Origin of the sequence: Vibrio mangrovi (assembly GCF_024346955.1) — a bacterium.
Lineage (GTDB): Bacteria > Pseudomonadota > Gammaproteobacteria > Enterobacterales > Vibrionaceae > Vibrio > Vibrio mangrovi.
Map to the genome: position 1 here is coordinate 2,249,186 of NZ_AP024883.1, position 115,343 is coordinate 2,364,528.

Below are 115,343 nucleotides of genomic sequence, written 5' to 3' on the forward strand. Positions count from 1 at the left end.
GTCCGTTTATCGTTATAAATCGCACTCATCAGTTCACAGGCGGCTTCGGAATAGTACTGACCGCCCCGCTTTTCCAGCTCCTGTGGTTTTTCACTCAATTCAGGATTCCGGTAAATATCGAACAGCCGCTTTTCCATCGCTTTGACCACTTCACCACGGGTACCTTCTCCGTCAGCTTCACCGAGTTCCTGTTCCAGCATATCCTGACTGGTGTAGTAATAACGCAGATAAGCACAGGGAATCATCCCCATCTGACGCAGCAACTTTTCTGGCCAGTCAAACGGCGGAATGTTATGCGGTACCAGCAAATCGTTGCCCCGCAGAATTTCATCCATCACCCACTGCAATTTGTCCTGTCCGTCGTGCAGGATTTGCCTGGCCCAGATCAGATGATTCAGCCCGGCAACCTGCATCACAACATCCCTCTCATCGCAGTTCAGCATCCGGGCCACACCTTTTTGCATAATCACCGGAACATTACACAGACCAACCGCTTTGACCTGCGTATGTTTCAGAATGGCTTCAGTCACCATTCCCGATGGATTGGTAAAGTTCAGCAGCCAGGCATCAGGACAGTACATCTCGATCTCTTTACAGATATCCAGTGTCACAGGAATCGTCCGGCAGGCATTGGCAAAACCACCTAACCCGTTGGTTTCCTGACCAATCATCCCATACTTCATCGAAATTCGTTCATCACGGATCCGGCCTTCAAGGCAGCCGGCCCGGAACTGAGAACAAATAAAATCAGCATTTTTCAGGGCCGGAATCCGATCCAGTGTGACATGAACATCAACATGCGCCATGTCATGCCGCTGGAGCATTCTACGGGTCAAATCAGCAATGATATTAACTTTCTCACGCCCCTCTTCAATATCCACCAGCCACAGCTCGCGGATGGGCAGTTCTGTCCGACGGGCAATTAATCCTTCAATCAGCTCAGGCGTATAACTGGAACCCGCACCAATAACGGTAATTTTCAGACCTTGTTTCATTGTTTTTATCCTGTGTCTTGTGGGTATAAATAAGCCTCTCTGATTAAAGATCGAAAAAACAGGCTCAACAAACCAAATAAAAGTTGTTATAAATTAGGCAGACTAATCCATCGGGGAATTGCCTGTGGACAGAAAACAATTACTTCTCACCAACATGCATACCTTCAGTATTGCGGCGAAGTTTCTCAGCTTTACCCGTGCTGCGGAGGAATTATGTATTTCGCAGGGAGCAGTCAGTCAGCGGATTAAAGGCCTGGAACAGCAACTCGGCTTCTCTTTGTTTATCCGTCTGACCCGGAAACTGGAACTGACCGAAGAAGGTGAACGGTTACTGCATGCGCTAAATCAGTCTTTTGATTTAATCTTTTCTGAAGTAGAAGATATTCGCTTTAATGAGTTACGGGGAGAATTATACATCGGGGTTGCTCCGACGTTTGCCCAGACCTGGCTACTCCCCCGTCTGCCGTCTTTTCAGCAGCTTTATCCATCTCTGAACCTCAAAATCAGGGTCAAAGGAAGCCGGCTCAATTTTCAACACGAGCCCGTCGATCTGGCGATCTACTACAGTGACGGACATCATCCCGGTTTCCACTGCCAGCCACTTTATGAGGAATACCTCACGCCCGTTTGCAGCCCTGACTACTATCAACAACTGCATGCTCATGGGCCAGACGGTAACGATCTGTCCCGGGCGACCTTCATACATAGCAGCGAATCTCTTGAATTTGATGAACCTCAGAGTGAATGGCAGCACTGGATGCGTCAGCAGTCAAACCCGGAATGGCGAGAGCTGGATGTCATGCAGAATCATTGCATCATCAATCATTCCAATATGGCAACCATTGCAGCCAAGTCCGGTATGGGCTTTGCGATGGCTCGTTTATCTCTGGTAGAAAATGAGTTATCTGCCGGAGAATTGATCGCTCCGTTTGAGCAGATCCGGGCAGAATACGGTTATGATCTGATCTGCCCGCACGGACAGGAAAACCGTCCCAGAATCAAAGCGTTTATAGAATGGATTGCCCGGGAAACAACCTGTTGGAAGCGTCCCGGCTAAGTTCATGATCCGAGGGAAATTCAGAGAATCAGATACTTTATAAAACAGTATACGGACACCTTATTACTGAACGTTTTTCATCCATTGGTCAGACTTGAACCATTTGTTGTAAATCCGTTCATATGTACCATCACCCCGGATCTGTTTTAAATAGTTATTCAGAAAGTTCACAAACTCAGCATCACCCTGACGAACCGCCCAGGCCAATGGTTCAAAAGTGAATGCACTATCCAGGTGAACAACCCGGTCTGCATGTTGTGAAGCATACATGGCGTTGTATGGTAAATCATAGACAAAAGCGTCGGCCCGGCCATTGGCAACCTGAAGAACTGCATCGGCAGAAGTTTCATATAGATCGACTTTCGCGTTAGACAAATACTTCTTAGCTGCCTCGGCACCAGTGGTTCCCATTTGAGTTGTCACCGTATAGCCGGCATGATTCAATTCACGATAATTACTGATTTTCCCCTTCAGTTTCGGAGCAAGTAATACTGTCTGACCAATCTGCATGTAAGCATCGGCAAACGATACCTTCAGGTTACGTTTCGGTGTCACGGTCATCCCGCCGATAAAATCACACTTATTTGTTTGCAGCGTAGGAATAATACCATCCCATGCCGTATTTACCGGTACGAATTTCACATCGATCGAGCGGGCCATATGTTTAGCGATATCAATATCAAAGCCAATAAATCGTCCATCTTTACTGGTCATTTCAAATGGTACATATCCGGCTTCAAAACAGAACTTAAGCTCACCCGATTTTAAAATACCTTCAATGGTAGATGCTGTCGCTAAAGTGGTTGCAGAAGAAAAAATAGCAGCACCGAGCACCAGACCAGTAAAAATCCGATGTATTCCTTTTTTCAATGTGTGGATTGTCATGATGGATAATTCCGTAACTTATTGTTTTGTCAGATATGATTTAAAAACACTATATACCCAAAGCATCTCAGAAATAGCAGGATGGATATGATGAGAGCCGCATCATCAGGGAAAAACACCGGAATTTCAATCTATTATCATTATATCTTATACTCATAGACCTATCTGGCAGATGATTATATCTCCACTGCCTTTTCCGCGATGACTCCGTAATCATCAGAGAAGCCCCCTTGCTTCTCCTTTTCTGTCTCAGGTAAGCTAGCCAAATTGCCAACTTCCATTGAGAATCGGTATAATCTGAAACATTCAACTTATTCACATAAATTCATATGAATCAACAGAATCCATTATTTAAAGTAACTTTCTTTCAGGCAGGCAAACAGTACGAAGTCTTTGTCAGAGAGCTGGTTTCCAGCAATTTATTTGGTTTTATTGAAATTGGTGATTTTGTCTGGGATACACACACATCGATTGTCGTTGATCCCAGCCATGAAAAGCTGAAAGATGAGTTCACCGGCGTAGAACGAACCTATCTGCCGATGCACAGTATTCTAAGAATTGATCAGGTGGCGCAACAAGGGACGGCAAAGATTGTTGATCTGGGGGATAAAATCACCCATTTCCCCGGGCCAATCTATACACCGAAAAAATAAGCCCCTGACGAGAAAGGAAGCCAGTGACACCTCGTCCCCCATCGAGGTGTCACCAACTGTCCCTGATTCGGTTTAATGACACTCCTCGCTGCCACAACTCATCAATCTAAGTACGCTGTCATTTTCCAGATAACCAGTATGTACTTTCAGCGGATTGGCGAACCAGCCAAAGTAAGTAGTACTGTTACTGACCGGGATACTCAGAACGTTGGCACTTTCATCACCCAAACTATCAACGTCAATCTGGTAACTGAGCAAATCATTCGGGTCAGAGAATGCAACAACTTTTAATGGCGTTATGACCGGACTTTCACCAGAAGCCCGGAGTGATGTCTCTCTTGCCGCCCGGAGTTGATTCACAGAATCCATCAGACCCAGAATACCTTTTCTCACGGGTTGTGGAGCTCCGCCTGTCATTTCTGCCCGTGACTTATCCGGCTGACAGGAATGAAGGAAGTTCAGCAGTGGTAATTGGTTGGAAGACATAAAAAACGTCTCGGTTTTCGCTGCCAGTTGCAAAAATGCATCTCCCGGCTGCTCGCAGACTAAGACATCACGCATCATCGTACTACCGAGGCTTTCAGAAAGGAAAAACACCCGATCCGGAATTTCATAATCATGAATGACTTTTTGTGCCGCCAGATTCAGTGCACTGAGCAGATTCTTCCGCAGTTGCGGGCCATAATCCGGTGAAGCGTATGCGACCACATCACCCAGACAGTCGCTGACCAGTGAGTCTTTAATACTTTTATTCAGACTGGCTGTTTTCAGTTCATCCGTTTCCCATGGCTCGGTCGGATAAACCTGATTGTAACTTTTCAGCGCAAAGACCCTCAGGTGATAGTCTTCGCGGGAAATCAGATATTCATCAAACAGAAAGGCACTATCCCCATTGTCAATTTGATCAGCAACGCCGTCTAAAGTGGCAGCAATGCGGTTGACATGTTCAGTTGCCCAGCCATTACCGTGATAACACATCCCATGCAGCATAAACAGCACCGCATTTTCTCCGGTATGGTATAACGGTTGATAATTCTCATTCTTGAATGTTGTAAGATATTGACTGTGGATGGGAGCATAGGGGGAAGAACATCCCCACAATGCTGAGGTCAACATGACCAGTATAACTAATCCCAAAGAACGTTTTCCGATTTGTCGAACCTGCCTGTTCCCCATCGTCCAGCCTTTTTTGTTATTGTTGCCAACTTAGTTGTTATTGTGAATATGAGAATTTGTCCGGTTCACTGAGAATACAAACCTGTGCCATTGCTCAATCAACCTAAAAACTGTGTCTTATATTTACAAAACCAATAACAGTGTAGGAAGTAGTTGCTGATTTTGACAAAAGACAATATGAATGAATCTGCGAAATGAGACACAGAGCACACTAAACCCAAGCGAACAGCCACAAGTTGCACATATATAAAACGACGTGTTGTAATATATACAACAACGTCATACAAAAGACTCTCCGGTCATTCAACTGCTAGTACTCAGAGATCGACTCCCTTGTTCAAAGTACCATTGCATATGGCATTGGAGTGGCATCTTACCCTCCGGATCTGTTGTTAATATACTACAATTTGTATATTGGTCTTCATATCACAAGCTGTGTGTCATCTCTTACTCTGGCACGTGTTCAATTGCCAAAAACCAACGTCAGAAAATAAATCATCAAAACAGACAGATAGGTGAAACTATGTTTAGGGATCTAAGGCTGGGTTTAAAAATCGGTTCAGGATTTGCGGTCGTTCTAATCCTGTTATCTATTGTTTTAGGCGCAAGCATTCTTGCTTTGCAGGCAGTCAGTGATGGGATCGCGCAATATCGGGGATTAGCCCGGGAGACAAATCTTTCAAGTCGTTTACAGGCAAATATGCTGATGGTTCGCATGAATGTGAAAGACTTTCTGATTACCAGAGATACCGGAGACTTAACCCAATATCAGGAATACCTTGCAAAGATGGATGATTTTCTGGGTGAAGCCCAACAATACATTCAGTCTCCGCAACGGGCAGAATTAATCAATAATGTCGATCGCCTGATGACGACCTATAGAAATGCTTTTGAACAGGTCGTCGAACTGGCTAAACAAAGGCGTGAGCTGGAAAAGGTACAGGGAGCTCACGGTGAAGAAATGCGCAATGCAATCGCTCAAATCATCGACATTGCCTATGAAAATAATGACAATCAGTTAACTTACCATGCTGGTCAGGCTCAGCGGGGGATGCTGGTCGGACGCTTGTTTGTCTCCAGATATGTTCAAACCAGCCGAGATGAAGATTTTACGATTGCGATAACCAATATGGATCAGGAGCTCAAAGACGAAATAGCCGCACTTGAGCAGGATCTACAGGGAACTCCTCAGCAAAATCTATTGGATACATTCCTGAACGCACATCGTGGCTATATTGCCGATATGCACACCCTCCGGGATCTGATCAAAAAAACCAATACCATTATCCATGACACTTTGGATAAGGTTGGTCCTCAGATCGCATCAGACGTTGAAGATGTCAAACGCTCTGTGATGCAGGAGCAGGATACCATCGGTCCGCAGCTCAAAAGCGACACCAACAGGAGCATCAATATCACTATGCTTCTGTCTGTGCTGGCAATTCTGTTAGGCATTGCAGCGTCTTATGTTCTGACTATCGTAATTACCAGACCGGTGCGCAAAGCTGTAGACGCCGCCAACCAACTGGCACAGGGTGATTTGACCGTTGATGTCGGAAAAACCAGTAAAGATGAAACCGGTCTGCTGCTTGCTGCAGTGCAGAATACCGCTGCAAATCTGAAACAGATGATTACAACAATTTCCGGAGCCAGCACAGAACTGGCATCAGCATCAACAGAGCTGGCAGCAGTCACCGAGCAAAGTAGCCAGAGTATTGTCCGTCAGGAATCCGAGACGGAAATGGTAGCAACCGCAATGAATGAGATGACGGTTACTGTCCACGATGTTGCCAACAGTGCATCACAGGCAGCCAGTGCGGCTGATAAGGCCAATCAGGAAGCCGAATCCGGGGCAAATGTTGTTGCAAGAACCATTGCAGCCATCCATTCCCTGTCAGACAGCGTCACGCAGTCTTCTGAGAAACTCAGCGAAGTTGAGCAGGAAGTTCATAACATCAGTACCATTCTGGATGTAATCAGAGGCATCGCCGAACAAACTAACCTACTGGCTCTCAACGCGGCGATAGAAGCAGCCCGGGCCGGAGATCAGGGACGGGGATTTGCAGTGGTTGCTGATGAGGTTCGTTCACTGGCGTCAAGAACACAGGATTCAACACAGGAAATCCAGAATATTATTGAGCAATTGCAAAGAGGAACGCAGAGTACCGTAGAAGCGATGACTCAGGGGAAAAAACAGGCGGCGGCATGTGTTGAACAGGCAGATGAAACCAATGCCACACTGCAAGCCATTATGCATGCCATTGGCGTCATCAATGATATGAACATGCAAATCGCCAGTGCCTCAGAGGAACAAAGTACCGTCGCTGAAAGTATTAACGAAAATGTGGTCAACGTGCGCCAGATTGCTCAGGAAAATGCCACAGCCTCGGATGAAGCCCGTCAGTCCAGTGGTGAAATCGCCCGTCTGGCCGAGCAGCTCAATCAACTGGTGGCACGGTTTAAGATTTAACCGTGGTTCAGAGCAGATAGAGGAGGAAAACACTGCCCTTTGTTTTAGTGGTGATGCTTCCTCATAGCGACGGATAATTTATCTGACAGCCAACGAAAAAGCCCCGGCATTTTGCCGGGGCTTAAAGAATAATGGCGCGCCCTACAGGATTCGAACCTGTGACCACATGCTTAGAAGGCACGTGCTCTATCCAACTGAGCTAAGGGCGCGCTACGGGGTGGAATTATACGAGTTCACATGAGTAAATCAACGGATTTATCTAATCTGATGATTCAAATGCCTAAAAAATTACCAGCTTGAGAAAAACCTCTGAAAAAATACCCAGGGCAAACGTTTGCTTATAGATGTTCTTTTAAATATCTGCGACAATGCGCGCAAAAATTTTTCTACTTTTTTTGTTTCGCTACTCTTTGTGTGAAGGTAAGCCATGACTGCTCAAAATATTGATGGAACCCTAATTTCTAAAACCGTCCGTGCGGAAGTCTCTGCACGGGTGAAAGCCCGTATAGATGCCGGACTTCGGGCACCGGGGCTTGCTGTGGTTCTCGTCGGAGAAGATCCGGCCTCCCACGTGTATGTCGGGAGCAAACGTCGGGCCTGTGAAGAAGTCGGCTTTGTTTCAAAATCGTTCGACCTGCCTGCCAACACAACACAACAGGCCTTGCTTGAGCTGGTGGATCAACTTAATGCTGACCCGGCAATCGATGGTATTCTGGTACAACTTCCTCTTCCTGCCGGACTTGATGCAACTCAGGTTCTGGAGCGAATTCTGCCAGATAAGGATGTCGACGGTTTCCATCCTTATAACGTCGGGCGTCTGGCTCAGCGGATCCCAACACTTCGCTCATGCACACCTAAAGGCATCATGACTCTGCTGGAACGGTATAACATCGACCCACGTGGTAAACATGCGGTCATCGTTGGTGCGTCAAATATCGTCGGTCGCCCGATGACACTGGAACTGTTACTGGCCGGATGTACGACAACGACATGCCACCGTTTCACCAAAGATTTAGAACAATATGTCCGTCAGGCAGAAATTCTGGTCGTAGCCGTAGGAAAGCCGCATTTCATTCCCGGAGAGTGGATCAAAGAAGGTGCCGTCGTGATCGATGTCGGTATTAACCGCATGGATAACGGCAAGCTGGTCGGCGACGTCGAATATGATGTTGCTAAAGCGAAAGCCAGCCATATCACGCCGGTTCCGGGAGGTGTTGGCCCAATGACAGTCGCAACACTGATTGAAAATACCATGCTGGCTTGCGAGCAGTTCCACACCGAATCATAATCATACTGAAAAGGCTCCGTAAACGGAGCCTTTTTACATCACAGTATGTTACCCGGCTAATTCATAATAATCCGGTCGGCAAGATGACTGACCGCTAATGCAAAGTAGTACGAACGGTTCCACTTCATCAAAACGTTATAGTTGTTATATACCAGATACACCCGGCCCTGTTCATCATCCGGAGCGATCAGCCAGGCCTGAATATCCTGCTTTAGTTTCGGTAGCGGGCTACGATCATAGCGTGTCACACCCAGTTCACTCCACTGATGCAACATTTTCCCCTGCTCTTTACCCCGCCCGACCAGATTCATATCGAATCCTCGTGGCAGGTGAACCTGACGGCCCCAGATCATATGTTCATTCCAGCCGGACTGACTCAGATAATTGGCTGTTGAGGCAAAAACATCCGCGTTCGTCCCCCAGATATCTTTTCTGCCATCCCCGTTACCGTCTGCGGCAAAGGAAAGAAAGGAACTTGGCATAAACTGACATTGTCCCATTGCTCCGGCCCATGAGCCTTTCATAGCTTGTGGTGAGATATGCCGCTGGTCGAGAATTTTCAGGGCAGCCATCGTCTCGTTACGGAAAAAGCGTTCACGCCGTCCATCGAAAGCTAACGTTGCAAGCGCATCGATCACGTTATATCTGCCAGTCAGTGAACCAAAATTGCTCTCAACACCCCACAGTGCAACAATGTAACGGGGTTGCACACCATACTGTGCACCAATCCGGGAGAGTTCGGCATAGTGCTCCCGGTATAGTTTTTTTGCCTTGGCAACTTTCCAGTCCGGAACAGCTCGCGGAATATACTCATCCAGTGTGAGTTTCTTTTCCGGTTGGTTTTTATCTGCCACAATTGCTCTGGGCCGGTATGTGACATGCTCAAAGGCAGCATCGATCGTATTCTGACTAATACCTTCCTGCCGGGCCTGTTGTTTAAGCCCATCCACATACTGCTCAAAACTCACAGTGTTTGCATAGAGGGGACAACTCAAAATGAATCCCAATCCGACTGACCATAATTTTTTCATTTTCTCTCCTCTCATCCTGATCAAAGCATAGGCTACTGTTGTTCCTGCCAGGCCGCTTTCCTTGCTTTATAGCTTTCTAATAAATTTTCTGGCGGTGGAGGTAATTGTAAGAAAAATCCGTCGTCTTTGAGGGATGTTTTCACTTTCTCAATATCGACATTCGCCAGTGTCTTACCTTCCAGATTCATTATCATTACCAGAACCGGTCGCCCGAACATCTGGAGCAGAGCTTCCGGAACTTTTGAGAAATCATCTTTTTTCTCAATGTATAAATATGCGCCTTCTTTCTTAGCGCTTTTATATATAGAACAAAGCATTACAGTGCCTTTTGTGTGTTTCTTGACCATTTTATTAAGACTTACGGTCTCAATACATAAAGTTAACCTGATTTTGGGGTTAAAACAGTCAATTAAAAGTAAGATATCTTGCTGAGTTTGAGCTGTGACTATAACATGACAGCCCTACTTTCAGGCAATGCCCTTTCTAAAGTGTTTTATGAGTTGAGGATCAAGTTTACCCATGTCAACCACACCTGATCTTAAAGGTAGTAGTTTTACACTCTCTGTGTTACATCTTGCAGACAGTGAAATTTCAAAGTCCGTCGAATTTTTGAAAGAAAAAGTGGCCCAAGCGCCTGCATTCTTCACATCTGCCCCCGTTGTGCTCAATATTGCTCAGGTTGAAGGTGATCTGGACTTCCATCAACTGAAACATGGTATTCATGAAGCCGGGATGGTTCCGGTCGGAATTACCGGCGCTAAGGATAAACGTACACAGAATCTGGCATCAGAAGCCGGCTTCGCCATACTGACAGCCAGTAAGTCACCCAATCAGGCACCTGCTGCAATTACACCAACTAAAACAGTCAGAACTCCAATTCGTTCCGGTCAGCAGGTTTACGCCAAAGATTCTGATTTAATCATCCTCAATCATGTCAGCGCAGGTGCTGAAGTGATTGCCGATGGTTCAATCCATATCTACGGCAGCCTACGCGGCAGAGCGATTGCCGGGGCCAGCGGACAGCAGGAAGCTAAAATCATCTGTCACGATTTACAGGCTGAGTTGATTTCTATCGCCGGTAATTATTGGGTCAGTGATCAAATTTCGAGTGAATATTGGCAGAAAAAAGTCATGCTCAGCTATCATGACGACACGCTCCATATTGAGCAGCTTACTATTTAAATTACAGGGCGTGTTGACCTTTCGTGATGTTTTTTGCAGCAATTTGTCGTGCATTTAGCCAAGGCAGGTCATGGGAAGTGTAGCGATCTACATGAACTATGACCTAACGCCGGATAAATGGGCGACAAATGCTGCCCAAAGGGTTCATCTGAACGAGTCTTGCTCTTTGTTGCGGGCTATTTGCTTAGGATACTAAGCGGCAGACCCCGCGCCGTGATCAATACTCGTTCAGATTGAACAAAATTCAACCACGAAAGGTCTACACGCCCTAGTTAAAGGAAACATAAGTCAAGTTTAAGGGAAACAAATGGCACGCATTATTGTTGTTACATCAGGTAAAGGCGGTGTTGGAAAAACAACATCGAGTGCAGCAATTGCCTCCGGGTTGGCACTCAAAGGTATGAAGACCGCTGTAATCGATTTCGATATTGGTCTACGGAATCTGGATTTAATCATGGGTTGTGAGCGCCGGGTTGTCTACGATTTTGTCAATGTGATTCAGGGGGAAGCCACTCTGAATCAGGCATTAATCAAAGATAAACGCTCCGAGAATCTGTTCATCCTGCCAGCTTCTCAAACCAGAGACAAAGATGCACTTACACATGATGGTGTCAAACGTGTTCTTGATGAACTGGATGAAATGGGCTTTGATTTTATTATCTGTGACTCTCCTGCCGGTATCGAACAAGGTGCATTGATGGCGCTGTATTTTGCCGATGAAGCAATTATTACCACCAATCCGGAAGTTTCTTCTGTCCGGGATTCCGACCGCATTCTCGGTATTCTGGATTCAAAATCGCGTCGGGCAGAACAGGGACTGGAGCCAATCAAGCAACATCTGTTACTCACCCGCTACAATCCGGCCCGGGTGAATCAGGGAGAAATGCTGAGTGTTCAGGATGTCGAAGAGATTCTGCATATTCAACTGCTGGGTGTCATTCCTGAAAGTCAGGCGGTACTCAATGCCTCCAATAAAGGGGTTCCGGTTATTTTTGACGAACAATCGGATGCCGGACAAGCCTACAATGATGCAGTGGAACGTCTGACCGGCAGCAGTCTGGAATTCCGTTTTCTGACCGAGCAGAAAAAAGGCATTTTTCAACGATTATTCGGAGGTTAAGCACTCATGTCATTACTGGAGTTTTTCCGCCCCAAGAAACAAACCTCCGCCAGTCTGGCTAAAGAACGCCTGCAGATTATCGTTGCCGAACGTCGCAGCCAAAGCGATCCGTCACCTGATTATCTGCCACAATTAAAAGAAGATATTCTGAAGGTTATCGCCAAATATGTTGCCATTGACCCGGACATGGTCGAGCTCTCTTTTGAGCATAAAGATGATGATCTGGCAGTATTGGAACTGAATGTGAAGTTACCGGAAGAAGAGAAATAGCCTTAACTTCCTCAGTCATAAGGCCGGGATATTAGCCCAGCCTTATGACTGTCATTCGCTTAAAGTACCGGGATCATTTCATATAAAGCGTCGCCCAAGATCTCCTTCCGCCATCCCTGCATCAGATCCGGTAAATTCTGCGGGTCACACTGAAACTTCCACACCCAGCTGATTAATTGGTTCAACTGTTTGCGGGAAGCCAGAAACTCCGGAGATAAATTCAGTTTCTCAGACTGAGCATTAACCTGCCCTTTCAACTGCTTGAACAATTGCTTGTATCCGGGGTAATCAGAGATCGGAACAATCCGGGGCGGATAATCAGATTCAGCAACCGCCATACCTTCCTTCACCAGTTGGCCTATCTTTGCTCCATGTCGTTTTACCGCTCTTGGATCAATCCCTTCAGCTTCCATACGTTTAAAATTAACCAGTCCCAAACGGGCAATCGTCAGCAAGTCCTGTTCTTTAATCACGAAATTCAGGGCCAGATTGCGCTTCAATGCTTCTTCATAGCGCCAGTTTGCCAGTGGTTTGAGTATTGCCAGTTGTCTGGGAGTCAGTTGCCATGCACCTTTGATATCCAGATATGCATCCACCGGCTGATAGCTCCGGGTTCGCTTCTCAACCTGCAACCGGGATTCTTCCAGTGCCGCTTCCCACCAGTCTTTCTCCTGAGCTTTCTCACAAAGTTGCTGATAAACCGGCATCAGATAAAAAACGTCTGCCGCAGCATAATCCAGCTGCTTCTGACTCAGTGGTCTTGCTGTCCAGTCGGTCCGGGACTCGCTCTTATCCAGCTCAATATCCATAAAATCGGCCACCAGAGCCGCAAATCCGGTCGACAAACCGTATCCCATGAAAGCAGCCAGAATTTGAGTATCCACAAACGGTGCCGGCGCACAACCAAACTCATGGTGGAACACTTCCAGATCTTCTCCGGCGGCATGGAGTACTTTCAATACCTGAGGAGCTTGCAACAAATTGACGAAAGATGTCATATCTTTAATCGTCATCGGATCAATCAAAGAAACCGACTCTCCGTCATACAGCTGAATTAATCCTAATTGGGCGTGAAATGTCCGGATACGGACAAACTCAGTGTCCAGCATCACCACCGGGCACTCTAATGCTTTCCAGCAAACTTCTTCAAGCTCGTCTGAGCTGGTAATGATTTGATAATTCAAAAATAACTCACTTCTATCATTTATGTTCAGGCAAATAAAAAATGCCGACACATGGCCGGCATTTGGATATACAGCGGAGATTCTATGCCCGCTCCATACTCAACATTGCCTGACTCTCATCTTTCAGTGCACGTCGCAGAATCTTACCGACGTTGGTTTTCGGCAGCTCTTCCCGGAATTCTATCAGTTTTGGAATCTTATATCCGGTCAGATATTGACGACAGTGGGAAATGATTTCTTCCTGTGTCAATGAAATGTCTCTTCTGACCACGAACAGTTTCACGACTTCCCCACTAACATCATGCGGCTGACCCACTGCTGCCGCCTCCAGAACTTTATCATGCATGGAGACTACATCTTCAATTTCATTCGGATAAACATTAAAACCGGAGACCAGAATCATGTCTTTTTTCCGGTCTACAATATATAGCATACCTTGCTCATCCATCCGAACAATATCACCGGTGGATAACCAACCGTCCTCAGTGAGTACTTCTCTGGTTGCATCCTCGCGCTGCCAGTAGCCTTTCATCACCTGAGGACCGCGCACCTGTAATTCTCCGACCTGATCGAACGGGAGAACCTGACCATCTTCATCTACGATCCGAACTTCTGTTGAGGGAACCGGCAGACCGATCGCACCACTATAATCACTAAGATCATAAGGATTTCCCGCAACCAATGGTGAGCACTCAGTCAAACCATAGCCTTCTAGCAGATGCAAACCCGTAACTTTTTTCCACTCATCGGCAACAGCTCGTTGTACGGCGGTTCCGCCTCCGACGGACAGATGTAAACGGGAAAAATCCATCTGCCGGAACGATTCATTATGAACCAAAGCATTGAACAGCGTATTCACACCGGTAATTGCAGTAACCGGATAACGTTGCAGCTCTTTAACGAATCCCGGAATATCTCTTGGATTGGTAATCAGCAGATTTTGCCCGCCCATTTCAATAAACAGCAGGCAATTCACGCTCAGCGCGAAAACATGATACAAAGGCAGAGCAGTAACAACCAGCTCCCGACCATCCGTCAGCACTGAGCCGTAAGCTGCCTTGGCCTGTAACACATTTGCAACCATGTTCCGGTGACTGAGTATTGCACCTTTAGCCACACCGGTTGTCCCGCCGGTATATTGTAAAAAAGCAATATCATCCCCTTCGATAGCCGGTTTCACATATTGCATGTGACGACCACGTTTCAAAGCCTGTCGCATTGAAATTGCGTCCGGCAGGTGATAATGCGGTACCAGCTTTTTCACATACTTAACCACAAAATCAACCACTGTCCCTTTGGCCCGAGGCAACATCTGCCCCAGACTGGTCAGGATAACGTGTTTAACCGGCGTCCGCTGAACGACTTTCTGCAATGTTCCGGCAAAGTTCGATACGATGACAATTGTCGTTGCCCCCGCATCATTGAGCTGATGTTCCAACTCCCGGGGCGTGTAAAGCGGGTTTACATTGACGGCAATCAGCCCAGCCCGTAAAACTCCGAACAACGCAACCGGATATTGCAGTAAATTAGGCATCATCAGGGCAACCCGATCACCTTTTTTGAGTTGTAGCTCGTTTTGCAAATACGCAGCAAAGGCCCGGCTCCGTTCTTCCAGTTTCCGGAAGGTCATTACGGCGCCCATATTTACAAAAGCAGGCTGGTCGGCATACCGACTGACCGACTGTTCAAACATTTCGATCAGCGATGTATATACATCAGGACTAATAGTTTCAGGCACGTCACTTGGATAACGTGCGAGCCATGGATGCTCCACAGGGATACTCCTCGTGCTGGCAGGTCAGTGACCCTGCCTTATTATATATGTTAATGCTTTGTTAATTTTTTAGAACTTTTAAAGTATAGACTCTAATTTAAGAAAATGTAGTTTCATCAATTTTCATTATAAATTGTGATAATAGCTCACCTACCTGCTCAGGATGCTCCAAGTGGCAGTGATGCCCGCCAGCCACTTGCTGAATGTCGGTCTGCCCCGGTAACACCGCCCGGGAATATGTTTTCAAGGATGAGTAGCCATGACTGCCTAAAACCACCTGAAACGGGCATTGAATCGCTGCCAATACCGCTTCGGCATGGGCTTCGGACATCCGGTACAATGACTGAGATGATAATTTCGGATCCGCCCGCCACATCCACTGTCCATCCTGCAACCCGATTCCTCGCTCCACAATCGGAGCAACGAGTGCTTCCGGAAGCTCCGAATGCACTGCCCGGACTTGTAGCGCAGTGTCATAACTGTCATATCCCCGACGAGGCTTTCGTCGGATACGGACACGACTATTCACGCCATTGCGTAACCGCAACACACTATTCTCTGCGGATTCAGCCAGCGGTCCGATGCTTTCAATCAGAAAGAGTCCATCGACAAATTCAGGAAAGGCGGCACTATAACAACTTGCAATCAATCCACCAAGTGAATGACCGACTAAAATCTTTTTTTTCGCTGACAAGGTCACTAAAAATTGGTGAACATCATCGATATAGTCATGAAATGAATAGAAATTGTCAGAATTCTTATGTCCGGATAAACCATGACCCGGCAAGTCAACTGCACATAAATGAATATTCGGGGATATCTGATGAGCCATCGAAGTCATCACTGAAGTAAAACTGGCGGCATTATCCAGCCAGCCATGCAGAAGAACGACCGAGCATGCGGCAGAACGCCGATTGCCGGTTTCAATGACTGCAACGTCCCGGCCTGAAACGTGGTAACAATGTTGTTCCAACATGACGGATTATTTAACCTCAGGTATTACCTGACCCGTTTTCGAGCCAAAACTATCCCGGCAACGCCAGTGATCACAATCACGCAGAAATGAACCCGGTTCATGAATGACAACACGTTCCGTCACTCGCCATAAATGATAAGCAGATGCTGACAATGCCGGAAAATCGGCCTTAAATTCTCCCACCTGACTTTTTTCAGGTGCAAGAGGGCTGCCAAGCACCGTCATTAAACGTCCTTGCGCATAAGTCACCGGATCGAGGAATCCGTTAATATAAACAATAAAACGCCCTTGCGGTTCCTGACGGATATCCGGTTTACCATCGGAGCCAATCGGTAAGTTAACCATTTCCAACCGGGTTCGATCCGACAGGTTTGTGACGGTTGCAATCACACCACCCAGCCGGACATGCTGTCCACTGGCTCCGTCCAGGGCTGAAAAGGTCTGATAATCTTTGATCACTGAGTTTTCATCAGTGACGGACAACTCAGCAGGAAGTGAGGAACATGCACTGATTCCAAAACATAACACTGCAATTCCCAACAGTTTTCCGATACAGCCACCTAAATGATACCGAGTCACTTTGATCTATACCTCATCCTAAATATAAATATCGACACCCAGCATCTGAGCAAGTTCCTCTCGCCGGGCCTGATTCATCACTCCGAAATACTCTTCCAGTGCTTTACGGGCCCGACCTTCAGGCAAATCGTATTGGAGGTTTTCCTGAAAACGCTCCGCATCTTTTACCGAACGCATCGAATGAGCCACAGCATTGGCAACCGGAGTCGGTTCATAGGTGCCGGATGACGCTTCCGACTGAGCATTCTGTCGCTTCGCTTTCGAGGTTTTGGATGATTTACCGGTTCCCGGTATCCGCGAAGGCGGTAATCCCTGAATAGAAACCATAACGTTCCTCACCTATATCATCTCAGTCGTGACCCACATTACTGCCGGTCCGGACTTCAGTTACGCACGTCCAGGAATTTTCTTCCAGGCAACCTGATCACGTAAATAAACCGGGCTTGCTTCTTCCGCCGGAACAGTCAGCCCTTTATCCAAAGCAATTTTCGCTAAAAATACGATATCTTCAGCATCCGGATAAAGAACCTCACCAGCCTGCACCGATAACGGCAACTGAGCCAGTTCATCAGCATAAGCAGCCCACCCGGTGCCGGCACACCGCCACACTGCTGTATCTGTCTGAATCTGTTGTGCCAGCACCTCAGGAGGGATAACACATTCTTCATCAACAGCCAGCCAGCTACCGTCATCCTGGCGAACAAAACGTCCCCAGTAAACTTCACTCATCCGGGCATCAATTGCGGTGACAACCCGGCTGTCACCATACAAACGGAAACTTCCCTGAGCCATTGCTTCCAGCGTCGAAACAGGTATTGTCGGCAACTCTGCGCCGAATGCCAGCCCCTGCGCAATACCAATACAGATGCGCACGCCTGTAAAGCTTCCCGGACCACGGCCAAATGCCAGTGCATCTAAGTCAGAAAGCTGCAGATTTGCTTCTTTCAGAACATCATCAACCATCGGCAGAATTTTCTTTGCATGATCCCGTGGCGCGACTTCACGCCGGACAAAACACTGGTTATCAACCATCAAAGCAACAGAACAGTTTTCTGTTGATGTATCAATTGCAAGAATTCTTGTACTCATTTAAATCTCTGTACTCACTTCATCATTTGAGTGCGGCGACTCCGATAAATCCCGGAGAAATGCCTTTATCTGTTCTAAATCACGAGTTCGCGGGATTGGTGGTAAGCTTGCAAGAAACACGCCGCCATAATCCCGGGTCACCAACCGATTATCGCAAATGATCAGAACTCCTTTGTCATCGGCATCACGAATCAGACGACCAACCCCTTGTTTTAAGGTAATCACCGCTTCCGGCAGCTGAACCTGCTGAAAAGGTTCTCCCCCTTGCAGACGACAGTCTTCAATTCTGGCTTTCAGCAATGGGTCGTCCGGTGCGGTAAATGGTAATTTGTCGATAATAACACAGCTCAGCGCATCCCCTCTAACATCAATCCCTTCCCAGAAAGCACCGGTAGCCACCAGTAACGCATTGCCAAGAGACATAAACTCCGACAGTGTTTTCTGTTTACTGGTTTCCCCCTGCATTAACACCGGCAGATCCAGACACTGCCGGAATCGTTCTCCCAAATCCCGCATCATCTGATGAGATGTACACAAGAAAAAACAGCGCCCCTGATTCTGCTGAATCACGGGTGCAAGCATTGTCACCAGTTTTTCAGCCATCCCCGAAGAATTTGGTTCAGGCAGATACCTCGGGACACAAAGACGTGCCTGCGTCTCATAATGAAAAGGACTGGGAAGAGAAAACTGCTGTTCCGGGGTAAGTCCCAAACGATGGCTGAAATGGCTGAAATCATCGTTTACAGCTAAGGTTGCAGACGTAAAAATCCATGTGCCCGGCTTGAGTTTAAGCTGCTCCTGGAACTTATCAGCGACCGAAAGAGGAGTAATGTGTAAACCAAAGTGACGCGGAGTCGTATCAAACCAGTAGGAATAACCGGGGATTGACACATCACAGACACGTTTCAACCGTGCCTGAATCGTGCTTGTTCTTTCAAATGCCGTGTCAAGCAACTGACTTCGTCCCAATGCAAGCTTCAGCACTTCTAAGGCAAATTCGAGACTTTCCGTCAAGCGTTCGACGGCCTGACTAATTTTTGACTGATGAATCGCTTCCCGCCAGTTTCCCCGATAACCGGGTTCACCCAAAGCAATTCGCAACTCCATAGCTGTCTGACCCAGTTTGTCACTGATTTTCTGCAACTGGCGCATATCTTTGGCTTCGGTGCGATACCCGATCTCAATATCTTTTGCCAGTTCCTGTATCTGACGACTGGTCAGTGACTGGCCGAAATACTGACTGGCAATATCCGGCAACTGATGCGCTTCATCAAAGATAAATACTTCCGCTTCAGGAATCAGTTCACCGAACCCGGTTTCCTTAATCGCCAGATCAGCCAGAAACAGGTGGTGGTTTACCACCACCACATCGGCATCCATCGCTCTTTTCCGGGCTTTCGAGACAAAACATTCCTGGTAGTCCGGACACTCTTTCCCCAGACAGTTATCATTCGTTGAAGTCACTGACGGGATAATCGGGCTATCTTCCGGCAAAGCATCACATTCACCCAGATCCCCGGTTTTCGTCTCAGAAGCCCAGCGGCGTAACTGTACCAGTTGTGAGAAATTCTGTGAGTCTGCTGTGTTTTCATGGCTCTCAGTCATCTGCCGGTTCAGGCGCTCCAGACACAGGTAATTCGCCCGGCCTTTGAGAAGTGCAATCTGACCATAAAATTCAATCGCTTTGACGATCAAAGGCAGGTCACGATGGAAAAGCTGTTCCTGCAGATTCTTCGACCCCGTACTAATCACCACCTTCCTGCCACTCATCAAAGCAGGCACCAGATAAGCAAATGTTTTACCTGTACCCGTTCCGGCTTCAACCACCAGCTGAGCCTGATGACTGATCGCCGATTCGATGGCTTTGGCCATATCGAGCTGAGCCTGACGTGGCTGAAATCCGGGAATGGCTTTTCCCAGAGCTCCGTGAGCTGAAAAAGTCTGTTCGATCATCGTATAGAGGATAAAAAATATAATGCGTGATTATGTCAGGTTTGACGGGGCAGCGCGAACCTTTCTCTGTCTTCGCGCTGCGAAAAGATGATTGATATACCCAAATGACCTCAAGATACAGTCTTAGCAGGAATCTCTGGGTTCAGAGGTTACTTGGGTATTGGATTATTTCCGGTTCAGATAACGCTGCAACCAGGAAGCGGCTTCCAGCACATTGGTCGGCTGGTCCAGCATCACTCTGGCAGCCTCAGCAGGAGAAGCTTTACTTTCCCACATCACATTGAGGACAGTTTCATCTATCTCATGATCTCCCATTAACTCGTGGACACGCTCAACATATAATTTACGGGCCAGCAATTCCTTATCCATAACAACCACCTTAAATGAAAAAATTACACACATCTATTGCATTGAAGGAAGACCAACTTTGTAAGCCGAGGAGAATTACTTTTTTTGTTATTTTGTTGAAAGTCTCTTGAGAATAGATTAATTATAGCCGCTGTATTGTGGAACTCATCACCGTTTTGAGCCCCCGGAAATAGTTTTTAATTCGAAAAAAATCATCGGAAGTCATCATTGATGGAAAAGAAAACCCTCCTCACACATTGCACAGATAAACCGGGTCTAATCGCCAAGATTACCAATATCTGCTACAAGCATCAGCTAAACATCATTCATAACAATGAGTATGTCGACAATACCAGCGGTCACTTTTTTATGCGTACCGAACTGGAAGGTTATTTTAACGATACCACTCTGAGCGCAGATCTGGATCAGGCTCTGCCAGAGGGAGCGAAATACAAGCTGATCGGGTCTTCACGCAAGAAAATCGTTATTCTGGTGACCAAGGAAGCACACTGTCTTGGTGACATTCTGATGAAAAGCTATGACGGGAGCCTGGATGTAGAGATTGCTGCAGTAATCGGCAACTACGATAAGTTACAGATACTGACTGAACGGTTTGATATTCCTTATCACTGTGTTTCTCATGATGGACTGAACCGTCAGGAACACGAGCAGCAGATTCTCGAAGTCGTCGAACAGTACCAGCCGGATTATATCGTTCTGGCCAAATATATGCGTGTTCTGACGCCAACATTTGTCGAGAAATATCACCACCGTATCATCAACATTCACCACAGTTTCCTGCCAGCATTTATCGGTGCAAAGCCCTATCAGCAGGCTTATGAGCGTGGTGTCAAAATCATTGGTGCAACCGCCCACTTCGTGACCAATGATCTCGATGAAGGTCCAATCATCAAGCAGGACGTTATTCCTGTCGATCACACTTTCAGTGCTCAGGATATGGCTCAGGCCGGACGGGATGTCGAAAAAAATGTGCTGAGTAAAGCGCTGGCGAATGTTCTGAATGACAATGTTTTTGTCTACGGAAATAAAACCGTTCTACTGTAATCACACCCCGAAACACACCAGCGAGTCACCATTCGCTGGTGTCTTATCTCACAGCAAACAACGCTCATTCAGAGCTTATAATTTCCTGACACCAATCCCGTATATTACTGCAACAAAACGGTTATGACAGAATAGTTGTTCCCTTCGGGGTTATCACGTAGGATCATACAAACTCAAATGACCTCTGGATGTCGTTTCAGTGAGATTCCAGTGAAAATTATCCTGAGGTTACCGGAGATAAACCATACACAGTGTACCTTCCGTTTGCTTACGAATGGTGCCTAATCAGCAACGATGTTAAAGCGATTATGAAAACAATACTAAAAGCCATCGGTATGATCTTTCGGTTCATCTGGAAAGCGATCACCCTGACCCGTCTTCTTATCACCAACCTGTTATTTCTGTTTGTTCTGGCAATTATTTACATGTTGTATACCCAATCAACACCGGAGGTTCCGGAGCTCCAGATTCATCAGTCGCCGGCGTTGGTCCTGAATTTGTCCGGTCCGATCCGTGAACAGTCAACTTATGCACAATCCGTCGACTCAATTGCAGGTTCACTCTTCGGTGATTCAATTCCAAAAGAGAATGTTCTGTTTGACATCGTCGATACCATCCGTCATGCCAAAGAAGATGAGCACATTTCCGGTCTGGTGCTTTCATTAGGAAACATGTCTGAAACCAACCTGACCAAATTACGCTATATCGCCAAAGCAATTAATGAATTTAAAGCCAGTGGAAAACCGGTGTTTGCCGTGGGTGATATCTACACTCAAAGTCAGTACTACTTGGCCAGCTATGCAGACAAAATTTTCATGGCACCTGATGGACTGGTGATGCTGAAAGGCTACAGCGCCTACGCGTTATACTATAAAACACTATTGGAAAAACTGGATGTCAACACCCATATTTTCCGGGTCGGCACTTACAAGTCAGCGGTTGAACCATTCATGCGCAATGATATGTCAGATGCAGCGAAAACATCGAACAAGCGCTGGCTCCAACAGCTTTGGAATGCTTATCTGACCGATGTCGCTGCAAACAGAAATATCAGTCCGGACAAACTCCGTTTTTCTATGAATGAGTTTCTGGCTCAGTTAAACAGCGTTCATGGCGACATTGCAAAACTGGTTCTGAACCTTGGTCTTGTGGATGAGCTGGCATCACGGCCTCAAATCCGTGCTGAACTGGCTAAAACTTTTGGCAGCGATGGCGAAGACAGTTATCAGTCCATCAGCTACTATGATTACCTTGATTCTATCGACTCACAGTCCGTACCAAACCGAACGTCAGGCAATGAAGTTGCTGTTATTGTCGCTTCCGGGACAATTATGGATGGCAACCAGCCCCGAGGGGAAGCGATAGGTTCGGAAAACATCAGTACACTGCTGAGAGAAGCCCGCAATGATCCACATGTAAAAGCAGTCGTATTACGAGTCGACAGCCCGGGAGGCAGTGCCTCAGCATCGGAAATTATCCGCAGTGAAATCGACGCACTCAAAGCTTCCGGTAAACCTGTCGTCGTATCTATGTCCAGCCTCGCAGCATCCGGAGGTTACTGGCTCTCAACCAGCGCGGACCAGATTATTGCCCAGCCCACGACTCTGACAGGTTCTATTGGTATTTTCAGTGTCCTGACAACCTTTGAGCACAGCCTTGATCGGATAGGAATTTCAACTGATGGTGTCGGTACAACACCGTTCTCCGGACAAGGTGTTACCACAGGCCTGTCTGTCGGAACCAAACAAGCATTACAACTCACAATAGAACATGGATATCAACGGTTTATTTCTCTGGTTGCACAGCACAGAAATCTGTCTCTGCCGGACGTAGATAAAATCGCTCAGGGACATGTGTGGACAGGTCAGGACGCGTTGAAGTTTGGTCTGGTCGATAAAATCGGTGATTTTGATGATGCGGTTCATCTGGCAGCAAAATTAGCTGATCTGGATGAATATGACATTAACTGGCTGGAAGAACCGGTCTCTACAATGCAGAAATTACTGATTGACCTGTTTTCGGAAGCTCGCGTATCTCTGGGACTGGATGTCACCTCACTCATTCCGGAAAGTCTGCGCTCAACGACCCGGAAAATTATGGGAGATACCGAAATACTCAACCAGTTTAATGATCCAAAAGGTCAATATGCGTTCTGCCTGAACTGTCAGGTCGAATAAAGCATTAAACGTGATCCAGGGCGACAGTGTCGCCCTTTTTATTGTGCATGATTTCGCTATAATCGCACTCCCTGATCCTGATATAAGAGTAACTTCAAGCAATGGCAAGAAAACATATCTATATTGCCTATACGGGCGGTACCATTGGTATGCAGAAATCATCACACGGCTATGTCCCGGTTGCTGGCTTTATGGAAAAGCAGCTCGCCAGTATGCCCGAGTTTCATCGTCCGGAAATGCCTGAATATACAATTCATGAGTATGATCCTCTCATTGATTCATCCGACATGACACCCAAAGACTGGCAGCTTATCGCCGATGATATCCGGAAAAACTACGATAAATATGATGGTTTCGTCATTCTTCACGGCACGGATACGATGGCTTATACTGCCTCGGCTTTGTCATTCATGCTGGAGAATCTGGGGAAACCCGTGATTGTGACCGGTTCCCAGATTCCGTTGGCAGAATTACGCTCTGACGGTCAGGCAAACCTGCTTAATGCATTGCATATTGCCGCAAACTACCCAATCAACGAAGTCACTCTGTTTTTTAACAACCAGTTGATGCGGGGAAATCGTAGCACCAAATCTCATGCTGATGGCTTCAATGCTTTCACTTCACCAAATCTGCCTCCCCTGCTGGAAGCCGGTATCAATATTTCCGTAAGCAGCCATGTAGTAGTGAACCAACAGCCGGCAGGTGCATTCCAGGTCAGTGATATCACGCCACAACCGATTGGGGTGATCACCATGTATCCCGGGATTTCCCATGAAGTGATTCGCAATACGTTACTGCAACCGGTTAACGCCATGATTCTTCTGACTTTCGGGGTAGGAAATGCTCCGCAAAACCCTGAGCTGCTCGCCCAGCTAAAAGCAGCGTCTGAACGTGGTGTAATTGTGGTAAACCTGACGCAGTGTCTTGCCGGAAAAGTCAATATGGGCGGCTATGCGACCGGAAGTGCACTGGCTGAAGCCGGAGTCATCAGTGGTTATGACATGACACCGGAAGCTGCACTGGCAAAACTTCACTATCTTCTGAGCAAAGGACTCGACTACGAAACCGTAAAGTCAGAAATGCAAAAAGTTCTGCGGGGAGAAATGACCCTGTAAGGGCTCTCTTGCAAAACAGATTATGTTGTATTCCCGGTATGTTCCGGGAATACATTTTCGCCGGAACCTCAGTCAGCCTGATTTGGATTAACCCGGAAAATCTCTTCTTCTTTCTGTTCTTTCTGAAACTGTTTTTTCAGCTCAGATTTCGATTTGAAACAGATTTCTCCTCCCGCTGCAACTGTCATATGTTCAGGTTCTGAATTATGCTTAGACTGGTACAACATCACAGCCTGAATACATGAGTCTCGCTGTTGCTGAGAAAGTGTCGTACCTTCAGGCCACTTACCGGTTTCTACCGCATAAAGTAAACGCTGGTAGGCCTCAGGTGTAATCGCATCGATCAGTTGTTGAGTATCCATCGTGTATCCCGGATAGTTGGTTGTAAGAAACAGCTCAACATAATGAAGTGTCAGCCGCTAACGTCAAGAGATGTGGAATAAATAATTGTATATGATCACAGGCTATATCATGCAGCAACAAATTAAGTACGCCAGTCTTGCTATCACCGTATTCCTGCTGAGCGGGTGTCTGGAGAATACCAGAAATACGGATAAACTCTGCCAGGATAACCCGGAGCTCCGGTGTGAAGAACTGAATATCAATGACGGCCAATGCCGGGTCGCCAGAACCAACCTGATCTGGCACCGTCTGAAAGTGAATAAAAACCCGACTGATGTCAATAAAATCACAGAATACGAACTGACCCAGAAATACAAACAGTGTCTGGAAGTTGCGGCCCAAATCCAGCCGATCGATCAAGCAGAATTAAAACAAAGGCGTTTTAATGCATTGCTGAGCTCCGGTAAAAACATGGAACGCCTTGAAAAAGAACTTATGAAATACAATACACCGTCTTCGCTCTATTTCCTGTGGAGCCAGACGGGAGACACTCAGGCTCGTCGGAAATTTTTACAACTGGAAGGCAAGCCAGAGATGGAAAGTGCCGATCTTCAATATGCTCTCGCGACTTTCTATATCGACAGAGACAAAGAAAAAACAATCAAACTTCTCAATCATGCACTGGAACTATCCGACCCGGAAAAATTAAACACTAGTATTTTTGAGTCATTAGCCAGTCTGAATCAACTGCGCCATCGTCAGGAAGCTTCTTACATTTGGGCAATCGTCGGTAAACATTTCGGTGTATCGGTCGCATCTCCAGAGAGTATGCGCCTCATGTACGGATTCAGTGAAGAAAAGTTCGACATGTTGGATGATATTGCAGATATGATTATTGATGCAGTAGAAGACAAGGAATATCATCCATCTATGATGCCTGAGTTTAAAAAATGAACATTCTGTACAAATAATACAAAAGCGGTGGAAAAATCACCGCTCTTGTGTATTTTTGTTGAAAATTAACGACACTGAATTTACGCAATAACGTTCACCGGTCGTCCGGGGACCATCATTAAAAACATGTCCAAGGTGGCTGTCACAGGCTGCACAACGAATTTCAATCCGGCTCATACCATGACTATCATCCTGTAAATATCGGATTGATTCCGCGCTGAGCGGGGCATCAAAACTTGGCCAGCCACATCCGGAATCATATTTATGATCCGATGAAAATAGCGGGGTATGGCAGCATGTACACAGATAAATTCCGGTCTCTTTATTATGAAGCAATGTTCCCGAAAACGGTAATTCTGTCCCCTGTTGGCGGCAAACCCGAAACTGTTCATCCGTAAGCTGTTGACGCCATTGAATTTCTGACTTTTTAACCTTATTCATAACCTCACTGCTCATGTTTGGTGGCTTTCTCCTGTTTACTTATTTTTATCATGTTTTTTTCATGAAAAACTTGCACATTTGTTGTGTTGTAGCACATACTTCAACACCTTAACATCATTCGTTGAGACTTTTTAGAATACCATGGAGGCTTCGGTATTCTAAATCAACTGGTAGCTGGCAGATACCAGATTGTGGAATAAGTGTAACCGATATAAAGAAAGTTTCACTTTTTTGATTTTAAACAATTAAAGTAGGATTATCGGTTGCAGAGAAGAGTTGGTTTCTGTAATTTTACTACCAGTTATCTTTAATCAAGAAATTAAGTTGTGGAGCAACTACAATGACTATCAAAGTAGGTATTAACGGTTTTGGCCGTATCGGCCGTTTTGTTTTCCGTGCAGCACAAGAACGCAACGACATCGAAGTTGTTGGTATCAATGACCTGATCGATGTTGAATACATGGCATACATGTTGAAATATGACTCAACTCACGGTCGTTTCAACGGTACTGTTGAAGTAAAAGACGGTAACCTGATCGTTAACGGTACAACTGTACGTGTAACAGCAGAACGTAACCCAGCAGATCTGAAATGGGACGCAATTGGTGTTGACGTGGTTGCAGAAGCAACTGGCCTGTTCCTGACTGACGAAACTGCACGTAAGCACATTGAAGCTGGTGCGAAAAAAGTTGTAATGACTGGTCCTTCTAAAGATGCAACTCCAATGTTCGTTAACGGTGTAAACTTCGACGCTTATGCTGGTCAGGACATCGTTTCTAACGCTTCTTGTACAACTAACTGTCTGGCGCCTATCGCTAAAGTTCTGAATGACAACTTCGGTATCGAGTCTGGTCTGATGACTACAGTTCACGCAACAACTGCGACTCAGAAAACTGTTGACGGTCCTTCTGCTAAAGACTGGCGTGGTGGTCGTGGTGCTTCTCAGAACATCATCCCATCTTCAACTGGTGCAGCTAAAGCTGTAGGTGTTGTACTTCCAGCAGTAAACGGCAAACTAACTGGTATGGCTTTCCGTGTACCAACAGCTAACGTTTCTGTTGTTGACCTGACTGTTAACCTGGAAAAAGCAGCATCTTACGAAGCTATCTGTGCAGCAATGAAAGCAGCTTCTGAAGGCGAACTGAAAGGCGTTCTGGGCTACACTGAAGATGCAGTTGTATCTCAAGACTTCATCGGTGAAACTTGCACATCTGTATTCGATGCAGCTGCTGGTATCGCTCTGACTGACAAATTCGTGAAAGTTGTATCTTGGTACGACAACGAAATCGGTTATTCAAACAAAGTTCTGGACCTGATTGCTCACATCTCTAAGTAATGTAGCTTCAGTCTGAACTGATTTGAAAGGCGGCTCTGAGCCGCCTTTTATATTTTCAGGTATTTAGTTTTTCAGTCTCCGGATAAAACAAGAATGCGAGGATGAAAAGATGGATTTACATACATTACCTACCCTGACTAATCTTTCTAACTGCGTGACGATCGTAGAAAAAGACAACACGAAAATTGTGCGTGTCATACACGATAAGGCAACTGCCGGCATTTCTTTACACGGCGGACATGTCATTTCCTTTCAACCCACCGGAAAAGCAGACTTAATATGGATGAGCGAGGCTGCTATTTTTGATGGAAAAACTGCATTACGTGGCGGAATTCCCGTATGCTGGCCCTGGTTTGCCCGGATTGGTTCACCTTCTCATGGTTTTGCCCGGACTCAACAATGGACACTCGTTGAACATCGGGAGAGTGAAGAAGGTGTCGTCGTCACACTGGGACTCACAGCCAATGATGAAACACTGGCAATTTGGCCATATCAATTCAGCCTGCTTCTTCATGTTGCTATTAGTGAAACACTTCAGGTAACTCTGGAAATAACAAACAGAGATGAAAAACCCTGGACTTTTTCTGGCGCACTGCATACATATCTGCAAGTCGGAGATATCCGGCAAACAACGACAACTGGTATGGGCCGGGAATATATTGACAATTTGCAAGACAATATCATCTGTCAGGGTGATGAAGTATTGCAGCTCACCGATACGATTGATCGTGTCTACACGACACCAGAGCCTCTAATCCGGCTGCATGACCCGGTCCTGAAACGGGATATTCTGGTTGAAAATGACGGACATAACTCGACAGTCTTATGGAACCCTTGGTTACAGGGAGCACAATCCATGGCCGATATGACCGACGACGGTTATCAGACAATGCTTTGTATTGAGTCGACAGTACATTCACCCTGTATTTCAGCGGGTATCACACTCCAGCCCGGAGAACAACATCAACTGAAAACCACACTCACTGTCTCAGATTAACCAGTCGGTTGCGGGCAACGTATCTTCAAGCGAGAATCACTGGATATAAACTTTTTATTTCCGGCAGAACCCGATACACTGCCCGCCTCCGAATCGATACGAGGCTGGTTATGTCCTATCAATGTCCATTGTGTGACACTCCATTACAGAAAGAATCCGGTAGTTTTCGCTGTACTAATCACCATCAGTTTGATATTGCCAAAGAAGGGTATGTCAACCTGATGCCCGTCCAGCATAAGCGCTCCAAAGATCCCGGAGATAATAAAGAAATGATGCAAGCCAGACGTCATTTTCTGGAACAGGGTTACTATGCTGCTATGCGGAATAGAGTTGCTCAGATCTGTACACAATTTATAGCACAACCTGCATCTCTCCTATTGGATATCGGCTGTGGCGAAGGTTACTACACCACCCATGTTGCCGAAACGCTGCACACTAACGCTCCTGATCTGCATGTCTACGGACTGGATGTTTCTAAACCGGCAATTCGTTATGCGGCCAAACGATATCCCAATTGCCGGTTTTGTATTGCTTCCAGCCATCGTCTGCCGTTTGCTAAACAGAGTGTTGATGCCATTCTGCGTATTTATGCTCCATGTAAAGCAGAAGAGCTACAACGTTGTCTGAAAACAGACGGAATACTGGTCACGGTGACTCCGGCGGCTCGCCATCTTTATCAGTTGAAAGAACTGATTTATCAGGAAGTCCGTCTGCATGATGAACAAGCAGAATCGATTGAGGGTTTTGTACCGGTGCATGAAGAACAACTCCACTACCCAATGCAAATGAATGGAACGGATGCCTGTAATCTACTACAAATGACACCTTTTGCCTGGCGGGCCAGCGATACTGTAAAAACAACATTACAACAGCAGGATCAATTCCACTGCGAAGCAGACTTTCTCTTGCGGGTTTACCGGAGAATATAAATACCGGGAGAGTTTTCGGGCACACTTTTTGCTGTTCTATCAATGAAAAATTGAGAAAAAATTCTCAAGTTTTTTCTTTAACCTCCGTTAACATAAAAGGAGATGGGCAGGAGAATGTTATGGACCCAGTAAAAGCAGGATCTACAACTTTGTATTCACCTCAGTCGGTTAAAGCAAAACAAGCGACACCGGCGACTCAGAGTGCCCAGAATAAAGCGAATGAACTCACGAAAGTCGAGCAGAATAAAGTAACATTATCTGCCGAAGGGAAAGCTTTACTTGCCGCACTTCAGGAGATAGACAAAGAAAACAAGGCTGCTGAAGGAAAAAGTGTCGGCGATAAAGTAGAGTCATTTACTTATGGTGCCTTGGGAATGGAACATCCTGAAAAATTGAAAGAGGAAGACGACAGTTCATACTCTGCGGGGCAATATCTTTCCGCAGCGGCAACAATTGGCAGTATTCTTTTGGCAATTGCCTAATTAATACCTATTTATGTTTTCCTATCCCTTCAGATCATCATCTGAAGGGATATTTTTTCACGACGATTTTCTTTCCGCCAGTCTGACGATACTATCCACTCACTGAATACCATGTTCATGGAAACATGCAACATACTGTTTATCTTCTTTTTGGATATGTAGTGTTAACCAATCCTGCAGGAATGACATCAGCTCTTTACCGATATCTTCTCCATTTTCGACCCGCTTCTGGAAACCAAGTACCTGCTCAACTAACCGGTGATGCGCACCAACGTGTTCATGTTCATTCACATAATGGAATTGATCAAATAATGTTTCCTCATACTGGAAATGGTTTGCCGTATAGTCGATCAGTCCCTGTACAACCCGCTTAATCGAAGCCAGTCCATAACCATTATTCAGCAAATGGTTCAGCTCATTGATCAGATGGACTAATGTCTGATGCTGACGGTTGATTTCTTTGATATTCAAATCGAGTGACGGTCCCCACTCGATCAATTTATTCCTTTGCTTATCTTCTTCTTCAAGCTGACGGCGGTCAGTCGCAAAACGATGTAATAACGAATTAATCTCACCAGATATATTCTGTACCGTAACACTTGCCAGCAATGTTTCCTGCGTTGCCCTGACATTTTCCTTTGCCACCACAGAAATTTCTGACAGACAGTGTTCTAAATCAACCGTCGCATTGACTTGCTCATCAAGGGAGGACGTAATCTGATTGCTCTGCTCTTTGATATCAGCAATCTTATCCAGTAACTGGGAAAAAGACTGACTGGTCTGCCCGACAATCCCCATCGATTCCTGCATACATTCGCTGTTTTTCTGCATCGCCAGAACCACAGTATTGATACTACCGCGCAATGCTTCAATCCGATCATGAATATCATTCGTAGCTGTCTGTGTCCGGGTTGCCAGTGTCCGGACTTCATCGGCAACCACCGCAAATCCCCGTCCTTGTTCTCCGGCCCGGGCAGCCTCTATCGCTGCATTCAGAGCCAGTAGATTTGTTTGCTCTGCAATATCATTAATCGTTCCGAGCACCTGCCCGATACTGACACTTTCCGCTTCGAGAGAAGTGATATGCTGGTGTGACATCTCAATCTGTTCACTCGCCGTATGTAAAGCTTTTTCCAGCAGTTCCATACCTCTGCAACCATCATCGGCCTGATTTTTGGCCTCATTAGCATATCCCGATGATGTCTCCGTAAAGTGCGCAACCTGCCGGGTTGTTTCAACAAGATGCCCGACAATCTGGGCTGCCTGTTCAACATCATTCCTTTGCTGTAACGCACCGGTTTTAGAAACTTCCGAATCTCTTTTTACGGATTCGGCGACATTCAGTAAAGCCGCAGAAGTGGATCCCAATGCACCAACAGTTCTTGAAACATCTTCACCAATTCGGTTAAAAGAACGATAAAGAGGATGACTTCCCTCACGATCAGTCCGGATTCTGGTTCTCAAATCACCTTCAGACAGTTCAATTGCAGCTTCCTGTGTCACAACTAGCAAACGGTGAAATGACTTCAGGGTAAAAAATACGATCGTACCAAACAAAGCTTGTGCACAACTCCACCACCAAAGCTGTTGTGAAATAAAGTAAGACAAGAAAGGGAGCTGAAGAATAAAAAGTACCAGATTCCATTGCTGCGGGCTTAGCTGACTCAATTGCTTTATATTGTTATAATTCATAAAAAACTCTCAGGGGTAATACTCAATCGTTATATTTATCCCCAAGTGACTGTACGATACGGCGCCAGAAGGCCATCTGAAGACATTCTGAACCCAGTACCTCGAGACTGCTTGGGCATGCTTCATACAATTACTTAACAAAATCATAGGAAATGATTGATAACTTTCCAGAAAATGTAACAAAAATAAAGCAAAAGCATTCGAAAATTTGATCAAGTAACAAGAACACAAAAAAATACTATCTGAGTTTCCCCTCATGGCATGCAAAGTAAATGCATAATAACGCTTCAATATTAAAGAAGAAGTGTCTTTGCCCGGCGCCAAATTAATTAAAAACAACAGATAAGCCTCTCGATCTTACCCATCATTATCCTTGGTAGACACACAAAAAAAATGACAATAATATCATTATCCAATCAAATAAAAGGCAACTGATAACACAGATAAATGTAAATTTATGCAAGGAAGAGTAAAGTAGATTAAAGCTATTTCAGCTTCTCTATACGGCGACCTATATTAAAAGTATAGAGATGAATCGAGTTGCATTGATGAAAAAATTTATTCTTATGATCACCTTATTATGGCTCCCTTCAGTTTTGTTCAGCTGGAATGAACAGGCTGGCTTTTTCTATTGGCGTCATCAGTTGATCATGCTGTCCGGAATTCTGGCACTCTCCTGTATGACTGTGGGAATGATTCTGGCCGTCCGGTGGCGTTGGGTTGAAACACTGGTTCACGGACTGGATAAGGGGTATGCACTGCATAAACAGATGGGAATTGCATCGCTCATTTTACTTATTATTCACTGGGGACTTGCTCAACTGCCAAAATGGCTGGTACAACTGGGATTACTGAGCCGCCCACTCCGGATGCACCGATTCTCCGGTTCAGGTCAAAGCTGGGAAGGACTTGCCAGACATGTCGGAGAATATCTTTTCTATGTTTTTCTTATTTTTGCTGCAATCAGTCTTATTCAGGCCATCACCTACCGGCAATTCCGTGGAATCCATAAAATCGGTGGGCTGATATTTATTGTCTCGGTCTTTCATAGTGTTCTTCTCATGGGAGACAACTGGTCATCTGTTCCCATGAATATAGCAATCATTCTCATGAGCGGTATTGGCGTATTATGTGCGTTTATTTCACTGACAGGTAATATCGGTCGACATCAAAAAACACTCGGCCGGGTTATTGGAATACAACAATTTGATTACCATGACATTTCTTCCAGCCTTATTTATTTTTCAGCCCAGTTGAAAAATAAGATTAAATATAAAGCCGGACAATTTGCATATATTGATTTTCAGGACGGAGAACCGCCTCATCCTTTTTCAATTTTAAATTACGACAAAGAAAAACAGACCGTCGAATTTGCAATTAAAGACTTGGGAGATTACACCCATCAATTAATGCATCAGTTGCATGAGAATCAGGAAATTATTATTGAAGGTGGATATGGTCATTTCCACATACCGAAACAGACAGAGCAGATCTGGATTGGTGCCGGTGTAGGAATCGTTCCGTTTATTGCCTGGCTCTACTGGCTTTCCTACAATCCACAACAGCAGATAGAGACAATTCATCTGTTCTACTGCCGGAAGTCAGAGTCAGAAACATTCTTTGAAAAAATCATCCATCCACTACTCTCACGTCTGAGTAATGTGGAATTCCATATTGTAACTTCCGGAACACAAGGTCGGCTGAGTATCCAAACCATAGAGAAGACTATCCGTTTATCAACCGGCTCCGTCAGCTTCTGCGGCCCTGAAGGCTTTGGTGATCAACTTCGGGAACAACTGGTTGCTTCAGGTCTGCCACCCAGTAACTTTCACCGGGAATATTTCAGGATGAGATAGCCATTTGAGGTAACTTGAGTATGTCACTTAAAATGTGACAGCAGGAAGGCTTCACACACTTCCATTGGTTCTGGGCGACAGAGATAATATCCCTGGATTTCATCACACCGATGCTGACGCAGAAAAGCCAACTGTCTTTCATCTTCAACACCTTCAGCAATGACTTTAAGCCCCAGGCTATGTCCAAGTGCAATCACAGCCTGGGTAATACTACATCCTTCCGGGTTGTCCGGAAGATCCGTGACAAAGGAACGATCGATTTTCAGCCGGCTGACCGGAAAATCTTTCAATGCGCTCAGACTGGAATAACCCGTTCCGAAATCATCAATAGAAAGCCGGACGCCCATATGATTAATTTTTTTCATAATTTCAACCGCCTGTTGCGGGTTCTGCATCACAACACTTTCAGTAATTTCCAGTTCCAGATAACGGGCTTCCAGTCCACTGACTTTTAGTGCCATGGCAACCCGCTCTGGTAAATCTTTTTCATGAAACTGACGAGCCGATACATTGACGGCAATACAGAGGCCGGTCATTCCGGCATCCTGCCATGCCTTATTCTGCTGGCAGGCAGCCTGCAGGACCCAATCCCCAATGGGAACAATCAATCCTGTAGCTTCTGCCAACTGGATAAAACGGACTGGCGAAATGACACCAAATTCAGGGTGCTGCCAGCGTAATAGTGCTTCCACACCGATGATACGCTGACCATGCAGACAGTACTGAGGCTGATAATGTAAGGTAAGTTCATGATTTTCCAGTGCATGTCGTAACCCTTCCTGAAGGATTAGCCGCTCCTGCACCTCATTTCCCATGTCCAGACAGTAATGTTGAAAATTATTACGCCCTAACTCCTTGGCATGATACATCGCCACATCAGCATTTCGTAGCAGGGCTTCCACTGTCTGGCCATCATCAGGATAGTTGGCAAATCCGATACTGCTGGTAATCCTGAGCTCATGACCCGCAATCTGTACCGGTTGTGCAATAACTTCCCGGATTCGGTTCAGTACCTTACTTAAAAAGCTCCGGTTATACAGAATCATCACAAACTCATCGCCACCTAAGCGTGCCAGCGTATCGGTTTTTCTGATACAGGCTCCCAGTCGCCCGGCAATAATCTGTAATAACTCGTCACCATAACTGTGACCCAGACTGTCATTGATCATTTTGAAATGGTCCAGATCAATCAAGACAACGGAAACTTCCCGCCGATAACGCTGAGCCCACAGAAGCCCCTGATTCAACCGGTCATTCAGCAACGCCCGGTTTGGCAATCCGGTTAACGTATCATGATGAGCCAGATACTGAATCCGTTCTTCAGTACGCTGACGTTCAATGGCAATCGCTGCAATCCGGGTTGCCATATCAGCAAATGTCATGTCGATCTGACTGAGTTGATACTTTTCACGAAAATAGAGGGTAAAAGTCCCCAGAATATCGCCCTGAGAAGTCAGCATCGGTATCGCATAGCACGAGTGAACCCCAAACTGACTGAGCAAAGTGCAGTAGTCCTTCCACCCGGTGATTGGTTTGTGCATATCCTCAACCCAGACAGACTGTTCACTCATAACAGCGACACTATCCGGACTGAGCCGGGATGCCACAGATTCACCGTCAGGAAACCGGATATAATACTGTTCGGCAAATCCATCCGGAAAAGCAGGTGCCGTCCGTAGCTTCAGGTGTTCTCCATTTTTCAGAAAAACAGCCCCCCAGGTCTCGGTCTGCTGGGCTTCAACCAAACGTATTAAACTATTCAGAATATCATCCAGTGAAGAGCCGGTTACCATCATTTCGAACAGTTGCCCCTGACCGATTCGCAATGCTTCCGTCCGTTTCCGCTGATCAATATCATGAATCACCAGAATTTCACCCTTAGATAAATCTTTCCGGTCGATAGCCGTCAGAATCGTTTCACCCCAGAAACACTGACCGTCACGTCGCTGATAGCGGATATCTGAAACATATTCGCCTTCCTGAACCAAAGACTGATGAGCTGCCTGATGAACATAGTCATCGTGATATTCCACTGAATAGAGATATTCGAGAGGAACATTGTCCAATGCATCGATCTCTTTACCAAACAGCGATGCCAGTTTCTGATTACATCTGACAATCCTTCTTTTCTGTAGAAATGCAATCCCAACGCCTGAATATTCCAGTAAACGCTGCTGCTCCTGTAAAATACGATGTAGCTCCTCTTCCGCTTTCTGGCGGATCTGACTCTCTTCTATCAGTTGTCGGTTTTTTTCGGATAAGCGATGCTGCATATCGCACAAAGCCAGATGAGTATTGATCCGGGATACGACTTCTTCGATCTGGAAAGGCTTAGTAATATAATCAACGCCCCCGACGTCAAAACCAGTTACTTTATCTTTCACATCATTCAGAGCCGTCATGAAAATAACCGGAATCTTGCGGGTTTTGTCGCTCTGCTTCAACTGAGTACAAACTTCAAAACCATTCATTCCCGGCATCATGACATCCAGCAGGATAAGATCAGGTACCACATAAGCTGCCCGCTGCAACCCTTCTTCCCCGTCTTCCGCAACCAGCACCTGAAAATGCCGCTCATCCAGTTCGTCAACTAACACGCCCAGATTGGCTGGCGTGTCATCGATGATCAATATAACTTTCTGCTGCTGCCTCAGTGCCGGATGCTCCACAATACTCATATGGCAGATTTCCTTTCCAATAAATCAGTGACCAACAGGGATATCGACCGGGATTGAAAAGCTTTTGCCATATCAATCAAATGATCGGCAAAAGTACGATAACGGGAATCACCTTCTTTCAGTGCTTCAGCCCAACGGCGGATATCCCGCATATTGCCGATCAATGCCAGATGACGGAGTTCTTCCAGTTGCTCTCTGGGTGGTGCAATCCATCCGGAAGTGTCTGAAACGATTGACGACAGTTCCGGTTCAGCCGACTGCTCATCAGTGATCCATTGTAAATCCAACTGTTTCCCAATCAGAGCTAACAATAGCTTTCTGTCAATCGGTTTGCTGACAAACCCATTGGCTCCGGCGGCTTCCCCCTGAGCCAGTTCATTATTGGATGCGCTGGCAGAAACAATCAGTACCGGAATATTTTCCAGCTCAGAGCGTTGCCGGATATTCCGGGTCGCTTCCAACCCATCCATCACTGGCATGACAATATCCATCAGAATTAAATCCGGTCGTTCTGCACAAGCTTGTTCTACACCGGCTCGACCATCATTAGCTTCCAATGTTTCAAAGCCAATTTCCTCAAGTAAATCCACCAGCAACATCCGGTTTTCCGGAATATCATCCACAATGAGAACCCGCTTCCTTTCTCCTTCATAGCCGATAATATTTTCCTGACTGATGTGAGTTTTATGCTCACAATGCTCTTCAACAATCAACAGATTCAGAGAAAAATAAAACTGGCTGCCGACACCGACCTGGCTATTGACCTGAATGTCTCCGCCCATCTGCCTGACCAGTTGCCGACTGACGGCCAGTCCCAGTCCCGTTCCGGCAACTCTGCGTTTTTTATCTCCGACCTGCTCAAATGGATGGAAAATAATTTCCTGCATATCGTCGGCGATACCAATACCACTGTCTTCCACCGAGAAAGTAACCTGTACATACCGATCCGTCGCGGGCTGCTCAGTCTGAACTTTCAGACGGACATATCCAGTGTCGGTATACTTCACCGCATTGCCTAACAAGTTCAATAAAACCTGACGCAGACGTTTCTCATCCAGAAACATCGTCGGAAAAATCTGTGATGGTATATCAAGTTTGAGTGCCAGGCCTCTCTGAGATGCCTTGATCCGAATAATATCGATAACGCTTTGCAGACAACATTTCAAATCGACAGCTTCCGGTGTCAGATCCAGTCGTCCGGCTTCAATCTTAGACAAGTCCAGCAGGTCATTAATCAGTGTCAGCAAATGGTGCCCACTCTGCATAATCGTATTCAGACCATCATGCTGACGTTCATCCAGATTAGGTTCCCGGCGCATCAATTGGGCATAGCCAAGAATCGCATTCAGGGGAGTTCTGAGCTCGTGACTCATGTTAGCCAGAAAAACAGACTTAGCATGGGTTGCCGCTTCAGCCTGAATTCTGGCCCTGTTCAGTTCGGTAGCCTGAGCTTCTAGTTCTTCGGTTTTATGCTGTAAGTCTTCTGTCCGCTCAACAACCATCTTCTCAAGTTGTGACATAATCCGCTGCCGCTCAGATTTAGCTTCCGCTTCCATCTCCCGGACTTTGACCGCATTTTCCTGAAAGACTTTAACCGCCCGGGACATACTTCCGACTTCATCCTGCCGTTCGAGCCCGGTAATACTGACTTCCAGATGACCGGTCGCCAGTTGGCGCATGACTGCGGCCAGAGAGACAATGGGCCTTGCAATCAGGCGGGAGGTTGACCATGCAATAAACAGAGCTGTCAGCGCCGTAATCACTCCGGCCACCATGCCGGAAACTTCGCTCCATTCATTATGTCTGGCTGCAGCAACCTGCTGCTCCTGGGCAAACTGGGAAACCAGTGAGGATGTCCGGACCGCTTCTTCCCGGACTTTCTGGTGAACCCGGGAAAGCGCATAACTTGCCTGACGAAAGCGGAGAAACGCATCCCGGTATCCATCAATCAGAGAATTCACCGTCACAGCCGAATTTAATGTTTTATCTGAAGTATTCACTGAAGGCAAAATACGTGAATAACGGGCAAGTTGATCCAGTGTTTCATGGACTGATGCGGCGGCTTCATCAGTCGACAGCAGATGAAATGTCAATGTTTTGGCTTCCAGATGTGCGACACGCTCTGCAAATCGTCGGGAAACATTCACCGAGTTCTGTAGCAATCCGGTTTCGGTTCGCAGGTCGTCCATTGCCCGGCCCAGCATACTCTCTTTCGCCACAACCACTTTTTCCATTTGGTTAATCATCCGGTCAATGACCTCAAAATGACCCAGCATCTGGCTATAAAGAACATTACTGTCTGTCGGTGAATCATCAGACAAAGACCGGACATTCTGATCAGTCAGGTCAACAACCTGCTGCAATTGTTTTGTTGCAGCCAGCCATTCATCCTCATCATTCAGATCTTTCAGCATCTTCACAACCGGAAGCATCGATTGCAAAGCCTGCCTGATCTCCACAACAGGTTCCTGAGGTTTCCCTTTTCCCATCATGTACAGCAACAAAACAGAGGTCATTTTATGTGCCCCGTTCCGGAGACTCTGAAGAATCTGATGCGAATGATAAACCTTGTCCATACCGGCATCATGCTGGTCCATACGTTGTTCAAGCCGCTCCCGCCGTTGTTCAAGATTATTCTCAATTGCTACTGCAACATTTTGCAACTGGATATGCTGACGGGTCATGTTGGTGATTTCCGTATTCATCATTTCGGTAGCCAGACGCAATACATCGACGGTGTTTGAGAAGTAACGCATTCTTCTCTTCAGTGAGGAGACCTCCTCAGTATGAACTGTATCCAGCTCCCTCAGATCCAGATGAGCCAGTATCTCGACGTTTTCTGCCATAATCGCTTTCACTTCATCCAGACGGGATGGATCGTGAGAAGAAATAAAATTCTCTACCCGTTTGGCAGCATTATTGACAGAAACCATCACAGCCGAACCATAGCCGACCATTTCCACAGATTTTTTCATCTGTTTCAGGCTGTAGAGATCAACAGCAGAGACACCCACATTCAGCAGTACCAGCAAGATCACCGATACCGTAATTTTGGTTGTGATAGACCAGTGCTCAAATGATCTGATTTTCATCATAACGCCCAGCGTATCTAAGTCTTTACTGATGCACCGAGGCATCAATCATTTTCACCACATCTTCCTGAGAATATGCCGGGTTTGCTGCACCGCCGACAGGCATCTTCTCAAGCCATGAATCAAGTTCATCGTCATATATTGTCACTAACGGGACATTCACAATTTTAGGAACATGTTTTCCGGCCAGAATCTGCTGTGTAACCCAGAATCCGACCTGAGAAATACTGGGAGTCGCAGAAATAGAAAATGTCTTGTATCCATTTGCATCCCGTTCCTGTTTCCAGAATGCCAGTTCATTCTGCCGGTTGCCCATCACAATAATCGGCAATGGCCGTCCGGCTTCTTTGAAAGCCATCGCAGCACCATAACCATCTCCTCCCTGATCAACAATGGCATCAATTTCCGGTAGTGCAGGCAGAGCTAACGCAACCTCTTTTTTCGCCACAGAACTCGTCCACTGCCCATAAACCGTGTGGACTATTTTCAACCCCGGATATTTTTCCGCTGCTTTATGAATACCAGCACTGATATCCGCATCCGTTGCATCACCGGATATCCCCCGGATTTCCAACAGATTACCTTTTCCCTGAAGGCGTCCGGCAACATACTCAATCTCAGCCAGCCCCATTTCATCCCAGTCGTAGTTCACTTCATAGACACAGGGCTCACTCACTTTGCTGGCAAGAATCACGACCACAACCCCGGCATTGCAGGCATCACGGACAACACTCTTCAGTGCTGTATCCGATGCAGCAAGAATCACGATGGCATCATAGCCTTCCAGTACCATATTCTGGATTTGCTTAGCCTGCTCCGGTGCAGAATTATTTGCACTGGTCACCGGTGCTTCTTTAATTAAGCCGGCCTGTTGTGCCTGAATGGCAACATTTTTCCAGTTTTGGACCATCACCCGGCGAAAATCACTACCCACATAAGAATTACTAAAGGCAATCCGCTGTTGGCTCGTATCACCACGGACGATACCTTCCGCCAGAATCAAAGGAGCATACAAAACAGGTAAGAGAGAAAATAGAGCGAAGAGAAAAACCCAAAACCGGCTGAAAAGGTTTCGGCTATAGAATAACTGAACTAAACCCATAGGACTCATCTCCTGATTAGCATTCAGATCTCAATTGAGGAAATCTCCTCCACCCTGGCCTGTTAACGTATCCAACTAATCAAGAGACTTTCTGCACGCAAGCGTGCTGTTTTTTAATTATCAGGCTGAATGGAGCACAACCTGGCAGGTAACTTCCCCGGAATATAAAGAAAATATGGTCAGGATGTGCCACAAACACAAAAATAAATCATAAATTACGTGAAATGATGCTCATATTATCTATGTAACCACAAATGCAATTACATGCATCGTTGACAAACCCCTGATCAGCACTTGCCTGCCTCTCACCAAACCATCACAACTCATGTTCTGTTCTGGCGATAATATCATCCTGAGTATCCGGAGACAGCGCCGTGAAAAAAGCAGAGTAACCTGCCACCCGCACAACCAGATCCCGATACTGATCCGGATGTTTTTTGGCTTCAAGTAAGGTTTCGCGGGAGACAACGTTATACTGAATATGCCAGCCATGATGAATATTGAAGAATGTCCGTAACAGGGACATCAGTTTTCGCCGGTCACTGTCATTGTCCAGTGTTGACGGGTTCAGTTTCTGATTCAGTAAAACACCTCCCAGAATCGAGCCAGTCGGCAGTTTGCCGACTGAGTTCATCACTGCCGTTGGCCCCAGATGATCAGTCCCGGACGCAGGACTCGCCCCTTCTGCCAATGGCATTCCGGCTTTACGGCCATCAGGTGTTGCCATCGTTGCCGCGCCAAACGGTACATTCGCAGAAATAGATGATGTTCCGGCGTAATAATTACCGCCAATCGGTCCTCTTCCATAGCGCGGGTTATGGTATTGCTTCAGTTCATCAATATAAGTCTGATACGCACGAACCAATAACTGATCAACAAACTCATCATCGTTGCCATACTTCGGCGCACGATGTACCAAACGCTGACGAAGCTGTTCATGGGCCAATCCGGAAAAATCATCCGACAATGCCTGAGCCAGTTCTTGCTGAGCAACCATCTCTTGCTCAAAAACCAACGTTTTTACCGCAGCCAGACTATTCCCCAGATTCGCAATTCCGACTTGCAGACCGGATACCCAGTCATATCTTGCACCCCCCTGTTTAATCGTCTTTGCCCGCTCAATACAATCATCCACTAAAGCTGAACACAGGAGATCATGCGCATTTTCCTCCAGCACGGTATCAACCACATATTCAATCTCAATTGATTTTCTGGTGTAGTAACGGATCTGCCGGTCCCAGGCTGACATCACCTCCTCAAATGAAGAAAAATTACCTTTAGCAAGCGCCTGTTCCTGTGGCAGGAATGTCAGCCCCGATGTGGCATCCTGTCCGCCTTCCAGTGTAGCTAACATCACCCGGGCGAAATTAATAAAGCTCATCCCGGTGCAGCGGTAACCCCACTTTCCGGCAACAGCAGTCTCAATACAACCGATAGCTGCATATTCATAAGCATCTTCCGGCATCACTCCCAGACGGATAAACTCAGGAATAACGATTTCATCATTGTTGAACGCCGGCATACCAAAACCACAACGAATCACCTGCACACAGGCATCTAAAAAATCGTCACTCATTCCGGCATGATAGCGGACACTCAGATTCGGCTGAGTCGAGCGTAAACGTCCGCAGGATTCAAGAATGGCATAAGACAACGGATTCACCGCATCAACTGCCTGTCCTTCCACCAACTTCTGTCCGCCAATCGTGACATTCTGGTAAAGCGGACTCCCCGCAGAGGCTTTTGAATGAGTACCTGAGCGAATTTTGTTCACCTCCAGCAACTTTAACCAGCAGCTCTGTAAAAGCTCAATCGCAGCTTCCCGGCTCAGGGTTCGCTCCTGTTCAACATCTTTTCTGTAGAGTGGATATAAGAATTGATCCATTCGTCCGAAAGAGACCGAGTGCCCATTCGACTCGATTTGCAGAAACAGTTGAATAAAATAGACCAGTTGCAAACCCTGCCAGAATGTCTGAGGCGGCTTGTGGGCGATCACATCACAATTCCCGGCAATCGCCAGCAACTCATTTCTCCGCTGCTCCGATACAGCATGAACAGCTTCCTGCCGTGCCAGCGTCGCATAGCGATGAATATGTTGACTGACCGCAGCAAGCGTTATCTCTACGGCTCTGAGAAACTGATTCCCATGCAGATCTTCCAGTACGGTCAGGTTCATCCGGGCACGACGCTGAGTGACATTGTCACGTAACCAGTCCAGACCTTTCTCAAGCAACAACGCATAATTTACGGCCAGATGAGCATCTCCCGATGTCATATTTCCTTCGGCTTTAATGATTCCGCTTGCCAGAATATCCTGATGTTCCCGAGAAAAAATGCCATAGCAGCGATCCTGTACGGTCTGGCCCCGCCACCAGGGAAGCACTCTGTGAATTGTTTCTTTATCTGCCTGAGTCACTGAAAACCCGGCTCCGGGACGATCTGCCAACGCATCAATTTCTGCCAGAATCCAGTTCACCGTATACTCAGGAAACACCGGAGCAGCCCGGACCTGACTGGCCTGATTGCCAATGATCAGTTCATCATGTTTGATCCAGATTGTTCTCTGTTCGAGATGATGAGCCAGCGCCAGCGCCCGGCGCACCGGAACAGGCTTATCGGCATGCTGTTGATAGATTTCAGTGTAATGCACTGCCCGCTCGGTACATACCGGTGGCTGAACAATATGAATCAGGGCATGTTTATGGGCCTGAATTCTCTCACTTACCTGTTTCAGATTAAGTGTAACCATCATTCTATCCTCTCAGAGTTACTCTCAGACCATTGGCCTGGGCATAATGACGTGAAAAATTCAGCAATTCAGGATCCTCCAGCTTCTTCCCGGAAGCCAGATAAGGCCGGCCCAACAGCTGATATTTCTGTTTTCCTAACGTGTGATAGGGCAAAAAATGAATTTCTTTACAGGATAATGTTGTCGCGACATAGTCAACGATAGCTTTCACTGACGCTTCATCAGCATTGAAATCCGGGACTAAAGGCACCCGAATCACAACCGGTTTTTCCAGAGCGGATAATTTCTCCAGATGGCTCATGACACGTCTGACGTTACCATTGGTCCACTGCCGGAAAATATCCGGGTCAACATGTTTCAGGTCCGCCAGAAACAGATCAATACAATCCAGAGACGGCTCAATATATTTCCATGGGACATGGAGACAGGTTTCAACCGCCGTATGCAGCCCTTCCCGTTTACATCGTGCAAGTAATTCTGTGCTGAATTCCGGAGTCATAAATGGTTCACCACCGGATAAAGTTACGCCACCACCACTTTGTTCGTAGAAATGTTTATCCTTGCGAATTATCTGCATCACATCTTCAATATCCAGAGCTTCACCGCATACAGTTAACGCTTCAGCTGGACAAACTTCTGTCAGTGCATTTAAGTGATCCTCGCTTAACGACACCCGATCAATATCAAGACATTCCTCACCCTGCTGAATCACATCCGGTACTACATCCTGACACAATGTGCAGCCAGACAAACATAACCGCGGATCAAACAGCAGATCACGTTCATATCGGTGACTTTCCGGATTCTGGCACCAACGACACCGTAGCGAGCAGCCTTTCATAAAAACGACGGTTCTGATTCCCGGACCATCATGCGTTGAGTAACGTTGAATGTTGAATATCATGTCAGCAACCAGAATATTAACGTACGATAATTAAATTACTTTCTAACGAAAGATACATTGATATCGATCAACGCAATTGGTTTGATATTAAATATAATGCTGAGCATCACAATATATGCCTGCTTAAGAGGAATTTTTGCCATGGAACTTTATCTGGACACCGCCGACATTGAAGCCGTTCAATACTTCCGGGATGTTTTTCCTCTGGCTGGTGTTACAACTAACCCAAGTATCGTGGCCGCTTCCGGTCAAAATCTTCATACATTGCTCAGTCAGTTACGTGAACAACTCGGTAAATCACCGCTGTTGTTTGCTCAGGTTCTTGCCAGAACAGCAGCTTCAATGGTCACAGAAGCTCGCTATCTGCGGAGTATTGATGAGAATCTGGTAGTCAAAATCCCGGTGACAGCCGAAGGGTTAACCGCAATGAAAAGACTCGTAAAAGAAGAAATACCGGTACTAGGAACCGCTGTATACAGCTCAGCTCAGGGGTTACTGGCAGCAATGGCCGGAGCCCAATACATCGCCCCATATGTCAACCGGCTGGACACCTTATCCGGCAATGGCACTGAAACCGTTGCAGAGCTACATCAACTGTTACAGTTACACGCCCCACAGACAAAAATACTGGCCGCCAGCTTTAAAAATAGCCGTCAGGTCATGGATTGCCTGATGTCCGGAGCTCAGGCTGTCACGGTCTCTCCTGACGTTGCCAGGCAGTTGATCACCTCACCGGCAACAGATGCTGCATTAGATCAGTTCGAGGCAGACTGGAGCAAGGCTTATCAGTCATTACACCTATAGAATTAAGGAAAGATGGAGTGCAATAAAAGCAGATGAATTCATTTTCTTTGAGGTGCATGTCCTTATAATTTTGTAACATAGGTGCATAACCAAAGTTTACCGACAAAGCCAGACGATGAACGAAAGACAGCAAACTATTCTTCAGCTCGTAGCAGAAAAAAAGAAAATCAGTGTCAACCAACTCGCGGAGAGGGTTGGTGTTTCTGTGGTGACGGTCCGGCATGACCTGAATACGCTTGAGAAAAGTAAATTTCTCAAACGGGTCCACGGGTTTGCAGTAGCAATCAACAGCGAAGATACCGAAACCCGCCTGATGACAAACTACCCGCAGAAACAGGCTCTAGCCGAATATGCCGCGTCGCTGGTACATGACGGAGAAACAGTTTTTATCGAAAGCGGGAGTACCAATGCACTGTTGGCCCGCCTGCTAGGAAAGAAACGCAATATTACCCTGATAACTGTCAGTGCTTATATTGCTCATTTGCTGCGGGACTGCGAATGTGAAGTCATCTTACTCGGAGGGATTTACCAGAAACGCAGTGAAAGTATGGTTGGACCGCTAACCCGGCAGAATCTACAGCAGGTTCATTTCAGTAAATTATTCATTGGGGTTGACGGTTATCATCCGGAAACCGGGTTTACCGGCAGAGACATGATGCGCACTGACATCGTCAATGCGGCCTTACAAAAATGTTCTGAAAACATTGTGTTAACGGATAGCACTAAATTCGGGGCAATTCATCCCCATCCAATCGGGCCGGCTCATTTTATTCACCGGGTCATTACTGACCAGCAATTAGCGCCAAACTATCGGGCGAGCCTGTCAGAACACCAGATCAATATTGCGATGGTATAATGTTCAGCTCACCTTCAAGTCATATTGTCGGGTCACAGGGTTTAATCCCCAGATAACATAAGACGGATAACTATTTTAACAACTCGCCGTAATTTACAGGTAAGGCCGCATGAGAAGAATCATCTTCAGGATGATACAAAGATGCGAGATGCTGGCTGACTAAATGTGCAGCAAGGTAAATGCTCACTTCCCGCTGCTGACCGGGGGTGACATAAAATTCACCATCCCACAAATTGTCACGATAATGGCCGGATTCTAAAAAAGTCACAACTGCTTTCATACACACCTCCGAACGAAAGAAACGCCTTAATCATATGTTTCACTTCACACGAATGGTAGTTTTGTTAATGAAATGTAAATTATCATTTTTAGAGAAGAACTAATTATTTAAAGAGGAATCAACTGTCAACCGGCTCGGAAATTTCAATCAGATTACCATCGGGATCCCGGACATAGACAGAACGAATTTTTTGCACTGCTCCTGTACGAATAACCGGCCCTTCAATAATCGTGATGTCATGCTGACAAAGCCGCTCAATCACTTGATCCAACGGCTGACTGGCCAGAAAACACAAATCAAGCGCTCCGCAGGTCGGGAAACAGGCTTTTGGCTCGAATTCTTTGCCTTTGAGATGAATATTTATTTTCTGCTGACCAAACTTAAGTGCTTTTCTTGGTTCACCGAGCTCTCCTGTGGCTAATTGCGGCTGGAAACTCTCCAGCGTCATCCCCAGAACATCAACATAAAAGCGGATACATGCAGTTTCATCTGCTGTCGTCAGGACCAAATGGTCGAGTTGTTGAATCATCAGCTCTTCTCCCTGTTTCGATTACAATGAGACAAATGGCTATAAGGCAAAAGTGAATACATCATCGATTCATTTGCGTCTCTATCACCGACATCATACAAACAATATTCTCAAATTACCTCAAATGCATTCTATCTGGTATGATCGCCAGCCAATTTAAGCCATTGGTATCAATACTGACTGTATCGTTTCAGAAATAGTGACCTCTTCAGGATTACACAAAACAGGGAGAATCATAGCGGATGAGTCAACAGACCGAGTCTTATCGTCAGGCACATCGTGAGGCCTTATGGGCAATTGCTCTGGCACTGGGATATTTTATCTGGTGGTATGCCACAGCTTACGGTTTTTCTGCACCGCAGGAATCACGGGAGTTACCGCAGCTTTATTGGGGAATGCCTTTGTGGTTTCTTCTCTCTTGTGTCATCGGCCCGCTCCTTTTCACCCTGCTGTGCGGCCTGATGGTGAAGTATGTCTATCGCAATATCTCTCTTGACCCACAGCAGAATGAAAATCATGAATAGTCAATTGATCACACCTTTACTGATTTATCTTGTCGCCGTTTTTGCTCTGGCATTTGTGACCCGTCGCCATCACAGACCGGGAAAGTTTATCAGCGAATATTTTATTGGCAGCCGCAGCCTTGGTGGTTTTGTCCTCGCGATGACACTGGCGGCGACCTATGCCAGTGCCAGCAGTTTTATCGGTGGGCCGGGAGCTGCTTATAAAATGGGGCTGGGATGGGTTCTGCTGGCGATGATTCAGTTACCGGCAACCTGGCTGACTTTAGGTGTTCTGGGCAAAAAGTTCGCAATTGAAGCCAGACGCCATAATGCTGTGACACTCAATGACATTCTCTTTGCCCGTTTTCACAGTCGCACCGTAGTGATTCTTGCCTCTCTGACACTGCTGCTGGCATTTTTCGGCACCATGGTTGTACAGTTCGTTGGAGGAGCCCGGCTATTACAAACGGTCACAGGACTGTCTTATCATCAGGGACTATTTCTGTTCGCCTGTACCGTTGGTTTGTACACCACCATCGGCGGGTTCCGGGCCGTGGTACTGACCGACACACTTCAGGGCATCATGATGTTGATTGGAACCGTCGTGCTGCTCTGGGGAGTCATTCATGCCGGAGGCAGTATCGGAGAACTGGTCACCCGGCTGCATGACATCGACCCGGCGTTAATTACACCGTATGGGCCGGGGCATTTTCTCAGCCAGCCGTTTATTCTGAGTTTCTGGGTGCTGGTCTGTTTCGGTGTGATCGGCTTACCTCATGCAGCAGTCCGTTGTATGTCATACAAAGACAGTCCTTCCCTGCATAAAGGTATCGTCATCAGTACAATTATGATGGCCTTGCTGATGTTCGGAACGCATATGGCCGGGGCGCTTGGCCGGGCTATTGTGCCGGAAGTTGCCAGCCCGGACCAAATTATGCCGACACTGATGATGACGGTTCTTCCGCCAATGGTTGCCGGGATTTTTCTCGCCGGTCCAATGGCTGCGATTATGTCTACAATCGACTCACAACTCATTCAGGCATCGGCCACACTGCTCAAAGATCTCTATCTCAACTACATTAACCCACAGATGCTCCGGGAAGATCAGGCCGAACGAAAACTGAGTCGTCTGTCTATCTGGATTACTGCGATTTTTGCGCTGCTGGTCTTTGTGGCAGCTACAAATCCACCGGATATGATTATCTGGCTGAATCTGATGGCTTTAGGTGGATTGCAGGCTGTATTTCTCTGGCCACTGGTACTCGGTTTATACTGGCCCAGAGCTTCAGCAGCCGGAGCACTGAGTTCAATGGTGGCCGGACTCGGATGCTATATTCCGCTGGTAACATTCAAACCCGATCTGGGCGGTGTCCACCCAATTGTACCGACACTGATTCTGGGCCTGATCACCTTTGTGATCGGCAGCTATATCAAACCGGCGACTTCTGCCCCGGTCATCTCCGAATAGTATCAACACAGGCAGTATTCATGCTGCCTGTCCTTTTAACCCACATTTTTGTCCCTTGGAATATCTGTCCTCAGAAGAAGTTCACCGGCAGATAAAAATCCAGCTCAAACACTTCATCGGGATGAAGAAAATGATTCTGGTGGTAATGCACATAAGCTGGTGTCGAACGCAGCTTAAAGCCGGAGTTTGGTAACCACTGCTCCATAATCAGACTGATATACGGTAACAACTCTCCATAAATCCCCCGTAACCGGAACACCGCATGTAATCCTCCAGGGATCACCATTTGATTCACTACGCCCCGATACTGCAAAGGCCGGTCAATTGCAAGGCAGGCGACATAGCGGCATTTATCCAGTGCAACCCAGGCAGGGTTTGAATGATGTAATCCAAACTGGGTAGAAAAATCACGCCCCTCCGTATCAGCCCAGGCTTTCAGTACCAGCCAGGCACGACGAATCGAACGGTTGTAACCGGTGTGCCGCACATAGGCAGCCATTCTGTCCGGTACTTCCATGATTTTCGGCGGCAGCAACTCACGGCTTGCAACCCGTTGATACCCGGCGGCAATTTCCGGGTCTTTGAGGTAAGGTTTCTCGGCGATCTGCATATCATGCTGCCGCCACTGACCGGGATACATATGGAATGTGGCCTTAAAAGCCCGGCTAAAAGATGATGCCGAGCTGAAACCACAGTTATTGGCAATTTCCAACACCGATGATGTCGGGTCAAACATCAGTTGATTGGCCGCATATTCCATCCGGGTCCGCCGGATATACTGATGAATCGACTCTCCGACCGTCTGTTTAAATACCCGGTGAAAATGCTGTTCAGAGTAAGCAGCGACATCAGCCAGCTCCTTTGCTGACAAGTTTCTGCTGATATCTTTATGAATATAAAAAAGAACATCATTGATCCGGGAAATATGTTGTCTGCTCATTGGATTCAAATAGCATAAATGGACATATTGTTAAGCATAAACAGACACGCGAATTTGAGCAATCCCCTGTACTATTCGTTTCCAGAGGCCGTACTCCGACAGAAAATGGCCCAAAACAAAAAATACAAGACCAGACAGGAACAGAGATGGAAATTGCACACTCATTACAACAAACCCGTTCTTCCTATATTCGGGAGATCCTTAGCGCTGCCGCAGATAAGAATGTGATCTCACTGGCCGGAGGATTACCGGATGAACAAACGTTTCCGACTGAACTGATGAAGCCGACGCTGGAAAAACTGACGCAGATGCCGGAGGTTTTTCAGTATGGTTCAACCGCCGGTTATGACCCTTTGCTGGACTATCTGCGCGATGCATATCAGCTACCGGACACACACACCGCTATGATCTGTACCGGATCACAACAGGGATTAGATCTGATCGCCAGAGCTTACTTTAATCCGCAGGATACCATTGCGATGGAAGCCCCTAGCTATCTGGGTGCTATGCAGGTTTTCGGGTTGGTTCAGGCCAATATCGTTACTGTTCCGCAAACGGATGCCGGTCCGGACATTGAAGCACTGGAACTCTGTTTCAGGCAGCAGGCACCGAAAGCATTCTATGCTGTCCCTGACTTCCACAATCCGACCGGCGTCTGCTGGACTCTGGAAATCCGCCAGCAAGTTGCTGCACTCTGCATCCGCTACAATGTTGTCATGATTGAAGATGCACCATACCGGGAACTACGGTTCAATGGAGAAGCTCTGCCTCTTGTTTCTGATTTCTGTCCGGAACATTCAATCGTGTTACGTTCATTTTCTAAAATCGCATCTCCCGGCCTGAGAATGGGCGTTGTCACCGGCAAACGCAGTTATCTGGAACCGTTAATCAAAGTAAAACAGGGGGCGGATCTGCACTCTAGTGTTCCGATGCAGGCATTATTGCTGGGGCTGCTGCAACATCCGGATTTCGATCAGCATCTGGACAGCATCCGTACTTTATATCAGACACGTTATCACCGGCTATATACGGAGCTATGCCAGCAACTTCCTGAAGGTTGTACAGTAAAGCCGATCGATGGCGGGATGTTTGTCTGGCTCTCGCTGCCGGATTGTGACACCTTCGCGCTCGCAGAAAGTATGTTGGCGAAAGGCGTAGCGGTTGTTCCAAGCCCGGTGTTCTATCCGAATGCAGAAGCAACACCAGCAGCATTAAGGCTGAATTTCACTAATGCGAACCCGGATGAACTGACCGAAGCAGTCAAACGTCTGGTTGAAGGCTTAAAGAGTTATCTGAACTGAATGAAATATTCTGCCTGAGTTCACCATGTTCTTTTGAAATCAGGGCAATATTGTCCTGATTTCTGCCAGATCATCTCACAGGCATAATTTGCCCTGTTCATGAAGGATCGTCATAAAGTGATCCAGACCAAGCGGCTGATGATACAGATATCCCTGCCCCAGCTCACATCCCATTTCTGCCAGTAATGACTGTTGATGTGTCTCTTCAATCCCTTCTGCAACAATGTTTAAGCGTAAAGACTTCGCCAGTTGTACAATGGTTTTGACAATATCGAGACTCTGCGGATCATCATTCATATCGTGGACAAAAGAACGGTCTATTTTCAGCACATCGATCGGGAAAGCTTTCAGATAAGACAGACTTGAATAACCGGTTCCGAAATCATCAATGGCAAGTGAAATACCCAGTTCAGACAGGCTAATCAGCATTTGCTTTGTAGTTTCAAAATCGTGCATCAGGGCACTTTCCGTCACTTCCAGTTCCAGCAGATGGCTGGGTAACCTGCTCTCCTGTAAGGTTTTTTCTACAATTTTTACAAATTCAGGATCCGTAAACTGCTTCGCCGCGACATTCACTGAAACTCTGACCGAGTAACCGAGTTCATACCAATAGCTGGCGGCCTGACAACTTTTGAGCAATACCTGGCTGCCAAGTTGTTGTACTAACCCGGTTTCTTCCGCGATCGGAATAAAGTGACACGGCGAAATTAACCGACCGTGCTGATCTTTCAGACGGACCAGCGCCTCACACCCGACAATTTCACCATCACTCAGACGATGCTGAGGCTGATACAGTACAATCAGATCATCTTTCTCAATCGCTTCTCTGAGTGTCATTTCAATATGGTGACGTTGAATCAGCACCGTCTCCAGTTCTTTGGAAAAAAAGCAGTGCTGGTTGCGTCCCTGCTGTTTTGCCCGGTACATTGCTGTGTCTGCATGACGTAACAGATTCTCTTCACTATCGGAATCATCCGGATAAATACTAACCCCGATACTGGCTGAAACTTTGTACTCTTTACCTCCGAACAGAAAAGGCTGACTGATCCGAAGACCAATATCGGTTGCCAGAGAATCCGCGACACCGGCGTTCATCACATTCGGGGCAATAATGATGAATTCATCTCCGCCAGTCCGCGCCAAAGTGTAACCCGGCAGGCAGAGACCCGAGAGACGTGAAGCCAGTTGTTTGATAAACAGGTCACCAAAATTATGCCCCATGGCATCATTAATATATTTGAAGTGATCAATATCGATCATAAACATCGCGATGCGGCTTTGCTGGATGTCCGCAATTCGAATCGCATTTGCCAGACGGTCATGCAGCAGAATCCGGTTGGGTAAATCGGTCAGTTGGTCGTGATTGGCAAGATGACTCATCTTAACTGACATTGCGACGGTTTCACTCACGTCGTGAAACACAATAATCGCGCCAATGACTTCTCCGTTTTTATCCCGGATCGGAGCGGCAGAATCTTCCACCCGGAAAATAGAACCATCTTTGGCCGTCAACTGACTATTTAAAGCCATGCCTACCGTTCGTTGTTCTTTCAGAGCAAGTAGAATAGGGTTCATCCCCTGATGCTGCGACACAGCATCGCGTAAATCCATCACCTCTTCAATTGCTAACCCTTTCGCATCCGAAGCACTCCAGCCGGTCATACGTTCAGCAATCGGGTTCATGAATGTCACCCGGGCAGAGGTATCGGTAGCAATCACCGCATCACCAATCGAGTTCAGGGTTACATTCAGCCACTCTTTCTCTTCCCGTAGCGCCTGCTTCACCCGGATCACATCAGTCATATTCACCGCAGTAACCAGATATCCGAGTGATTGCTCCCCGATGTAACGCTGCCTGATATGAATATTCAGATATTCAGTTTCCCGTTGTTCCTGAATGAACTCAAAGCGGAATTTGACATCCTGTTGCCCTTGTCCCTGAACCGATAACCGGATCTGAGAAGCAAGTTCTGCCGGGAGCACTTCATCAATCTGATGTCCCTGCATCTGTTCCGGTGTCTGTCCGAACCAGCTTCCGGAAAAATCGTTACAGAACTGGCTTTCCCAGTCCAATGACCAGTAAGAGACATACACTGGCAGTTGCGTCAGTAAATCCTGTAAATTATTTTTAGCTTCGGCAAGCGCATCCGACTGAAGACGGAGCTGAAGCTGGTTCTGAACTCTGAGACGACACAGACGCACATCAATCGGCTTGGAAATAAAATCAACGGCACCAAACTCCAGCGAGAAATACTCAACATCAGCTTCATCATGAGAAGTCACAAACATCACCGAAGTATTGGAGGTCAGCGGGTCAGCCAGTAAGTCCCGGCACAACTCCAGACCGTTACGCACCGGCATATCAATATCCAGAATTGTGATCTGGGGCTGGATCTGGCGAGCCAGTGCCAATCCTTCCAGTGGATCAGTTGTAGTCACAATATGACCCAGACCCGACAACGCCTCCTCCATGATCAGTAAATTCGTCGGATCATCATCCACCACCAATATATTGATTTGAGTGCTATTGTTAATGTGTGACGTCATAAGGCCTCAATCTCATCATTTAAGCAGCCGGTAAGACTACTCTCATCGGTAAAAAACGGGGCTTTTGTCAATATAGTCACGAATAGTCGATGCTTCAAAACCGATAAGGAAAGTCCTGTGCTTGAAGAACTGGAATTACGCTACAACCATGCCCGGATACTGATCGTTGACGATGATCCAATTAATCTTGAATTACTCAAAGGCTGCCTGTCCGACACTTTTCAGATTGATCTGGTCGAAAATGGTATGGAAGCCCTCAAGCGGGCAACTCTCACGATGCCGGACTTAATTCTGCTGGATGTAATGATGGAAGGGATTGATGGCTGGGAAGTCTGCCGGACGATGAAATCTTCGCCAACTCTGGCACATATCCCCATTATTTTTATCACTTCGCTTGACGATGACGAGACTCAGATCCGCTGCTGGCAAGCCGGGTGTGCCGATTATATTACCAAACCATTCAACTTCGTGACCTTAGAGCACCGGGTAAAAATGCATATGCGGTATAAGATAACAACCGAGCTCTTAACTACAATGTCAACCCGGGACAGCCTGACCGGTTTATCCAACCGTCGCTCACTGGAATCCGATTATCTGACTATCAAAGGATTATGTCGTCGTAATGGTCAGCCGCTGTCATTACTGATGATTGACATCGATAATTTCAAGCAATACAACGACATCTATGGCCACCTGAAGGGAGACAAATGCCTGCAACAGGTCGCGGATACTCTGAAAAAATCCATCAAACGCGTCTCAGACCGGGTTTTCCGTTATGGCGGGGAAGAATTCACCGTTTTGCTCCCCAACACCAATCAGGAAGGAGCCAGACGGATTGCCTCAACCCTGTTATCTGCTATATCCGAGCAGACTCTGGAACATAAAAGTGCGCCGCTGGGATATCTGACCATCAGTATCGGTGGCGCAACATTTGACTGGGCACATCTGCCGGAACAACTCGAAGAGGCATTGGAAGCCGCAGATCAAGCCCTTTACGAAGCCAAGCATTCCGGAAAAAACCGTTCGGTTCTGACGCAGATAAATCTGACCAAAACATCGAATGAAAAAACGGATTCACCAACCAGATAAAAGGCTCTGCTCATGTTCTCAAAAACATCCTACATCACGGTATTTATCGTTGTTCTGTTGCTGGCTATCTTCGCTATCGTCGAATATAACAACTATTCAGCCGAGCAGATTATGAATGAGACTAAAGCAACACTGGTCAATGAAACCACTTATGAAGTCAACAAAATAGAAGAATCTATCGCTGATAAAATCTCTCTGGTCAAATTTCTCCACAACACACCCCCAATTTCAGGTATTACCCGAGCCCTTGAGCATAATGGTGTTGATCCGAAAGATTCGACCACCACAGAACAATGGATGAACCGGCTCGCGGTTATTTTCCAGGCCCTGATAGAAAACAGGCGAGAGATTAAACAGTTACGGATTATCTCTGTCATAGATAAAGGCAAAGAGTTTCTACGGGTTGATCGCGACGGAGGCAAAGTGGTCAGAATACCGCATGCTTTTTTACAGGATAAATCCGGTGAAGCTTACTATATGGCGGCTTCCCAGCTCGCTCCCGGAGAGATCCATGTCTCACCGATTAACCTGAATATCGAACATGGTAAAATTGCCTATCCGCTCCAGCCGACACTACGTGTGATTACACCGATATTTTTCAGTGACCGGGAACGGTTCGGTTTTCTGATCATGAACATCGATGCTACCAATATCCTCACCAACCTCACCAAAGGACAAGGACTGCTTGATGAAATGTGGCTGGTTGATTCGAAAGGCTATTTTATTCATCACCCGGATAGCGAGCTTTCATTCAGCAGACAGCTCAATCCCGACATAACCCTCGCAAGCCAGTATCAGTTATCTGATATCGGTAACGATGGTTTACTGTCGGCTGTCCGACTGATAAAGCCCGCAGATGAATTGATCGTCGACCGGCAGAGACTTTATTCCGGCTCAAGCTTTGATGAACATGTTTATCTGTATGGCATCATCCATAAAAGCAAAATCGATCATAAAATTGCTGCACGTCATTATGAGTTGTTATTGCTTTCAGGGCTGACTTTTATCATTTTAACCCTTGTACTGGGCATTTTTTATCGCTCATACAGCACCAGCCTGCGGCTGAATAAAATTAATTCAAAATTCCAGTCGATTGTCAGCAGTTCTCCGGACGCAATCATTGGTGCTGATAAAGATGGCAGGATCAAAACCTGGAACCATGCAGCATCAACCTTATTCGATGTTCCTGAACATGCAGCATTCAATCAACTGCTGGATCACTGTATCAGATTAGATCATCAGGATCTGATGGCATCATTCCAGTCGGTTAAATCTTCGAATATAGCCCTTTCGCTTACGGATACACGATTCGATAAAAAAAATGGCGAAACCAAATATCTGGAAATCACGATTAATCCGATTCTGGATACGACGAATAAGGTTGACTCTTATACTATTCAGGTCCGGGACCGTACCAAAGAAGAAGAAGCCGCTGAAATGCTCAAAACCAGTAATGCGGAACTGGAGAAAAAAGTACAACAGCGTACAGAACAGCTGATGCAACATACACAACAACTGGAAATCGCCCACCAGAAAGCGATGGAAGCCAGTCATGCCAAGAGTAATTTCATTTCGGTGATCAGTCACGAAATGCGCACGCCACTCAACGGAATGATCGGCACACTGTCGCTGGTCAGACGGGAGCCACTAAGCCCTGACCAGTTGCGTTACCTGAACATGGCAGAACAGAGCACCAGCACCCTTTCGGTATTGATTAACGATATTCTGGATCTGTCGAAAATTGAGTCTGGCAAACTTGAAATCAGTCACCAGCAATTTCATGTGGGCCGCTTGATCGAAAGTCTGGTGCAATCCTCAGCCATCAGAGCAAAAGAAAAGGGACTGGATTTCATTCTTGACCTGAATTACCTGCGTCACGGAGAGATCACAACCGATCCGAACCGATTAAAACAGATCATCAATAACTTAATCACCAACGCAACCAAGTTTACCAGTGAAGGGGAAATTTTCATCCGGGCATCCTCAATCAATCCATCCGACCAGCCTGAAACCGTCCGTCTGTCAGTCGAAGTGATCGATACCGGGATCGGCATTGCCAGAGAAAATCAGGAAAAACTGTTCCAGCCATTTACTCAGGAAGACTCCAGTACATCGGTCAAATATGGTGGCACCGGACTCGGTTTGTCCATTTGCAGAAAATTATGTGAACTGATGGACGGCGAAATTGGTTTTGAATCCGAACAGGGAATCGGCAGCCGTTTCTACTTCTCAATCGACATGCCGGCAAATACCTGTAAGACAGAAACTAAACCACAGATGCTACAGAACATGATGATTGGGATTTACCTCCCCAATAAGACCCTGACATCAACCCTGACAGAAACCATCCAGATCCTGGGTGGTGAGGTTTATCTGATTGAAGATGAAGCCCACATTAGTACCACGATTGAACAATATCGACTTGACGCACTACTTCTTGATCTCGAATCACCCCGGTTTGGGCCGATTTGCACCCGGTTAGATGAAAACCGGCAAGAGCAACCACTAAAAATCGTGGCATTAACTCATGATTCTCTCCAGCACTGGACCAATCCGACCACACTGGACATTACCACACTGCATTCACCGGTTATCATCCGAATGTTAGCCAAAGCACTCACGAATAATCCGGAATTCCAAACTTTCTCCGATATAGTCACACCAGTTCTGACAGCGCCGGATAGCGCCGTGTCTCTTGCCGGTGTCAGAATCCTGATTGTTGAAGACAACGACATCAATATTGAAGTTGCCAAAGGTTATCTGGCAGAACTCGATGTTGAACCTGAAGTTGCTTTCAACGGCAAAGAAGCGATTGATATTCTGACCCAACGCTCTCGGGAAGGCAGACCCTTCCACTGTATTCTGATGGATTGCCAGATGCCGATCATGAATGGCTATGACTGTGCCCGGCAGATTCGGTTTGAGAACACACAGACCGGACATGAGAACACTCCGATCATTGCTATGACTGCAAATGCATTTTCCGGCGAAAAAGAAAAATGCCTGGAACATGGTATGAGCGACTATCTGACCAAGCCGGTTGAACAGTCTGAGTTACGCAAGAAAGTCATTCAGTGGACCCGGAAATATGCCAGACCGTCTCTTGTCCATACAGAGGAAACAACCATACACGAGAATCCGGCAGAACCTGATATAGAAAAACCTGATGTGGGAAAAGGTGGGCAGAAAGATAACGGGTTATCGCCCCAAATACCGGTAAAAGAGTCTTCCTATAACGGATGGGACAAAGAGCAGGCACTCAACCGGATGGGAGGCAATACCGCATTATTTAATAAAGTTCTGAAAATGTATTCTGACTCGGTATCCGGTGCAATGACACAACTTGCTCAGGCGATCGAGCAGCGGGATGCTTCCCTGATTTCCCATCAAAGTCATAAATTAAAAGGCTCCTATGGTTCAGTCGGCGCCTACCGGCTACGTGAAATCATGGCAGACATTGAAAATGAAACCATGCAGAAAGAAATTTATCACCATGAGAAAGTTGCAGACTATTTTGCTCTGGCTATATCGGAGAAAACCTTACTGGATCAGGAAATCGGCACTTATCTCTCGACACTTACCGATACTCCCGAAACAGGTGCATAAATAACAACTCTATACCAGCCGGCGGCCTTGCTCATCGATGATTAATTCTCCGTCTTCTTTGGCAAGCGGCCCCGGTGGCCATTGATCCAGCAGATCCAACACCACCTCACTGGGGCGACAAAGTTTAACGCCCCGGTGAGTACAGACAATCGGGCGATTCACCAGCACGGGATGTTGCAGCATCGCCTCAAGAATCACGTCATCGGTAACATGATCGTCCAGCAGCCCCAATTCTTTTGCCGGGGATTTTGTTGTCCGCAGTGCCGTACGCGGTGTCAGCCCGGCAGCCGCAAACAACGCAAGCAGTTGTGGTTTACTCCACCCTTCGTTCAGATAGTCAATCACCACTGGTGAATAACCGGCATCCTGAATAATTTTCAACACGTTCCGGGATGTACCGCATTCCGGGTTATGATGGATAACGATCACTTCAATACTCCTCGATTTACTGATCCTGATGCTTATAGTGTTTGCTGATTAACACGTTTCATCAATTCTTCCGCCGATTCAACCCGTTCAGAATAACGATCAACCAGATAATCGCTGTTATCCCGGGTCAGCAGCGTAAATTTAAATAACTCTTCCATCACATCGACGATCCGGTTGTAATAACCCGATGGCTTCATCCGCCCTTCTTCATCAAATTCAAGAAATGCTTTAGCCACAGAAGACTGATTCGGGATGGTCAGCATTCTCATCCAGCGCCCCAGAACCCGTAACTGGTTCACCACATTGAAAGACTGTGAACCACCACAGACCTGCATCACCGCTAATGTTTTTCCCTGAGTCGGACGCACAGCACCTAACGACAAAGGAATCCAGTCGATCTGGGCTTTCATAATGCCGGTCATCGCTCCATGCCGTTCAGGTGAGCACCATACCTGCCCTTCAGACCATGTAACCAGCTCCCGCAATTCCTGAACCTTCGGATGCGTGGCTTCTGCGCTGTCCGGTAACGGCAAACCTTCCGGGTTAAAGATCTTCACTTCAGCCCCCATTCGCACCAGTAAACGCGCACACTCTTCAATTACCAAGCGGCTGAATGAGCGCTCACGTAGTGAGCCGTACAACAGCAGCATCCGGGGTTTGTGCTGTGAAAAACTCCGGCAAAACTGTTCGGAATCCGGTACCCGGAACTGGGTTTCATCCAGAGCAGGCAGCGAAAAATCAGTCAGATTCATTTCTGTTTCTCATATTCGATATTTCATATATATGGAATAACATATATTAATAGAACCAGTGTTGTCAAACGCAGAAAGAAGGACAGAAAAAATGAACACGAAAAAGCCGGCAATCCTGCACAGATTACCGGCTTTTTATGAATAACATTCAGATAGTTGCTGAGAGTAGTCACTCAGCCACACATCTTATGTCAGTTAAATATCCATCGCGGCGTGATGACCCTGATAGACCGCAGTCGTAATGGTCGACACTTTCACACAGTCACCAACTTGCGAGACTAACGGCGCGCAGTCCCAGAGTTCATCGACACTCTGGCGACGTGAACGCTGACCTAAAGCACACAACACACTGGTTCCGGCCAGTTTGATTTCCTGACCATCCGGTCCCTGACAGAGTACACCGTTATCGCTGATTTCGAGCGCTTTGTGGTTTTTATAAACTTCAACACCACTCTTCTCGATTTCAGCCAGCAGCAGCGGACGGTGACGAATATTCGCATCCGGTGAGAGTTCAGAATTCATCTCAACCAGTTTGACATTCTTGTTTTCTCTTGCAAAGTGAATTGCCGCTTCACAGCCAGCCAGACCACCACCGAGAACGATCACATCATCGGTAATCGCATCTACTCTGTGGTGGTAATCGTTAGTCAGTACAACGTTGTCAGCATCAATCCCTTTGATGGGCGGAACAAATGGTTCAGATCCCACGGCAATAATGATGGCATCGGCATCAATCTCATCGGCGTAAGCTTTATCCACTTTGGTATTCAGACGAATATCCACACCGGCATCTTCACACAGTTTGCCCAGTGAAAGTCCTAGGCGATACATTTCGTACTTAAACGGAATTGCCTGCTCACCGATCAGAATTCCGCCAACTTCGTCGTTCATTTCACACAGAATGACTTCATGACCCCGTTTGGCGGCGGTCAGTGCAGCCTGCAGTCCACCCGGACCACCACCGACAACCAGCACCTTTTTCTTCACCCGGGCCGGCAGAATTTCCATTCCATCCAGCTCACGACCAATAATTGGGTTTACCGTACAACGGCGAGTTGCTGTTTCTGCCCGTTCTGCCATACAGGTAAAGCAGCGCAGACAGCGAACAATCCGGTCATCCTGATTGGTAACCACTTTCTTCGGCAATTCAGGATCGGCCAGTAACGCCCGGGCCATTTCTACAATATCAGCCTTACCGGAAGCAATAATTTCTTCCATCTTTTCTGGATCATTGAGACCACCGACAATCGCAACCGGCACACTGACATGTTTCTTAATCGCCTCAGCAAGATACACATTACTACCGTGTGGCAAGAACATTGACGGGTGAGTCACACCAAAGCCACGCTGATACGTTCCCGCTGATACGTGCAACAGGTCAATCCGGCTTTCAATCAGTTTGGCAATTTCAATTCCCTCTTCGAGCCTATAACCACCCTCGAACAGCTCAGAACCACTCAGACGGAATTCGATTGGGAATCCAGGGCCAACTGCTTTACGGACACTGTCGAGAACTTCCTGAGCAAAACGTACCCGATTCTCCACTGAGCCACCGTATTTGTCGGTACGTTTGTTAAAATATGGCGACAAAAACTGGTTTATCAGCCAACCATGACCGCCATGCACCATGACCATCTCAAAACCGGCTTTTTTCGCCAAAGCCGCTTTTTCGCCATAGGCCTCCACAATCTCGTCAATCAGCTCTTGGGTTAACTCTTTCACTTCGCGGCCATCCGGACGCATTCCGTTACTTGGTCCCCACTGACATAATCCGGCTTTCTGATCTTTATCGGTCAGATAAGTCCCTGCATACTGACCACTGTGTGACAGTTCCACACTCGCAATTGCACCATGCCGGCGAATCGCATCCGCCGTATAGGTGAAGCTCGACAGTGAACCTGGTGTATGCAGATCCAAATGGTACATATGAGAACCTTCGGTTTCCGGATGTACAACCAGTTCACTCACGGTGACAGTTGCGGCACCTCCTTTGGCACGGTATTCATAGAATGCGGTTGATGCAGGACCAATCGTACAATCTGCAGTGATATCTGTACCGCCCATAGGTGCACCAAACATCCGGTTACGGAAATACACATTACCGATTTGGATGGGTTTACTGAGATTTGGATATTTTCTTTTCATAACTTTAATTTCCCGGAGTCGTTTATTGGCTCGCAGCAAGCTCGTTAGCCTTGGATTTCTTAGTGATTATTCTGAAGATGTAGGTCAGGATCAGACCTGCAACACAGAATACGATGCCAATGAGGAAAGCATCTTTAAAACTATGGGTGGCACCAAAGACGTTTCTCATGATGGTTGGTCCGGTGTAACCGGCAACTGCAAAACCTGAGAACATAATGCCGAAGTTCACGCTGTTATTTTTCACACCAAACTGGTCTGCCGTCAGGCCAGGGAACACGCCCATAAATGCCCCGAAACAGACACCGATGATTGAAATGCCAACGTAAAATGTAGTCACCTCACCGATACCGGCGAGATAAAGAAGATAAAGTCCGATGATTGACAGAGCACAGGCAGCAGTCAGAGTATTGATCCGGCCGATCTTATCGGATAGCCAGCCTGCCAGAATCCGGCCACAGACATTAAACAGTGCTAATGTTGAAACCGCAGCTGTCGCAGCAGCCGTTGACATTCCAATCATTCGCTGCGCCAGCGGAGAAGCCAGAGCAATACACATCAGACCAGCAACTGCACCACACATCAAAAGGCAAATCAGAACGTAGAACGTGGGTGAGCGAAGCATCTCTTTCCAGTCTTTGTCATTTGACTGAACCGATGCCTGAGTTTTACTTGGCGTCCATCCGGCAGGCTTAAAACCATCCGGACATTTATGGATGAAGAATGCACTTCCGCAAACGATAATAGTGAATGCAGCACCGATGATCTTAAATGCAGCAACAACGCCCATTTCAGCGGTGATCGCAGCAGCTATCGGTGGGATTACGACAGAACTAATCCCAAACAGTGCCGTTGTCAGACCACCGACCAGACCTCTTTTGTCAGGGAAAAATTTAATCGAAGTACTGATCGTTGAGCCGTATACCATGCCCAGACCAAGGCCCAGAACCAATCCGTAAGTCACGATAAGCGAATCGACAGTAGTCGCTAATCCGGACAGGAACATCCCGCCGCCAAACATCAGTCCTCCAACAAAAATCACAACTTTAGGACCGAATGTATCGTTGATTTTCCCACCGGTAATCATGGTAATCGGTCCGACGGAATTCCCGACAACGAAGACAATCGCCAGATCAGCAGGAGTCAAATGGATACCATTCAGCTGACCCAGATGCGCGGCCATCGGCGCGGCAAAAACACTCCACGCATACATAGAACCCACACATAAATTAATAAAACAAGCAGCGATCAGTATCGACCACCTTTTTTTCGAATAGTCCATTTATAACTCCCCTTTTCCCGTTTCTGAATTGATTTGGTCCGTTTCAAGCACGTTAATTCCCCTACAACTCAGACCCTATAGATTAAATTTGAACATGTAAATATTGACATGTTTGGAATTATCTATTCTTTGTCTTAAATCATATTTGTTTGAAAACGATAGATTTGATAGTATTCATGATGCTTATAGGTAAGTGTCAGAGAGACCCAGATGAGAGTACTAAAGTACGCAATATTAGGACTTTTGAACCGTCGCCCCATGAGCGGCTATGACATCGGTAAAGAGTTCAACTACGAATTGGCTGAATTTTGGCACGCCAAACACAGCCAGATTTATACTGAATTAAAGAAATTACATACTGAGGGATTAGTCACTTACGATATCGAAATCAGCGGCGAAATTCTGGAGAAAAAGCAGTATTCCATCACAGAAGCCGGCCGGGATGATCTCATTCACTGGCTCCATAAAGATGAACTGATCGGCAAAACAGCCAAAGATGTTTTTCGTGTCCGGATGTATTTTTCTAACTTTCTGGATCTGGAATCCCGGATGAAACTGCTGGAAAGCCAGAAAATGCAACATACCAAACGGATGAATACGCTGATGAAAACTTCAGAACAATACCCTGAAGTTCCTCCACCCGACAGTGACCGATTTGGTGACTTTATTACTCTGGAAGGCGCCATCATGCGGGAAAGAAGCCTCATTGAATGGCTCGACAAGTGTATCGGTTATTGTAAAGATGCTTTGTAAGATCAAAGATTCTTTGTAGAGCCAACCTCACCGCTCACACCCCGGATTATTTCGTATATTACGTACCTTGCCAACAGCTGCTCCACCCCGGTAGCAGCTGAATATCCAGCCTCATTATTTCCCCTCAGACACCGAATAAATTTCATGTAAAAGTTCGGTCATCGATGCAGGAAGACTTGACATCACACCCAATAGTTGCGTATACAACTAAATATATTTTCTTGTGCTGACAAACCAAGTATGAAGTTCTCGTATGACCATCATCAATCTTTAGGGTATCTGGCCGGGCTTGCAAGCCGGTTACTCAACAATCGACTCGCAATGCGATTTCAGGAAGCAGGAATCGACATGACTGCCGAACAATGGGGGGCGCTGCTCGTTCTCCTCAACGGGGATGCAATGACTCAGGGACAACTTGGAGAGCAGCTTGGTCTGGAGAAATCCAGCGTCAGTCGTCTCACCGACGGACTCGAAAAACGCGGTTGGATCGTCCGGGTCCGGGATCCGGAAGACAGCCGGAAAAAACTGGTTTCTCCCACTCAGGAAGCCCGGAAAACCGCAACACGCTGTGAGGCAATTGCCAGAGCTGTTCTGAGCGAAGCTCAGCAGAATATGACCGATGAACAGCAACGTATCTGCCAATCGCATTTATCACTCGTCATTACCAATTTACGGGGACTGACCTGACAGAGAACAAATCTTACAACTCACACATAACTGACTCTGATGTAAAGAGGAAGAAAGACTAGCAACATTCATCAAAAAGAGGTTCATATGACAAAACGTAACGCCCTGATTACCGGTGGAGCACGAGGCATCGGCGCAGCAACAGCAAAAGCACTGGCAGCCGATGGATACCGGGTATTCATCAACTATGTCAATAGTACACAAGTCGCCAGCGATCTGGCTGAAGAAATCAAGAACAATGGCGGAGAGGCATTCTCTATTCAGGCTGATGTCCGGGATGATAGCCAGGTTCAGGCGATGTTTGCTCAAATCCAGAATGAGTACGGTGGTGTCGATGTTCTGGTATCAAACGCCAATATGAACTTCACGCCAAAACTATTTATGGATCAGACCTGGGAAGAGTTCTCACAAAAATTGAATGACGAAATGCACGCGGCTTACGTGACTGCCAAACACGCAGCAGCCAGCATGAAAGAAAAGCAATTTGGTCGTTTAGTCTTTATTTCCAGCACCTTATCCGAAAGTCCGGCACCGAGCTTTATCGCTCACGGTTCGGCAAAAGGTGCACTGGACAGTTTCTGTAAATATATTGCCCAGGAATTAGGCCCGTACGGCATCACAGCCAATATCGTGGCTCCGGGACTGGTTGAAACCGATGCAACCAAAGATGCACCGGAAGAATTCAAAGAAATCATCCGGGTGAATACACCGACTCAAAGAGTTGCAACACCGGAAGATGTAGCCAATACCGTCAGATTCTTAGCCAGTGAAGGTAGCTCACACGTCACCGGAACATATACGCCGGTTTGTGGTGGCGCTTATCTGCCTTAACGGATCAGCCATTTATGTAAAATAATACTCCACACGGTTCAGGAAGCCTTTTCCGAGTGAGGAATGTCCACCTCTTTCAGAAACCCCTGAACCGTTTTTTCAATTGTTCAGTTCTTCCTTCCCTATTGTTTCATCTCTGATTTACATCTTTTTATGTGACGCAAGTGTAATAACCTCATGACAGAATGCGTCTAATACTCCATAGATGGCAATATGGTCATTACCAGAGATGGTAAAAGATAATAGAAAGAGGATATTTTATGCTGGGTTTTTCAAGTATTCGTGGTCGTCTGAGAGCCAGTTATCTGGTGTTATTAGTTCTGCTAATCGCTGTTCTGGCCGTCGCAATAACCCGTTTCCAGTTCTTATCCGGCAGCATCCGCAGTATCGTCGATGAAAATGCAGCACTGGTTGAGCTGACCGGAGAGCTGAACGTTAATGCAGAAAGTTTAGCCAGCCGGCTGCTTTTACTGTTTGTTCTGGATAACAGAGATGAACGTGTCGCTATTTATAAGGAACTGGATGACCTGAATCAGCGCATGGATGAAAGCCTTGCCCATATGGCCAAACTGGTAAAAACACCCGCAGATCAGCAAGCAGTTACAGCGTTGAAAAAACAGCGGGTTGTTTATCAGGATGCACTGCAGGCTACTGTCGAAGCTTTAGAGTTCGGGGAGCCGGAAGAGGCAAAAAAATTAATGTCCGGACAGACTCGGGATGAACTGCGCACATTTCTGAATCAAACCAAACTTATGGCTGATAAACAGCGTAGTTTAATGCAATCCAGACAGCAGAAAATTCTTTCCGAGTCTGAGCTCGCAATCTTCACCATTATCGGGGAAGGCATACTGGCTGTCATCATCGGTGCTGTAATGTCGGTTCTCATCACTCGCAGTATCGTCAATCCGTTAAATCAGGTCATGAAACTTCTGGATCAGGTAGCCAAAGGTGACTTATCTCAATCCATCACACTAAAACAGAAAGGTGAAATCGGCCAGTTAATCGGGAGTGTTACGCATATGCGGACCGGACTGGCGGATGTTATTGAAAGAATCGACCTCAGTGCACAGACAGTTGTTGAAGCCGTCACCAATATCCGCACCAGCGTTTCTGATGTTCAGACCGGCTCCGGAGAACAGGAATCAATGGCCAATGACATTCAGATATCCGTCAGCGAGTTATCCAACGGGGTAAAAATGATGGCGGAACACGTGAGCGTATCACGCAATCAGGCTGAAGCAGCCCACACACTGGCAAAACATGGGAAAGATGTGATTACTACTGCCGCAGAAGATATCACAACCGTTGCAGCCTACATTGAAGAAACTTCTCATTCCGTCATGGAACTCAAAGAAAGTGCAGCGAAAGTAACCGATTTTGTCGGAAAAATTCGTAATATTGCTGAACAAACCAATATGCTGGCACTAAATGCTTCGATTGAAGCGGCCCGTGCCGGTGAAAGCGGGCGTGGCTTTGCCGTCGTTGCTGATGAAGTCCGCAATCTGGCCACCAGCACCGCCATAGTTACAGAGTCGATCGATCAGGTTATTACCTCTATCGCAGATCTTTCGCTTCGGATCTCAGACGAAATGGTTCAGGGTCAGGAAAAAATGCATCAGGGTGTTCAGCAAATAGAAAATGTAGTCGAACCCTTAAATCAGTTGGAATCTGACTCCGCAGAATCCCTTAACAGTCTGGATGATCTGTCCCAACTAGCTCAACAGCAAGCCAGTGAAGCCAATGAAATCGCTGCATACATTACCCGAATTGTCGCAGTGACAACTGACAACGGCCACGCTGCATCGCGCCTCAGTCAGCTGACTGATGATCTTTCCGGTGCTGCTGAGCAAACTAAAACGGCAACGGCAACTTTTACACTGCCTAGCGAAATTCTGAGGCGGGTTTAACATCCGGTGAATACCACCACTTCGGATCAATTGATCTGAACGCTTCATTCAGATTCGGAGTATCGATCCGAATCTGAATTCTCTGACTCAAGTTGGCCTGTTCAAAAGCATCCTGAAAAAAGGGATGGGATTTCAGCAGAGCAAGTAAACTCCCATCAGCTAATGCGCGTTCCATACCAGTTTCAATCACTTGTTTCAGTTCCTGATCGCCTTTCCTCACATAGAAAAAACGTCCGAAAGGATAAACCAGAGTGAGCGCATCATCGACGATCAACTGACCGTCACCACCACCATACAACTTCAGAAATTCATAGGCTTCATTTGCACCAAGGGGAAACAGATCAAATCGTTTTAATTTCACCATGTTTATCAGGTTATCGATCTTCGGAGCAGTCACCACTGTAAGGCCGGCATTTGCAAGGATTATAGTATCATTCCACCCTACTCCCTGACCGAAAGAAAAAGCCTTTAAATCCTCGATATTACGCACCGCATGCAAACGCTCCGCAGTATCTTTCCGGGTAATAAAAACTCTCCAGCCAAGCAATCCCAAATCGAATGGTAAATATATTGGCTCAACACTTTTTATCAGATCAGGCGAAAAACCACCGTCCATCACATCAATCTGACCCTTTTCCAGCATGGCACGGGTCCGTCTCGCATTTGCTCCAATCTCGGTGATTACCGGTTTATATCCTGAACCGGATTTATCTAAAACCAGCTGGAGCACAGCAAAGCCTATCGTAGACTCACCAATGCCATGAAGATTCGGATATTTTATTTCTCTAGCCAGGACGTTGAAACTAAACATAAAAACAACAACAAGTATTAGTCGCAACATACGAAGTCTCCGGTATTCCTAATGTGATTGCCGTTAACCAGTCCATCTTTACAAGGTTAGATGACAAAAACAGCAATAACAAATTAACCATCTATGCTCTTGATTCATCAGAGATTAATTCTTCCGGAGAATACGGTAACAAAATAAAACCATGCACATATATCGGCCATAAGAATATGGAATAAAACTCACATAAAATCAGTCTACCCAGACTCTGTTATATTCTCTACTCTCAACGAACCAATCAAAGCACCACTTCACTACAAGACTTCAGGATTCTGTCACCAGTAACATCCTACATTTGATCGAGATAGTAACTAACAGGAATAGTTACAAGCCACATCTTTACATTTGTAATTATGCAGTCCTGGATATTGAAACCACTATATTCCCTTGGCCGAGAATATTTTTAAGTGCATCTGTTGTGACATTATTTATCTTGCCAATACGGGTAAAATTCCACGAATTGGGTGCGTAATATATAACAAATGCATTTCCCTGATACAGAATCAAATCACCTGCTTCAGTTGTAATTTGTTCATCATTTCTTGGCAGATTAAAACCAAAAGATCCGACTTTTTCCATATTGCCATAATCTTTCATCGCAATTGAAACCGGTCCTTCAGAAAGTTTTTTTAATAACGCCTCCGTTGTTGAATTTTCAACGAGAGTCGCAGTTAAAACTTGGTCACCAATAGTAATATTTATCATCTATATCGTTTCTCTTCTATTCATTACATCTTTATTTATTAGGGCATAACTCATTATATTCTTACACCAATTAAAACCCAGAGACATGACTTCCTATTCAATCCTAAAGTATTCACCCAAGCCTTGCAAACCCACACCAACAAAATGGAATGATATTCCATTATTACTATAATGGGTATTTATAGCAGTGACATGATAGTCAACCCAATGACTCACCGATCACAAACAAAAAAAGAAAATCATTAAATATCATATAAATAGTAGAAAATCATGCTATCCACCGCTTCATCAGAGATGCTTTCAATTAAAGAACATTATTTTATAATTATCAGAACATTATTTCATAAACATGTAAGTATTATCATGTTTTGTCAGAACGATAGCCTATAGTCATAAGAATACTGATATCACCACCCCATATCAATAAACCAGTCAGAGTTGAATTAACCAGATCAAATTCTTACAAAATTCCCATAAAATCCTTTTAAAGGAATATATTCAACTGGTGCATTTTACTTATAAATTTGATTAAAAATTCGATGTAACATTTATTTTACAGCCGTTGATTGTTCTCTTAAACGCCGCTCTAAATTTCGGGGAGAACCTCACAATAAATAAAAATATGCGCTCATTTTTATATCAATTTCTTGACTATAAAAGGTGGGCAAACTATACAGAACGAGTGTGAATGACTGTAGTTATATTTATTCGCATAAATAATATATCAATCAATAAGATAAAAAAGAAAATCTTAGTCTGGGTGATTGAGACAAATATGAATGAAAGCACTCACGTAGGAGGCTCGAAATGAGAAAGAGACAAAGACACCTGAGGTTGTTACCGATTGTCTTTGCACTAGGAACTGCATTAGGGACTGCATTACCGTCTATCAGTGCACAAGCCGCATCCTGCCAATATTCATTGACTAATGAATGGCCAGGAGGATTTCAGGGAATTGTGACCATTACCAACGATGGTAACGCAGATCTCAATGGCTGGCAGATTGGAATGAAGTATCCGAGTGGCGTTGCTGTGACACAATCATGGAGTGGCGCACTCTCTGGCAGTAATCCTTACTACATTGTCAACACCGAGTGGAACGGAACTATCAAAAAAGGTGAAAGCCTGGCTGTCAACTTCATGGGCACACGTGATAACACTAGTGCTGCAAACGTTGAGCTACTAGGATCAACATGTAGTGACGGCGGAACACCACCTCCACCGGCAAATCACTTACCTGATGCGGCTGCCGATGCAACACCTGTTTCAGGAATTGCACCGCTTGAAGTTAACTTCAGTGCAGGCGGTTCAACCGATGCAGATGGTGATGAACTCACTTATATCTGGGATTTCGGTGATGGTTCAACCGGTGTAGGCAGAGATGCAACGCATACTTATACTGATCCAGGCGAATACACTGCAAAACTGACTGTAAGTGATGGTACTGGCGTTGATACTGCAAATGTTGTTATTAATGTAACAACTGAAGCAGGGAATACACCACCTGTTGCTGACATGACAATCACACCAGCTTCAGGGCAAGCGCCGTTACTCGTCAACTTTGATGCTTCTGGTTCTACAGACGCTGACAATGATGTGCTGACGTATATCTGGGACTTTGGTGATGGTGCAACCGGTTCAGGTGTAAAAACATCACACACTTATGAGAATGCCGGTAAATATACTGTTTCTTTAATTGTTACAGACGGTATTGATACCAGCAAAATCGTAAAATCTGTTACTGTAAGTGATGAAGATTCACCATCAACAGTTGAACGTGTGGACAACCCATTCCGTGGTGCAACCTGGTATGTCAACCCAGAATGGTCTGCAAAAGCTGCGGCTGAACCTGGCGGTAGTGCAATCTCCGATCAGAATACTGGTGTATGGCTGGATCGGATTGCTGCTATCGAAGGAACTGACACTGCAATGGGGCTTCGTGCTCACTTAGATGAAGCACTCAGACAAGGTGCCAACCTGTTCACTGTCGTCGTTTATGACTTACCAAACCGCGACTGTCGTGCACTGGCATCAAACGGTGAGTTGCTCATTTCTGAAGGCGGAATGGTTCGCTATAAGAATGAGTTCATCGATCCAATTGCAGAAATCTTTGCAGATCCGAAATATCAGAGCATCCGTATTGCAGCAGTCATCGAGATTGACTCTTTACCAAACCTTGTCACCAATATGGACGTTCCTAAATGTCGGGAAGCCGCAGGTGATGATGGCTACCGTGAAGGTATCACCTACGCACTCAATAAATTTGCACCAATTAAAAACGTGTACTCATATATTGATGCGGCTCACTCAGGCTGGCTTGGCTGGGATAGTAACTTTGATCCAGCAATCAATTTGATTTCTGACATGATCAAAGAGACTGATGCAGGCTGGGATAGCGTTGCCGGTTTTGTAACAAACACCGCAAACTATACACCAACTGTTGAACGTTACTTGCCAGATCCATACAAAAATGTTGGTAATGGTCAGGTCCGTAGTTCAAGTTACTATGAATGGAACCCATACTTTGATGAGAAAACTTATGCGATTGAATTCCGTAAACGGATGATCGCAAGAGGTGCGCCATCAACTCTTGGTATGCTTATCGATACCGGCCGGAATGGTTGGGGTGGTACTGACCGCCCAACACATGTCAGCCATGCATCAGATAAAGATACTTATGTGAATGAGTCCCGTATCGACCGCCGTTATCACCGTGGTAACTGGTGTAACCAACATGGTGGCATCGGATACAAACCATGGGCTGACCCATATGCTGGTGTAGATGCTTTCGTCTGGGTGAAACCACCAGGTGAATCAGATGGTATTTCTGAGCCTAACTTTGAGCCAGATCCAGATGATCCAGCGAAGCAATATGATGGCATGTGTGACCCGGATAAACAAAGTACTGATGGTCCGGTTCCAACTGGCGCGATGGACAATGCACCTCACGCAGGTCGCTGGTTCTCCGCTGGATTCCATGTCCTGCTAGAAAATGCTTATCCACCTGTGGACAGACCTGCTGGCCCACCTGAAGAGTAAGCTATCAGCTAAATCAATCAGAAAACCGAAGATATTTCGGTCAGTAAGATAGATAAAAGCAAGCGCCAAACCAGTAAATCGGTTTGGCGCTTTTCATTACATTTCCACAATATAAACAAACCGTCATCAAAACGCTTTATGGACCACGATACCATAGCCTGTTTTCGTTAAGTCACATGCTCCGGAGCCATTAAAATGGCTGATATTCGCGATGTATAGTGACTGTCCTGTGGCAAGTGCTGATGTCACCAGCCCATTATAGTAAGGGAACGATTTGTCTGACACGGGAATATAGAGATTAAATCCATACCAGCCCGGCTTGCAGTACCGATCAAAATCGGTATTTGACATTTTAAGCCACAATTTATCGCCATTCATATGGACTCGTTCAATCGTTCCACTCAGATCGACACCGGCAAATGCAAAATTAGAGCTCAAAAGAACCAACATCAATAATAATTTTTTCATTAATATACACCTTCAAAAACCACTGTATAACATCTCATATAATTCTACCCACATGACCACTTTCAGAGCTCATCCAGCAGGCCAATGAGTACATCTCATTGCTATTCATAGCATTGAGCATCATAAGGAATTTTCAGAAAAATCATACAGAAAACCGATTTTTCAGGCTCAGATTAAATATTTGATGCCGTGAATTGCCTGACAATCTCTTGCAACACCGGCAGTACAGATACAACAAGTAAGCCAGACATCATCAGGTTAAACCATTTTCGGCTTCTACTACTGTTAAGCCGCTTTTTGAGTATTGAACCGAAGACAAGCCATACCCCGACACAGGGAAACGATACGATAAAAAAAGTCAGGGCTATCATCATATTCTGAGTATGAAAACTTGCTTCTGTTGTCGTGAAAGCCACAACCGCGCCCGATGCCACAACCCATGCCTTAGCATTTATCCATTGGAACAGCGCTCCTTTCATAAAAGAGAACGGTTTCGCTTGTGCGGTTGAGCTGACAGAACCTGCGGATTGAGCGATCACATACGCCAGATACAGCAGATATAATGTGCCGATACATTTAATAATAAAATGCAATTGAGGAAATAACTCGAATAACTGAGCAAAACCCAAGCCAACCAGAAATAACATGATGGTAAAACCGACACAAATTCCCGCGAGTAAAGGTAAGCTTTTTCGGATCCCAAAGTTAACGCCTGAAGTCATGACCATAATATTGTTCGGTCCCGGTGTGACTGACGACGAAACCGCAAATAAAACAACGGCAAATAAATAATCCATTCAGCAATCCCTACTGTTTTACTCAGATTTGTTCTATATGGGGTTCGTTGAATAGACAATCAAGTTTTGAAAATGTTATTTAAAACCAGATATAGACTACTCCGGTAAATACCGGGGGCTCAGATAGCAAAAAGCCGCTGATAAAAGCGACTTTTTAATAGGTGACTTGTTATTCTGTCAATGTTTCAAAGCAACTCACTGACTAGTCGTGAATTTTAACGCCCAGACAGCCACGAACAAATTCCGGATTAAAGTGTTTAACTGCCGGACCAACGTAGCCTAAATCAAGTGAACTGATTTGCTCCATCTCTGCATCCGTTAGCGTGAAATCCCAAATCTTAAAGTTTTCTTCAATGCGTTCCTGATGAGTAGATTTTGGAATAACCGCGACACCACGTTGTAAGTTCCAGCGTAACATCACCTGAGCGATGCTCTTACCATGTGCAGCAGCAACCCCTTGCAGCACTTCATTTTCAAAAGGATCATATCTGCCGCCGGCCAATGGTGCCCAGGCTTGTGGCTGAACATTGTAATACTTCATGGTTTCTAATGCTTCTGGCTGAGCGAAGAATGGATGTAACTCAACCTGATTCACCATTGGCTTAATTGTCACGGTTTCACAGAAATTCGCTAATACGTGAGCGTAGAAGTTAGAAACACCAATCGCTTTTAATTTCCCTTCTGTATAAGCATCTTCCATCGCACGCCAGGCACTAAAGTAGTCTTTCATTGCCTGATGCAACAAGTAGAGATCCAGATACTCCAGACCCGTTTTTTTCAGTGATGCATCAATAGCAGCTTTAGCCGAATCATAGTCAGCCATATCCTGTACCCACAATTTTGAGGTAATAAACAATTCCTCACGAGTACAGATACCTTCTGCGATTGCTTCACGTACAGCATCGCCCACTGCATCTTCATTACCATAAACCGCAGCGGTATCAATCAGGCGGTAGCCAGCACGAATCGCACCAAGTATTGACTGTTTACATTCTTCTTTATCTGTGACCTGAAAAACACCAAAACCAGCCATCGGCATCTTCAGGTTATTACTTAATACTGTGTATTCCATAGTAGAATCTCTCCATTGTGAGTGGATTTAATATCGATGAAAACGCTCAAATACATGCAATATCATTGTCATTGGTCAACTCATCCCGAACAGTCAGATCTACTTTCGGCAAACGGAATGCAACAGATTATCTTGTGCTTGTAAGCCATTGTTAGTACTTTTGTAACCATATGATTACCGAAGGAGACTGACGGACGAATAACCGAGGGAGTTTGTTGCTCCAGCATAGCAGTCTCCGTACAGGATACTCAATCAGTAATTTTGCAGACAGTAACTAAACTGATTCGAAAAAACGACTATTTCAGGAAAAAATCGATAAAGCCTTCGCAATTTATGCTGGCTTATTTTGCATATATCAGATGGGTGGAAGCCCCAGCCACATCCCGGCACACACGTCATCCGCTGTGGCTGCTACCTTCCGGTCCTGACCAGGTTCACGAACTAGTGTTGCGGGAGGACCAGGGCCTCCATTGATAAGGGCTTCATAGGGTGAAAACCTGAAGCGGGGGTGATTATCAGGTATTGATATCACCATTGCAAGTCTATTTCTGATAAAAATCAGAAGACTCCGGCTGAATGCACAGGGATTAACCAGATGACGCCGAAACATGGTATCTAAAATTGTTGTTACCGACTTCCAATACCTGACAGAAATACCATTTCATCATAAACTGTTTCTTTCCCGCCCGAATAACGGAATGACGAAATAACAGAGCAGTTTTCAGGTTGATAAATTCATATGACCCAATCCCATGATAAAAAACAGTTTTTAGCGCAGATTTTTACTGTGATTCATCAGATCCCGGCCGGAAAAGTCAGCACCTATGGTGATATTGCCAGAATGGCCGGATATCCGGGTTATGCCCGTCATGTCGGCAAAGCACTCAGTCAGCTTCCCAGAAATACAACACTTCCCTGGTTCAGGGTTATTAACAGCAAAGGGGAAATATCGCTATCCGGCCCGGACTTTGACAGACAGCGTTCACATCTGGTTGCCGATGGAATACAGATGAGCATCACCGGAAAAATTTCACTGCGTCGTTATCGCTGGATTCCGGACTAAATCATAACGCGGCTGTCGCCGGAACCATCCGGATTTGATCATCATATACCCGTGGCTGAGCAATGAGTTCCGACGCTGCACCAGCTCCCCAATACAGAATATCTCCGTGATCAAGAACCACAGCCTGAATCCGATAAAGATGGCCGTCCTGAATTTTTGACTGGAAATAAGACAGTTGAAAATTGAGCGGCAACGATAAATCATCCGCATAAAACTGATATTTTGCAATCACCCGGTTTTGTTGAGACTGATCATTAAGCGTCACAACCACAAAAGCATTCTTCGGTAATTGATACGCTCCGGTAAGCGATCCCGACATATTCTCTATCTCATTAACCGGTTGAGATTGAGCCATCACTTCACCACTGCCGAAAAAAACACCGAGTACAACAAGAAAAATACGCCATTGATTCTTATAATTCATGAATATAATTTTATCTGTTCTGGATTTCAGACGGACAATTATAAAGATAATCATCAATAGAACAAAACTTGATTTTTTATTCCCGACAACGTCTGATATGGGAATAGAAACGAAATAGTGAGGCAGTATGAGCGACGCTCTCGACAATTTACTCGAACTTTTAAAATTAGAAAAACTGGAGGAAGGACTCTACCGGGGAGACAGTGAACATCTTGGCTTACCACAGGTTTATGGTGGTCAGGTCATTGGTCAGGCACTGTCAGCATCACGATATACGGTTGATCCGGAACGGACTGTTCACTCATTCCACAGTTATTTTCTTTATCCGGGGGATCCGGAGAAACCTATCATCTACGATGTGGAAAATTTAAGAGACGGACGTAGTTTCAGTACCCGCCGGGTGAAGGCAGTCCAGAATGGTCGCCCGATTTTTTACCTGACAGCCTCATACCACGGAGAAGCCTCCGGGTTCGAACATCAGAATACAATGCCAGAAATTCCCGGACCGGAAAATTATGCTTCAGAATCAGAGCTGATGGCACAGATTGCTCACCTCGTTCCGGAATCGGTGAGAAAAATGTTCTGCCGGGATAAACCGATCGAAATTCGTCCGGTACATGTCGTTAATCCATTCAAGCCGGAAAAACTCGAAGCCAAGCAATATCTGTGGATCCGGGCGAATGGGAAGTTACCCAATGATCAGTTAATACATCAGTATCTGCTTGGTTATGCCTCAGACTGGGGATTTCTGATCACTGCATTGCAGCCACACGGTGTCACTCTGATGACTCCGGGGTTTCAGGTAGCAACGATTGATCACTCAATCTGGTTTCATCGCCCATTCAATATGGATGAGTGGCTGCTTTTTGCCATTGAGAGCCCGAGTACCGGAAATGGCCGTGGGCTGGTCCGGGGTGAAATCTACAATCAACAGGGTGTTCTGGTTGCCAGTGCTATGCAAGAAGGTGTGATGCGTTATACCGAGCAGTCGGATGAAAAATAGAACATAAACCCTTTACTTTCCCCTTGGGGTAAGCTTTATGATACCTGTGTGGTGAGAGATGATCGGCATGAATGTGGTGTAATCAACCGCTCAGGTATCAGTATACCTACAGGCTTGTCCCGCAGTTTGTGTCTGGCAACTCATCAGATTGGTATAAAAGTTCTGGAGGTTCATATGGGATGTTGTAATACCCCCCCGCCAGGAGGGACAAAAGAAGTGGGCCCACTGCTTAAGCTGGTGGGAATTCTGTTTGTCGCAATCGTGCTGATTGCCTGGGTATTCGGTTAACCGAATTCTGGCCCAACAACAATGGCCTGTCTGAATTCCCTTCTCAGACGGGCCATTTCATACTCGTTTACAACGGTAACTCGGTTGTATATTTCAGTGACTCCATTGCAAATGTAGAGGTCACATCACTCAACCCTTCCACACGATTAACCAGTTGCTTGTAAAACTCGTCAAAGTTACGCATGTCCCGGACCACAACCTTCATCATATAGTCATATTCCCCTGCCATACGATAGAATTCCATGACTTCCGGAAACTCTGATGCCACTTCAACAAACCGGGCATACCACTCATGGGAGTGATTGCTGGTCTTCAGCATGACATACGCGGTGAAACTCAGTCCCAGTTTTTCCGGATCCAGCAACGCCACCCGTTTCTGGATGACACCACTCTCTTCCAGTTTTTTCAGCCGTTTCCAGCATGGAGTCGTCGTCAGGTGAACCGCATCAGCCAGCTCATTCAGCGATAGTTCCGCATTCTGTTGCAACAAGCGCAGCAACTGTTTATCGGTTTTATCCAGCGTCATACTACAAACCCTCGCCTGAAGAGAAAAATTTTCTCCAATATAAGATTTCAACGGTAAAAAAGGAAAGCCTTTTCTCCGGATATACGGTTATTTTTATCCTATTCGTTACATAGGAAATGTTCACATGCTCAGAGATCATCACTGGATTAAACAAGCCATTCACAAAATCATGGCTGAGGAAGAACATCATCAGGAAACACCACTCATCAAGCTGTCAGTTCCCGGCTTGCAGACAATCGATATCTACCTCAAAGATGAAAGTCAACATCCGACGGGGTCGCTGAAACATCGTCTGGCCCGTTCGCTGTTTCTGTATGCATTAACCAACGGCCTGATTGGACCGGATACACCGATTATTGAATCATCTTCCGGCAGTACAGCCGTATCTGAAGCCTATTTTGCCCAAATGCTCGGTCTGCCTTTTTATGCAGTTATGCCCAGAACAACAGCCCGTAAAAAAGTAGAACTGATCGAACAGTATGGTGGCCAGGCACACTTTGTAGAACATTCCGGTGATATCTACCCTGTCGCCCGTCAGCTCGCAGAAAAGCTGAACGGACATTACATGGATCAGTTTACCTATGCGGAACGTGCTTCCGACTGGCGTGGCACGGATAACATCGCCCATGCGATCTTTGAGCAGATGAAACATGAACGTTATCCGGTTCCCCGCTGGCTGATCATGTCAGCCGGAACCGGCGGCACTTCAGCCACACTGGGGCGCCATATCCACTACCGCCAGTATCCGACCCAGTTGTGTGTTGCTGATTGTGAAAACTCCGTCTTTTACGATGCTTTCTGTCACAATGATTTTCTTCTGACCCACCAGCAAAGTAGCCGTATTGAAGGGATCGGCCGTCCCAGAGTCGAACCCAGCTTCATTCCAGGTGTGATTGATACCATGATAATGATTCCTGATGCGGCCAGCGTGGCTGCAATTTACTGGCTGGAGCAGAAAACCGGACGCAAAGCCGGTCCGTCGACAGGAACCAATCTGTACGCAACGCTGAAATTAGCCCGGCAAATGCAGGAAAATGGAGAATCCGGTGCTCTGGTAACCGTATGGTGTGATGACGGTGAACGCTATCTGGATTGTTACTACAACCCAGACTGGGTGGACAAACATATCGGTTCCGTCGAACCTTATCTTGCTCAACTGGATTCATTTGATCTAACCGGGAATTTTTCCGATGATTTGCAATCAAATATGACGGTCCTGTCTGAATTGCCGACGGGTGAAGTCATCTCCTGATTCATCAACTCAAGGAAACCATGATGCTGGCATTGAATCCCCATGAAACTGCATTGATTCTGATTGACTTACAAAATGGAATACTGGCACCACAACGATATCCGTATAGCTCAGATGAAATACTGGAGCGGTGCAAAATCTTGGCTGAGCACTTCCGCCAACACGGCGCCACCGTTGTCGGTGTCAATGTTGGCTGGTCTGCCGATCAGCAGGATTTTCCTCCCGGTATTGTCGATACCCCCACACCAAAACCAGCTCTGGAAGAGATGGAACACTGGATGACTCTGGCTGAGGGTGTTGTTCAGCCTGGTGATATATTGATCACTAAACGCCAGTGGGGAGCATTTACCGGGACAGAACTGGATATGCAGTTACGCAGACGCAATATCCGCAATCTGGTTGTAGCCGGTATCGCAACAAATATGGGTGTGGAATCAACACTGCGGCATGGCTGGGAGCTGGGCTATCATATGCTCACGATTGAAAATGCCTGTTCTTCATTTTCATCAGAGCTACACCAGATGGCCTTTCAAACGATCTTCCCCCGACTGGCTCAGGTTCTTCCAAACGGTGATGCACTGAGTTTTCGATAGTTCACATCGAGCAATCTATGCCGGATAAATACAAAAATGCCTCCGCAAGTGGGAGGCATTTTCCTGCAAAACAACGATTACCCCTGAATACCGACAATCAGCCAGGGAGCACCGGGAACCGTCAGATCCCGCTCAAGATGCCAGATGTCCGTGATCTCTTCCTCAATACCTTCAACCGGATCCCGGTAACGTCCGGAAAACTGTAAACTCAATTGTGCCCGGTTGGCATCGTAATCAGCACGCACAAACTCAGCATCAACATACATCACATCAGTATGTTGCTCACCGGTAAGCTTTTCCCGTTCTGCCTTCAGGTCTTCAAACAGACTTGCTGACACATACTCACGAATGGTTTCCAGTTCATTGTGGTTCCAGGCACCCTGCAAAATACGATAGTGTTCACGGGCACCATCAATAAATGCTGTCCGGTCAAACTCCGGCGGGTAACGGTGCGGTACATCACTAGCGGCACCGGTTCCAAAGCCACTGCCTCCGACCGGATTTTCAGGCTGTTCGAAGTTATGAACATGCGACTGACGATGTGTAGTGCTGCCAAATGCCGGTTGCTGTTGATTCATACTTCCCTGCTTTGCCGCCAGAACGCCACGTAACATTCTGATAATGAAGTAGGCAACCAGCCCGATAATCAGAATATCCATGAACTGGATACCTTCAAAAGCACCACCGAAGAATGCAGCCAGCAAACCACCGGCCAGTAAGCCGCCCATCAGTCCGCCCAGTAATCCTCTCCGGCCCGTATTCTGAGTCTGAGCGGCTTTTCCGTTCAGAGTATTGGTATTACTGTACTGCTGTTTCGGCGCCGGTGCTGTTTTAAACGTGCTGCCGAAAGAACGGCCGCCACCGAATTTTTTAGCATCGGCAACGGGAACAACCGCGACCGAAACAAGCAACAGGGTGATTAAAGATAAAAAGCGTTTCATGTCTATCCTTCATTTTTGTCAGAAGAGTTCAGGCGTATCATAGTTGTTCAGCCACAACAAAGAAATACTTCGTACAAACAAACATGTATCAGAATATTGCAGGCTTTGATTGACGCTGGGGAAAGGGAACAATACTATATTGAACGTTGTTCATTAACGATTGTAAACCATGGCCAGAAGAAACGATCACACCCGGGAAGAACTCATCCAACTGACACTGGAACATGTCAAAAATTTTCTCACCGATCACTCCTATCACGAGTTGAGCCTGCGTAAGATTGCCGCCATGATTGGCTATGTCCCCAGTACGTTAGTCAATATATTCGGTAGCTATAATCTGCTACTACTACATGCCGTCGCCCAGACACTGGATGAACTGACCGAAGAAGCGCGGAAAGCCGTCAGCCAAAGCCAGAATCATCGGGATGCTTTGTTTCAGCTTGCTTACTGCTATCACGATTTTGCCCGGCAGCATACTTTCCGCTGGCAACTGATTTTCGAGCATAATATGAATGGTGAAACCCTGCCCGAATGGCAGACACAAAGAATCGCCCATATGACTGATATGCTGGAAAGCCTGCTACAACAGTTGGCTCCACAACGTTCGGCAGATGAAATTCTGAAAGCCAGCCGGGTATTATGGGCTGGTGTTCACGGTATCACGTTACTGAGTGTCGATGATAAGTTCTTTGCTTCATCCCCGGTTGACGGCAATGTGTTGATTACCGATTTACTGACGCATTATCTGGAAGCCTGGTAGAAACCTGCCGGGTCAACAAAGGACCTTCCATGTCTCATGCTGCTTCATCATTGCTCACCACCCGGCGTTTCCTGCCCTATTTTGTGACTCAGTTTTTCGGGGCCTTCAACGACAATGTATTTAAAAATACCCTGTTGCTGTTTGTCGCCTTCGCCAGTGTCGATCAACTGGTCATTTCAAGCACCCTGTTTATCAATCTGGCTGCCGGATTATTTATTCTGCCTTTCTTTCTGTTTTCAGCTTCCTCCGGTGTACTGGCCGACCAACTGGAAAAAAGCTGGCTGATCCGAAAAATCAAACTGCTGGAAATTGTGATTATGACTCTGGCCGCGGTTGGTTTTGTCACCCACAGTTACCTCATTCTGTTGTTTCTGTTATTTCTGATGGGAACACAATCTGCGTTATTCGGCCCGGTCAAATATGCCCTGTTACCACAACAGCTGAAGCCGGAAGAACTGATGAGTGGCAATGCACTGGTTGAAACCGGTACTTTTCTGGCAATTTTACTGGGGACGTTACTGGCCGGAGTTATCGCCTCAACACCCGGAGCAGAATACATTGCCGCCGGCGCAGTATTTATTTTCGCACTCTGTGGTTATCTCGCGAGCCGCTACATTCCCAGTGCACCGGCAACCGCACCGGCCCAGCGTTTTTACTGGCGGCCAGTGTCACAAACCCGAAAAACGTTAAGCATTGCCAGACAGGATCCGATCATCCGTCGTACAATTCTGGTTATCAGTTGGTTCTGGTTTATGGGAGCCACTTACCTGACCCAGTTTCCGAACTTCACCAAACTCTTCCTGCATGGCAATGAAGGTGCGGTTTCCTGGTTACTCACACTGTTTTCCGTTGGTATTGCATTGGGTTCATTACTGTGTGACCGCCTTTCCCGTCACCGGGTTGAGCCGGGGCTGGTGCCACTGGCTTGTCTGGGGATTTCTCTGTTCGGTTACGGGCTGGTCAGTGCTGTTCCTTCCCAGTTACCCCAGGCAATGACATTTGCCACCTTTGTTACCAACACCGAATTATGGCCGTTATTCTTGAGTTTGCTGCTACTGGGGGCATCCGGAGGAATGTTTATTGTACCCTTGTATACACTGCTTCAGCAGCGTGCTCACCCGGAGCAACGGGCACAGGTTATTGCAGCACTCAATATTTACAACGCCCTGTTTATGGTCATCAGTGCCGTCTTAGGAATTATCTTCCTGTCGTTGTTGCAACTGTCCATTCCCAATCTGTTTCTGTTCCTCACACTGGTCAACCTTGGCGTATTTATCTATCTGCTGCGAAAGTTACCGATTTATACCCTCCGCTTCATCCTGACGTTGCTGGCAAAAATCTGTTACCGCATCCGCTACCGGAATTTACAGCACATTCCGGCTCAGGGTGGTGCGCTGATTATCTGTAACCATGTCACTTATCTGGACGCACTGATCCTCAGTGTGGCTTCACCACGGCTGATCCGTTTTGTTATGGAAGCCGATTACACCACATTGCCTTTGATCCGGCCAATTCTGAACCATGCCGGTGTCATTCCGATTTGTGCATCACATGGTAATACGATTCGCAAAGCCTTTGTCCAGATAGAAAAAGCACTTCAACAGGGAGAACTAGTCTGTATTTTTCCGGAAGGACGACTCACGCCGGATGGTGAAATCGGTCCATTCCTTCGTGGGTTGGATCGCATCATTCAGCACTCTTCGGCTCCGGTCATCCCGATGGCACTGAAAGGCCTGTGGGGAAGTTATTTCAGCCGCTGCCGTGGCCGGGCTTGCCGTGGTTTTCCCCGCCGCTTCAGAGCCAGAATCGAAATAGAGGCTGCTCCTCCGGTGACTGCCGCACAGACTAATAGTGAACAGCTTTATCAACAGGTGGCAGCCTTACGGGGAGAATGGCGCTAGGGGCTGTTCAGTTTTGATGAACGGAAGTTAAAAACATTAAGACTGACTGATCGTATATTCCCGTTAGAATAGAGCCATGTTTTCTGATGTCGGTATTCTCATGGCCTATTCTCTGACCAGTTTATTGAAAAATATTCCTTTTGTTCTCGGACTTCTGATTTGCACAACCTCTTATGTCACCTCGCCTACTGCGCTGGTACTGGGTTTCTTCCTGACCACTTTAAGTATGGTCCCACAAGGTGTGCCTCTGGCGAAAATTACCAAAAAACTTCTCTCTTATTCGATTGTCGGTCTGGGATTCGGTATTCCACTCCAGACAGCACTTACCGTAACAACTCACGGCTTAGGGCTGATTCTGGCGACACTGCTGAGCACATTACTGATTGGCTGGTTCGCCAGTGTCCGGTTCGGCCTGATGCGCAAAACCGGTTATCTGATTGCTTCAGGCACCGCTATTTGTGGCGGAAGTGCAATCGCTGCCGTGGCTCCGGCGATTGAAGCCGATGATGAACAGATTGGTCTGGCTCTGGGAACCATTTTTGTTCTGAATTCGCTGGCATTGTTTTTGTTTCCGGCTGTCGGTCATCTGCTGAATATGAGCCAGGAAGCATTCGGCACCTGGGCTGCAATTGCAATTCACGATACATCCTCTGTCGTCGGTGCGGCATCAGCTTATGGTGAAACTGCCCTTAAAACAGCAACAACATTGAAACTGGCCCGGGCGCTCTGGATTATACCAGTTGCTTTTCTCAGTACTTTTTTATTCCGCAGTGAATCCAGAAAAATTACAATTCCTTACTTCATCCTGTTCTACTGCGCCGCAATTGTATTGCATGATCAATTCCCTCAATTCTCAACGCTCTATCAGGGAATATTTACCGTGGCGAAACAGATGCTGGTTATTTGTCTGTTCTTGATTGGATGTAGTCTGTCATTTGGCAAACTACGTCAGGCAGGTCCGAGACCACTGCTCTTTGGTGTCGGTTTATGGGTGGTGATCTCCATATCATCACTGACCTGGATTATGACGACCCGATAAATCTGTGAGCATCACCACCGCCCTGAGTTACATCCCGGGGCGGGATTCAGGAAAGGTTCACGGACGTTTGTCGGGGACGCTCCAGAAACAGCGCCAGAATCAACAGAAATGCAGTTAACTCTGCCAATGACCGGATTGTTCCACTGTTAAGCAAAGCAACCAGAAGCTGAATAATGATCGTCACGATCATAAGCCATTTTTTCATTGAGATATGCCCGTTAGTTAATTTAATTGTGCTAATTATGAATAAAAGACATATCAAACCAAAATTCAGTTTTGGACTAACTCATAACCGGCCGTGCACATCACGGTGCGTCTCCATCTCCTTCATCAACCAGATTTTGACTTCAGTCCGGGAAATTTTAATCCCCTGATGCCGGAAGTTACCGGGAAGCCGGTAACAGGCATCAGGCCATTTAAACTTCTCCAGTCGTCCCTGTAGCCATGCCCGGATTTCGGCAGTGCTCCATTGCCAGTCGCTATCGCATTCAATCACCGCAACCGGGCGCGTGCCGAAGGTTTCATCTGTAACCGGAACAATGACCGCTGCGTGAATCTGTGGATGCCGGGCTAAAACGGCCTCAATTTCTTCGCAGTGAATGTTTTCCCCACCGGAGATAAACAGATTATCTGCCCGGCCGGTGACGCACAGTTCACCATCCTGCCAGAACCCCATATCCTGACTGTCAAACCATCCTGAGTCATCACAAAGAGGTCGCAGTGTTCCCTGATGATAATAACCGCTGGCCAGCGTGTCTCCGCCAATATAAATTCGCTCGTTTTCAATCCTGACGTCACGCAAGGGCAACACCGTACCACAACTTTCTGTCTCACTGACCCGCTTCGCAGTCACTGTCGAGGCGGCCTCAGTCATCCCATAACCCAGCCAGGTATCAATACCCAGTGCCGCAGCACGTTGCGCCAGTGGCAAAGGAATATAACTTCCGCCTAGCAAGACATGTGTCAAAGCCAATGGTGTACCATCATCCAGCAAGCGCTTAAGCTGTGCCGGAACCAGAGAAGCGTGTGTTACGTCGGTCATTTCATCGGCTTCAGCCCGGCCAATTCGCAGACAACCTCCGGCCCACAGCCAGCGGTAAACAATCGATAAACCCGAGACATGGTACACCGGCAGACTCAGCAGCCAGGTATCATCGGCGGAAAAATGAAACTGAGACAGCAATCCCTGAGCCGATGCCAGATGTTGTCGGGATGTATGAGCAACTGCCTTCGGTTCTCCGGTTGAACCGGAGGTAAAAGTCAGTGAGCTTAGCTGTTTGGAATGATAACGGGAAAGCGGAGGTGTCACTCCGGTTATCGACTGACAGTGGACCGGACGAACATCCGGCAACCGGGAGTAAAGCGTTACAGCTTCATCCGGATCAGAGCAGAACAGCCATACCGTCTGTTCCGGGCGGTAAATCGTCTGAAGTTTTCGTTGCAGCATCGCCACCGGCTGAGGTGCTACAAATGCAGTAACAGCGCCCAGATGCAGCGCCGCCAGAAAGAGCCAGATTCCATCAGGGTGATTCTTCCCCACCTGCGTCACAATATCTCCGGGTCCAATTCCCTGCAGCTGCAATGCCGTTGCAACGGCAGAAACAGTTTCAGTCACATCCTGCCAGGTATATGCTTGCCGGCCAATCTTCAGCGCAACGGCAGCCGGCCTTTCCCTGACCCAGCGCTGCCATAATTCACTATCGGACACTGGCATTATGAAGCCCAGATCACTTCCTGGCTGTTCAGCTCAACGACCGGTATATCACATCCCGGCCACGCAACGGCCAGTTGCTGACGGAATAGCCCGACCGTATCCAGCCCCGGAACTTCTTCCGGCAGAAGCCAGCGGGATAAACGTGCTAACTGGCACAAACCGAAGCTGGATTCAATACTAGAACTGATGACAGGCTGCATTCCCAACGACTGTGCCTTTTCAACCAGATAACGACAGCGTTCAATTGAACCAATCAGTGTTGGCTTAATGATCAGTGCCTTCACACCGGTCAACTCTTCCAGACGAAAATCCGGATCTTTCAGAGATGCCTGTAATGTCTCATCCCAGGCAATGGCAATACCGGTATTGATCGCAAATGCAATGCTGTCACTCGGAGATGCACAAGGTTCTTCCACATACGCAATCCGCTGGCGGTAAGATGGCGATATTTTACTGGCAAATATTGCTGCCTTCTCCGGCGTCCATTCCCGGTTCACATCCAGACGCAGAGATAAGTCAGGAATACTTTCCAGCAACAGATTAATCACCAGACCATCGCGAACCGGCTCATACATACCGACTTTTACTTTGGCAACTTTCTTTCCCGGTAAGACTTGCAGACGTTCGATCAGCTCATCGGGATCACCGACACATAATGGTGCGGCAAAATAATTACCTTCCTGTGGCAGTTCACCAGATAACTCCGCCTGTGCAGCGGACAGACCAAACGCAACCGATGGATATAAATGCTGATAGTCAATCGCTTCTCCGCGACACCAGAGTGCCAGTTGTTCCTGAAGCTGAATTCCGGCTTCGGTCACCGACTCCTCACTAAACCCAATCAGTGGTGCAATTTCACCTCGTCCAGCCTGATCCCGGTCATGCATTTCCACGATGAAGCCTTCCCGTTCGAATAACTTCTCGTTGCGAAGAATGACGCCACTATCCATCGGTAATCGATAGCGGTACAGTTTTGCACTACGCATTCTGATTTACCCTCTTTAACCGATGCCCGACGACTTCAACAGCCATCAGACACCTCATTTCAGTCGTTTCATTATGTGAGATAAACTACTCTCACGCCTGATTGATACGGCAAACCGCACAATCATTCTGTAAACTCTCCATTCAAACACAGGAAGCGGTTAACTCCCGGTTATTACCAAAGAGTCATGGCCTTATATGTTATTTAATTATGGATTCCGGGGGAATTTCTGGAAGTCAGGGCGACGTTTTTCATTGAACGCATTTCTGCCCTCCTGACCTTCTTCCGTCATGTAGAACATCATGGTCGCATTCCCGGCCAGTTCCTGCAGCCCAGCCTGACCATCGCAGTCCGCATTCAGCGCTGCTTTCAGACAACGGAGTGCCATCGGACTATGCTGTAAGACTTCCCGGCACCAGCGTACGGTTTCTTTTTCGAGATCTGCCAGCGGCACAACCGTATTCACCAGTCCCATATCCAATGCTTCCTGTGCGTCGTAGAAGCGGCATAAGAACCAGATTTCCCGGGCCTTTTTCTGGCCGATAATCCGCGCCATATAAGAAGCACCCCAGCCACCGTCAAACGACCCGACCTTCGGCCCGGTCTGACCAAATTTGGCATTCTCGGCAGCAATGGTTAAATCACACATCATATGCAACACATGACCACCACCAACGGCCCAACCGGCAACGGAAGCAATCACAGGTTTCGGACAAGTCCGGATCTGACGCTGGAAATCCAGCACATTCAAATGGTGAGTTCCTTCCTCATCCCGGTAACCGCCATAGTCACCACGAATTTTCTGATCGCCACCGGAACAGAATGCATCCTCGCCCAGTCCGGTCAGAATGATGACACCGACTTCAGAATCGTAGCGGGCATCAGCCAGTGCCTGAATCATCTCTTTCACTGTCTGCGGCCGGAAAGCATTCCGGACCTGAGGACGTGCGATGGTAATCTTTGCGATCCCATCACTGGACTTATGATAGTTGATATCCTGATACTCACCGGTACAATCATTCCATTCCACCGGTGCATAAAGTTCTTCTTCACTGATACCTACAGTAATTGTCATAACATTCCTATCTCGTCTGAGCATTCAAATCTGATGAGCGGACAGTGCCTGAAGGCACCGGGCAAAATCCTCGGGCCGCTCCTGATGGACATTATGTCCTGCCTGAAAAATTATTTGTACAGGCAACCCGCTCTGTTGCGCGAGTTGCCGGAATTTATGGTCGTTTTCCCCGCAAATATACCGGACGGGAACCGACTGCATTTTAAGTGCCGGTAACAAGTCCGGCTGGCGGGCCAGAGATGTAGCCCGCATCATCACTGCAATTTCGGCGCCAAGATTATCACTGCGACGGGTGATCAAATGTTGTCTCTGCTCATGGTTTAGCGAAGAGAACACTGGCTGCTGGTACCAATCGCTCAAAACATCGGCAACCGGCTCAGAGGCAAAGCGTGTCGCCCAGAGCTGATCCTGCTGCCAGCGTTGCTGACGCTGCACATCACTATGCAGACCAAAATTTCCGCCTTCAATTACCAGCGCAGTAAGATTCAATTCAGCCCAGTGTCCGTGAACCGCACCATACATTGCCAGCCGGCCACCCAGAGAATAACCGACCAACACCAGTGGCTGTTCTGCCGGAACAGCCTTGCGAATCGTCCGGGCAATCTGCTCACAACAATCGTCGAAATTGGTGCAGCGTTGTTGACGGCTCTGCCCATGACCACACAAATCAATGGTCAGACAGGGAAAAGCGGTCAGATGTGTAAGCGTTTCAGACCAGTCTTCTCCACTTCCCAGCAAACCATGCAAGAACACCAGCACAGGTAAATCCTGTCCGGTTCGGTTTTCCGGTGATGTATAAAGGCTATAAAGACCGGACATCATTTACCACCTGAGTTATATGCTGTGCTGCCTGTCCGGCAGGAACTGTCACCTCAACAATCAACCCGCCACTGCCACTGTCAATATGCCGGTCGATACACTGCTGAAACGCCGTCAAATCCTGTGGATTTTCATAACCCAGACCAAACTGCGCTGCTGCATGTTCAAAATGATAACCGTGCGGCATCTGGTACAAGTCAGTTTTCTGTTCCGGCGGAACCGGAAGCAGGTCAAAAATTGCTCCACCATCATTGTTGGTCACAACCACAACGAAAGGCTGGCAGGTTCGTGTCAGCAAAGCCAGAGAATTCAGGTCATATAACAGTGAAGTGTCACCCAGAAGTAATAACATCGGCTGCTGTCGTTCTCGTTGAATACCGGCTGCTGTGGCAACAATCCCATCGATCCCTGATGCACCACGATTGGAATAAACCGCCCGTTTTTGGGCAGTACCGAACATATCGACCAGCCGGACAATCAGACTGTTACCGATAAATAAATCAGCCTCCGGGGTCAGCGTTGCAACCGACATTGCCACGTCCAGTTCACAGAGGCGGGACTCGGCCTCAGCCACTTGCTGTGTCAGCTCCGGAATCCGCCTGATCAGTGGTAACAGTTCATCTGCCCAGCCGACCGAAATATTATTTCCCTGAATCCGGTATTGCTCGGTCTGAACATCAACCCATGTATCAATCCGGGTCACCAGATGCTGCTGCGGCAAATGAGACGGGTTATTCCGCTGCTCACGCGCAGAGAGATACAGATAGCGACTCCCCTGTTGCTCAATCTGTTGTTGCAGCCACTGATTCAACCGTTTGGAAACCAGATGAGCGCCGAATTGGACAATTAGTTCACATCCACAGAGAATATCTCTGCATGTTTCATGCTGTAACCACAGATCAAAGCAGGCCCAGTCACTGCCGACGCCGGACTGAGGATCACACAGCACCGGCCATCCCAACATCTGCGCAAAATCTCTGGCTTTTTCTGCCTCGGCAACAGGAAGAGAACCGATAATCACCACACCTTTACAGTTAAAAAGTTCGGGGGCAGCCTGAACCGGCGGCAACTGATATCCTTGTCTGGAGCTATACGGTGAACCGGTCGCCAGCCAGGGCTGAACCCCAGCCAGATAATCGGAAGCATCAACATCTTCGATCTGAGAATACAACGGTTCGGGAAACGGGCAATTGATATGTACGACACCACCGACACGAGACTGATGAAATAACGCCTGATCAAGGGTTGTCAGCAGCCAGCCGGGAGCAATCATCGCTGTCGGACTGGGCAGGTTGATCGTCTGAACTGTATGAGCAGAAAAAATCCCCGGCTGTTCAATGGCCTGATTTGCACCGCAGTCAATCAGCTCAACCGGGCGATCGGCAGTTAAAAGCACCAGTTTTTCTCCGGTCAGATTCGCTTCGGCAACACACGGCAGTAAATTAGCTACCGCCGTACCGGATGTCACAATCACGGCGACCGGTTTCTGGCTGGCTTTTGCCAGTCCTAATGCCAGATAACCCAGCCCTCTTTCATCAAAATGAGGATGCAGCCGCAGCGCCGGATGCGCATCTGCCTCCAGCGTCAGGGGCGTAGAACGGGATCCCGGGGCAATACAGACATCACGGACTCCCAGACGAGACAACTCTTCCAGAATCAAGCGACTCCAGACCCGGTTCAACACCGCTTGTTGAGATTTCACGATACAACTTCCTCCGGACACGTTTCCGTGATCAGGCTGAGTAAGGTTGACATTTTACGATCCAGTTCGAGCCACTCATGTTCAGCAACCGAACCGGCGACAATACCGGCTCCGGCAAAAAGTCTGACCTGTTTCTCCGCCACCAGCGCACTACGGATAGCAACACAGAACTCTGCCTGCTGATGACTGATATAGCCCATCGAACCGGCATACCACCCTCTGGGAAAAGGTTCATAGCGTTCAATAAACGCTTTGGCCGCCTGTCTCGGTAAACCGGCAACAGCAGCCGTCGGCTGTAATGCACCAAGCAACTGCACGCCATTAATTTCCGGCAACAATGCCGCCTGAATCCGACGTTTCAGATGCTGAACCCGGCGTAATTTCACCAATTGTGTTTCCGGCCCGATATCGACACAATGGGCCAACGGGGTTAAACGATCAACAATGTCATCGACAACATACTGATTTTCCGTGACATTCTTATCGTCATGAATCAGCCAGTCGGACAAAGCCAAATCTTGTTGCATATCATCGCTCCGGCCGATCGTTCCGGCCAGTGCTTCTGTCAGCAGTTCATCACCGTTACGTCGGTACAGACGCTCCGGTGTCGAACCGACAAAACTATGTTGCGGATCCAGTGCCAGTAAAAAGTGAAAGCTCTGATGATTCTGCTGTCGGCTCTCTTTTAACAGTTGCTCCGCCTGAATCGGCCGGGCCAGTTCGAATGTCGACTGACGGGCCAGAACCACTTTGTCAAACTGGTTTTGTGCCATGGCAGACAAAGCCTGTTCGATCAACTGACACCACTGGTCACGATGTGGCGAGTGATGAACGGCGAGTACCGAAGTCGCAATCGATGGCAGTACCGGGACATCCGCCTGAAGCTGCCTTAACGCCCGGATAGTTTCTTCACGCTCCTGCGTAAAATTAGCGCACAGAGACCATGATGCTCCCTCACGGATCAGCTCAACCTGCGGCAAAAAGAAAAACGCTTCCATACAGCGGGGATTCTTGGCTGTGTGACCATCAAACGAGCGACCACCCCAGATACGCTGGGATGCTGAAATAATCGGATAGGCCGGTGCAGGATCAGAGAAAGTTATACAGGCTCCCAGTGCAACGACTTCTTCCCGCTCTTCCCGGTCCTGCCAGTAGAATTTCGGAAACAGCGTCTGTGCGGCAAGCCAGTCAGATAACGTAAAGTCCGGAGGTAAGTCAAGCACTTGCCGGCAACGGCAATCCTGCGGTGAAGCATTGTGGATCTGATGAATGAGTTGGTTTACTGCTTGGTGAAAATAAGACAAAGCGACCTCAACTGGGAGAGACGATTAACGCCTCTATTGATTGATTTATCTGTTTCCTTTAAAGGATGCTGAGCATTTTATGCCAGATGCTCCCGAAGCTCTAGCCCGGAAATCAGATAATTTTAGATTTTTATTCTTTTAAATCCTGATTTGGTGTAACTTAATAAAAAAATTCAATTATTTTCAGGAAGGCTGCCATGCAAAATATCGGGATGTCATCAAAACTTGATAATGTCTGCTACGACATTCGCGGTCCGGTACTCAAACATGCTAAACGTATGGAAGAGGAAGGCCATAAAATCCTAAAGCTCAATATCGGTAATCCGGCTCCTTTTGGGTTTGATGCCCCTGATGAAATCTTAGTCGATGTAATTCGTAATCTGCCGACCTCGCAGGGATATTGTGATTCCAAAGGGATCTATTCTGCCCGTAAAGCGGTTGTTCAGCATTATCAGAAAAAAGGCTTACGCTCGCTGGATGTCGAAGATGTGTATATCGGCAACGGTGCTTCAGAGCTGATCGTCATGTCGATGCAGGCACTGTTGAACGATGGTGATGAAATGCTGGTTCCCGCTCCGGATTATCCGCTGTGGACCGCATCGGTATCGCTTTCCGGTGGTAATGCCGTACATTATCTCTGTGACGAAGAATCAGACTGGTATCCGGATCTGGACGATATCAAGAAGAAAATCACACCCAATACCCGGGGGATTGTTCTCATCAATCCGAACAACCCGACCGGCGCAGTCTATAGCCGTGACTTTCTGCTGGAATTTATTGAAATTGCCCGTCAGCATAAGCTCATTATTTTTGCCGACGAGATTTATGACAAAATCCTGTACGACGGCGCAACTCATACACCGATTTCAACACTGGCCGATGATGTCCTGATGGTTACCTTCAACGGCCTGTCCAAAGCTTACCGGGTCTGTGGATTCCGGAGCGGCTGGATGTTCCTGAGCGGACCAAAACATCTGGCAGCCGGTTATATCTCCGGACTGGATATTCTGGCCTCCATGCGTCTGTGTGCCAACGTACCGATGCAACATGCGATTCAGACCGCACTGGGTGGTTATCAGAGTATCAATGAGCTGATTCTTCCCGGTGGCAGACTGCTGGAACAGCGCGACCGAGCCTGGGAAATGATCAATCAGATTCCGGGGATTTCCTGTGTGAAACCCAAAGGGGCGATGTATCTGTTCCCGAAAATTGATACCAAGATGTATAACATTCAGGACGATCAGAAGATGGTGCAGGACTTTCTGATTCAGGAAAAAGTCTTACTGGTTCAGGGCAGCGGCTTCAACTGGCCGAAACCGGACCATTTCCGGATCGTCACCCTGCCGCACGTTGAAGATCTGGAAATCGCGATCAGTCGCTTTGAACGTTTCCTTTCAACCTATAGTCAGTAAACATGACGATGTAATCTTTGCAAAACAGGCCCGGATATAGTCCGGGCCTGTTGATTATGATCATTAAGAATAACAAAGCATACATTAAGCCGGTAAAGGCGGTTCAGTCACCGAGAACGTGTCTCTGATGGTCGCAGCTTCCGGTGACAGTTCAATCACCCGGTGACACACCTTTTCCAGCATACTTTTCTCATGACTGACCAGTAACAATGCACAGTTGACTTCCCGGGCGACATCCAGAATCAGCGACAGCGTTTCCTGAGCAGTGGATGGATCTAACCGAGTCGTCGGCTCGTCAGCAATCAACAGTTTCGGTTGCAGCAGCAATACCCGCAAAATAGCGAAACGCTGTAATTCTCCGCCAGACACCTGACTTGCAGACTGCTGCAATAATTTCGGGTGCAGATGTAACCGTTGCATCAGTGATTCCGGCACCTTCGCATCGATCCGATACTGGCGGCAGATATCCTCAATCAGTGTTCCCAGAGTGACATGCGATGCAAACGCCCCCGGCGGATCCTGATAGAGCTTCAGTTTCTGCCCTGCTGCCAGTGGTTGTAGATACTCGACATGCCCGGCCAGCGGCTCACGCAATCCGAGTACTGCCTGACATAATGTCGACTTCCCACATCCACTCGGACCGCTGATACCCAACACTTCACCTGCCCGCAGTTCAAAGGATAAGTCCTCAAACAGAACCAGGTTTCCAACCGCCATTTTTAACTGACTAACCTGCAATAATACAGCTCCGGGTTGATGAGTATTCCGGAACGACCAGTGACGGGGATGCGCAGTGATTAACTGATGAGTATAACGATGTTGTGGCTGTGCCAGTATTGACACTGCTTCCCCCTGCTCGACAACGTCTCCCTGATGCATCACCAGCATCGTGCCACCCAGTTGTTCAGCTACCTCAATATCGTGAGTCACCGTCAGTAATGCACCTTGCTGCCGGTACTGCTGTAACATGTCGACCAGACGTTCCCGGCTTTGATCATCCAGACCTTTGGTCGGCTCATCGGCAATCAGGATCTCACCGCCACCACTGACCGCACAGACATAAGCGCCACGCTGAGCCATCCCGCCGGAAAGCTGGACCGGATATTTCTGCTCATGCCCACCAAGTCCGACAGAAGCAAACAACCGGCGACACAGATCCCAGCTTGTTTTCTGATCGCTTCCCCGTAAAAGTTCAGGCACTTCTTCTGCCTGACGGGACAAACTCATTAGCGGATCCAGTGCCTGTGACGGCTCCTGAGGCAAGATTGAAAAAACACGCCCCCACAGTTTTTCCCGGCCTCCGGCAGACATCGAATGCAGCGCCTGACCGGACAGCCATATTTCTCCCTGGCTTGTGAACGGCTCCGGAAGTGCACCGATAATCGCTTTCAGCAGCAGACTCTTCCCGGCACCGGTTTCTCCCAGAATCGTCAGGGATTCAGCCTGTTCCAGTTCAAACGAAACCGGCCCGACAACACAACGGTTTTCCAGCCAGACAGATAACTGATGTACCTGAAGTAAAGGTGTCATATGCGCGAATCTCCCTGAGCAAGCAGATGAAAGGAAAAAATCAGCATAGAAACAACCACAATCGGCTGAAGCAGAACCCAGAATCCCTGATCATAGTAACGAAACAGCTCAACCATCATCATACCTAACTCCGCATGAGGCGGACGCAGGCCGACATAGAGGAATCCCAGCGCAGCCAGCGACAGAATCGCATGTCCGGCACCAAAACAGGACAAGGTATACACATCACTGCGGATTTCCGGCCAGATATGACGGCGGAACAAATACCAGCGGCCAAACCCGAACAGACGCGACGATTCAAAAGCATCCGACAGTACCGCAGTCTGAGTCCGGCTGCGAATGACCCGGAAATAGTCAGCCCACATGGTCAGTGAAATCGCAATAAAGAGGAAAAAGAACGAGCCCGGGAAAATCGCCCCGAACAGCAATACCAGAATCAATCCCGGCAGTGCCATGACGATATTCACCCACAATGAGAAAAAGCGATCAACCCAGCCTTTGTACCATCCGGACCATACACCGGCAAGTGTGCCAAGCAGCGATGCCGTGGTAACACATAATCCTGCCATTAGTAATGAGTTCATAATGGCATCGGCAAGCCGGGCAGCATTACTACGCCCGAAGTGATCGGTTCCGAGAACTTCCTGCCAGCTTGGTGCGGCAAACGCAAGATCAAGCTGCTGGCGGGCAATATCTCCCCGCAGCCACAACTTTTCAATCAGCACAAACATGATCAGCATGGTCAGAACCGACAGTCCGACCCACTGTGCACGATATTTCTTCATAATACAGCTCCAGCGAAAGACTGACGGTAACGCGGATCAAAATGGTATTGCACCATATCCACACCGGTATTAATCACCACGAAAAGTAGTCCCATCAACAGCGCGGCGCCCTGAATCACCGGAATATCACGGCTGAAAATCGCATGAGACAACGCATGCCCGATTCCCGGCCACGAAAACAGCGACTCAATCATCACAATCCCTTCCACCAGCCCGACAGCCTGAACACCGAGAAATGCCAGCAACGGTAAGGTAATATTACGCCGCCCGTGATGCAGATAAGCCTGTGCTTCACTCAAACCTTTCAGCCGGGCAAAATGGTAAAACGGAGACCCAAAAATATCTTTGCCTGTGTTGCGAATCATCCGGTTAGACAATGCTGCCAGAGACAAAGCCAGCGCCAGAGCTGGCAGCAATACATGTTCAAAACGCCCGAACCCTGCCACAGGTAACAAATCAAGCTTCAATGCAAAACACAAAACCAGAATCAAGCCAATCAGAAACACCGGCTGAGCGCGCAGAAAACTAGATACCAGTAAAGTGACCCTGTCATGCCACTGTCCGGCATGGCGGGCACAGTAAATACCAATGGGAAAAGCGATCAATAGTGACATTCCTAATGCCACCACCGCCAGCCATAGCGAGTAACCCAGATGATGCAACACTTTTTCAGACACGGCCTCTCCGCTAATCAGCGACTGTCCCATATTGAAATGCACCAAATCCCACAGCCAGTACAGATACTGTTCCAGCACCGGACGATTCAGTCCCAAGTCTTCAGTCACCCGCTGTGCCGCCTGTAAGTTCACATAGTCATAACCATAACGGGCCGCCGCAATTCGGAACGCCATATCTCCGGGCAGGAGTTTCATCATCACAAAGGTGATTGTTCCAACCGACCAGGCAACAAACAATAGCTGGGAAAAACGCCGGAATAACAACTTACTCATGAATGCGCATCTCCGCCAGATGGTAATCAATCTCATACGGGTCAAAAGAGAACCCATCAACACGCTGTCTGACCGCAATCAACTGCTGACTGTAAGCAATCGGAATGACCGGCAGCTCATCAGCCAGAATCCGCGCGATCTGTTGAGACAGTTGCCGGGAAACATGCGGGTCAGACTCACCCAACAATTGAGTCAGCATGGCGCGGATTTGGGGCGAATCCCAGTTCATGTGTCCCCAGTCACTGCCCTGTGGAGAAGAGAAATCGTCATAAAGTACCGGCAGCGGGCTGCCCATCATGCCGAAATTCCGGGCAATCAGCGCCATCTGCAAAGTATTATCATGATGTTTCGCCGGAATCGCACTGGAGTTATCAATATTGACACTGACCCGAATCCCCAACTGCGCAAGCTGGTTCTGAATACTGGTGGCCAGAACCGGCAGCTCCGGACGATCGGCATAGGTGGTCAGCGTCAGAGTGAATGGCTGTCCATCCCGGACCAGCCAACCCTTATCGTCATAAGACCATCCCTGCTGCTGCATCAGTGCTCTGGCCTGTTGCAGATTACGCTTCCCTTTCAGGTTCACCAGATGCCAGTCGGATTGCGAAGGAGAAAAAAGCTGATAAGCGGCCGACCCCGGCAAACGTAAAACCGTCGAGGCCATGCCTTCCCGGTCCAGTGCCAGACTAATCGCCTGCCGGACTGCTTTATGGCGTAGTTGCGGATGACTGGCATTCAGTTTCAGCAATACCGTCCGGGGCAGTTCCAGTGACTGCACCGAGACTTGTTCTGATTCATTCAGACTTTCCCGGCTAATCGGGTCGATAGAATAAGCAATATCCGCCTGACCACTGCGAACCAGCAGCGCCCGGCTTTCACTCCTGTGTCCGGCCAGATAAGTGATAGTATCCACATGTGCTGATTCGCCCCAGTAAGCCGGGTTTTTACGGACTTCAATTTTATGCGGCGGCTGGGCCTGCACGACCTGATACGGCCCGCTACCAATAACGGACGGAGACTCACCTTTGAATGAGTCTGGAGCAACAATTCCCAGACTGTAGTGTGCCAGCACAGCCAGCAACGGACTGTAAGGCCGGGACAGTTCAATCACCAGTTCACCGTTTTCCACACGAATAGAACGAATCGGCACCTGCCGGATCACTCCCGGTTTGGTCCGGGCATGTTCCAGATTCAACCTGACCGCTTCAGCAGTTAACGAAGCACCATCCTGAAAACGAACATCCTGACGAATATTAAAGCGCCAGTTCAGTCCGTCATCCGACGGTGTCCACTGTGTTGCCAGCAATGGCTGAACAGTGCCATCCGGCATAAGCCGGGTCAGAGACTCCGTCACACCTAAGCGGCTATACAAATAGCCATCTCTGGACAGATCCTGCCCGTGGAATTCAAATGGCCCGGAAATGGTCAACTGAGAACCGCCCTGAGACTGACGGTGTTGGTAAATCGCAATAGCCACGATGCAGATCACCAACATGATCAATATCTTTTTCATATCTAAAATGAGTATTTTATTAATTAATGATACGTTATAACATATCAGCTGATATTTGTTTTTGCAATTGTTTCTCATTTAGATATTGATGAGGGATTTGTTTAATCAGATTAATCCGGGTGGGTTTGATGCGCTCCAATTGAGTCAATTTCAGCAACCTTGGTGATCGCGCATCAGTAACTTTTGGGTGACGCCAAAAGTTACCAAAAACGTCTTTTTCAGCTTCAGTGCATACTATCAGGGTCGCTTTTATTCGCTCCTGCTCATGAAAAGCTAAAATTCCATCCCTGGAATTTTCCCCTGAGTTCATCGTCCAATTTAGCTTTTAAAAATGTTTCACTGAATGCGAATCAACCACCCAACTAAGAAAATCATTCAAGGATGAATGATTAAGCTTTTCCGGGCAGGACGCCCGTAAAAGCTGGTTCTGAACCACATGTAACCAAGCCAGAAAAAAAGATTTTCTGGTTACGCTTGCATCTCTGCAAGAGTAACTGGCGCACAGAGCACCGATGCCTCTGAAATCACTAAAGCAAATTGTGCGTCATATTTTGGAGCCGAAGGCTGGGAATTAGGAATAATGGTGCATTTATATGTGGCTGTGGTTTGGGGCGCTCAAGTTTCATCAATTTCAATAACATTCTCACATGCGCCCCAGGTACTTTTGCCCAGCAGCAAAAGTACCCCAAAATGCCTTAGGTTTGACTTCAGCACGCGTTATCAGGGGCGGATTGATTCGCTCCTGCTCAAGCAATCCTGAAAAATCTTCCCTGATTTTCCCCCCCCCTGAGTTTCGTGACCCACTTAACTTACAAAATGTTTCACTTCATCCAAATCAACCACTACACGAAGGAAGAAATCCACGGATGGATTTCTAGGTTTTTCTGAGTCAGGACGACTCATAAAAACCGGTCCTGAACCACTAGCGGCTCCATCCAGACAAAAAAGATTTTCTGGTGACTCTTGCATCTCTGCAAGAGTCACTGGCGCACAGAGCACCGATGCCTCTGAAATCACTAAAACAAATTGTGCGTCATATTTCAGAGCCGAAGAATAAGGAGGATAAAGAGAATAAAAAGACAGTGTTAACAGTTAATACCGGCACAACAGTGACCATAATCAAGAAAAATGAAACACCGGTTCTTAATTGATAGATATTGTTTATTAGCCCATATATCTTGGGTAAAAAATAAACAACACATGGATCAATTATGAAAATGAAAATATTCTCCATATCGATGCTTATCGTGTTTAGTAATGTTTGTGCTGCCAAAAACCTATATATTGCGCCTTATGGTTCAGACAACAACTCAGGTACGCTATCATCTCCGCTAAAAACCATTATGGCAGCGCAATCTGCTGCTTCGTCAGGTGATACCGTTTATATCCGTGGTGGCACTTATTATTTAAACGATTCGAATATTACTCAATATCAAAGTATTCGCGCTATCGTCAATAATATTACCAAAAACAACATTAGCTATATTAACTATGGCTCCGAACGCCCGGTGTTCGATTTTTCGAATGTGAAACCGACTAACTACCGCAACACTGCATTCATGGTACGCGCAGATAACTGCGTATTTAAAGGCTTTGATGTGGTTGGCGTACAAGTCACGATTAATGATCATCACACACAGTCAGAAGCTTTTATGATTAACAAAGGCAATGGCAACCGCTTCGAAAACTTAGCAATTCACGATGGGATGGCCATTGGCTGGTATCTGGTCGCAGGGAGTAACAATTATGTCCTCAATGTTGACGCATACAATAACCGTGGATTAAACAGTTACTCTGATGGTAACGTCGATGGCTTTGGAGCTCACCCGACTTCAGCTTCCTACACCGGTAACGTCATCAGCCATTCACGTGCCTGGTTTAATAGTGACGATGGTTTTGACTTAATCAACGCCGACGCTGCCGTCACCATCGAATACAGCTGGGCTTTTTACAACGGCTACGACCAGGACTTCACCAGACTAGGCGATGGCAATGGTTTTAAAGCGGGCGGCTACGGCCGTAACGGCAGTACACCTCCGAGTGTAATTCCGCGTCACACCATTCGCTACAACTTAGCAGTCCGCAACCGCTCTGCGGGCTTTTACGCCAATCACCACATTGGTGGTCAGAACTGGATAAACAACACGTCAATTCGTAACCAGAGCGCTAACTACAACATGCTATCGACCCTTGATGACAACCGAACAGATGTCAATGGTTACGGGCATTACATGCGCAATAACTTAGGATTTGATGGTCATAACGAAGTAATTAATCTGGGGAATAGCACCGAAAATGATATCAGTTACAACTACTTCAACTTGCCCGTTACGATCACATCAAAAGACTTTGTCCGTCTTGATGAACGTGAGCTAATGTATCCTCGCCAAGCCGATGGTTCCCTGCCAAGAATCAAATATGCGCTCCTGAAAAAAGGAAGTGATTTGATTGATGCCGGCACCTATGCTGGCGACGATTACGAAGGCGTCGCGCCGGATCTGGGCGCATTTGAGTATCATGATTAATGGTGCATTTATATGTGGCCGTGTTGGTTTGGTACGCTCAGGCTTCATCCATTTCAGCCACATGATCACCCGCGCCCCAGTTCCTTTTGATAGATGTCAAAAGGAACCAAAAACATCTTTTTTGAGTTCAGTACACATTATCAGGGGCGGATTGATTCGCTCCTGCTCAAGCTTTTTTTGTTATGGGATGCTGAAAAATCATCCCTGATTTTTCCCCTGAGTCCATCGTTCAATCTGGCTTTTAAAAAATGTTCCACTGAATATAAATTAACCACTCAACTAAGAAAATCATTCACGGAAGAATGATTAGGCTTTTCAGGGCATGGATGCACTTAAAAGCCGGTTCTGGACCACCAGTGACTCAGCCAGACAAAAGATTTTCTGGTTACTCTTGCATCTCTGCAAGAGTAACTGGCGCACAGAGCATCAATACCTCTGAAATCGAAAAAACACATTGTGCGTCATACCTCAGGGCCGGCGAAAAGTGTTTCGCCCAAACTGGTTACGGCGCGACTGCTTTACCGCTGTATGGATCGATCCGCCCGGGGCATAACCCCTTCGCTTTCAAATTACGGGCAATTTGTGCAATGGCATTGTTGGTGTTTCTGTAGCCATCGTGCATTAAAATGACCTGTCCGTTTTGCAGTCGATTGGCAGCATCGACAATGGCGCTGGTGCTCGCGTTGTTCCAGTCTTGGGAATCCACATCCCAGGTAATCAGGCGCATACCAAGATTTTGTGCTGCCTGGCGGATCGTTGAGTTAACCTCACCATATGGCGGACGATACAATGTCGGTGCCGGAGCCCCGGCATTTTGGATGATCTGACTGGTTCGGCTTAACTCATCGATGATTTGCTGATAACTGTAATTCGTCATGTGGGGATGAGTATAACTGTGGTTTTGTGCCTCACCCACCTCTTGCATACGAGATACCATCGACAGGTTATCACTTACACGTCTCCCCCAGACAAACCACGTTACCGGTTTAAGGTTATTTTGCTTCAGAAGGTTGATTAGCGTACCCGTATTGCTGGTAGGGCCGTCATCGAAAGTGATACCGACATAACCATTGCACTGGCCGTTGTTACCCCCGTTCCCACCATTGGCAGAACAGTTGCCGCTAAAGCAATCGTCGGTATTACCAAAGCCGATGCTACCATTACAGTCCATGTTTTCAGAGTATGAGCCACCACCACACTGACCATTGCCATAGGTAGAAGTGTTGTATTCCATATCTTCAGCCTGTCGGGTCTCACCGTTGACATAGACCCAGTCTAATACAACATCACGGCCGTAGGTATCATTGTCATACTGAACTTGTATATCTCCGGCCGCTTTACCGCTGTAGGTGTACTCCTGAAAACCGTTGTTCAGAGTCCAGTCGGCCACCACAGCACCGCCAATCAGTAGGTTGATGTGCTCTTGTCCGCTGGCACCCATCGCGCGTACCACAATGTCGGTACTGCTCGGGTTTAATGGCATAGAAACGGTATCAGGGGCGTAATCGTAGTCACCATTGTGGGTGCCGGTTTCGTTCGGGATGAGGGTTTCTGCTCCACTGGTAGCTGTCGACAAAACGGCCGCAGTTACGGTCAGAATCGTCAAGATCTTTTTTGTGTAAGTGGTAGTAGTTTTCATTATAACCATTATTATTCTCCAGTTTGACCTCTCACCAATACCACTTACAGAGGTTGGGCCGTTAAGTACAATTTGCCTTATTGCAAGCAAACTTTTGTTTGACTTAACACATTACTTTTATTGTAAAAAGAGTTAAGTGATAAATATTGTAGAAGTCATACCCAGAATGGACAAAGCAAATATTTCCGAAAACAAAGACACTTAGAATAAAAATTAATTTGATAATGTAATTATCAAAAAAAAATAACAAGATCACTCAATTTAAACGATTATTTGAGAGGACAATTCAGTATCTGACATTATTTATTGTTAGATTTTAAAATAAGCACACCTTTTATTAAATTGACGTAACAATGCATAAAGAAATCTTACGAGGACACACGCCCTAAATAAGGACACAAAATAAAGGCAAATTGTACGTCATACCTCAGAGCCGGAGGCTGGGAATTGGGAATAATGGTGCATTTATATGTGGCTGTGGTTTGGTGCGCTCAGGCTTCATCCATTTCAGCCACATGATCACCCGAGCCCCAGTTCCTTTTGATAGATGTCAAAAGGAACCAAAAACATCTTTTTTGAGTTCAGTGCACATTATCAGGGGCGGATTTATTCGCTCCTGCTCAAGCTTTTTTTGTTATGGGATGCTGAAAAATCATCCCTGATTTTTCCCCTGAGTCCATCGTTCAATTTGGCTTTTAAAAAATGTTCCACTGAATATAAATTAACCACTCAACTAAGAAAATCATTCACGGAAGAATGATTAGGCTTTTCAGGGCATGGATGCACTTAAAAGCCGGTTCTGGACCACCAGTGACTCAGCCAGACAAAAGATTTTCTGGTTACTCTTGCATCTCTGCAAGAGTAACTGGCGCACAGAGCACCGATGCCTCTGAAATCAAAAAAACACATTGTGCGTCATACCTCAGAGCCAGAGGCTAAGAAAATGATGGGAAAAGAAAAAGAACCCCGTCGCATTTCCCCCAACAACAACACTAATACCATGACAAATAGTGTTTTTTACTACCCGCTTCTTTTATCCTATAGCAATTCAATCCATACAGACCAAACTTGCTTTATGAAAACATCCCTCGACCATCTGCCCGAAGCCAAACAGCAGGAGCTTACCAGCATATCAACCATTCTGCGCGATACACTGGAAGATTACCTTCAGGGCAAAACCGGGAGTAAAAGTGAGTTTCGCATTCTGAAAATCATCCTGTTCGGCAGCCACGCTAAAGGCAGTTGGGTCAACGACCCGGTCAATGGCTATATCAGCGACTACGATATTCTGGTGATTGTGAACAAACCGGCACTGGTTGAGGAAGATATTGTCTGGCAACGGGCCAAAGAGCAGATTGACCGTAAAGTCACCTCCGCACCGCTGGGATTAATCGTCCACGATCTACGCGAAGTCAACGAACGGCTGCAACAGGGTCATTACTTCTTTAAAGATATCCGCGAAGAAGGCATTGAACTGTTTGCCGCCACACCGAAACCACTGGCGGAACCAGGAGATTTGACTGAGGCAGAAAAGCAGGAAATTGCCCGCAAGCATTATGAGCAGTGGTCTTATTCAGCCCATCGTTTTTTTCGCTATTATGACGTTGCTGTTTCTGATGAAGATTGGATTCACGCAGCATTTATGCTCCATCAAGCCACAGAAAAATGTTATTCCTGCACTCTACTCACCTGCACCAACTACTTACCTAAATCCCACGACATTGAAAAACTAAGTAAACTGTGCACCCAAATCGATCCTGAGTTTGCGACAATTTTCCCGCTCGACAATAAATTCCACCGCCGCTGCTTCCGCCGCCTGCAACGGGCGTATATTGAAGCCCGCTATTCGGAACATTATGAAATTACGGTTGAGGAATTGGAGTTTCTGGAAGGCGAAGTGCAGCGGCTGAAAGGATTGGTGGAACGGGTTTGTCGGAAAAAGATAGGTAATTAATTTTAAGAATAGAGAGAAGATAAAAAATGACTTCCAAAAATCAACTTAAGCACATCGGTAAATTTTTAAGTTTCGTGTTACGTCATAAACCAGAGGCTATTGGCTTAACTCTTGATCCCTACGGTTGGGCTAACATTGATGAGTTGGTTAATAAAACTTCTCGTTCCGATGAAATAAAACATATTGATAAGGCATTGATTCAGGAAGTTGTAAAGAGCAGTGATAAGCAACGTTTTATCATATCTGAAGATGGTGAACATATTCGTGCCAATCAAGGGCATTCGATTCATGTGGATTTGCAATTAAAACCTGTGACTCCACCTGAATTTTTATACCACGGTACAGCAACCCGATTTTTAGACAGTATCCTTGAACAAGGCTTGAAACCTCAACAACGTCAGCATGTCCATCTTTCTGCGAATACTGAAACAGCAATCGCTGTCGGTCAGCGATATGGCAAACCTGCCGTTCTGAAAATCAAAGCCCGTCTCATGCACGAACAAGGCTTTGATTTTTTATGTTTCTGAGAATGGGGTTTGGTTAACGAGCTATGTCCTACCCGAATTTATTCTGTTTAAACCCTGAATCTTCCAGAACATCTCATAACATCAGAATCATAGATAGATCCAGCATTTCATCGGTATCCCACTGGTTATCCGTTAAGGTCTGTGTATAGGATTCCGCCATTACCTTAGACCAAAAGGTGTCTGTCCTACTAATTTTTTACGACGTGATTTCAGGATACATTCGCAACGGTAGGACACCGTCTTCATTAGGCATATGTTCTCTACAACATACCCAGTTAATTCGCCAATATTGCTTATACCCTAAATGAGATATTAAATTAACGATATCAGACAAATAAACAACACCATGTTTATAATTACTTCCGATGCCAATATCAACACTCCATCCAGCCGGCTCTCCCCTAATTGTCTGCATAATTGCTGAATGCAGTCCTTCATTATGAAAATCTGGCCTGTGCATACCTAATTCTTCGGATTGTAGTGACCACGTAAAATAGTTATAGGTTGCAGAATTAACAAGTTCTAACGCTTTATCACTAGGAGTCCCTTGCTTATCAAAAGTCACACTATTTGATAACTGACGGCCATCAGGTATCCAATAGGCAATTTCAATATTTTGGGGAAGTAGTATTTCTACAGGCTCAAAATCAATTAATCGTCCTCCATGTCCGTGGATATTTAACACACAAACTTGTGGTGGTGGCATACCCATCCCACAAGGAGCTGGAGTCTTCGGTATGGGATCAATACTCGCCTGAATTGTTTTTGAACGAGTTATAAAGGGATTACTTTCATCAACAGGTAGAACTTGTGTGGTAACTTGTTGAGTTTTCGGCTTGGGCAAGCGGCTTTTACCGCATTTACTGCAACTTGGTAGTTTGGCCCCTTCTGATATAACTGGCTGATTAAACAAACTACATTTAGTGTTAACACAATATCCAGTCTTAGTAATAACATTTTTTTCCATAAGGCCTCCCACAGCCGATAATAGTAACTTCTCTGTGATAATGCTGCATTGGCTTAAAGGATTATAGGGCTCATAGAGTAAACACTCGGGGGAATTTTCGTGAATACTCTTTGACCGCTTAAACGTACCCTCCCTCAAGTCATTTTGGTTGCAGTTTGATGCACACAAACTAAATCATGTACCATAACCAAAAGACGATGATCCACTCATCGGTACATGTAACCTCATGTGGTATCACAAGGATAATCCAGTGAAGAAAAAACAGAGCACTTTCATGGCATGGGTGACCCGAATGCCGCTTATCAAGCGCTGGGCACTGATGCATTGTTTTCAGGAAGAGAATGTTTCTGAGCATTCTCATCAGGTTTCCGTTATCGCTCATTTGCTGACCGTGATTAAGAATAAACGCTTCGGTGGCAATCTGAGCCCGGAAAGAGCCGCAGTCATTGCGATTTATCATGAAATTTCAGAAACGAAGCTTCAGGATATTAATTCAAAGACCAAGTACCATAGTCCGGAATTTACTGCGGCCTTTAAAAAACTTGAAGATATAGCCGAGAAGGAATGTCTGGAAACTCTGCCGGAAGATCTCCGCGACGAATTCGCCGATCTGCTGGTCCAGAAAAATGTTGATGCCGAGTATAAGGCCATCGTCAAAGCTGCCGACGTGCTTGCCGCGTATATCAAGACATTGAATGAATTACGCTTTAACAATGATGAGTTCGTCCATGTAAAAGAAGGCCTCGACGGCACTATTGAGAAGCTGGTCGAAACCATGCCTGAAGTTGAAGTATTTATGGACATATTCTGCGGTAGTTGTACCACAACCTTTGATAAAATTTCAGGTTAACTAATACCAATCTGGATAAGAATATGCTCTGAATGGATATGGTTCTACAAACCGCTTAAAACATCCATGTGCGCTTATATAAGGGCATCCATGCCCTTGTATGTTTACTATTTCACGACCATATCCAACAGCTCGTCATCAGCCAGTTCCGGTATCGTGACTTTCAGTCTCGGTTCTATTGCCATTGCCCGTTGAATCGCAAACATCGCGCCGTCGTTTCTGGCCCAGCTTCGGCGGGAAATACCGTTGTTGACATCCCAGTGCAACATCGATTTCAGCCGGGTATCACATTCATCCGAACCATCCAGTACCATGCCAAAACCGCCGTTGATCACTTCGCCCCATCCGACACCACCACCGTTATGAATACTGACCCAGGTCGCACCACGGAATGAATCACCGATTACGTTGTGAATCGCCATATCCGCCGTGAATCGTGATCCATCATAAATATTAGAAGTCTCCCGATACGGAGAGTCGGTTCCGGAGACATCGTGATGATCGCGCCCGAGAATCACCGGAGCTGAGATCCTGCCGCTTCTCACCGCCTGATTAAAGGCAGCCGCAATTCTCATCCGTCCTTCGGCATCGGCATATAAAATCCGCGCCTGAGATCCCACCACCAGCTTATTCTGCTGCGCTTGCTTAATCCATGACAGATTGTCCGCAATCTGCTGGCGAATCTCTTTTGGTGCCTGCTGATGCATCTGCTCAAGAATTTCTGCGGCGATCTGATCTGTGATGTCCAGATCCTGCGGGTCAGAAGAAGAGCACACCCACCGGAAAGGGCCGAATCCATAATCGAAACACATCGGTCCCATAATATCCTCGACATACGAAGGATACTTAAATGAACCGTCCGCTTTCAGAATATCAGCACCGGCCCGGCTGGCTTCCAGCAGGAATGCATTACCGTAGTCAAAAAAGTACATCCCTTTGGCTGTCAGTTGATTGATAGCGCTGACATGCCGTTTCAACGTGTCCTGTACCGCCGCTCTGAATTTCTCCGGTGCACTGGCCATCATTGTATTGGATTGCTCAAAGGTGTAACCGACCGGATAATAACCACCGGCCCACGGGTTGTGCAGCGAGGTCTGATCCGATCCCAGATCGATAGGAATATCTTCTTGGGCAAGTCTTTCCCACAGGTCAACAATATTCCCCAGGTAAGCCAAGGAAACCGGTTTATTTTCAGCGCGTGCGACATGCACCCGCTCAATGAGTGCATCGAGATCCGGATGAACCTCATCAACCCAGCCCTGTTCGTGTCGTTTATACGCCGCCTTCGGATTGATTTCGGCAATAATTCCGATGGTTTTGGCGATCACGGCGGCTTTCGGCTGGGCACCACTCATACCGCCGAGACCGGAAGTGACAAACAGCGGCAATTGGGCCGGATCTCGGTCACTTTTCATTCTCACAGCATTCATCACGGTAATGGTCGTGCCGTGGACAATTCCCTGAGGACCGATATACATAAATGACCCGGCGGTCATCTGGCCGTACTGAGTCACACCCAGCGCGTTGAATCTTTCCCAGTCATCCGGTTTGGAATAATTCGGAATCATCATGCCGTTGGTCACGACCACTCTGGGTGCGTTCGGATGCGACGGATAAAGTCCCATCGGATGCCCGGAATAGAGTACCAGAGTCTGTTCATCGGTCATCTCCGCCAGATACTTCATGGTCAGGCGGTATTGTGCCCAGTTCGAGAACACTGCGCCATTACCGCCATAAGTAATCAGTTCCTGTGGATGCTGTGCAATGGCTTCATCAAGATTATTACTCAACATCAGCATAATGGCTGCCGCCTGCTTCGACTGATGCGGGTACTCATCGATAGAGCGGGCCGTAATCTTATACTCCGGCATCAGACGGTACATATAGATCCGGCCGTAAGTTTCCAGTTCCGCATAGAACTCCTGTGCCAGCACCGGATGATGCCGCTTGTCGAAGTAACGCAGCGCATTTCGGACTGCCAGTTTTTTCTCTTCCCGGCTCAGAATATCTTTTCTTTTGGGCGCATGGCTCAGGTTTTCATCCCGTTCGCGTTTTGGCGGCAGAACCTCAGGGATTCCGGCTAAAATCATTTCCTTAAAAATCATATCATTCACCTCAGTTTATTCCCTGCTTCAATTTGTTCCCAGCTTCAATTCGCCGGACTGACCGTAAGCTAACAGTGCTTCAATTAATTGGTGTAAAACAGCACCAACGCGCTGCTTTTTCGTGTGATCGAGTTGATAGTCCGGCTGATGTCCCTGATGCTGGTCTTGATGACGGTCGGCAAGATAAGTCGCCTGAGAAAGTTCCAGTTGAATGGCATGGATATGATGTTCCGGCTGACCAAAGTGGCGGGTAATATATCCGCCTTTGAAACGGCCATTGCATACATGGCTGAATGAACTCTGACAAACAATGTCAGCCAGATTTGCCATCAGGTTCACCGGGCAGGCATGCCCATCATTATTGCCAAAATTAAAATCCGGTAGCGTCCCGTCAAACAACATCGGCACCTGAGCGGCAATACTGTGGGCATCGAACAGAATGGCATAGCCATGCTGTGCCTGAATCCGTTGTAGTTCTTCCCCGATTTTCTGATGATAAGGAAGCCAGACTTCCGCTTTGATACGACTTTTAGTTGCTTCATCAAACTGCTGTCCTTCCAGAAATACCGCCTGATCAGAGAATAAAATCTCCGGAAACAGCCCGGTCGTCCGGCCGGCATACAGCGGCTTATCATCCACCGGGCGATTCAGGTCGATGACATAGCGGGAGTAGTTTGCATGGATGACGCTCACATCCATCTGATTTAAGAAGTCATACAGTTCGGGCAGATACCAGTCTGTATCCGGAAGGTTTCTGGCGGCCTCTGTAAGTCTCTTCTCCATTTCTGGGAGCAGCACCGTACCGGAATGAGGCATACTGACTAAAAGCGAACTATTGCCCTGCCGAAAACTAAATGGCCTGTCGATTTGATTAGACATGACTGATTTCCCCCGCTTTCACCCGTTTTTTCAGCAGATTACCACCAAGCCAGTAGCTGAGTTCCCCCGGACTGGTCACATCCCAACAGACAAAATCAGCGATTTTCCCGACACTCAGTTGCCCGTGGCTTTCCGCCAGCCCCAGTGCCTGTGCTGCATAAGTGGTTGTTGCTGCCAGTGCTTCTTCCGGTGTCAGACCAAACAGAGTGCAGGCCATGTTCATCATCAGACGTAATGAAAGCACCGGAGACGTTCCGGGATTAATATCGGTCGCGATAGCAACAGGAACATGATAGCGACGTAACAGATCCACCGGAGGCTGCCGGGTTTCTTTCAGGGTAAAAAAAGCTCCCGGTAACAACACGGCAACCGTGCCTGATGCATGCATTGCAGCGACATCGTCTTCGGTCATATATTCCAGATGGTCAGCGGAGAGCGCCTGAAAACGGGCAGCCAGACTCGCACCTCCCAGAGAAGAAAGCTGCTCTGCATGGAGCTTGACAGGCAACCCCAAAGACTGTGCAGTTTGAAAGTAGCGTCTGACCTGATCAGGAGTGAATGCGATCGTTTCACAAAATGCATCCACTGCATCCGCGATACCAAGCCGGGCAATCTCCGGCAGTAGCGTCTCACAGAGATAATCAATATAGTCATCGGCCCGGTTGTGATATTCCGGCGGCACTGCATGGGCAGCCAGACAGGTGGTCCGGATATCAACCGGAAACTGTTCTGCCAGCGTTCCCGCGACTTCCAGCATCTTCACCTCATGGGGCACAGACAAACCATAACCTGATTTGATTTCCAGTGTCGTGACACCATCTTGCATCAGAGATTTCAGCCTTCTGCCGGCGGAGACAAGCAACTGCTCATGACTTTCTTCACGGGTTGCCCTGACGGAAGCAGCAATACCACCGCCCTGCCCGGCGATCTCCTGATAGCTTATACCATTGAGGCGCTGCTCAAACTCATGGGCACGATTACCACCAAACACCAGATGGGTGTGGCAGTCGATTAAACCGGGTGTTACCCAGCCACCGTTCAGGTCATGTTCCTGACCGGCCTGATAAAGTGGTAAATCACATCGTGGGCCAATCCATTGAATCCGCCCGTCCCGAACCCCGATCGCTGCATCTGCTATCGTGCTGTATTTACCATTCACCATGGTTGCAGCGTGAAAACCATACCAGAGTGAATCGAATTCAATCTGTTTATTCATAGTGACCACTTGAAGTGCTTGGCAGTAAACCTGCGGGCATGAGTTCGTTGTGTACGGCTTCGGCTAACAGTGCATTAGCTTTCTCAATGTCTGCCGCGAAATACCGGTCTTTGTCATAAAAAGGCACCCGAACACGAAGATCGGCTCTGGCCTGTTCTAACCGTTCCGTCGATTTCAGCGGGGCACGAAAATCCAGTCCCTGCACCGCCGCCAGTATCTCAACGGCCAGAATGCCCCGGGTGTTTTCCGCCATATCTTTTAAACGCCGGGCGGCAAAGGTCGCCATGGAAACGTGGTCTTCCTGATTTGCCGAAGTCGGCAGACTATCCACCGATGCCGGATGAGCAAAGGTTTTATTCTCACTCGCCAATGCGGCAGAAGTGACCTGAGCAATCATGAACCCTGAGTTCACGCCACCATTTTCCACCAGAAACGGGGGCAGTTTACTCAGATGACTATCGATCAGCAGTGCCATACGACGCTCCGACAGACTACCGATTTCTGCAATCGCAAGCGCCAGATTATCGGCCGCAAAGGCCACCGGTTCTGCATGGAAGTTCCCGCCGGAAATAATGTCACCCTGCTCGGCAAACACCAGTGGGTTATCCGACACTGAATTTGCCTCTACAAGTAATGTCTTCGCTGCATGTCTGATCTGCTCTAAGCACGCACCCATCACCTGCGGCTGACAGCGTAAAGAGTAAGGGTCCTGCACTTTTTCACAGCCTGAATGGGATTCCCCCAGTTCACTGTTCTCAGTCAACAGATGCCGGAAAGCAGCAGCGGCATCGATCTGTCCCCGGTGTCCCCGGACGGCATGAATCCGCTCATCAAACGGACGACGGCTACCCAGCGCCGCTTCGACCGAAAGAGAACCGCACACAATGGCAGAAGCATAGAGATCTTCCGCCGAGAACAGGCCTTCCAAGGCAAATGCCGTGGACGCCTGAGTGCCGTTGAGCAATGCAAGCCCTTCTTTGGGAGCAAGTTGAATCGGCGCCATTCCGGCAATCGCCAACGCTGCCTGACCAGAAATAATTTCGCCTTTATAACGTGCCTGTCCTTCTCCCAGAAGGACGGCACTCATATGAGCCAGCGGTGCCAGATCACCGGATGCACCGACAGAGCCTTTCTGTGGAACACAAGGATATATTTCTTTATTAATCAGGGTGATGATTGCTTCAATAACTGAGAGCCGAATCCCGGAGTAACCCCGGGCCAGACTGTTCACTTTGAGTACCATCATCAGCCGGACCGTTGCATCACTCATGAATTCCCCGATCCCGGCCGCATGGGACAAAACAATACTCCGCTGCAGTTGGTCTAAATCTTCTGCTGCAATCCGGGTATTCGCCAGCAAACCGAAACCGGTATTAATCCCGTAAACGGCCTGATCCTCGGCAATAACCCGATTCACAACCTCGGTGCTGGCGTGAATACCGGCAATGGCTTGTTTATCCAGTGAGATTCTGACCGGCTCACGGCTGATCTGACGCAATTCAGCCAAAGTGATATTTCCGGGTTGTAACGTTAATTCGAGCATGAGCTAAGTTCTCCATCACGTATGCTTAAAGTCTGACGCCTTAATTATCCATCATGACATTACATGTCTATACAAGTCACAAAACAATAAGAGTAAACCGGATACAGCGCAAGTATTTTCCTCACAAACTTTCCCTCACAAAAAAGGGCAAAGGTTTATGCCTTGCCCTTAGAGTACACTCTAGAGTGTATTGACCTTTCGTGAGGTCACTATTGTGCGAAATGACCAAACAGCTGGAATCTGGAGCCCGGAGAAATCAGCCGGGCATTGGTCACCAGTTGTTCCCGGCACCAGGTGCGTCGCTTGATCTGCAGACACGGTTCTGCGGCATCGATTCGCAGTAATTTGCATTCGGCAGGAGATGCGTTCACCGCTTCAACAAGGTGTTCACCTTCAGTCATCGGGGCGACTTTCATCAGATAGTGATAAGCGCCATTATGCTGGAAGTCCTGTTGATCGTATTCGGGAGCCAGCTCGGCATTGACCACGCGATACTCGATTTGAATAGGAAGATCGTTCTCATAGTGCAGAATCGTGGCCCGGAATATACTGTGATTGGTCCGGACGCCAAGGTTCATGGCTTCTTCCATGGTCGCCTTTGCCAGTTTTATTTCAATCAACTCAGCGTGATGACTGTGACCCCGGCTGGCAATCTCATCGGCAATATTGTGCACTTCGAAAAGGGCCGAATGGGATTTTTTCCTCGCGACAAAAGTCCCGACACCCTGCTGGCGCATGAGCACGCCTTCATCGGTCAGCTCACGTAAGGCACGGTTGATGGTCATACGGCTGACATTCAAAGCCTTGACCATTTCAGACTCCGAAGGAACTCTCTGATCCGGCAACCACTCTCCGCTGTCTATCTGTCTGCATATGGCCTGCTTGACCTTGGCATAGATCGGGCCGGGCGACTCATCAATAAGCCGGGACAGGTGGAACATCATGTGGGTGGTCGAATTTTCCATCTTAGTTACTGCTATTCACTGGCACTATAAAAGCCGGATTATAGCGGAAAAATCCCAGACTTAACAGGATAGGCATAGACAAGGATTATGCTTGTATATACAAGATAGATTCTGATAGACTCACAGCAACTCAGAAATCAGGAAAGCATAATGACTGACAAGGAAGCAAATACTGTTATTTTTGCTGAACGTGCATGCCTGCCGACTGGCTGGCAGCACAACGTTGTTCTGGAAATTATCAACGGCGAATTTACCCGGGTTTCTGCCAATGCTGAGCCTCCGGGTGGTGCACTGCATATGCAAGGGCCGGTTCTGCCGACGATGGTGAATGTCCACTCACACGCTTTTCAGCGCGTCATGGCAGGTATGGCGGAAGTCAGTCTGAATCCTGATGACAGTTTCTGGAGCTGGCGTGACTTAATGTACAAAATTGTAAGTCGGCTCTCCCCACAGCAGGTCAACATCATCGCAACTCAGTTATATATCGATATGCTCAAAGCCGGATATACGCAAGTTGGTGAATTTCATTATCTGCATCATGACCCGTCCGGTAAACCTTATGCTGATCCGGCAGAAATGTCTTATCAGTTACTCGATGCTGCCGAACGTTCCGGGATAGGAATGACACTACTGCCGGTGCTGTACCGTTACGCCGGTTTTGGCGCTCAGACTCCGGATTCCGGACAAGCCCGTTTTATCCATTCATCAGAAAGTTACCTGAAACTACAGCATCAGCTTACTCATACCATGCGGGATCACAGCCGCCACCATCTTGGGATCTGCTTTCACTCATTACGGGCAGTCAGTCCACAACAGATTCAGGAGGTGCTGGCTGAGCTTGATGCCGGTCAGCCAATACACATTCACATTGCAGAACAACACAAGGAAGTTAGTGACTGTGTTCACTGGAGCGGACAACGCCCGGTAGAATGGCTCGACAGTCACATCGGACTGAATGAACGCTGGTGCCTGATTCATGCAACACATCTGGATGGCGGAGAAATTCACAGAATCGCAAACAGTGGTGCGGTTGTCGGATTATGCCCGAGCACAGAAGCCAATCTGGGTGATGGTATTTTCCCCGGTGTCGACTTTACCCGGGCCGGAGGACGATGGGGAATCGGCTCGGACAGTCATGTCAGTCTGTCTATTGTTGATGAATTGCGACTGTTGGAATACAGCCAGCGCCTGCGGGATCAACAGCGCAACCGCTTGTACAGTGACTCACAAAATAGCGTCGGTGATTACCTGTATGCTCAGGCTTTAAGCGGTGGTAGTCAGGCTTGTGGCGTGAAGTTAGGACTGACTGCCGGATGTCGTGCCGATTTTATGGTCTTAGACTCAAATCATCCTTTGCTGATGGCAAGTCAGGCTCCGGATATCATCAACCGCTGGCTATTCGCCTGTAATGAGAACCTGATTAAAGATGTCTTTGTCGCCGGAAAACAGTGTATAAAAGACGGGCATCATGAACTGGAAGACCGTAGCCGCCAACAGTTTGCTGATGTCATTAAGCAGGTCATTTATCACGCATAATACCAATCCGGATAAAAATGTGATCTAAATGAATATGGCTCAGTCAGATGCCGGATAGCGATCTCTCACTTCCGGCGGCATCTGTGCCAGCTGAAACTGAATCATCTGCTCAAAGCTGTGCAGCAGCGGGCTGAAATCCAGATGAGGTTGCCATGCCGACAACAGATGATACCCGGCTTCAACAGTTGAAAGACAGTTGTCCCGGGGCGCTTTGCGGATCCGGTAATCCCCTTGCAGAGATTCCGGCAGATGCAGTCTGGGAAGTGAATGCAGATTGGTCGATAACTGCCACATTTTATAGGCTTTTTTCCAGGTTCCATCGAGCAGAATCACCCGTCTTCTCTGCTGCTCTGTTTGTGGCGGTTCAATAACACCGACACATTCTGAATCATCTCCGGGATATAACACATAATGGCAAACATCAGGCTCACGGAGTAATGCATTCAGCTCATCGTGGTCCGTGAAGTTCTCCCCAACCAGACACTGGGCATTTTTCAGTGATAAGGTCAGTATTCTTGCCGTTCCGGCTGGTTTACGGACTTCAGTCGGATGTTGAAGAATGATAAGCTCAACCGCTGATGATAGCGGAACAATTGTGGAGCAAAGACAGGCCTTATGCGCTTTTTGACACTGAATACAATAACGAGATCTCATCTGTATCTTGCCCTTGTTCTGATCAGTTTCATCTGTATCCTCGCTCAGTTTTCTCCGTTGGCAGATACTCTGGTCTGGGATCATCAGGCTATCTACGCAGGTCAGTGGTGGCGGATCGTAACAGGAAATCTGACCCACACCAATAGGGCTCATCTGTTGATGAATCTGGCTGCATTATGGCTTATTACTCTGATTTTTAAACCCTCCGCCCGCTCACTGCTGATCCGGTTATTACTCCTTTGCGTTTTCGTCGGAATCGGACTGCTCTGGACCTCACTTTACCGCTATGTCGGACTGTCCGGAGCTCTGCATGGTCTGTTTGCCGGTTATGCTCTGACTGAGGCTCTGTCAGGCAGAAAAAGCAGTTGGTTACTGGTGTTAGCCGTATGCGCTAAAGTCATCTGGGAACAGTGTTTCGGCGCTTCGCCAACAACCAGTGCCCTGATTGAAGCGCCGGTTGCAATTCAGGCTCATCTGCTGGGCCTGCTGGGTGGTTTACTGCTCGGATTCAGCGGCTACCGGCAATATCGCCGCCGTTCACATCAGTCAACTGTCTGATAAGTGCGATCAGCCGATCCAGCTCTACCCGGATCGTTTCATCAAACGGATAACCGATATTGATCCGCAAACAGTCCCGGTAACGACCCAGAGAAGTGAACTGTGACCCGACACGGATATCGACACCAGCCTGCAAAGCCGCCTGAGCCAGAGCGTCCGAATCCAGCCCCGGCACCTGTATCCAGAGAACCAGCCCGCCCTGTGGCTGGGTAATCCGGGTGTTTTCCGGCAAATACTGCTGCAAATAATGGCGGTAATCCTGAGTCTGGAG

101 protein-coding genes, 1 tRNA gene and 1 other RNA gene (2 of these 103 running past the window's edge) are annotated in these 115,343 nt (G+C 47.1%); 43 read left to right on the top strand and 60 right to left on the bottom strand.

From position 1 onward, the window contains the following. Positions 1-995, bottom strand: partial view of a 6-phospho-beta-glucosidase gene (locus OCU74_RS10055; RefSeq protein WP_087479598.1) — the 5' portion only. 319 nt of this gene lie to the left of the window's left edge; 995 of the gene's 1,314 nt are visible here — the first part of the coding sequence; its start codon is at positions 993-995; the stop codon falls past the left edge of the window. 124 nt (positions 996-1,119) lie between these two features. Here OCU74_RS10055 and OCU74_RS10060 point away from each other — a divergent pair, with 124 nt between their 5' ends. Then, positions 1,120-2,052 (top strand): LysR substrate-binding domain-containing protein, encoded by a 933-nt coding sequence (locus tag OCU74_RS10060; protein WP_087479599.1) that lies wholly within the window; start codon positions 1,120-1,122, stop codon positions 2,050-2,052. 63 nt (positions 2,053-2,115) lie between these two features. On the opposite strand, the gene OCU74_RS10065 is transcribed toward OCU74_RS10060, so the two are convergent. Continuing rightward, positions 2,116-2,937, bottom strand: a complete 822-nt coding sequence (locus OCU74_RS10065) for a transporter substrate-binding domain-containing protein (RefSeq protein ID WP_087479600.1) — start codon at positions 2,935-2,937, stop codon at positions 2,116-2,118. A gap of 329 nt (positions 2,938-3,266) precedes the next feature. Between OCU74_RS10065 and OCU74_RS10070 the strand changes: the two genes are divergently transcribed. Then, a complete protein-coding gene (locus OCU74_RS10070) occupies positions 3,267-3,590 on the top strand; it encodes a DUF1820 family protein (protein WP_087479601.1) in 324 nt (107 codons plus the stop codon). Between the two features lie 72 nt (positions 3,591-3,662). Here OCU74_RS10070 and OCU74_RS10075 read toward each other — a convergent pair whose 3' ends face one another. Then, positions 3,663-4,727, bottom strand: a complete 1,065-nt coding sequence (locus OCU74_RS10075; protein ID WP_143693107.1) for a hypothetical protein — start codon at positions 4,725-4,727, stop codon at positions 3,663-3,665. A 562-nt stretch (positions 4,728-5,289) separates the two neighbouring features. On the opposite strand from OCU74_RS10075, the gene OCU74_RS10080 reads away from it, so the two are divergent. Continuing rightward, positions 5,290-7,236, top strand: a complete 1,947-nt coding sequence (locus OCU74_RS10080) for a HAMP domain-containing methyl-accepting chemotaxis protein (protein ID WP_087479603.1) — start codon at positions 5,290-5,292, stop codon at positions 7,234-7,236. A gap of 132 nt (positions 7,237-7,368) precedes the next feature. On the opposite strand, the gene OCU74_RS10085 is transcribed toward OCU74_RS10080, so the two are convergent. Further along, positions 7,369-7,445: transfer RNA gene (locus tag OCU74_RS10085), tRNA-Arg, on the bottom strand. Positions 7,446-7,663: 218 nt separating this feature from the next. On the opposite strand from OCU74_RS10085, the gene folD reads away from it, so the two are divergent. Further along, positions 7,664-8,524: a bifunctional methylenetetrahydrofolate dehydrogenase/methenyltetrahydrofolate cyclohydrolase FolD gene (gene folD, locus OCU74_RS10090; protein WP_087479604.1), complete on the top strand. Its 861-nt coding sequence runs from the start codon at positions 7,664-7,666 to the stop codon at positions 8,522-8,524. 56 nt (positions 8,525-8,580) lie between these two features. Here folD and OCU74_RS10095 read toward each other — a convergent pair whose 3' ends face one another. Together OCU74_RS10095 and OCU74_RS10100 are read right to left on the bottom strand one after the other, a co-directional pair. Next, positions 8,581-9,555, bottom strand: a complete 975-nt coding sequence (locus OCU74_RS10095; RefSeq protein ID WP_087479605.1) for a lytic murein transglycosylase — start codon at positions 9,553-9,555, stop codon at positions 8,581-8,583. A gap of 32 nt (positions 9,556-9,587) precedes the next feature. Continuing rightward, entirely contained in the window at positions 9,588-9,872 is a 285-nt protein-coding gene (locus tag OCU74_RS10100) for a YcgL domain-containing protein (protein WP_087480106.1), read from the bottom strand. A gap of 202 nt (positions 9,873-10,074) precedes the next feature. Here OCU74_RS10100 and minC point away from each other — a divergent pair, with 202 nt between their 5' ends. The 3 genes from minC to minE all read left to right on the top strand — a co-directional run bounded on the left by minC (position 10,075) and on the right by minE (position 12,127). Continuing rightward, positions 10,075-10,737 (top strand): septum site-determining protein MinC, encoded by a 663-nt coding sequence (gene minC, locus OCU74_RS10105; protein WP_087479606.1) that lies wholly within the window; start codon positions 10,075-10,077, stop codon positions 10,735-10,737. A 307-nt stretch (positions 10,738-11,044) separates the two neighbouring features. After that, positions 11,045-11,857: a septum site-determining protein MinD gene (gene minD / locus OCU74_RS10110; protein ID WP_087479607.1), complete on the top strand. Its 813-nt coding sequence runs from the start codon at positions 11,045-11,047 to the stop codon at positions 11,855-11,857. 6 nt (positions 11,858-11,863) lie between these two features. Continuing rightward, entirely contained in the window at positions 11,864-12,127 is a 264-nt protein-coding gene (gene minE / locus OCU74_RS10115; RefSeq protein WP_087479608.1) for a cell division topological specificity factor MinE, read from the top strand. Positions 12,128-12,186: 59 nt separating this feature from the next. Here minE and rnd read toward each other — a convergent pair whose 3' ends face one another. The 8 genes from rnd to OCU74_RS10155 all read right to left on the bottom strand — a co-directional run bounded on the left by rnd (position 12,187) and on the right by OCU74_RS10155 (position 20,051). After that, positions 12,187-13,311 carry a ribonuclease D gene (gene rnd, locus OCU74_RS10120; RefSeq protein ID WP_200807656.1) on the bottom strand — a complete coding sequence of 375 codons (1,125 nt, stop codon included), beginning with the start codon at positions 13,309-13,311 and terminating at the stop codon, positions 12,187-12,189. Between the two features lie 82 nt (positions 13,312-13,393). Continuing rightward, positions 13,394-15,085: a long-chain-fatty-acid--CoA ligase FadD gene (fadD, locus tag OCU74_RS10125; RefSeq protein ID WP_087479609.1), complete on the bottom strand. Its 1,692-nt coding sequence runs from the start codon at positions 15,083-15,085 to the stop codon at positions 13,394-13,396. A 97-nt stretch (positions 15,086-15,182) separates the two neighbouring features. Next, entirely contained in the window at positions 15,183-16,058 is an 876-nt protein-coding gene (locus OCU74_RS10130; RefSeq protein ID WP_390623652.1) for an alpha/beta fold hydrolase, read from the bottom strand. 9 nt (positions 16,059-16,067) lie between these two features. Further along, positions 16,068-16,640 (bottom strand): Slp family lipoprotein, encoded by a 573-nt coding sequence (locus tag OCU74_RS10135; protein ID WP_234993528.1) that lies wholly within the window; start codon positions 16,638-16,640, stop codon positions 16,068-16,070. 18 nt (positions 16,641-16,658) lie between these two features. After that, positions 16,659-16,967: a chromosome partitioning protein ParA gene (locus tag OCU74_RS10140; RefSeq protein WP_087479611.1), complete on the bottom strand. Its 309-nt coding sequence runs from the start codon at positions 16,965-16,967 to the stop codon at positions 16,659-16,661. A 60-nt stretch (positions 16,968-17,027) separates the two neighbouring features. Then, positions 17,028-17,729, bottom strand: a complete 702-nt coding sequence (gene tsaB / locus OCU74_RS10145; protein WP_087479612.1) for a tRNA (adenosine(37)-N6)-threonylcarbamoyltransferase complex dimerization subunit type 1 TsaB — start codon at positions 17,727-17,729, stop codon at positions 17,028-17,030. Continuing rightward, on the bottom strand, positions 17,730-19,682 hold the full coding sequence (locus OCU74_RS10150) for an ATP-dependent DNA helicase (RefSeq protein ID WP_087479613.1): 1,953 nt from the start codon (positions 19,680-19,682) through the stop codon (positions 17,730-17,732). A gap of 165 nt (positions 19,683-19,847) precedes the next feature. Beyond that, entirely contained in the window at positions 19,848-20,051 is a 204-nt protein-coding gene (locus OCU74_RS10155) for a hypothetical protein (RefSeq protein WP_087479614.1), read from the bottom strand. 210 nt (positions 20,052-20,261) lie between these two features. Between OCU74_RS10155 and purU the strand changes: the two genes are divergently transcribed. The 3 genes from purU to ansA all read left to right on the top strand — a co-directional run bounded on the left by purU (position 20,262) and on the right by ansA (position 24,387). Further along, positions 20,262-21,095: a formyltetrahydrofolate deformylase gene (gene purU / locus OCU74_RS10160; protein ID WP_087479615.1), complete on the top strand. Its 834-nt coding sequence runs from the start codon at positions 20,262-20,264 to the stop codon at positions 21,093-21,095. A gap of 308 nt (positions 21,096-21,403) precedes the next feature. After that, positions 21,404-23,272 carry a signal peptide peptidase SppA gene (gene sppA / locus OCU74_RS10165; RefSeq protein WP_087479616.1) on the top strand — a complete coding sequence of 623 codons (1,869 nt, stop codon included), beginning with the start codon at positions 21,404-21,406 and terminating at the stop codon, positions 23,270-23,272. Positions 23,273-23,373: 101 nt separating this feature from the next. Then, positions 23,374-24,387 (top strand): asparaginase, encoded by a 1,014-nt coding sequence (gene ansA / locus OCU74_RS10170; protein ID WP_087479617.1) that lies wholly within the window; start codon positions 23,374-23,376, stop codon positions 24,385-24,387. A 68-nt stretch (positions 24,388-24,455) separates the two neighbouring features. Here ansA and OCU74_RS10175 read toward each other — a convergent pair whose 3' ends face one another. Beyond that, complete coding sequence (locus tag OCU74_RS10175; protein ID WP_087479618.1) at positions 24,456-24,749, bottom strand: YeaC family protein; 294 nt, start codon at positions 24,747-24,749, stop codon at positions 24,456-24,458. Positions 24,750-24,858: 109 nt separating this feature from the next. On the opposite strand from OCU74_RS10175, the gene OCU74_RS10180 reads away from it, so the two are divergent. Beyond that, positions 24,859-25,683, top strand: coding sequence for a DUF2989 domain-containing protein (locus OCU74_RS10180; protein WP_087480109.1), 825 nt, complete (start codon positions 24,859-24,861; stop codon positions 25,681-25,683). A gap of 36 nt (positions 25,684-25,719) precedes the next feature. Here the strand turns inward: OCU74_RS10180 and msrB are convergent, their stop codons facing one another. Further along, positions 25,720-26,124: a peptide-methionine (R)-S-oxide reductase MsrB gene (gene msrB / locus OCU74_RS10185; RefSeq protein WP_234993529.1), complete on the bottom strand. Its 405-nt coding sequence runs from the start codon at positions 26,122-26,124 to the stop codon at positions 25,720-25,722. 340 nt (positions 26,125-26,464) lie between these two features. On the opposite strand from msrB, the gene gapA reads away from it, so the two are divergent. The 4 genes from gapA to OCU74_RS10205 all read left to right on the top strand — a co-directional run bounded on the left by gapA (position 26,465) and on the right by OCU74_RS10205 (position 29,868). Next, positions 26,465-27,460, top strand: coding sequence for a glyceraldehyde-3-phosphate dehydrogenase (gene gapA / locus OCU74_RS10190; RefSeq protein WP_087479620.1), 996 nt, complete (start codon positions 26,465-26,467; stop codon positions 27,458-27,460). A 109-nt stretch (positions 27,461-27,569) separates the two neighbouring features. Further along, on the top strand, positions 27,570-28,457 hold the full coding sequence (locus tag OCU74_RS10195; RefSeq protein ID WP_087479621.1) for a D-hexose-6-phosphate mutarotase: 888 nt from the start codon (positions 27,570-27,572) through the stop codon (positions 28,455-28,457). A gap of 110 nt (positions 28,458-28,567) precedes the next feature. Further along, positions 28,568-29,386 carry a 23S rRNA (guanine(745)-N(1))-methyltransferase gene (gene rlmA / locus OCU74_RS10200; RefSeq protein ID WP_087479622.1) on the top strand — a complete coding sequence of 273 codons (819 nt, stop codon included), beginning with the start codon at positions 28,568-28,570 and terminating at the stop codon, positions 29,384-29,386. A gap of 119 nt (positions 29,387-29,505) precedes the next feature. Beyond that, entirely contained in the window at positions 29,506-29,868 is a 363-nt protein-coding gene (locus OCU74_RS10205; RefSeq protein WP_087479623.1) for a hypothetical protein, read from the top strand. A gap of 99 nt (positions 29,869-29,967) precedes the next feature. Here OCU74_RS10205 and OCU74_RS10210 read toward each other — a convergent pair whose 3' ends face one another. Continuing rightward, positions 29,968-31,560 (bottom strand): bacteriohemerythrin, encoded by a 1,593-nt coding sequence (locus OCU74_RS10210; RefSeq protein WP_087479624.1) that lies wholly within the window; start codon positions 31,558-31,560, stop codon positions 29,968-29,970. Positions 31,561-32,126: 566 nt separating this feature from the next. Here OCU74_RS10210 and OCU74_RS10215 point away from each other — a divergent pair. Next, a complete protein-coding gene (locus OCU74_RS10215) occupies positions 32,127-33,416 on the top strand; it encodes a ferredoxin reductase family protein (RefSeq protein WP_159457383.1) in 1,290 nt (429 codons plus the stop codon). 23 nt (positions 33,417-33,439) lie between these two features. Here OCU74_RS10215 and OCU74_RS10220 read toward each other — a convergent pair whose 3' ends face one another. The 5 genes from OCU74_RS10220 to OCU74_RS10240 all read right to left on the bottom strand — a co-directional run bounded on the left by OCU74_RS10220 (position 33,440) and on the right by OCU74_RS10240 (position 43,941). Next, a complete protein-coding gene (locus OCU74_RS10220; protein WP_087479626.1) occupies positions 33,440-36,094 on the bottom strand; it encodes an EAL domain-containing protein in 2,655 nt (884 codons plus the stop codon). Next, on the bottom strand, positions 36,091-39,189 hold the full coding sequence (locus tag OCU74_RS10225) for a response regulator (protein WP_159457384.1): 3,099 nt from the start codon (positions 39,187-39,189) through the stop codon (positions 36,091-36,093). Before OCU74_RS10225 ends, OCU74_RS10220 begins: the two co-directional genes overlap by 4 nt. A gap of 22 nt (positions 39,190-39,211) precedes the next feature. Next, positions 39,212-40,288, bottom strand: a complete 1,077-nt coding sequence (locus OCU74_RS10230) for an ABC transporter substrate-binding protein (protein WP_200807657.1) — start codon at positions 40,286-40,288, stop codon at positions 39,212-39,214. A 316-nt stretch (positions 40,289-40,604) separates the two neighbouring features. Then, positions 40,605-43,040 (bottom strand): formate C-acetyltransferase/glycerol dehydratase family glycyl radical enzyme, encoded by a 2,436-nt coding sequence (locus OCU74_RS10235; protein ID WP_234993530.1) that lies wholly within the window; start codon positions 43,038-43,040, stop codon positions 40,605-40,607. A gap of 1 nt (position 43,041) precedes the next feature. Beyond that, positions 43,042-43,941 carry a glycyl-radical enzyme activating protein gene (locus OCU74_RS10240; protein ID WP_087479629.1) on the bottom strand — a complete coding sequence of 300 codons (900 nt, stop codon included), beginning with the start codon at positions 43,939-43,941 and terminating at the stop codon, positions 43,042-43,044. 141 nt (positions 43,942-44,082) lie between these two features. Between OCU74_RS10240 and OCU74_RS10245 the strand changes: the two genes are divergently transcribed. Then, entirely contained in the window at positions 44,083-44,745 is a 663-nt protein-coding gene (locus OCU74_RS10245) for a fructose-6-phosphate aldolase (protein ID WP_087479630.1), read from the top strand. A gap of 115 nt (positions 44,746-44,860) precedes the next feature. Next, positions 44,861-45,601 carry a DeoR/GlpR family DNA-binding transcription regulator gene (locus OCU74_RS10250; protein WP_087479631.1) on the top strand — a complete coding sequence of 247 codons (741 nt, stop codon included), beginning with the start codon at positions 44,861-44,863 and terminating at the stop codon, positions 45,599-45,601. A gap of 70 nt (positions 45,602-45,671) precedes the next feature. Here the strand turns inward: OCU74_RS10250 and OCU74_RS10255 are convergent, their stop codons facing one another. Both OCU74_RS10255 and OCU74_RS10260 read right to left on the bottom strand, forming a co-directional pair. After that, the gene (locus tag OCU74_RS10255) at positions 45,672-45,881 is read right to left on the bottom strand and encodes a hypothetical protein (protein ID WP_087479632.1); all 210 of its coding nucleotides are present in this window, start codon (positions 45,879-45,881) and stop codon (positions 45,672-45,674) included. A 118-nt stretch (positions 45,882-45,999) separates the two neighbouring features. Continuing rightward, complete coding sequence (locus OCU74_RS10260; RefSeq protein ID WP_390623654.1) at positions 46,000-46,413, bottom strand: VOC family protein; 414 nt, start codon at positions 46,411-46,413, stop codon at positions 46,000-46,002. A gap of 239 nt (positions 46,414-46,652) precedes the next feature. On the opposite strand from OCU74_RS10260, the gene OCU74_RS10265 reads away from it, so the two are divergent. Both OCU74_RS10265 and panF read left to right on the top strand, forming a co-directional pair. Then, complete coding sequence (locus OCU74_RS10265; protein WP_087479634.1) at positions 46,653-46,934, top strand: YhdT family protein; 282 nt, start codon at positions 46,653-46,655, stop codon at positions 46,932-46,934. After that, entirely contained in the window at positions 46,927-48,381 is a 1,455-nt protein-coding gene (gene panF, locus OCU74_RS10270) for a sodium/pantothenate symporter (protein ID WP_087479635.1), read from the top strand. The genes OCU74_RS10265 and panF overlap by 8 nt, the downstream gene beginning before the upstream one ends. Positions 48,382-48,451: 70 nt before the next feature. Here panF and OCU74_RS10275 read toward each other — a convergent pair whose 3' ends face one another. Continuing rightward, entirely contained in the window at positions 48,452-49,321 is an 870-nt protein-coding gene (locus tag OCU74_RS10275; RefSeq protein WP_087479636.1) for an AraC family transcriptional regulator, read from the bottom strand. Positions 49,322-49,467: 146 nt separating this feature from the next. On the opposite strand from OCU74_RS10275, the gene OCU74_RS10280 reads away from it, so the two are divergent. Next, entirely contained in the window at positions 49,468-50,622 is a 1,155-nt protein-coding gene (locus OCU74_RS10280) for an aminotransferase-like domain-containing protein (RefSeq protein WP_087479637.1), read from the top strand. 75 nt (positions 50,623-50,697) lie between these two features. Here the strand turns inward: OCU74_RS10280 and OCU74_RS10285 are convergent, their stop codons facing one another. Continuing rightward, complete coding sequence (locus OCU74_RS10285) at positions 50,698-53,169, bottom strand: EAL domain-containing protein (protein WP_087479638.1); 2,472 nt, start codon at positions 53,167-53,169, stop codon at positions 50,698-50,700. A 117-nt stretch (positions 53,170-53,286) separates the two neighbouring features. Between OCU74_RS10285 and OCU74_RS10290 the strand changes: the two genes are divergently transcribed. Next, positions 53,287-54,258 (top strand): diguanylate cyclase, encoded by a 972-nt coding sequence (locus OCU74_RS10290; RefSeq protein WP_087479639.1) that lies wholly within the window; start codon positions 53,287-53,289, stop codon positions 54,256-54,258. 12 nt (positions 54,259-54,270) lie between these two features. Next, positions 54,271-57,864 carry an ATP-binding protein gene (locus OCU74_RS10295; protein WP_087479640.1) on the top strand — a complete coding sequence of 1,198 codons (3,594 nt, stop codon included), beginning with the start codon at positions 54,271-54,273 and terminating at the stop codon, positions 57,862-57,864. A gap of 9 nt (positions 57,865-57,873) precedes the next feature. Here the strand turns inward: OCU74_RS10295 and arsC are convergent, their stop codons facing one another. The 4 genes from arsC to OCU74_RS10315 form a co-directional block, all read right to left on the bottom strand. After that, on the bottom strand, positions 57,874-58,293 hold the full coding sequence (arsC, locus tag OCU74_RS10300) for an arsenate reductase (glutaredoxin) (protein WP_087479641.1): 420 nt from the start codon (positions 58,291-58,293) through the stop codon (positions 57,874-57,876). 32 nt (positions 58,294-58,325) lie between these two features. Then, positions 58,326-59,045, bottom strand: a complete 720-nt coding sequence (gene arsH / locus OCU74_RS10305) for an arsenical resistance protein ArsH (protein WP_087479642.1) — start codon at positions 59,043-59,045, stop codon at positions 58,326-58,328. A 195-nt stretch (positions 59,046-59,240) separates the two neighbouring features. Continuing rightward, positions 59,241-61,190, bottom strand: a complete 1,950-nt coding sequence (locus OCU74_RS10310) for an oxidoreductase (protein WP_087479643.1) — start codon at positions 61,188-61,190, stop codon at positions 59,241-59,243. 22 nt (positions 61,191-61,212) lie between these two features. Next, positions 61,213-62,469: an L-lactate MFS transporter gene (locus OCU74_RS10315; RefSeq protein ID WP_234993531.1), complete on the bottom strand. Its 1,257-nt coding sequence runs from the start codon at positions 62,467-62,469 to the stop codon at positions 61,213-61,215. 210 nt (positions 62,470-62,679) lie between these two features. Here OCU74_RS10315 and OCU74_RS10320 point away from each other — a divergent pair, with 210 nt between their 5' ends. The 4 genes from OCU74_RS10320 to OCU74_RS10335 all read left to right on the top strand — a co-directional run bounded on the left by OCU74_RS10320 (position 62,680) and on the right by OCU74_RS10335 (position 66,647). Continuing rightward, entirely contained in the window at positions 62,680-63,222 is a 543-nt protein-coding gene (locus tag OCU74_RS10320; RefSeq protein ID WP_087479644.1) for a PadR family transcriptional regulator, read from the top strand. Positions 63,223-63,462: 240 nt separating this feature from the next. Next, the gene (locus OCU74_RS10325; protein WP_087479645.1) at positions 63,463-63,909 is read left to right on the top strand and encodes a MarR family winged helix-turn-helix transcriptional regulator; all 447 of its coding nucleotides are present in this window, start codon (positions 63,463-63,465) and stop codon (positions 63,907-63,909) included. 87 nt (positions 63,910-63,996) lie between these two features. Further along, the gene (locus OCU74_RS10330) at positions 63,997-64,740 is read left to right on the top strand and encodes an SDR family NAD(P)-dependent oxidoreductase (RefSeq protein WP_087479646.1); all 744 of its coding nucleotides are present in this window, start codon (positions 63,997-63,999) and stop codon (positions 64,738-64,740) included. Between the two features lie 260 nt (positions 64,741-65,000). After that, positions 65,001-66,647 (top strand): methyl-accepting chemotaxis protein, encoded by a 1,647-nt coding sequence (locus OCU74_RS10335; protein ID WP_087479647.1) that lies wholly within the window; start codon positions 65,001-65,003, stop codon positions 66,645-66,647. Here OCU74_RS10335 and OCU74_RS10340 read toward each other — a convergent pair. Further along, the gene (locus OCU74_RS10340) at positions 66,622-67,488 is read right to left on the bottom strand and encodes a substrate-binding periplasmic protein (protein WP_087479648.1); all 867 of its coding nucleotides are present in this window, start codon (positions 67,486-67,488) and stop codon (positions 66,622-66,624) included. The genes OCU74_RS10335 and OCU74_RS10340 overlap by 26 nt on opposite strands. 357 nt (positions 67,489-67,845) lie before the next feature. Next, positions 67,846-68,199: a cyclophilin-like fold protein gene (locus OCU74_RS10345; RefSeq protein WP_087479649.1), complete on the bottom strand. Its 354-nt coding sequence runs from the start codon at positions 68,197-68,199 to the stop codon at positions 67,846-67,848. An 807-nt stretch (positions 68,200-69,006) separates the two neighbouring features. Between OCU74_RS10345 and OCU74_RS10350 the strand changes: the two genes are divergently transcribed. Further along, complete coding sequence (locus OCU74_RS10350; protein ID WP_087479650.1) at positions 69,007-71,238, top strand: glycoside hydrolase family 6 protein; 2,232 nt, start codon at positions 69,007-69,009, stop codon at positions 71,236-71,238. 126 nt (positions 71,239-71,364) lie between these two features. On the opposite strand, the gene OCU74_RS10355 is transcribed toward OCU74_RS10350, so the two are convergent. The 4 genes from OCU74_RS10355 to ffs form a co-directional block, all read right to left on the bottom strand. Then, complete coding sequence (locus OCU74_RS10355) at positions 71,365-71,706, bottom strand: hypothetical protein (RefSeq protein ID WP_087479651.1); 342 nt, start codon at positions 71,704-71,706, stop codon at positions 71,365-71,367. A 173-nt stretch (positions 71,707-71,879) separates the two neighbouring features. Further along, positions 71,880-72,503 carry a LysE family translocator gene (locus tag OCU74_RS10360; RefSeq protein ID WP_087479652.1) on the bottom strand — a complete coding sequence of 208 codons (624 nt, stop codon included), beginning with the start codon at positions 72,501-72,503 and terminating at the stop codon, positions 71,880-71,882. A gap of 202 nt (positions 72,504-72,705) precedes the next feature. After that, entirely contained in the window at positions 72,706-73,575 is an 870-nt protein-coding gene (locus OCU74_RS10365) for an aldo/keto reductase (protein ID WP_087479653.1), read from the bottom strand. A gap of 367 nt (positions 73,576-73,942) precedes the next feature. Then, positions 73,943-74,039, bottom strand: an RNA gene (ffs, locus tag OCU74_RS10370) — signal recognition particle sRNA small type. Positions 74,040-74,314: 275 nt separating this feature from the next. On the opposite strand from ffs, the gene OCU74_RS10375 reads away from it, so the two are divergent. After that, positions 74,315-74,638 (top strand): MGMT family protein, encoded by a 324-nt coding sequence (locus OCU74_RS10375; RefSeq protein WP_087479654.1) that lies wholly within the window; start codon positions 74,315-74,317, stop codon positions 74,636-74,638. Between the two features lies 1 nt (position 74,639). Here OCU74_RS10375 and OCU74_RS10380 read toward each other — a convergent pair whose 3' ends face one another. After that, positions 74,640-75,062 (bottom strand): YbaY family lipoprotein, encoded by a 423-nt coding sequence (locus OCU74_RS10380; protein ID WP_159457385.1) that lies wholly within the window; start codon positions 75,060-75,062, stop codon positions 74,640-74,642. Between the two features lie 127 nt (positions 75,063-75,189). Here OCU74_RS10380 and tesB point away from each other — a divergent pair, with 127 nt between their 5' ends. Then, positions 75,190-76,065, top strand: coding sequence for an acyl-CoA thioesterase II (gene tesB, locus OCU74_RS10385; protein ID WP_087479656.1), 876 nt, complete (start codon positions 75,190-75,192; stop codon positions 76,063-76,065). A 48-nt stretch (positions 76,066-76,113) separates the two neighbouring features. After that, entirely contained in the window at positions 76,114-76,353 is a 240-nt protein-coding gene (locus tag OCU74_RS10390; protein ID WP_087479657.1) for a hypothetical protein, read from the top strand. Between the two features lie 67 nt (positions 76,354-76,420). Here the strand turns inward: OCU74_RS10390 and OCU74_RS10395 are convergent, their stop codons facing one another. Beyond that, positions 76,421-76,879 (bottom strand): Lrp/AsnC family transcriptional regulator, encoded by a 459-nt coding sequence (locus OCU74_RS10395; RefSeq protein WP_087479658.1) that lies wholly within the window; start codon positions 76,877-76,879, stop codon positions 76,421-76,423. Positions 76,880-77,003: 124 nt separating this feature from the next. Here OCU74_RS10395 and OCU74_RS10400 point away from each other — a divergent pair, with 124 nt between their 5' ends. Both OCU74_RS10400 and OCU74_RS10405 read left to right on the top strand, forming a co-directional pair. Beyond that, complete coding sequence (locus OCU74_RS10400) at positions 77,004-78,131, top strand: PLP-dependent cysteine synthase family protein (protein ID WP_087479659.1); 1,128 nt, start codon at positions 77,004-77,006, stop codon at positions 78,129-78,131. Positions 78,132-78,151: 20 nt separating this feature from the next. After that, the gene (locus OCU74_RS10405) at positions 78,152-78,724 is read left to right on the top strand and encodes a hydrolase (RefSeq protein ID WP_200807658.1); all 573 of its coding nucleotides are present in this window, start codon (positions 78,152-78,154) and stop codon (positions 78,722-78,724) included. A gap of 77 nt (positions 78,725-78,801) precedes the next feature. On the opposite strand, the gene OCU74_RS10410 is transcribed toward OCU74_RS10405, so the two are convergent. After that, positions 78,802-79,665 (bottom strand): Tim44 domain-containing protein, encoded by an 864-nt coding sequence (locus tag OCU74_RS10410; RefSeq protein WP_087479661.1) that lies wholly within the window; start codon positions 79,663-79,665, stop codon positions 78,802-78,804. A gap of 169 nt (positions 79,666-79,834) precedes the next feature. Here OCU74_RS10410 and OCU74_RS10415 point away from each other — a divergent pair, with 169 nt between their 5' ends. From OCU74_RS10415 to OCU74_RS10425, 3 genes are all read left to right on the top strand, one after another. Then, positions 79,835-80,425, top strand: coding sequence for a TetR/AcrR family transcriptional regulator (locus OCU74_RS10415; RefSeq protein WP_087479662.1), 591 nt, complete (start codon positions 79,835-79,837; stop codon positions 80,423-80,425). Between the two features lie 29 nt (positions 80,426-80,454). Beyond that, positions 80,455-82,326 carry an MFS transporter gene (locus tag OCU74_RS10420; protein WP_087479663.1) on the top strand — a complete coding sequence of 624 codons (1,872 nt, stop codon included), beginning with the start codon at positions 80,455-80,457 and terminating at the stop codon, positions 82,324-82,326. A 76-nt stretch (positions 82,327-82,402) separates the two neighbouring features. After that, positions 82,403-83,365 (top strand): YeiH family protein, encoded by a 963-nt coding sequence (locus tag OCU74_RS10425; protein ID WP_234993532.1) that lies wholly within the window; start codon positions 82,403-82,405, stop codon positions 83,363-83,365. 46 nt (positions 83,366-83,411) lie between these two features. Here OCU74_RS10425 and OCU74_RS10430 read toward each other — a convergent pair whose 3' ends face one another. From OCU74_RS10430 to OCU74_RS10460, 7 genes are all read right to left on the bottom strand, one after another. Continuing rightward, positions 83,412-83,570: a hypothetical protein gene (locus tag OCU74_RS10430; RefSeq protein ID WP_200807659.1), complete on the bottom strand. Its 159-nt coding sequence runs from the start codon at positions 83,568-83,570 to the stop codon at positions 83,412-83,414. An 81-nt stretch (positions 83,571-83,651) separates the two neighbouring features. Then, positions 83,652-85,079 (bottom strand): o-succinylbenzoate--CoA ligase, encoded by a 1,428-nt coding sequence (gene menE / locus OCU74_RS10435; protein WP_087479664.1) that lies wholly within the window; start codon positions 85,077-85,079, stop codon positions 83,652-83,654. Next, positions 85,079-86,065, bottom strand: coding sequence for an o-succinylbenzoate synthase (gene menC, locus OCU74_RS10440; RefSeq protein WP_087479665.1), 987 nt, complete (start codon positions 86,063-86,065; stop codon positions 85,079-85,081). The genes menE and menC overlap by 1 nt, the downstream gene beginning before the upstream one ends. 207 nt (positions 86,066-86,272) lie before the next feature. Then, a complete protein-coding gene (menB, locus tag OCU74_RS10445; protein WP_087479666.1) occupies positions 86,273-87,139 on the bottom strand; it encodes a 1,4-dihydroxy-2-naphthoyl-CoA synthase in 867 nt (288 codons plus the stop codon). Positions 87,140-87,163: 24 nt separating this feature from the next. Then, positions 87,164-87,961: a 2-succinyl-6-hydroxy-2,4-cyclohexadiene-1-carboxylate synthase gene (menH, locus tag OCU74_RS10450; RefSeq protein WP_200807660.1), complete on the bottom strand. Its 798-nt coding sequence runs from the start codon at positions 87,959-87,961 to the stop codon at positions 87,164-87,166. Further along, the gene (gene menD / locus OCU74_RS10455; RefSeq protein WP_087479668.1) at positions 87,942-89,660 is read right to left on the bottom strand and encodes a 2-succinyl-5-enolpyruvyl-6-hydroxy-3-cyclohexene-1-carboxylic-acid synthase; all 1,719 of its coding nucleotides are present in this window, start codon (positions 89,658-89,660) and stop codon (positions 87,942-87,944) included. The genes menH and menD overlap by 20 nt, the downstream gene beginning before the upstream one ends. After that, complete coding sequence (locus OCU74_RS10460; protein ID WP_087479669.1) at positions 89,657-90,964, bottom strand: isochorismate synthase; 1,308 nt, start codon at positions 90,962-90,964, stop codon at positions 89,657-89,659. The genes menD and OCU74_RS10460 overlap by 4 nt, the downstream gene beginning before the upstream one ends. A 197-nt stretch (positions 90,965-91,161) precedes the next feature. Here OCU74_RS10460 and OCU74_RS10465 point away from each other — a divergent pair, with 197 nt between their 5' ends. Next, positions 91,162-92,376, top strand: a complete 1,215-nt coding sequence (locus OCU74_RS10465; RefSeq protein WP_087479670.1) for a pyridoxal phosphate-dependent aminotransferase — start codon at positions 91,162-91,164, stop codon at positions 92,374-92,376. Between the two features lie 84 nt (positions 92,377-92,460). Here OCU74_RS10465 and OCU74_RS10470 read toward each other — a convergent pair whose 3' ends face one another. From OCU74_RS10470 to OCU74_RS10490, 5 genes are read right to left on the bottom strand one after another with little or no spacing between them, the layout of a single operon-like run. Beyond that, on the bottom strand, positions 92,461-93,906 hold the full coding sequence (locus tag OCU74_RS10470) for an ABC transporter ATP-binding protein (protein WP_087479671.1): 1,446 nt from the start codon (positions 93,904-93,906) through the stop codon (positions 92,461-92,463). Beyond that, a complete protein-coding gene (locus OCU74_RS10475; protein ID WP_087479672.1) occupies positions 93,903-94,691 on the bottom strand; it encodes an ABC transporter permease in 789 nt (262 codons plus the stop codon). The genes OCU74_RS10470 and OCU74_RS10475 overlap by 4 nt, the downstream gene beginning before the upstream one ends. Further along, on the bottom strand, positions 94,688-95,641 hold the full coding sequence (locus tag OCU74_RS10480; RefSeq protein ID WP_087479673.1) for an ABC transporter permease: 954 nt from the start codon (positions 95,639-95,641) through the stop codon (positions 94,688-94,690). The genes OCU74_RS10475 and OCU74_RS10480 overlap by 4 nt, the downstream gene beginning before the upstream one ends. Beyond that, on the bottom strand, positions 95,634-97,154 hold the full coding sequence (locus tag OCU74_RS10485; protein ID WP_087479674.1) for an ABC transporter substrate-binding protein: 1,521 nt from the start codon (positions 97,152-97,154) through the stop codon (positions 95,634-95,636). The genes OCU74_RS10480 and OCU74_RS10485 overlap by 8 nt, the downstream gene beginning before the upstream one ends. A 34-nt stretch (positions 97,155-97,188) precedes the next feature. After that, positions 97,189-97,464 carry a hypothetical protein gene (locus OCU74_RS10490; RefSeq protein ID WP_087479675.1) on the bottom strand — a complete coding sequence of 92 codons (276 nt, stop codon included), beginning with the start codon at positions 97,462-97,464 and terminating at the stop codon, positions 97,189-97,191. A gap of 901 nt (positions 97,465-98,365) precedes the next feature. Here OCU74_RS10490 and OCU74_RS10495 point away from each other — a divergent pair. Continuing rightward, positions 98,366-99,679, top strand: a complete 1,314-nt coding sequence (locus tag OCU74_RS10495) for a right-handed parallel beta-helix repeat-containing protein (RefSeq protein WP_200807661.1) — start codon at positions 98,366-98,368, stop codon at positions 99,677-99,679. Positions 99,680-100,181: 502 nt separating this feature from the next. Here OCU74_RS10495 and OCU74_RS10500 read toward each other — a convergent pair. After that, complete coding sequence (locus OCU74_RS10500) at positions 100,182-101,327, bottom strand: polysaccharide deacetylase family protein (RefSeq protein ID WP_087479678.1); 1,146 nt, start codon at positions 101,325-101,327, stop codon at positions 100,182-100,184. A gap of 1,066 nt (positions 101,328-102,393) precedes the next feature. On the opposite strand from OCU74_RS10500, the gene OCU74_RS10505 reads away from it, so the two are divergent. Together OCU74_RS10505 and OCU74_RS10510 are read left to right on the top strand one after the other, a co-directional pair. After that, positions 102,394-103,272: a HEPN domain-containing protein gene (locus tag OCU74_RS10505; protein WP_159457386.1), complete on the top strand. Its 879-nt coding sequence runs from the start codon at positions 102,394-102,396 to the stop codon at positions 103,270-103,272. Positions 103,273-103,298: 26 nt separating this feature from the next. Further along, entirely contained in the window at positions 103,299-103,799 is a 501-nt protein-coding gene (locus OCU74_RS10510; RefSeq protein WP_200807662.1) for an RNA 2'-phosphotransferase, read from the top strand. Positions 103,800-103,995: 196 nt separating this feature from the next. On the opposite strand, the gene OCU74_RS10515 is transcribed toward OCU74_RS10510, so the two are convergent. Continuing rightward, a complete protein-coding gene (locus OCU74_RS10515; protein ID WP_087479681.1) occupies positions 103,996-104,766 on the bottom strand; it encodes a putative adhesin in 771 nt (256 codons plus the stop codon). A gap of 250 nt (positions 104,767-105,016) precedes the next feature. Here OCU74_RS10515 and yfbR point away from each other — a divergent pair, with 250 nt between their 5' ends. After that, entirely contained in the window at positions 105,017-105,616 is a 600-nt protein-coding gene (gene yfbR, locus OCU74_RS10520; RefSeq protein ID WP_087479682.1) for a 5'-deoxynucleotidase, read from the top strand. Positions 105,617-105,723: 107 nt separating this feature from the next. Here the strand turns inward: yfbR and OCU74_RS10525 are convergent, their stop codons facing one another. From OCU74_RS10525 to hutC, 5 genes are all read right to left on the bottom strand, one after another. Then, on the bottom strand, positions 105,724-107,721 hold the full coding sequence (locus OCU74_RS10525; protein ID WP_087479683.1) for a urocanate hydratase: 1,998 nt from the start codon (positions 107,719-107,721) through the stop codon (positions 105,724-105,726). Positions 107,722-107,748: 27 nt separating this feature from the next. After that, the gene (gene hutG / locus OCU74_RS10530) at positions 107,749-108,600 is read right to left on the bottom strand and encodes an N-formylglutamate deformylase (protein ID WP_087479684.1); all 852 of its coding nucleotides are present in this window, start codon (positions 108,598-108,600) and stop codon (positions 107,749-107,751) included. Then, positions 108,593-109,816 carry an imidazolonepropionase gene (gene hutI / locus OCU74_RS10535; RefSeq protein ID WP_087479685.1) on the bottom strand — a complete coding sequence of 408 codons (1,224 nt, stop codon included), beginning with the start codon at positions 109,814-109,816 and terminating at the stop codon, positions 108,593-108,595. The genes hutG and hutI overlap by 8 nt, the downstream gene beginning before the upstream one ends. Further along, positions 109,809-111,359, bottom strand: a complete 1,551-nt coding sequence (gene hutH / locus OCU74_RS10540; RefSeq protein ID WP_087479686.1) for a histidine ammonia-lyase — start codon at positions 111,357-111,359, stop codon at positions 109,809-109,811. Before hutH ends, hutI begins: the two co-directional genes overlap by 8 nt. A gap of 209 nt (positions 111,360-111,568) precedes the next feature. Beyond that, the gene (gene hutC, locus OCU74_RS10545) at positions 111,569-112,324 is read right to left on the bottom strand and encodes a histidine utilization repressor (protein ID WP_087479687.1); all 756 of its coding nucleotides are present in this window, start codon (positions 112,322-112,324) and stop codon (positions 111,569-111,571) included. 150 nt (positions 112,325-112,474) lie between these two features. Here hutC and OCU74_RS10550 point away from each other — a divergent pair, with 150 nt between their 5' ends. After that, positions 112,475-113,860, top strand: a complete 1,386-nt coding sequence (locus tag OCU74_RS10550) for a formimidoylglutamate deiminase (RefSeq protein ID WP_087479688.1) — start codon at positions 112,475-112,477, stop codon at positions 113,858-113,860. Between the two features lie 39 nt (positions 113,861-113,899). Here the strand turns inward: OCU74_RS10550 and OCU74_RS10555 are convergent, their stop codons facing one another. Next, positions 113,900-114,514, bottom strand: a complete 615-nt coding sequence (locus tag OCU74_RS10555) for a tRNA-uridine aminocarboxypropyltransferase (protein ID WP_087479689.1) — start codon at positions 114,512-114,514, stop codon at positions 113,900-113,902. Between OCU74_RS10555 and rrtA the strand changes: the two genes are divergently transcribed. Next, complete coding sequence (gene rrtA / locus OCU74_RS10560) at positions 114,476-115,072, top strand: rhombosortase (RefSeq protein ID WP_087479690.1); 597 nt, start codon at positions 114,476-114,478, stop codon at positions 115,070-115,072. The genes OCU74_RS10555 and rrtA overlap by 39 nt on opposite strands. Here rrtA and OCU74_RS10565 read toward each other — a convergent pair. Next, a protein-coding gene (locus tag OCU74_RS10565; protein WP_087479691.1) for an aminotransferase-like domain-containing protein crosses the window boundary here: on the bottom strand, positions 115,023-115,343 show its final stretch. The gene runs 1,080 nt beyond the window's last position; the window shows 321 of its 1,401 coding nt (coding positions 1,081-1,401); the start codon falls outside the window, past its right edge — the gene reads right to left on this strand; the stop codon is at positions 115,023-115,025. The two genes, rrtA and OCU74_RS10565, sit on opposite strands and share 50 nt — an antisense overlap.

Coding starts and splice junctions, on each gene's coding strand:
- OCU74_RS10065 (WP_087479600.1), bottom strand. CDS start 2,937: ATGACAATCCACACATTGAAAAAAGGAATACATCGGATTTTTACTGGT.
- OCU74_RS10070 (WP_087479601.1), top strand. CDS start 3,267: ATGAATCAACAGAATCCATTATTTAAAGTAACTTTCTTTCAGGCAGGC.
- OCU74_RS10080 (WP_087479603.1), top strand. CDS start 5,290: ATGTTTAGGGATCTAAGGCTGGGTTTAAAAATCGGTTCAGGATTTGCG.
- folD (WP_087479604.1), top strand. CDS start 7,664: ATGACTGCTCAAAATATTGATGGAACCCTAATTTCTAAAACCGTCCGT.
- OCU74_RS10095 (WP_087479605.1), bottom strand. CDS start 9,555: ATGAAAAAATTATGGTCAGTCGGATTGGGATTCATTTTGAGTTGTCCC.
- OCU74_RS10100 (WP_087480106.1), bottom strand. CDS start 9,872: ATGCTTTGTTCTATATATAAAAGCGCTAAGAAAGAAGGCGCATATTTA.
- minC (WP_087479606.1), top strand. CDS start 10,075: ATGTCAACCACACCTGATCTTAAAGGTAGTAGTTTTACACTCTCTGTG.
- minD (WP_087479607.1), top strand. CDS start 11,045: ATGGCACGCATTATTGTTGTTACATCAGGTAAAGGCGGTGTTGGAAAA.
- minE (WP_087479608.1), top strand. CDS start 11,864: ATGTCATTACTGGAGTTTTTCCGCCCCAAGAAACAAACCTCCGCCAGT.
- OCU74_RS10140 (WP_087479611.1), bottom strand. CDS start 16,967: ATGGTTTCTATTCAGGGATTACCGCCTTCGCGGATACCGGGAACCGGT.
- tsaB (WP_087479612.1), bottom strand. CDS start 17,729: ATGAGTACAAGAATTCTTGCAATTGATACATCAACAGAAAACTGTTCT.
- OCU74_RS10150 (WP_087479613.1), bottom strand. CDS start 19,682: ATGATCGAACAGACTTTTTCAGCTCACGGAGCTCTGGGAAAAGCCATT.
- OCU74_RS10155 (WP_087479614.1), bottom strand. CDS start 20,051: ATGGATAAGGAATTGCTGGCCCGTAAATTATATGTTGAGCGTGTCCAC.
- purU (WP_087479615.1), top strand. CDS start 20,262: ATGGAAAAGAAAACCCTCCTCACACATTGCACAGATAAACCGGGTCTA.
- sppA (WP_087479616.1), top strand. CDS start 21,404: ATGAAAACAATACTAAAAGCCATCGGTATGATCTTTCGGTTCATCTGG.
- ansA (WP_087479617.1), top strand. CDS start 23,374: ATGGCAAGAAAACATATCTATATTGCCTATACGGGCGGTACCATTGGT.
- OCU74_RS10175 (WP_087479618.1), bottom strand. CDS start 24,749: ATGGATACTCAACAACTGATCGATGCGATTACACCTGAGGCCTACCAG.
- OCU74_RS10180 (WP_087480109.1), top strand. CDS start 24,859: ATGCAGCAACAAATTAAGTACGCCAGTCTTGCTATCACCGTATTCCTG.
- msrB (WP_234993529.1), bottom strand. CDS start 26,124: ATGAATAAGGTTAAAAAGTCAGAAATTCAATGGCGTCAACAGCTTACG.
- gapA (WP_087479620.1), top strand. CDS start 26,465: ATGACTATCAAAGTAGGTATTAACGGTTTTGGCCGTATCGGCCGTTTT.
- OCU74_RS10195 (WP_087479621.1), top strand. CDS start 27,570: ATGGATTTACATACATTACCTACCCTGACTAATCTTTCTAACTGCGTG.
- rlmA (WP_087479622.1), top strand. CDS start 28,568: ATGTCCTATCAATGTCCATTGTGTGACACTCCATTACAGAAAGAATCC.
- OCU74_RS10205 (WP_087479623.1), top strand. CDS start 29,506: ATGGACCCAGTAAAAGCAGGATCTACAACTTTGTATTCACCTCAGTCG.
- OCU74_RS10210 (WP_087479624.1), bottom strand. CDS start 31,560: ATGAATTATAACAATATAAAGCAATTGAGTCAGCTAAGCCCGCAGCAA.
- OCU74_RS10215 (WP_159457383.1), top strand. CDS start 32,127: ATGATCACCTTATTATGGCTCCCTTCAGTTTTGTTCAGCTGGAATGAA.
- OCU74_RS10220 (WP_087479626.1), bottom strand. CDS start 36,094: ATGAGTATTGTGGAGCATCCGGCACTGAGGCAGCAGCAGAAAGTTATA.
- OCU74_RS10225 (WP_159457384.1), bottom strand. CDS start 39,189: ATGATGAAAATCAGATCATTTGAGCACTGGTCTATCACAACCAAAATT.
- OCU74_RS10230 (WP_200807657.1), bottom strand. CDS start 40,288: ATGGGTTTAGTTCAGTTATTCTATAGCCGAAACCTTTTCAGCCGGTTT.
- OCU74_RS10235 (WP_234993530.1), bottom strand. CDS start 43,040: ATGATGGTTACACTTAATCTGAAACAGGTAAGTGAGAGAATTCAGGCC.
- OCU74_RS10240 (WP_087479629.1), bottom strand. CDS start 43,941: ATGATATTCAACATTCAACGTTACTCAACGCATGATGGTCCGGGAATC.
- OCU74_RS10245 (WP_087479630.1), top strand. CDS start 44,083: ATGGAACTTTATCTGGACACCGCCGACATTGAAGCCGTTCAATACTTC.
- OCU74_RS10250 (WP_087479631.1), top strand. CDS start 44,861: ATGAACGAAAGACAGCAAACTATTCTTCAGCTCGTAGCAGAAAAAAAG.
- OCU74_RS10255 (WP_087479632.1), bottom strand. CDS start 45,881: ATGAAAGCAGTTGTGACTTTTTTAGAATCCGGCCATTATCGTGACAAT.
- OCU74_RS10265 (WP_087479634.1), top strand. CDS start 46,653: ATGAGTCAACAGACCGAGTCTTATCGTCAGGCACATCGTGAGGCCTTA.
- panF (WP_087479635.1), top strand. CDS start 46,927: ATGAATAGTCAATTGATCACACCTTTACTGATTTATCTTGTCGCCGTT.
- OCU74_RS10275 (WP_087479636.1), bottom strand. CDS start 49,321: ATGAGCAGACAACATATTTCCCGGATCAATGATGTTCTTTTTTATATT.
- OCU74_RS10280 (WP_087479637.1), top strand. CDS start 49,468: ATGGAAATTGCACACTCATTACAACAAACCCGTTCTTCCTATATTCGG.
- OCU74_RS10285 (WP_087479638.1), bottom strand. CDS start 53,169: ATGACGTCACACATTAACAATAGCACTCAAATCAATATATTGGTGGTG.
- OCU74_RS10295 (WP_087479640.1), top strand. CDS start 54,271: ATGTTCTCAAAAACATCCTACATCACGGTATTTATCGTTGTTCTGTTG.
- arsH (WP_087479642.1), bottom strand. CDS start 59,045: ATGAATCTGACTGATTTTTCGCTGCCTGCTCTGGATGAAACCCAGTTC.
- OCU74_RS10310 (WP_087479643.1), bottom strand. CDS start 61,190: ATGAAAAGAAAATATCCAAATCTCAGTAAACCCATCCAAATCGGTAAT.
- OCU74_RS10315 (WP_234993531.1), bottom strand. CDS start 62,469: ATGGACTATTCGAAAAAAAGGTGGTCGATACTGATCGCTGCTTGTTTT.
- OCU74_RS10320 (WP_087479644.1), top strand. CDS start 62,680: ATGAGAGTACTAAAGTACGCAATATTAGGACTTTTGAACCGTCGCCCC.
- OCU74_RS10325 (WP_087479645.1), top strand. CDS start 63,463: ATGAAGTTCTCGTATGACCATCATCAATCTTTAGGGTATCTGGCCGGG.
- OCU74_RS10330 (WP_087479646.1), top strand. CDS start 63,997: ATGACAAAACGTAACGCCCTGATTACCGGTGGAGCACGAGGCATCGGC.
- OCU74_RS10335 (WP_087479647.1), top strand. CDS start 65,001: ATGCTGGGTTTTTCAAGTATTCGTGGTCGTCTGAGAGCCAGTTATCTG.
- OCU74_RS10340 (WP_087479648.1), bottom strand. CDS start 67,488: ATGTTGCGACTAATACTTGTTGTTGTTTTTATGTTTAGTTTCAACGTC.
- OCU74_RS10345 (WP_087479649.1), bottom strand. CDS start 68,199: ATGATAAATATTACTATTGGTGACCAAGTTTTAACTGCGACTCTCGTT.
- OCU74_RS10350 (WP_087479650.1), top strand. CDS start 69,007: ATGAGAAAGAGACAAAGACACCTGAGGTTGTTACCGATTGTCTTTGCA.
- OCU74_RS10355 (WP_087479651.1), bottom strand. CDS start 71,706: ATGAAAAAATTATTATTGATGTTGGTTCTTTTGAGCTCTAATTTTGCA.
- OCU74_RS10360 (WP_087479652.1), bottom strand. CDS start 72,503: ATGGATTATTTATTTGCCGTTGTTTTATTTGCGGTTTCGTCGTCAGTC.
- OCU74_RS10365 (WP_087479653.1), bottom strand. CDS start 73,575: ATGGAATACACAGTATTAAGTAATAACCTGAAGATGCCGATGGCTGGT.
- OCU74_RS10375 (WP_087479654.1), top strand. CDS start 74,315: ATGACCCAATCCCATGATAAAAAACAGTTTTTAGCGCAGATTTTTACT.
- OCU74_RS10380 (WP_159457385.1), bottom strand. CDS start 75,062: ATGAATTATAAGAATCAATGGCGTATTTTTCTTGTTGTACTCGGTGTT.
- tesB (WP_087479656.1), top strand. CDS start 75,190: ATGAGCGACGCTCTCGACAATTTACTCGAACTTTTAAAATTAGAAAAA.
- OCU74_RS10395 (WP_087479658.1), bottom strand. CDS start 76,879: ATGACGCTGGATAAAACCGATAAACAGTTGCTGCGCTTGTTGCAACAG.
- OCU74_RS10400 (WP_087479659.1), top strand. CDS start 77,004: ATGCTCAGAGATCATCACTGGATTAAACAAGCCATTCACAAAATCATG.
- OCU74_RS10405 (WP_200807658.1), top strand. CDS start 78,152: ATGATGCTGGCATTGAATCCCCATGAAACTGCATTGATTCTGATTGAC.
- OCU74_RS10410 (WP_087479661.1), bottom strand. CDS start 79,665: ATGAAACGCTTTTTATCTTTAATCACCCTGTTGCTTGTTTCGGTCGCG.
- OCU74_RS10415 (WP_087479662.1), top strand. CDS start 79,835: ATGGCCAGAAGAAACGATCACACCCGGGAAGAACTCATCCAACTGACA.
- OCU74_RS10420 (WP_087479663.1), top strand. CDS start 80,455: ATGTCTCATGCTGCTTCATCATTGCTCACCACCCGGCGTTTCCTGCCC.
- OCU74_RS10425 (WP_234993532.1), top strand. CDS start 82,403: ATGTTTTCTGATGTCGGTATTCTCATGGCCTATTCTCTGACCAGTTTA.
- OCU74_RS10430 (WP_200807659.1), bottom strand. CDS start 83,570: ATGAAAAAATGGCTTATGATCGTGACGATCATTATTCAGCTTCTGGTT.
- menE (WP_087479664.1), bottom strand. CDS start 85,079: ATGCCAGTGTCCGATAGTGAATTATGGCAGCGCTGGGTCAGGGAAAGG.
- menC (WP_087479665.1), bottom strand. CDS start 86,065: ATGCGTAGTGCAAAACTGTACCGCTATCGATTACCGATGGATAGTGGC.
- menB (WP_087479666.1), bottom strand. CDS start 87,139: ATGACAATTACTGTAGGTATCAGTGAAGAAGAACTTTATGCACCGGTG.
- menH (WP_200807660.1), bottom strand. CDS start 87,961: ATGATGTCCGGTCTTTATAGCCTTTATACATCACCGGAAAACCGAACC.
- OCU74_RS10465 (WP_087479670.1), top strand. CDS start 91,162: ATGCAAAATATCGGGATGTCATCAAAACTTGATAATGTCTGCTACGAC.
- OCU74_RS10470 (WP_087479671.1), bottom strand. CDS start 93,906: ATGACACCTTTACTTCAGGTACATCAGTTATCTGTCTGGCTGGAAAAC.
- OCU74_RS10475 (WP_087479672.1), bottom strand. CDS start 94,691: ATGAAGAAATATCGTGCACAGTGGGTCGGACTGTCGGTTCTGACCATG.
- OCU74_RS10480 (WP_087479673.1), bottom strand. CDS start 95,641: ATGAGTAAGTTGTTATTCCGGCGTTTTTCCCAGCTATTGTTTGTTGCC.
- OCU74_RS10485 (WP_087479674.1), bottom strand. CDS start 97,154: ATGAAAAAGATATTGATCATGTTGGTGATCTGCATCGTGGCTATTGCG.
- OCU74_RS10490 (WP_087479675.1), bottom strand. CDS start 97,464: ATGAACTCAGGGGAAAATTCCAGGGATGGAATTTTAGCTTTTCATGAG.
- OCU74_RS10495 (WP_200807661.1), top strand. CDS start 98,366: ATGAAAATGAAAATATTCTCCATATCGATGCTTATCGTGTTTAGTAAT.
- OCU74_RS10500 (WP_087479678.1), bottom strand. CDS start 101,327: ATGGTTATAATGAAAACTACTACCACTTACACAAAAAAGATCTTGACG.
- OCU74_RS10505 (WP_159457386.1), top strand. CDS start 102,394: ATGAAAACATCCCTCGACCATCTGCCCGAAGCCAAACAGCAGGAGCTT.
- OCU74_RS10510 (WP_200807662.1), top strand. CDS start 103,299: ATGACTTCCAAAAATCAACTTAAGCACATCGGTAAATTTTTAAGTTTC.
- OCU74_RS10515 (WP_087479681.1), bottom strand. CDS start 104,766: ATGGAAAAAAATGTTATTACTAAGACTGGATATTGTGTTAACACTAAA.
- OCU74_RS10525 (WP_087479683.1), bottom strand. CDS start 107,721: ATGATTTTTAAGGAAATGATTTTAGCCGGAATCCCTGAGGTTCTGCCG.
- hutG (WP_087479684.1), bottom strand. CDS start 108,600: ATGTCTAATCAAATCGACAGGCCATTTAGTTTTCGGCAGGGCAATAGT.
- hutI (WP_087479685.1), bottom strand. CDS start 109,816: ATGAATAAACAGATTGAATTCGATTCACTCTGGTATGGTTTTCACGCT.
- hutH (WP_087479686.1), bottom strand. CDS start 111,359: ATGCTCGAATTAACGTTACAACCCGGAAATATCACTTTGGCTGAATTG.
- hutC (WP_087479687.1), bottom strand. CDS start 112,324: ATGGAAAATTCGACCACCCACATGATGTTCCACCTGTCCCGGCTTATT.
- OCU74_RS10550 (WP_087479688.1), top strand. CDS start 112,475: ATGACTGACAAGGAAGCAAATACTGTTATTTTTGCTGAACGTGCATGC.
- rrtA (WP_087479690.1), top strand. CDS start 114,476: ATGCGCTTTTTGACACTGAATACAATAACGAGATCTCATCTGTATCTT.
- OCU74_RS10555 (WP_087479689.1), bottom strand. CDS start 114,514: ATGAGATCTCGTTATTGTATTCAGTGTCAAAAAGCGCATAAGGCCTGT.